This window comes from Paenibacillus sp. 1_12, from assembly GCF_900114475.1.
Taxonomy (GTDB): domain Bacteria; phylum Bacillota; class Bacilli; order Paenibacillales; family NBRC-103111; genus Paenibacillus_S.
On sequence record NZ_FOTE01000004.1, the window covers coordinates 3,580 to 118,922 of the forward strand.

Consider the following 115,343-nt stretch of genomic DNA (forward strand, 5'->3'; position numbering starts at 1 on the left):
CCAGCAATGGCGGCACGTTTGCGCAGCAGCCGGCAGTGACGCTTCGCGACGCTTACGGCAATACACGAACAGGGGATAACGCAACGGTAGTGACCGTCAGCAAGAAGGATGGCGGGTCATGGACGCTGACCGGTACGACTACAGTAACCGCAAGTGCAGGTGTAGCGACATTCAGTGATCTTGGCGCAACGAATGCGGCGCAGGTGACGGGGGCGCAGTTGGCTTTCCAGGCGGGCACATTGGCGGAAATTACGAACTCTACGGTTAAGTTGCCTGCTCCGGCTGGCGCACAAACAGCGACAGCGGCAGCAGCGCTGACACCCGTTGCTGGTGCGAACAATACCGTAACGCTGACGGTGAAGGATGCGCTTGGGAATACGGATATGAATTTCGACGGGGACTATGACGTAACGATCTCTGGCGTGAAGCAAACGCCGAACGGTTCATACGGCAGCTTTGCTGGAACGACGTTAACCAGCGGATCACAGACGATCAGCGTGAGCTTCACCGACGGAGTGGCTACGCCTATCTTGGTGCTGCACAAGGCTGACGAGCAGACGATTGGATTCAGCATCGCAGGCGTAGCGAATCCCGCGACGAACACGCAGGCGATTACGCCAAGTGCGGGCGACTTGTCGGCGATGGAATTAACGCAGGATATTACGGCGCCTGCAGCCAATGGCGGACAGTTCGCACAGCAACCGTTCGTGAAGCTTGTCGATGCTTACGGCAATATACGAACAGGGGATAACAGCACGATTACCGTGGCGAAGAAGGATGCCGGGAATTGGAATCTGACCGGCACGACTGTAGTAACAGCAAATGCAGGTGTAGCGACATTCAGTGGTCTTGGCGCAACGAATGCGGCGCAGGTGACGGGAGCGCAGCTCGCGTTCGATTCATCAGGACTGGCGCAGATTGCGAGCCAGTCTGTGATACTCCCCTGGCCTGGAGTAGCTGCGCCGAGTGTGGAGTCTGTTACAACGGGAGACAGCCATGTACTATTGTCTTGGAGTAAAGTGTATGGGTCAGTCAGCTACGCCGTGTACCAGGGGAGAGCTTCCGGCACCTATGGAGATGCGGTAGCTACAGTGACCGGATTCGTTTATGATGCCACCGGATTAACCAATGGGACAACGTATTATTTTGTTGTGAAAGCCGTGAATCCATCCGGAATCAGCGCAGCTTCTAATGAAGTGAGCGCAACGCCGCAGGTTACAGCGCCTGGAGTACCGGTACTGGGGCCTGCTACACCGGGAGATGCCCGAATAAGCCTAACGTGGGATCCGGTGATCGGTTCCACGGGGTACAAAATATTCAAAAGCACGACCTCTGGCGCTTATGGATCAGAGGAAGTTTCGGTAAGCGATTCGGTATACGGCTATGAGGTAACAGGATTAATGAATGGCACAACGTACTATTTTGTCATCCAAGCGACGAACCCGGGAGGAGACAGTACTGCATCCAATGAAGTGAGCGCAACGCCGCGAACGGTTCCAACAGCTCCAACGGGCGTAATCGCGGTAGCTGGTAATGGACAAGCAACGGTAAGCTTCACTGCTCCGGCGAATGGCGGAAGCGACATTACTTACTACGAGGTTACGGCTATTCCAGGAAATATTACCGTAACAGGGATGGGGAGCCCGATCACGGTAACAGGGCTATCCAACGGAGTTACGTATACGTTTACGGTGCAAGCTGTCAATAGAGCGGGCAGCAGCGCGGCTTCCGACGCCTCTAATTCCGTGACGCTGAGAAAACCGTCCGGCAGCAGTAATACATCGACGCCATCTTCAACGTCTGCGGCACCTACTACGATACCTGATCCGGTATCGACGCCTGGTTCTCCAGTGCCTACGGTTGATGTATTTAACAGTAGCATTGTTAATGAAACTAATTTAGTAAAGACGATTGAATCCAAAGTAGCGGAAGCGAAGGAAGCAAACGCTACAATTGATTTTGCTGACACACAAGGGCACTGGGCTGGAAAGACGATCGATGTTTTCATCAAATTGCAACTGATTAAAGGCTACGAAGATGGTACGTTTAGGCCGAATAGTCCTATCACACGCGCTGAGTTTGCAGCGATTCTGAATCGCGCGTTCAATATCCAAGGTAGCAGCAATACGAGTGTTGTATTGAAGGACATTGGTAATAGCTGGGCGAAAGAAGCGATTGAGAACTTTGTAGCGGCAGGGGTAATCAAAGGATACGATGACGGTACGTTCAAGTCGGATCAAACGATTACACGTGAAGAAATGGTTGTCATACTGTCCCGCATTGTAAACCTTAACGACCTGGTGAAGGACACAACAAAAGGCAATTTCAATGATCTGAATGGTTCTTATGCAGCTAGCGAGATCCAAGCAGAAGCGCAGGCAGGTATCGTTAGCGGTAAAGGGGATGGGAAATTCGAACCCAAGAGCAATGCCACACGTGCAGAAGCGTTACAGATCATCTTGAATGTGCTTGAGCTTAACCCACAGTTGAAGAAGTTGTTGGATTCACTTAGCTAGTATCTGTGAAGGACGCCCGATCGGGGCGTCCTTCATTTCGTTGTAAACGTTCAAATAGCTTGTAGCTATGAGTAGTCATCTCTTGACCTTCAATGATAATAGCCCAACCCAACCCAATGATTGTAATAGGCAGATCGAAGGCACCTATTCAGGTGCCTTCGATTTCGCCTTAGAGATGATACGCTGAACCTTATCATCGTTAGTGGTAAAGCAGAGAATAGAGCTAAATGTTGAAGCGGTAGCGATAAATATGCAGGACGGAGCTTAAATTGTCGAGGTACTCGACACACGTTGAGTGCTGTGTGTCGGTAGTGAGAAAGCATTGATTTAACGCCACATTTACCTAAATATATAACCTGCAGAGCCCAAGTGGTGATACCGCTTGGGCTTTATTTTCTTGCAATTGAGAGTAAAAGCCACAATGTTCTAAAGTACTGTTAATGTTTCAAAACATGTGAAGACTTTAATACAGTGGACTAAAGGGGATTAAAAACCCCTCGCATATTTAAGCCCGTTCAGTGAGCGTTTTTTTTACCCTTATAAGGGAGGGGAAATAGACATCTTTTAGACAGCGATATGAATTAGATAATCTTTTTTGGAAATCACGTAAGCATCTGGTCTATTAACAAGCGTATTTTTATGTGTAAATAACATGAAAATCTCTTATTCGCTTGACATTATGATATTAAAAGTAATATATTGAATGAGAATATATTACCTGTGACAAGGGCGGCGATGTATATGAAACTGGCGTCTTTCTATAAAAACAGTTTGGTACCTACTTATGAACGTGTCAATGTATTAAGCAAAGCAACCATTGCAGTTATCGAAACTTTACAAGATAATATTCCCGACCCTGAACTTGTCGATGACTCTAGACCGTTTGTTCGTCGACAGGACGTAATGAATGCAATCCTCAAAGCTGTAAATCATTTGCCAAAGGATTGGAGAATGTCTGCGAGAAAGAAAAGAGCTGGTGGGAATTTTAACTATGTTGTGGTTCACTTTGAGGATCTTAACCTTAATCTTATACCGATTCACCTCCTATCCTATTCCAAGCTCCCAAAACCAAGCAGATATCGTGGCGATATTTCGGCGTTCAATCTCGCTGTAATGAAGGATCGAGGTATGGTATCAGACTTGGAGTTTCAAACACATTTTAACTTTGATAACGAAACTTCGTTAGTTACTGAACCAGACATTCCGTCTAATATAAAAGACATTCCCTTTGGTTTGTTTCTAATTTATGATGGTACTAATGCAAAGGCGCCAATACGTCTCGCTGCCTTAACACCTGATCAAGAACGTTATATTTTCTGCGATAACATAGAGTTATTGAAAGAATACAGCCAATCGAATGAAATTGAAGTTGAGACTCCTATCGAAATGAAAAAACAGCGCAAGCTGAAGTTAGAAACGTCTCAAGTGAAGGAATATCAGGATGTTCCAAACGTAGTAATAAAAAAGGATAGAGTAAATAGAATGAGTGATGAAGATGCAAACACAATTTAATCCTAAAAAATTATCCTCAGCTAGAACTGCAAGAGGGTTTACCATTAAAGAATTAGCTGAGCGAATTGGGATCAGCAAACAGGCAATATCACAATTTGAGTTAGGTCAGGCAATTCCAAAGGCTGAAACGATGATGCTCATTGTAAATACACTTGATTTTCCCAAAGGCTATTTTTTTGAAACCGAAGAGGAACAGTACGTCGGTAATACATATTTCCGGGCTTCCGCTTCAATAACAAAACGAGTCAGAGAAATGCAGAAGGAACGAGCTGGGTGGGTTTCAAAGGTGTATAATATCTTGAATCAATATGTTGAATTTCCAATTCCTAACCTGCCCGACCTTTCGTATTTTACTGATGGAGAATGGGATACAGACCGAATAGAAGAATTGGCAATTACAACGAGGAACCACTGGAAACTTGGAGATAAGCCAATCAACAACTTAGTTAACGTTTTAGAAAGCAATGGAGTTATTGTTGCTTCAGTTGAACTGGGGAGTATAAAAGTGGATGCCTTCTGTCAGCCGAGATCTGGAAGATCATTTATTATTCTGGGAGAAGATAAGAAATCGGCCTCCAGACGACATTTTGATGCTGCTCATGAATTAGGCCACTTGTTAATGCATTTAGATGTTCACAATCAAGATAGCCTAACTAAAGAGGAATTCAAGCTAATGGAACAGCAGGCTAATCAATTTGCCTCTGCCTTTCTTTTGCCTGAAGATGCATTCTCTTCAATGGTCTCAAGTGAAACGACTTTGGATGGTTACACAGAGCTTAAGAAGTATTGGCGTGTATCCATTGGTGCGATGATTCACCGTGCTAAAGACCTAGGGATAATATCGCTGAGTCGATATACTTCATTGCAGAAGCAAATCTCAATGCGCAAAATGAGACATAAAGAGCCATTAGACGATGTACTGCCTGTTCCATATCCAACATTGTTTAAAAAAGCCTTTGAGGTTATTCTGCAATCAGGTATTGATGGGTTTGAATTGGTACAGAAACAGGTTCGTTTGAATCCCAAAGATGTAGAAACTCTTTGTGAGTTGAATCCAGGAACATTATCTCTTAGAAAAGAAGATTCTGTTATCAAGCTAAGGCACTTAGGACAACATCAGGCTAACTAACAAATAGTGGTAATTAATTGAAGAGAGGCTTTCAGCTTACTCTTCTTTTTTTTGTGAAACTAAACAATAATGCGTACGTAGCTGTCGTACGTATCTGTCAAATAAGAGGTGAAATGATGAGTTACACCATTGAATTTATAAAATCAATGTTTCCGGATTCACTAACTGCGGCTATTGCCATTAGTATTACAATCTTGGTTTTTTGGATGTATAAAGAGCTTAGGAGCACTTTCCTTGAAAGTAGTAAATCTAATCAACAGCGGATTGATAAAGCTCTTGATGTTTATTCAGACTTAGAATTTGAGATATTCAAATATTTTAATGGGAGGTCTGACTTTTTTACTGTTACCGAAAAAATATCAAAGACTGTTTCTTTATTACCCTATGACTTATTAAAAAAGTATATTAAATTCAAAGTAACAACTGATGAAGCCTTGAAGAATGACTTACTACTCGAGTTTCATAAAGAGATAGAGAGTGAGATATACAGGCTTAAATTAAAGCAAATTGATTCGGTGACCTTAAAAAACGATAAAGGCATATGGTCTAGTGTTGATCTCTATATAAGAACAAAGGTTGCTCCTTTTGGTATTCCCTTAATATACACGTATCTTAATTTAACGCTACTAATGCTGTTAGCACTACTCACTATCTCAATAGTAGGTGCCGCTTCAATAGAGCAACAGATAATGATCTTATCTTTATTTCTTTCTGGAATTTTTTATTTTGCGGTTTTATATCTTATTATTAATGAAGGATTTATTAAAAAGCGATTCAAACATTCTCTTACTAACTGGATTGTATTTCTTATTTTTGCGATTGGACTGCCTCTAGTGGTTTTTTTTACAGGGTTTTGGTTCAAGGGTATTATTGTTCTTATATTAGTATTTATTTTTGCTTATTATGCGGGAAGAAAGTCTATGAGAGAGCCAGTAGTGTAGCGCCTCCTTTAAACAGTATTCAACTTATAAAGTTGTTGATGTGAGAGGAGTCTGGCTCTATTTGTACATTAACTTGAATTATGAGAGGACGAAGTACTATGCGTACAGAACTTGATAAGCTTCTAATTGATTTTGGGGCAGCTCTCTCACCACATGAACATCATCAATATATCCCAAAACTTCGAGATTATTTAGTCCCCTACATACTTAATGAGAAAAGACATGTTAGTAGTCTTGAGTCTCTATTTAAAAATGAATTCACTAGGAATGATGTAATAAAAAGCACTGAATATTATGTTGTACAGAATAAAAATGTGAGAAGTAAAGGTTCAATCGATGATTTCTTAATTGCTTTAAATCAGTTATCTGTAGAATTATTAAATGAAAAATATCCTAATCCTAATCTAAGAAATATTCAGCCCTATACTAAATTGAATCAGGAAGTTGAAGCGAATCTTGAACGATATGGGCGCATTTTAAAGGATAGGGAAGCAAATCCAGCTATTGATGAAAACCAGTTTTTACATCTATGCAATATACTTAACTCTGACTTGACAGATTCTCATAAATCACTACAAGTAACGGTGATAATAAAGTTGATTTTACTTTATGGCTTTAAATTCAACAGAATAGCGGATTTTACATTAGAGGATTTTGATGTTGAACGGCGTTTACTTAAAGTTAAGCGTGAGCAGTTCAATAATGAAACAATTGATCTTGAATTACCTTATTCTTTATATCTTGATCTGAAGAAATATCATGAATTAAGAATTACTTTAAAAACAGACAACAATCTCCTATTCCTAACAAGTATATTTACTACTGTTAATCCCAGCTTCTTGAATGATATTTTAAATAAGGCGAGGGATACTTATTACGATAAGAAAATTATAGATAGTAGTTTGAAAAACCCCTTTACTACAACGGGATTGTCTAAATTTGCAATAATTAATATGATACTCGAAGGAATTAATCAATCTACAATAATCGATATTACAGGTGTTAATGAGATAATTTATCGTAACTGCCAAGAAACAGTGAATGGTGAGTTGAAGGGGAATTATAATAGGTACATCAATTATAAGTTACGAGCTATCCAAACATATGACATTCTATAAATGATTTTAGTGTTGAGAACAATTGAAATAACCTTTATGGCTTGAAAAGTTACTATTGAATGAATGCCTAATGCCTAAGGTTTTTGTTTTACTATAATTGAGATTTTATAGTATTGCTCAATTGTATTAATTGAGAAGAGGACTTAGCCAGAGGTACTGCAAGCTTTGTCATCGAGCATAAGAAAATAGCGAAGACACATGAACTGTGCAGAGAAGTTATCCAAAAAATTCAGAGTTTACGGTGGGCAAGGCATGTTCTTATTGGTCAATTAGAGTCATTGTAAAATATTGAGCATATTTCAAGAGCAGGCCGTTGGACTAAAACTAGCTATTGAATAAGTTCCTCTTCTACGGTAAGATCAATGAACTTTTACCTTGGGAGGGGATTTGATTGCGACAACAACAACTGCCTGAATGGGCTAAGCCATCGTTTGATGGACGCTTTAATATGTTAGCAACCCTCGCTGGGAAACAACAAGAAATTGAACCTTTGCGGCTGAAGCAGGTTGAACTAGAGGATCAGTTAAAGCAGGAAGTAACCCCACGACAATACCAGCTTTTACTCGAATGGGAGGAGACGTTGAATCATCGCAATGCCCTAGAAAAGGAATTTATGTTTCTGGCAGGGATCAAAGATGGGATGAAGTGTCTAAAAGAGCTCTATGAGTTTGCTTCAGATTAATTGAATGCCCTATCATTGATAAAGAGCGGAAGATAAGCCTAAGTGCTTACCTTCCGCTCTTTATTGTGCGCCGAGCATGGGCGTTATCTATAGGGTGAAAGTCCCGAGTGACGAAGGCAGTAGTAGTCATTAGCTTAAGACAAGGGTGTCCTCCGCGAGGTGGAATCTGAAGGAAGTCGGCGGCAAACCTCCGGTTCGAGGAACACGAATCTCATATAAGGCTAACGTTCGTTGGATGAGGCTGCAATACAAGTCAAAGTCCTTACTGCCGAAGGCGAGCGGGAGTAAATGAGGCGAATAGATGGAGGGAAAGATAGCGTTCTTACCTGGGGAGATCTGTACGGAACGCGGAGCAATCTCCGTAACCTTGCTTGTGAAAGTAGGCTGAACGTACAGAAGTCAGCAGAAGCCATAGTACGCATGGTGTTGCAACATCTGCGGAAGGGCTGAACATGAAATAGGCATTTGTACATCAAGGCGTTCAGGATGAGTGTTGAAAGCAGAAAATCCGAAAGGACCTGACTGGAGAAGGAAGCGGTGAATTCCGTTTGGGGCTTCGGCAGGGCAGAATTCATCTCTGGCACAAGAGGAAAGTACAAATCACGTAAGGAGTTGTAGAAATGTTGGAGCAGTTGCTGTCACGAGAAAATCTTCTAGCGGCACTAAAACGTGTGGAATCAAATAAAGGAAGCCACGGCGTAGATGGCATGTCCGTAAAAACCTTACGTGAACACATCAAACAAAACTGGCAGACCATACGACAAGCGATAGAAGAGGGAACCTACCAGCCTAGCTCCGTACGTCGGGTCGAAATCCCGAAACCGAATGGCGGAGGCGTAAGGAAGTTAGGTATACCTACCGTGATAGACCGAATGCTACAGCAAGCAATTGCCCAAGTGTTAACACCATTGTTTGACCCACAGTTCTCCGAACATAGTTATGGATTTCGCCCAAAAAGGCGAGGACATGATGCCGTGAGGAAAGCTGGAGGATTCATGAAAGAAGGCTATCGATTCGTAGTCGACTTGGACTTGGAGAAATTCTTTGACTGCGTCAACCATGACCGCCTAATGATGAAGATTTCGGAGAAAGTGAAGGAGAAGAAAGTCCTCTTGCTCATTCGGAAATATCTTCAAACGGGAGTAATGGAGAACGGGTTAGTTAAACCGACACCAGAAGGAGCACCGCAGGGTGGGCCACTGAGTCCGCTATTATCTAACATCGTACTAGATGAACTGGACAAAGAATTAGAGAAACGTGGACACCGATTCGTTCGCTATGCGGATGACTGTAATATTTATGTGAAAACGAAAAGAGCAGGCGAACGAGTCAAGGCATCGGTAACCCAATTCATCGAGAAAAGACTGAAATTAAAGGTAAACCAAGCCAAAAGTGCGGTAGACCGTCCATGGAAACGAAAGTTTCTCGGATTTAGTTTTAGTGTGAACAAAGATCCGAAGGTAAGAATTGCAAAACAATCCTTACAGAAAGCGGAGTCTAGGATTCGAGAGATTACTTCTCGAAGAAAATCGATGAAGATGGAAGAGCGAATTAAGGAACTGAACCAATACCTTATTGGATGGTGCGGATACTTCTCGCTTGCGGACACGCCAAGTGTCTTTCAGCATCTGGATTCGTGGATACGAAGAAGGTTACGAATGTGCCTTTGGAAACAATGGAAGAAACCGAAAACCAAAGTCAAAAGGCTTATATCCTTAGGCATGCCCAAGGATAAAGCCTTTGAATGGGGAAATACCCGAAAGGGGTATTGGCGAATTGCACGAAGCCCGATTCTGAGCCGAGCATTAAACAATCTCTACTGGGAATCCAATGGATTTAGATGCTTGATGGACAGATACAACAAATTACGGAGTATTTCATGAACCGCCGTATACCGAACGGTATGTACGGTGGTGTGAGAGGTCGGGGGCTAGTCGCCCCCTCCTACTCGATTTCAGGATCTAAGTTTATCATATTCGATTTCAATTAAATGAAAGAAAGAAGAAGGCTTAATATTCAGCCCATCACATAGTTCAAATATCTTGCTGACAGAGGGCTCGTTTCGACCTACCTCTATCATGGAGATGTAAGAGCGATCTACCTCACATTTTCCAGCTAAGTCCTCTTGACTTAAGCCCTGCTTTATTCGTATAGCTTTTAAGGTTTTACCGATAACTTGTTTGATAGTTTGCTCATTATGGTTCAAAGGAAAAGACTCCTTTTAAAACCATTATCAGTGAGCTATAATAGTAACAACCAGATAAGGTGTTCAACAAAATAGCAATAATATACATTTGTTGTTTCGTTTTTTTATAAACTCGATCTATTTTAGAGGTATTCAAACAGCTATTGAAAAAATAGCAGTTTGTTACAAAACTAATTGTCTACTGTTCAACGTAATGGTAAAGTTATACATAGTAATAAATGGAATATTAGAACATATGTTCCTATATGTGAGATTCTTATTTTGGGTATTGAGATTAGTCTTATATCTCGTCTACTAGATTTTATTTTTAAGACATTAGATCTCACCTTAAATCAGTAGTACAGGGAGAACTGAAAAGCTGTGAAGTAACAGAAATGAGAACCACGTTGAATAAAGAGCTCACTTCTGCCAGTGCAGTCACCTAGATAAATTCACCTCCAAGCAGAAGGAAGCTCAATTTAATCATACATATGGAGGTTTACGTTCATGAAGGCAATCAGAATGCGTGTATTAGCCCTAGCAGGCGCAGTAGTATTAAGCAGTTCATTATTATCGACTGGGGTAGTCGAGGCGAAGTCGGGCAATGTGGGTATTCTAGCAGCCACTTCATCTAGTAGTGAGTATACAACTGTCAAAGTCGAAATCGACGGCAAGCTCCAGACTTTCGAACAATCAGCTGTCCTGATTGGAGGAAGTACCATGATCCCGATGCGGAGCATCTTTGAGTCACTCGGGAGTACTATTACTTGGAGCCAACAAACACAAACAGTAACAGCCATCAAGGACAACACGAAGATCGTACTAACAATCGGCAAATCGACAGCAACAGTTAACGGTAAAACGGTTCAGCTTTCCAAAGAAGCTGTAATTCTCAATGGCAGTACACTCGTCCCCCTGAGATTCGTTTCGGAGGCTCTTGGAAGTACTGTGAGTTGGGATAACGTTACTAACACAGCTTCTATCACCAGTGTAGGCGGTACGGTAGTCACCCCACCTGCATCCAATGTCGTTAATGGTATCAAAGTACTCTACGGAAAGCATGATTATGCTTCCAAGAGCCAGAAAGAGTATGACAAGGTAATGGAAATCGTTAATAAAGCAATGGATGGCTACAAGAATAAGAAGTATTATGATAGCTACCCACAGAAACAAGCTTATGTTGATTTTTACTACAACGGGGTAAAATGGAATGGCACTGCAGACACGGATTACGACTCTGCAGTTTTTGATGCCGAACAGAACGTCAAGACAATGAAAGCCGCAGGTATAACTGACCTTAACGTAATGCTTGAGGTAATCCAATTACGTATCATCGCAATCAACCTAGCAGGAGGTTCAGCAGTCGTAGTACAAAAGCCTGGGATAGAGAGTGCGTACCAACTTTTAGTTGGCGGAGAAAAAGATTGCGATTCGTATTCGCAAGTGGTCGCGGCGATTTTCGATGCTGCAGGTTACAATACAGCTATTCAGGCAAGTGCAACACATGCTGATCCTTTAGTTGAAGTTTCAAAGGGTGTTTGGTTTAATGTCGCATCGGGATTTGACTGTGTAGCGAAACTACCAACTGCCACTTCCTTAGCTACTTCTAATGGTTCTTACTTGTTAGTAACTCCGACTTACTAAGAAACAGGGGAGATTACGAAATCTCCCTAATCTTTTGATCATTTCAGGACAGCTTTTTATAGATTAATGTACAGATAACATTGCAAAGTAGCAATAAGAGGAGGAAAAGAGAATGCGAAAGATAACCAGTACAGTATTGGCTTTGTTGTTGATGCTGACACTAATTGTACCTTCAGCATTTGCGGAATCAACGAAGGCATCTGCCTCCTATACGGAAGTCACCGTCACCATTGATGGTAAGCAGCAGGTCTTCGACCAACAATCAGCGATATTGATGGATGGATCAACTCTTGTCCCCATGCGCAGCATTTTTGAACGTCTGGGCGCAACCATAACTTGGAATCAGCAAACTCAAACCGTGACAGGTATCAAGGATACTACGAAGATCGTTCTGACAATCGGCAAGACGACAGCAACGGTCGACGGTAAAATAGTTCAGCTTGCTAAGGAAGCAGTAGTTCTCAATGGCTCGACTCTAGTACCTCTCCGTTTCGTATCCGAGGCACTTGGAGCAACGGTAGGTTGGGACAATGCTACTAACACAGCTACAATCAACAGTGTGGATGGTACAGTAGTAATCACTCCACCTGCATCTAATGTGGTGAATGGTATCAAGGTGCAGTTCGGGAAGCATGATTATGCTTCAAAGAGTCAGAAAGAGTATGGTAAGGTAATGGAAATCATCAACAAAGCAATGGATGGTTATAAGAATAAGAGCTACTATGACAGTTACCCTCAGAAACAAGCTTATGTTGATTACTACTTCAATGGGGTAAAATGGAATGGTACTTTTGACACTGATTACGACTCTGCAGTTTTTGATGCACAGCAAAATGTTAAGACGATGAAAGCAGCAGGTATAACTGACCTTAATGTTATGCTTGAGGTGATTCAACTTCGACACATTGCAATCAAATTAGCAGGAGGTTCAGCGGTTGTAGTGCAGAAGCCAGGAGTTGAGAGTGCATATCAACTTTTAGTTGGTGGGGAAAATGATTGCGACTCTTATGCTCAGACATTAATTGCAATTTTCGATTCAGCAGGATACAGCACAGCTATTCAGGCATCTGCTACACATGCAGATGCATTAGTTAAAATTCAGGGTAGTTGGTTTAATTTGTCAACGGGCGTGGATAAAGTAGCAAGTATCCCTACTGCCACTACTCTAGCAAGTTCAAATGGTTCTTACTTGTTAGTAACTCCGACTTATTAAAAGTAAGCTTTATAGTTATCTAGTAAGAGATGCTCTTTTAAATAGAGTATCTCTTATTTTGTTTATAATTAACTTGGCTTAATCCAACTTCCACTTCCTTATTTGATAACTATCACCCTGACAAGCACATAAATATAGTTCGGTATATCAAGAGTTTGGCACTAGATCTAGGTTGCAACGATATGAGACGTTTATCCAAAAACGGACAGACGTCTTTTTTCTGTCGTATATATTCTGGGGTATTCATGGGGTACTCCTGCCTATTGTTTTCACTGTAACGGAATGGTAGAGATCGGTAACATTCTTTGATACAATAATTATATTAAGAGTTTATTGCCGAGCTAGATTATTGAAAGTGAGGAGAATAGTGATGACATTACAGAGGAAGAAACAATTCGGGGTTATTGAGACACAGAAAACATTAACGGAAACTAGATCTACCGAAAAACATAAGGAGTTAGTAAATCCAGCTGAGCATTTCGATATAAAGTTGTTATATGGTCGTCATCCTGCGTACAGCAAATCTACATATGCCGTACAATTCACTAGTAGGCTAGAGGGCAGAGATTCTTCTTGCTACTTAGAGGTGGAGCTTCGCGAGAAGTTTGAGGAGCACTTGAAGGAGCTCTGCGTATTTGGTGAAATTTCTCGCACCGAGCTACTAAAGGTAGCCGACTATGTTAAACAGCTTAAGATACAAGGGGTATTTGAACGAGTTCCTGATCTACTTCAAGCAATAGAAGGACAGGCTGACATTTCCGAAAGTCAGGAGCTGTATGACCTTGCAGTCGAAAGCATAGTGGAAGATCTCGCAGCATACCCGACCGTTACTAGCGATCATTATCGTCATGGCGTGAGTTCGGGTGTAATCCTGGACAGCGATCCTCTTCGCAGGAGGTTTGGCTCTGAGGTTGTTGGGATAACTACTGAATCAGTGTATGAAATCATAGGCTTAGAGCCTAGTCCTCAAAATAAAGTACGACTACAAGAGGTAATTAAAGCTTGGTATAGCATGGGGTATATTATCAAAAGAAGTAAGGATCGCTGGCAGGAGGCGTTTCGTCCAAACGAGAGTATTAAGGACGCAAAGCGTTTCTATCTCCTAAAGGTTGAGGGTTTGAATGAGCATCTCAATGTGGAAGAATCCGTCCCTACCGAATGAGGTACAAGCATAAAGTTCACCCAAACAAGGGTCATGACGACAGCGTAATCTCTTATATTGGGGGTAAGGCTGCCCTTATCAACAATATCGTCCCTATTATTAATTATGCCTTAGAAGCATACTCGCTAACAGAATATATGGAGCTATGCGGCGGTGGAGCTAGAATGCTCCTTTCATTAGAACATAGCCGTTTAACAAGGCGTGTGTACAATGACATTGACGAGAGCTTGTATGCCCTCTTCTCCTGTCTCACTGAGCCCTCTCTAACGTATGAGCTTATGGCTCTGCTAGAAGAATGGGGTATCAGCGAGGAACGGTATTTATGGGCAAAGCAGGTTCGTTTAAGCAGTCGCTTGGGTGATGAGGGGTATGACATTGTTACCGCAGCAGCCTGTGCTTTTGTAGTTACGAGGCAATCACGAGCAGCCACTATGAATAGCTTCAACCGATCCATCTTGACAGCTGAAAGATCCCGTTCCTACATGCGAAGGGTGCATAATCTTTACAGCTTCTTACCGACCATGGAGGGTGTAGAAGTAACGAACAAGGACGTTCTTGAAGTCCTCCAAGAAAACCGTAATTGGGGTAGGACATTTATATATATCGATCCTCCATATACAAATCAGGAAATGATCGGGGACAAACACTATAGAGTTAACTGGTCGAACGAGGATCACGAAAAATTAGTTGATCTCCTTCTTACTCATCCTGCAGCCATAGCCCTCAGTTGTTACGATAATAGTCTATATAGTAGCAGGCTCGTTGGTTGGACGAAGGTATATTTGAAAAAACTTCACATATCCAGTTCTGGGGTGAGCGGTCGTTTCGCTGAAGAGTTCTTGTGGGTGAATTTTAAAGTTTCTGGCTCACTTCTTGAGCATATATCGGAGTTCGATTATAGTCAGGAGTAGAGGTTTTTTGATCTTTCGACACTGGATTTCACTGGTTTGATAATTAGGAAAATACCTAGACATAGGTAAAAATACCAACAGATACGCGAAGTTTCGGAGAATACCTGCTCTATTTCTAAGTGCTTGTTAATCATCGGTAATAACTTCGTGAAGTCCTTTATGTTGAAAAACGTAGAGGGCTTTTTGTTTGCGTTTATATTCTCTTGGGGTATTGCTCAGCCCTTCTGAGATGCTGTTGGCGTTCTCCGGTATTTTAAGGCTGGGTATATCCGACTACGCAATCTTATATGCCAGATGACCGCATGCGAACAGGTACATTCGGCTATGGCTATTAGAAATTCACTTGCCTAGACAGTACAATTTCTTGTACGAGGGGGTACTGCCCTATGCTCGAGAGAGTGAGGTCACTTATGCTCGATTATGGAGATATCTGTATCAGGTAAGCTTAGCTAGTGAGCATCATTCGTTGCAGTTCCAAGAACGGGCTCTGCTCCGTCCTGCTTTATAAAAGCTTTCAGTTATTTCTAAGGCTAAAACAGTATTTTATAAAAGCCTGCAATCTATTTTTAACGACCATGGATAGTTTTATAAAATTCGTTGAGTGTTTTATAAAAGTATCTCATTTTCAACTATAAGGCATGTGTAATCATTAATTCATAAGAGAAATTGCCTTCTCGAGCTAATATCGAATAATTTACTGAGCTGTTAGATGACCTTTATTTATGATTATGTATTTAATCTTTCTGTTGGGGGTGAGTACGGAATTGTAGCACTTTGCTAGCAGAAAGGGTTCTTCGACTTAAACCGATTCTGTATGGCTGGCGGTTCTTGAGATTGTACATTGAAGAATTCTGGTGATTTAAGAGTTATGGATTTTAGACTGACTGTCACTACGGCTGTATGTTAGTTTCTATGGTTTTTTAACTAAGGAGGCGAGAGCATGTTAGGTTACGCAAAAGATAAGGCTGTTCTAGCAAAACGCAAGGAAGATATTATTGCTTGTATCAGAGCGATAGTTGGAACTCCTAAGTTTCGTTATTCGATCCTGATGGAGCCCTTATATGATGTGGTCAGATTTAAGTGTAAGGTTACCGAAAACGTGTGTTTCACCTATATTGGTCAAAGCCTTGTTGTGGCTGATCTTTCTGGAGAGTCTAGCCTGTGGTTTGCTAATAAAAATCACATCGTATGCTTGGCAGAAGGTGATATTCTTTATGCTCAAAATGGCAGAGATACTAGTTCAAAGCGAGTGCTGTTTGATGGGGTATGGCATACGGATGTTTTGTTTAGATTCGGTTTTACTATGTCACCTTGGGTGTGTCCTGATCGTTACTTACGGAAAAGTATCACTACTTGTTATGATGAGGGCACCGTTGTAATGGATCATACATTGGTTGTAGCGTTAGCGATGGGTGATGTCGTATTGCTAACTTTAGGCACTGATGGCTTACTCGAGATCCATCATAAAGATGGGCATAAAACAAACAATTCTCCTGCCAATTTGGAGATAGTATGGAGATATATGCATAAATCTCTACATGGAGAAAATGCTTGGAAGTATCAGGACGAGCGTGACGAGTTGCAGCGTATATTAGCAGAAATTTAATTAAACAGCGTGAAAAGGATTCGCTCGAAAAGCGCATTAGACATTTAGCTCTAGTGCGCTTTTGTTTATAAATTTATATCTAAATCACAGAAACTTTAGAACATTCAAGGGGATTCACTGACCTCGAACTATGTTAATTACTCCGACAAGTTACTCCGACAGTTTCTTATTTTCATTTGTCGCTATATCTATTCAGTTCTTGATCCTCCGTAAATAATAGCCTTTTAGCGTTCTTTTCAAAAAAAGAAGATGGATCTAAAAATAATCGTATTCGTTTGTTGGGGTAGTTTCAAATCTTAGTTGGAGTAAATGGGGTTGTTCTTCTAGAGACCGAGGCGTTTGCGTAAAGGTCAGTTCTAATGGAGTACGATCAATTCAATTTGAGAAAGGGGGTGCGGATAGAACTTGTTAATCTTTCGTGAAGTAGAAGATTTCATTGCAGTCACTAGGGCTGGACTAACCTTATTATCGACATACCAAGCCGATTCTTCTGATGACCAACGTTTAGTGCAGCTGCAGAGATTGGCTAGCTACATCAAATCTATGGAGTGGCTGAAACACGAAGCTGCAAAAAAGCGAATTTCGGTATTTCTAGCATGTCAATACGATTACAGGTTGGCAGCTCAGAAGCTCGGTATCCAAATCGATCAGATGCATAAAAGTATCTCGTACGCTAACAAGAGGCTATCTGGACGCATAAGAGGTGTTCTCACTCTTATGAAGGAGGGGCGATGGGCTGATGCTGAATTAGAGTTTCAGCGTCTGATTGGCTCTCACCGTCCTTTTGAACCATTTATCTGTGGCACAGTGGATCGGTTTAAACCAAGAAAGAGCAGCACTGTGAATCTCATCGATTGTAGGCGTGAGATCGAGGTTATTGCTCACTTTACCAAGCGCAAGCTGGAGAATATCCTCTCGACGGTGGACGGGGTAGCAATGAGTCACGTCCTGCACATTTTGCTGTCGGCTGATCCTCGGTATATCGCTGAGCGTTTATTGCTCAGTCAATGTATTATTTCGGGTGAATTGAAGCCCGAGCAGGTAATCGGAGCTATTGAAACCAACCAGCACTACTCATTGTCTGGTACTAACATTGTCCATTTATAAGAGGGGGAATTACAGTGGTAGTAAACACTAATAATTATGTCGGTAGACCTGTTTTAGCATGTGGTTGTACAGCAACAGCCTTGCATCGGGATATACAAAGTCAGATGATAGCTTTGCCGTTACAGGGTGATATCAGGTTGCGTGATACGGTCGAGAAGGTTGATTGGCTAGGGGCTACAATAGTGCAGGCGGAGATCATGTGTAGGCATGGGATCGTGCTGTCTGATCACGTCGTTCGAACGAAAGCTTCAAATCTTCGTCAATTATATCTGCTTTCGTCCAGCATTTGTGTAGCTGAGGTAACTGGAAAAATATTTGTCCAAGTCACAAAGTCCAGAGAGGTACTGCTAGCTCTATTTAAGAATCTAGTTCCTCATCGGCGTTTGGGCGGTATCCATGCTTATTTGGACTATATACGTCCTAGTTACGAAGAGTTGGAGCATGGTAGCTATAGAGTGGTTGTCATCACGAAAACTGATCAGGGATATGATCTTGAGATGAAGCAACTGGGCAAGCGCAGTTCTGCTTCCTTAATACCGTACTATGTTCTGGATGCTTTTGCTTCAAGGCTTGTGAATCATCTTAAGAGTCGATATGTTACTCTATCCTATCAGCAAAATGGGATAGTGAAGCAGCTTCTAACAACCTTTGATCCGGTCAAGTATTGTCATTATTTGAATGTGTCTCTTGAAGAGGGTGAGCAGATCCTCGCAAGAGATTGGCACGATGCTGATACGTTAGGTTATCTGAGTTTTATTGATCATCTTCATCCTAATCGAATGGTATCAGTGCCTATTATTCATACGGTGAGCATAACGCACCCGTTCATCATTTCTTAATATCTAGGCTGTTTGTCCCCCCTTATTGTTCTTGCGATAAGGGGTTTTCTCTTAGGTTCTGGCTACCAAAAACTATTGATAAAGGAAAGGCCTGATATCTATCCGTTGACTGGCTTCTTAGGGGCTGATTGCTTCCCTCTACTATTCCCGATAATTCAGTCCCAGTATCACTACACCTTTGGGACTCAACTTTCCCTTTATTTCTCGATATTCACGTTTTAGGCTTGATATAATTTTACCTTCCTTATAACCGATAAGGAGGTAGATTTACGATGGAAAATAACAGTAAAGTGTTTGGCTACTGTAGAATTTCAAAGGCAATTGGACAAGTCGAGGATCGTCAAAAAGACCTTATGAGGCTGGAATATCATATTCCTGAGTCTGATATCTTCGTCGACAAGATCAGTGGAGTTAAGATGGAGCGCCCAGCTCTTGGCGAACTTCAGAAGGCGTTAAGAAGGGGCGACACTTTGGTGGTAGAATCACTTAGCCGAATTTCCAGATCATCGAGAAGCTTGCTTGCGCTCCTTGCCGATTTTGAATCTAAGGAGATCACGCTCATTTCCCATAAGGAGCGCCTAGATTTTTCGACGGTCACCGGCAAGCTCATGTTGGCTTTAATAGCCGCACTCAGCGAATTCGAACGTGACAATCTAAGAGAACGCGTGAGGGAGGGGCTTGCCAGTGCGAGGAGCCGTGGGAGAATTGGAGGTCGCCCAAAAACCGACAAGAAGGCTCTTGAAAAAGCGATAAAGCTTCACGCCGCTGATACGCATTCAATCTGTGAGATCGTGGCTGTAACTGGGGTATCTAAGTCTGTTTTGTATAGAGCCCTTCGTGATAAAAAAGAGGCTCAGCAGTCACAGGACGGCGTAGCAGTTGAAGCACCGAATTCAAGTAAATAGGAAGGTAAGAGGGATCTCCGCTAAAAATGGCTGAGATTCCTTTTTTATAGGAAGACATCCGATCCTGTTGGAAAATCTACTTTTCTCTGATGGGTCATTAAACGGGTTGATTTCGGTAGTTGCCACATAGAGTTGTGGAATCGTAGCTGGATTTAGATTCAAAAATGAAGACTTATGCTTCAGCCATATGACTTCCTTATCGCTTGAAAGTAGGTAGAACAGACTTTTTTCGGCTTAAACAGAGACATTCGTGTTATACCTTCCTGTTACGTCCCTCCGTTGGGGTATGAAATGCCTCTCGGCTTTACTACATCTCATCTACAGAGATGCATTGCTTCTCTTGTCAGGTAGCATTTCAACTGCGCAAAAGTGGCTCTATTGCTATGACATTAAAAAAATTTAGTGAGTTGCGGCAAGACCTGCTTTATATAAATAGCTTCTTAATTTAATTGATTGGTGGTGATACATATGTCGGTTGGTTGTAACTTTGCAGCGGTATACAAGCACGGTGATTTCAAGTTTGGTAACGAGGTGCTTTGTCATTTTGGAGGCAGATGTTAATTTGTTTCTATACCTGATTTTCTTGTGCGTTCATTGCAGTATTTCGTTTTCAACTAATATTTTGGAGGTATTAACATGACAACAACAAATAACTTTCAATTTCATAATGTAGCTTTATATGCTCGAGCTAATAGTGAGGGGGCTCTGTCCCGACAAGTGAGTCATTTAGAGGATCTTGCCGCTAGCTACGGCATGACAGTATCAGCTGTTTATACGGATGTTGCAAGTGGCAAGGTTCGTAATCGTCCTGGTCTGAAACGGTTGCTGGATGATGCTAAAAATGGGCACCTTGATGCGATTCTAACTTTGGATATCTCTCGTTTGTTCAGGGGTAAAGAGTTTTTGCCCGATATCCACCGTCAACTCATGTCTGGCGAGATTGGATTGGTTACAGCATCAGGCTACTTAAACCCGCCTAGAGACACCGCGCGTTTGAGCCTTTCGATCCTGTTTCACCAGTTTCACGTGGAGGATAGTGCTCGACGTATAGCTTTAGGCAAAGGCTATACGAAGGATTGGGATAAGTAAGGAGTTTTGATAGCGTCTCGGGGATTGTATTAGTTCCCCCTGACGCTATTTTCTTTATTAGCCTGACATTTTATTTAATTATCTTGACCTAATGCTCTTTTTAGGACTGTATCATCGTCCTTTTCCCATGTACTCAGGTGAGCGGTCAGCTCTCCAATACAATTTTGGAGTGAGTACAGATGAGTCGGAAAATATCAACTGAAGAAACGGGAACGTATGTTCCTAATATTGAAAGGTACTTTAATAACTCTAGTGGTACAGCGTTTGAAGAGATAATCACGAGTATAATTAAGGAAGAAGTTGATTTATATGTTAAAGGAAGTTATGATCACGAACAGGTAAATGTGGCTACTTCGAATGAGGGGGTAGCTTAACATGAGAGCAGCGATTACGATTCGTGTTTCTACTAAAAAAGAAGAGCAAGAAGCTTCTCTAGTGCATCAACGGCAGTTTTTTGAAAACTATGTAAAGGAAAAAGGATGGGATGTCTACGGCTTTTATGTTGAGATCGAGAGCGGCACGAAGAAAAACCGCAAAGAAATGAATCGCCTGATTGCAGATGCAAAAGAGCATAAATTCGATATCATTTTATCGAAGGAATTATCACGGCTTGCTCGAAATCAAGGTTTAGCATTCGAGATTAAAGAAGTAATCGAGAAGCACAAGATTCATCTCATAACAATGGATGGAGCAATCGACACTACTACGGGCAATACGAATAACTTTGGTTTGTTTGCTTGGTTGTATGAACAAGAATCGCAGCGCACCAGTGAAAGAATTAAAATGGCGCTGGCTACCAGAGCGGACAACGGTAAATTCAAAGGCTCTAATTCTCCATACGGATATAATGTACAGGATGGTAAGTTGTATATTAGTGATGACGGCTCTCCTCAAATTGTTCAGCGTATCTTCCAACGGTATCTGGACGGCAAAGGCTTTGATGCTATCGCTCGTGAACTATATGAGGATGATGTCAAAACGCCATCGAGCCAAGCAGGGAAAGTCACTCAGAGCATATTCTGGCATGGTTCATCAGTCCGAAAGATATTGGAAAACCCCCATTATTGCGGAGATCTCGTGCAGGGGCGTTCAAGCACTGTTAGCGTGACCAGTACACAACGACATAAAAATCCCAAAACAGAACACATTGTGAAGGAGAAAACTCATGAAGCGATCATCTCGAAGGATGTGTTTGATTCGGTTCAGCAAATGATCGCTTTCAACCGCAAAAAAAAGTCTCAAAGTAATCCGAATGTTAGCAGTCGACCACATGAGAATGTACACCTATTCACAGGGGTAATCTACTGCGCTGACTGCGGTAGCGGTTTTCACTATCAGCAGAATGGGCATGGTTATATATGTGGACGCAGCAACAAGCATGGCAATAAAGCTTGTTCGAAGCATCGGATCAAAGAAGCCACATTGAAGACGATCATCCAAGGCGATCTTCAAAAATTGGCTAACGCTATGAAGGATGATTCACACTTTAATCTAGTTAAAGATAGGCTGAATAAAGAACGAGTACGAATGGAAAAGGATTTAAAGGCTTGCGGGGCGAAACTCGAAGCGATCAATCAGTTGAAAAACAAGGCACTTACGAGGTTTTTGGAAGATATAATAACGAAAGTGGATTACGACAATTTCGTTACATCAAAAGATGCTGAAACAAAGGAGCTTATGCTCAATAGGGAAATAGCGGAAACCACACTCTCCACAACTATCGCTTCTGATGTACTGGCGAAAATTAAAGAAGTGATCGATAACGCTCTGAACTTTAATGATGTAAACCGCGAGGTTATCAGCCGCTTTATTGAAAAGATTGAAGTCAAAGAGGACGGAACGGTTAAATTGTATTATCGTTTCGCTGGCACGTCCAAGATCTTGAATGAACTAATTGGATAACGCAAATGCTTGTAATTATGCTGGCTGTTGGGCGCTTTTATTTTTTTAGAAAGTATCCGACACTCAGCACCCAACACATGTGGAGTGCATGAACATGGGTTCCAGCTCTACGACTTGCTTTGCTCCCTGCGATCTTTTTTATGATTTACAATTAGATCCGTATTTGCTATCATAATCGTAATATTCAAAAGCGATGAAGAGAAAAGTAAATAAATCGATTTTTTCACAGAGAGCTCCGGCAGCTGAAAAGGAGTAAAAAATAGTTTATTGAAGAAAGCCTCTGAGCTGCACATCGGAACCGGAATAAAGGGATGGTGTGACAGGAGCTCCTGTTATAGAGCTAGAGTATAAGCATTCTATTGAAATGCCGTACTTGAAGAGGCTGTTATGGCGACATATCAGCAAATCTGGGGTGGTACCACGAATATACAAATCTCGTCCCCAAGACTAGACGTCTTGGGGGTGGGATTTTTTTGTTTGCACGAAAATATCTGCAATTGAATTGTATGTACTATCAAATATGAATCAAACATGAAGGGATGCTGTTTATGAGTCGATTAAAAGCCGCAATTGTAGGGGCAACCGGAATGGCAGGGCAGCAATTTGTCCAAGCGCTTACAGAACATCCGAATTTTGAGGTAGTCCAAATGGTGACCTCGCGAAATGCTGTAAATTATGAAAAAGCCTTGCTTGAAGCTAATGGCAGTTCCAGATGGACGCAAAGCTCGCCTATACCAGAAGATATGAAAGGCATTCCTGTCGTTTCTTCAAAAGACTTTTCACCCGAAAAGCTGGATGTGATCTTTACAGCTGTAGAGTCAGATCTGGCGAAAGAGCTTGAACCATGGTTTGCTCAAACCACGCCTACGTTTTCAACTGCTTCTGCATTTCGTTATTTTGATGATACGCCGCTCATGATTACCGGAGTTAATGATGATCACGCACATTTAGTTCATACACAACGGTTGCAGCGAGGCTGGAAGGGCTTTGTTCTCCCCGTACCTAATTGTACCGTAACAGGACTTGCAATAACTCTTAAACCCCTGCAGCAGCATTTTGGCATTAATAATGTGCTTATGGTTTCGATGCAGGCAGTAAGCGGAGCGGGAAGAAGTCCCGGAGTAAGAACGCTTGATATTCTCGACAATATTATTCCTTATATTCCAAGTGAAGAAGGAAAAGTGAAAATTGAATTATTGAAAATATTAGGTGAGTTTAATGAAAATTCCATAGAACAAGCGAAAATCAATGTAAACTGTCTTTGTACAAGAGTAAATGTACTTGATGGGCACACGGAAGCCGTTTTTGTAGGATTGGACAAGAAAGCGGAAATCGAAGAAATCAGAGCAGTGATACAAAACTACGATCCATATAAAAACAGAAAATTGCATTCGGCTCCGAACCAAATGATTCAAGTTTATGAGGATCCTTACCGGCCACAACCAAGGCTGGACAGGGAAATCGGGGGCGGCATGACAACCAGTCTAGGGCGACTGGAGGCAGACCCTGTATTGGGCGGGGTTAAATATGTGCTAGTATCACATAATACCAAAATGGGTGCCGGCAAAGGCGCCGTACTGCTTGCTGAATCGATGCTTGAACAGGGGATTTTATAGTAGGAAAATATCAGAACCGTACGATTTGGAACACCAACTCAGGAAAGTGCCTCAGCCGAAACATGGTTGGGGTTTCTTCATTGCAAGCCTAATCGTGGTATGATGAGAAGGACGCTTGGGAGCTCGGCTTGGAGTTCATAGCATCTCGAGAGGCTCTATGTTATTGCCCATACATCCATTTCATGGAAACGAGGATTCATATAGTGACTTTACAACAACTAAAATACGTCATTGAGACCGCAAATCGGGGTTCCATCAACGAAGCGGCAAAGCGATTGTTTATCTCCCAGCCAAGCCTATCCAACGCGATCCGGGATTTGGAAGAAGAATTGCAGATTACGATTTTTGAACGAACCAACAAAGGAATTTCACTTTCCAAGGAGGGTGCTGAATTTTTAGGCTACGCAAGACAGGTCGTTGAGCAAGCAGAATTACTGGAGGGCCGTTACCTTAATGCCAAGCCATCCCCACAGCATTTCTCCGTATCCACTCAACATTATGCTTTTGCGGTTAACGCATTTGTAAGTTTGGTGAAAGAATATGGTCAGGATGAATATGAGCTGGCTTTGAGGGAGACCAAAACCTATGAAATTATCGAGGATGTCAAGACCTTGCGCAGCGAGATCGGAATTCTTTATTTGAATGAGTTCAATGGTAAAGTCATCAACAGCCTGCTAAAAGCCGCGAACCTGCAGTTTCAAAGCTTATTAACAGCGAAGCCGCACATTTTTATCAGCATTAACAACCCACTCGCCAAACAATCCATCGTGACGATTGACCAACTGCAGCATTTTCCGTACTTGTCCTTTGAACAAGGAGAGTATAATTCCTTTCATTTTTCAGAAGAGATTCTCAGTACGCTGTCTCATAAAAAGAGCATTCGTGTCAATGACCGGGCAACGCTTTTTAATTTATTGATCGGTTTGAACGGATATACCATATCGACCGGTGTACTAAGCGCGGATTTGAATGGCAATGAAATCATTCCCGTTCCATTGGATTGTGAGGAAACGATTCAGGTTGGTTGGATATCCCATAAAAACGCTTCGTTATCCAAGCTCGGTGCTGCTTATATAGAAGCGCTGAAGCAAGCTATTATTTAAATAAAACACTTAGCTATAGCTTTAATCTATATCTAGCTATAGGATTTTGAAGTTACGCTATATGTATCCTTTCGTGATATCTTTCTGTTATAAGTTCTAATACCTTCAACGATTTGGAAATCGCCGGGTAAGAATGACAATCAGAGGAGTGTTCAACGATGGTGAAAAGCAGTGTACTGGGATACCCGCGAATCGGAATAAACCGGGAATGGAAAAAAGTGCTCGAAGCGTTCTGGGCAGGCAAGATGGAAGAATCGGAATTTCATTCCCAGCTGCAGGAGATCCGGCTGCATCATTTGCGGAAACAGCAGGACCAAGGAATCGACTTCATTCCGGTCAATGATTTCAGCTATTACGATCAAATGCTGGATACAGCTGCGATGTTTGGTATCGTTCCGAAACGGTTCAATTACGAGGGCGGTAACGTTCCTATTCAGGTTTATTATGGTATCGCCCGCGGGACGAAAGAAGCCGCGGCCAGCGAGATGACCAAGTGGTTTAATACAAATTATCACTATATCGTTCCAGAGCTGAATGGGGCCGAGCCTGTACTTACAGATAATCGTCCACTGCTTGCTTATCGGGAAGCCAAGGAAAAGCTTGGTATTGAGGGTAAGCCAGTTATCATCGGACCGCTTACGTTCCTCAAGCTTTCCAAAGGTTACAAGGATACGGAAACCGACACCTGGCTGGATCGCCTGCTGCCGCTTTACGTTCAACTGCTGCAGGAGCTTGAGAAAGAAGGCGTTCAATGGGTACAGATAGACGAGCCCATTCTGGTGACCTCGTTGAACGCAGCTGATGTGCAGCGTCTGAAGAAAATCTATGAGACTTTTGCTGCAGCAGCGCCCACTCTGAAGATCATGCTTCAAACGTATTTTGAAGCTATTGATGTAGATAATTATAGTGATATCGTGGCGCTTCCTGTTGCAGGGATCGGGCTTGATTTGGTACACGGCCTCTCGGGCAACATATCCTCAATTAAAGCATACGGATTTCCAGCGGATAAGGTACTCGGAGCGGGCGTCATTGATGGACGGGGCATATGGAGAGCGTCTCTGGGCGATAAATTAGCTCTATTAAAGGAGCTGGCCGAGGTTGCATCAGAGGAGCGGCTGATTATACAGACGTCCTGCAGTTTACTCCACGTGCCTGTATCAACAGAACGGGAAACGAAACTTCCATCCGAATTGAAAGATGCGCTTGCATTCGCTGATGAAAAACTCGGAGAGCTTGTGCTCCTGACTAAAGCTTTCTCAGCAGGCGGTTCCGAAATTGACAACGACTTGGCAGAATGTGAACGCGCACTGGCAGCACTCAAGCATTCGAATGCACGTAACCGCAGAGATGTACAGGAAGCAGTTGCCATTATCAGCTCTCAAAAGCCTGAACGCAGCAATCCTTTCGCCACACGTCATATTGCCCAGCAGCAAAAGTGGAAGCTGCCGCTTTTCCCGACAACGACAATTGGCAGTTTCCCGCAATCCGCAGAGGTGCGCAAGGCTCGCCAGCTATGGAGAAAGGGAGAATGGAGCCAAGAGCAGTATGCTTCATTCATTCGTGAGCAGATTGATATCTGGATCAAGCTTCAAGAGGATATCGAATTGGATGTGCTTGTTCATGGCGAATTCGAGCGGACTGATATGGTTGAGTTTTTCGGGGAAAAGCTTGAGGGCTTTGCTTTCACACAAAACGGATGGGTACAGTCGTACGGTTCCCGCTGCGTGAAACCACCGGTTATTTTTGGAGATGTAGCCTTTAAAGGGCCGATGACTGTTGAAGAAACCGTATACGCCCAGTCGCAGACAGCACGCCCTGTTAAAGGGATGCTGACCGGACCGATTACGATTTTGAACTGGTCGTTCGTACGTGAGGACATCTCACGCGAACAGGTTGCTTACCAATTGGCCTATGGACTAAGACAAGAAGTCGAAGCGCTTGAGAACGCGGGCATCGGGATGATACAGGTCGATGAACCGGCGGTACGTGAAGGGCTGCCGCTTAAGGAAGCTGAGCATGCCCATTACTTGTCTTGGGCTGTCAAGGCATTCCGCATGACTACCTGCACCGTGCAGGACTCAACGCAAATTCACACGCATATGTGCTATTGCGAGTTCCATGACATGATTGATTCTATTGAAGCCATGGATGCGGATGTCATCTCGATCGAGACATCACGAAGTCATGGCGAGATGATTCATAGCTTTGAATTGAATACCTACAAGCTGGGAATCGGACTTGGTGTATACGATATCCATAGTCCGCGTGTACCGTCCGTGGAAGAGATGACCGATATGATTGATCGGGCCCTGCACGTACTGGATCCGAAGTTGTTTTGGATCAATCCGGATTGCGGACTCAAGACCCGCGGGTTCGAAGAGACTGCTGCTTCCTTACGCAACATGGTCGAGGCGACTAAGCTTGCCCGTGAGAAATACGCTTTATCCGTGTGATGACTCCTATAGATTAGAAGATGAGCATAATTGTGCTCATCTTTTTTTTGTCCTCTTTTACCATAAATAAGACATCATTATCGTAATTGAACTCCTTTTAATACTGGGTATAATGCAATAAAATGGTTTATAGTATGGGTATAAATGTAAAATAATTAAAGAAGCTTTCCTATAATCGAGAACATAGCAGGCATAGAGGTGAAAGTATGTATAATATTTTGATCGTGGATGATGAACCGATGATATGTAAGGGTATCGCGGCTATTCTTAGTCAATCGAAGCTGAATATTTCAGAGGTTTTTATTGCCTATCACGGGTTCGAAGCTCTGGATTTTATTCATTTAGAGAAAATCGATCTCGTGTTTACAGACATTCAGATGGAAAAAATGAACGGTATTGAGCTGATTGAAAACCTTTTTATGGAGGACCCATCGCTTCCAGTTGTCATCCTATCCGCTCATGGGGAATTCGAGTATGCCCAAAAGGCGATCCGTTTTGGAGCGAAGGAGTATTTGGTCAAACCGATTACACCGGATCATTTAATTTCGGTAGTCGGGACTTTGCTGAGTGAGAAAGAAGGTAAATCTCTCCATTTAGCAAACTGGGATGGGCAGCCGGCGTTGCCGAATTATTCCAATCTGGAACAAAACTATTACTTAAATGAACTTGTAACAGGTTCGATTCATGAATCCGATGTTGCATCCATTGTGGAGACCCTCGGGAATCGCGTAAACGGCAAGTATTTCAGCATGCTCATGATCAAGCTATCGTTGGATCGAGGTGGAATCCATGATGAGGAAATTATTGCAATGAAGGATAGGAGCCTGCTTAAATATGCTTCGCTGAACATTATTGATGAGACCGTGAATCCATGGACCCATTTTGTATTTAATAATCACAATTCAACGTTCTCACTGCTGTTGCAAGTCACGGAAGAAGAGAATCGCGATTTTCTGCGTATGAACCAACTGTTGATGATTGCCCAGATGATTCATAATAATTTACACAAGTACGTCAATGTGAAATGCCATATCGGAATCAGTCGTATCCGTGAAGGCGTGACACAATGGCCAGTCATTTATAAAGAAGCACTTGAAAGCCTGAATTGGAGTGATATCAACAAAGGGCATTATATGTCCTATATTGGAGATATCGATAGTGTAATGAAAGAACAATCTTTAACGTTTACACAAATTGACGAAGTGAATCATCGGGTCGTTCTTAAAACCAAGACCTACATTGAAAGTCACTTTTGCGATAAAGGTCTCAAGCTTCAGGTTATTGCCGATAGCGTGCATTTAAGTCCCAATTATTTGAGCTACTTGTTCAAGAAGGTAATGGGGGTCAACATCTGGGATTATGTTACGAAGCTGAGAATGGAAGAAGGCAGACGTCTGATTCTAACGACCGATATGCGCAGATATGAGATTTCCGAAGAGATTGGCTATGAGTCTCCCGAGCATTTTAGTAAAATTTTCAAAAAGCATTTTGGGATCAATATCTCAGAGTTAAAGAGCGCGAATCAGTAAAATGCGACATGATTAACGTAAGACTGCACATCGTAGTGAGAAAACGTTCCCTCTATAATCATAAGTGTAGACAACAAGCCTTAATGAAAAGATTGGAAAGGGGAACCTCACATGAAAGACAAAAAAGCTTATGCACTTGGTGCAGTTGCACTTACAGCCCTGCTTGCAGGTTGCAGCACGAACAATATGACAGCAGCTACGGGGCCTAAGGAAACAGCGGCAGGAAATAAAGTAACCATCACAGCGCAGGGCTTCAAGCCTGACCAAAAAGAAAAGAATGATCAGCTTGATCAACGTATTAATCGCTTTAAGGCGAAATTTCCGAATGTTGATTTCAAGAAAGATGATTGGCAATATAATCCGCTAGAAATCGGTGTTAAGATGGCATCGAACAGTGCGCCCACGGAATATACGACCTATGCTACAGAAGGCAAGGTGCTGGTCAACAAGAAATGGGTCGCGGACATGACAGATTCGATGAATGCTTGGGACCATGCCAAGGATATGAATGATTTGCTATCCAAACCCTTCGTTGTTAACGGTAAAACGTATGGCGTCCCGGTAGATGGATACGTCATGACGATAACTTTGAACAAAAAGCTGTTCAAGGAAAAGGGGATGGAGCTGCCTCCCATCGATTGGACATGGGACGATCTTCTTGATGCGGCACGTAAAATTAGTGATCCTGCCAAGGGCATCGCAGGTTTCATTCCTATGGGTAAAGGACCTGAAGCAGGCTGGAATTGGACGAATTTCCTATACGCAGCTGGTGGTGATGTGCAGAAGCTGGATAATGGCAAAGTGGTCAGCCAATTTAATTCCGAGGCTGGGGTGAAAGCACTTGAATTTTATAAAAAATTAAAGGACGAGAATCTGATTCCTCAGAACTGGGCACTCGGTTATGGCGACGCTTTAAATGCCTTTTCTCAAGGAAGAGGCGCGATGGTCATGTGTGGAAGCGGTAATGCTGCAGATACCGCGATTAATGAGGGCGGCATTAGTAAAGAGGATTTAGTTGTTTATCCTATTCCTTCTATGTCCAAGGGTGGGAAGCATACCGGTGTTCTGGGCGGCAACTATAGAGTGATTAATCCTAAGGCTGACAAGCAAACCCAACAAATCGCGTTCAAATGGATTACAGATGAATACTTCACAGATGAATTCCTGGGCTCCACTCAAAAAGAAATCGAGGATCGAAAGGGTAAAAACCGCGTTTATATTCCACAACCGATTAATTACTGGAATGATTCTTCTGATTTTGGTAAAAAGTATTCCAGCTTGCTCGCAAAATACGATAACGTATTCAAGTATGATCCGCAATTGCTCCGCTTATGGGATGGTAAACCGGAAGCTCAATACGAGGCTCAAAAATACTACACGGAAATGGCTAATGCCATTCAGAAAATCTTTACAACCAAAAACGTCGATTTGAAAAAAACGTTGGAAGAGACCTCTGACAAATTGCAGTCTGAAGTATTTGATAAAGTCAAAGTCGAATAAGATGCCTTACAATCGGACCTAAACCCATTATGGTTTAGGTCCGATTGTATGTGAATGCAAAATGAAATAAGATCGCACATCATTTCGAACCGATATAACCTCGAACTAAACCTGATGAGTGAGGAGTGTCTGAAATGGATACAGAGCTTTCCGCACGCCCAACCGTTGTGAACATGTATGCGAGGAAGAAAATAAACCGGTATTTGTGGGGTACCCTGTTTGTTCTTCCTGAGCTTATATTGTTTTTCATATTTTTGTGGGTGCCCATATTTAAAGGTATCCTATACAGCTTTTACAGTATCGATTTTGTGGATGGCAATCAATTTATTGGCTTGGTTAATTATTTGAACATCGCGCACGATGATTTACTGCTCACCTCAATCATAAACACACTTTACTATATGGCTCTCGGTGTCGTGCTCGGCTTCTGGATTCCGCCACTCGTCGCCATTGCAGTAACCGAATTAAAATGGTTCCAGGGAGCGGCTCGGATTATCGGGTATTTGCCAAGCGCCGTGCCAGCTATTGTGCTTTACGGGATGTGGCTCTGGTTTTTTGATGCGGTAGGGCCAATTAATAGTCTCTTGGATAGTTTGGGTATCACCAAAGTAGACTTTTTTAGTCCGCACATGTCGATGATCTCGATTGTGCTTTTGGAAACTTGGCAGAGCTTCGGTGCTGCGACATTGATCTATATTGCGGCCATAGTTAGCATTCCGAAGGATTTGTATGAAGCGGCTGAGATCGATGGCGCCAGCGTATGGCAGCGTATGAGGTACATCACATTGCCCAGTATTAGGACGCTGATGCTATTACTGCTGCTCTTACAGCTCATCACAACATCACAGGGCTTTCAGGCACAATTATCCATGACTGATGGCGGGCCGAACAATGCAACGCTGACTTACCTGCTATGGATCAATCATACCGCTTTCAGAGATCTTGATTTTGGTAAGGCGAGTGCGATGGGAAGTCTGATGTTCTTTGTACTCATCCTGCTGTCCGTTTTATATAATTTGCTGCAGCGCAGAGGTGAAAAAGCATGAAGCATGAAGATCGCGGTATTATCTCCAGGTTTGATTTTAAAAAGGTGTCTGTTAAGATCGGTTATTCATTGATGGTGCTGGTCATTGTCTGCATGGCGATTACGATGCTGTATCCGTTCTTTAATACCTTTTTCAGTTCACTCAAAACGCGCGAAGAATTTTTCAGCTTTCCACCAACATTTTTTCCGAAAACCTGGATCTGGAAAAATTACTATGATGCTTGGACACAATTCGATTTGCCTTTGCTGACTTTTCTAAAAAATACGATATTGATTTATATCGGTAATATGGTGTGCTCGTTGTTATGTATTGGGCTGGCGGCTTTTGCGTTATCCCATTTGAAAGTTCCTTTCAAGAAATGGGTGGCACTGTACTTTTTGGCGACACTCTTGATACCTCCTGCCACGTATATTGTGCCTAACTTTCTCAATCTGAAAAGTCTTGGGCTCATTAACTCCTATTGGGCATTTTGGCTGCCTGCGGCGGTAAATACGTATTTTATGCTGCTGTTAAAAAACTTCTTTGATGGCATTCATAAAGAGATTCTGGAAGCGGCAAGAATTGACGGTGCTAGTGAATTTAAATCATTCGTAAGCATTGCGGTTCCACTATCTACGCCGATCATCGGGACTCTGCTGCTGCTGGCTTTCTCTAATACCTGGAACGATTTCTACTGGCCAAATATCGTAATGACGGAAAAAAGTATGTATCCGCTGGCAACTGGCATCTATCGCTATGTCGTATATCCGACCTCAGTTATTCCGTGGAGCGTTCGATTTGCCATTCTTACTTTAGCGATGCTGCCGCCGATCCTGTTTTTCCTAGCATTCCAGAAATTGATTATACGCGGTTTAAGCGCATCAAGTGTAAAAGGTTAGCAAATACCTGAGTAAGAAATTGCGCCTTTCAGAGGACACCTTCTAAAGGCGTTCTTTATAATTTAAAGGAAAATACTGTCATTACCACGAATCTATTGATATATATTACACATAGGATAAGACGGTGAAGGGACGAATGAGGGAATGAGGGTATGATTAAAATGCTGCGGAATATGAAATTGATGAAGAAGCTCATCCTGCTGCTGATCGTATTTGTCGTCATTCCAATTCTGGTTATTGATTTTGTCGTAGCGAAAAAGCTCGAGTCCATTACGGAAGAACAGGTCGGCAACGCACTGCTGCAACTAGTGAGCGGGAGTCATTTGACCTTGGACCGCGAAAGCACGGATTTTGAGGAGAAGACCAAGAACATCATGATTTCCCAAGAAATTCAGCAGTTGGTTAGCTTACCCTCTTCTTCCGAATATGAAAGACTTGCTATTTTTAATGCTTTGGACAAATATCTCAATAATTATTCGACGAACGCGATAAGATACTCGCTGTTTATTTCAGATAAGGATAAATCGTATTCTTTTGTCCCTAATCCGGATTTATTAACGAATGGAATTTTCTACTCAACAGATTTTAATACGTTGTCCTGGTTTAAAGACGCTAGTGAAGCCAAAGGAAAAGGAATCATTCGGGTTATCGATAAATTTGGATATAATCCTAACCATATACAAACCGTTGCTTACCTGCGTCAGCTCAACAGCATATACAATGGAGAGATGGTAATCGGCTATCTGGCAGTATCCGGTATTGAAACGCAGCTGCAGATGGATTTTACACCGTTCGGAAAATATACCGACGCTGAAGTCGTACTGCTGGATCATACAGATGCGGTGCTTGCAAGCAATACGAGAAATTACAGCGTCGGAACACGCGTGAACGTGCCACCGGATAAGCTGGAAGGGGTCTACAAAGTAAAAGAAGTAGGCCAAGAACTGATGTGCATCCTGCACACAAGCGAATATACGAATACGAAGTTGTTGATGAGAGTTCCTGTGGAATCAATTATCATCGATCATATCAGTGTCCAGCATTTGGTCAATTGGATTATGATTTTTTATTTCTTGATTCTTATTTTGGCTAGTATGTATTTTATTCAATCGATATTGAAGCCGATCTCACGGCTTGCGCGCATTACGAATTCCTATCATCCCGGACAAACATTGTCTATCAAGATGCAGTCCGATAGTCAGAACGAAATCGTACTGTTGAACAATCTATTCATACGTATGACCAACCGGCTAAACCAAACGATATACGATAAGTATGAGCTGGAGCTGAAAAACAAAGAGGTTGAACTGTCCACCCTACATGCACAAATTAATCCGCATCTCCTGTATAACACCTTGGAGTCGGTGTATTGGCATACATTAATGGAGGGAGCTGCGGAGTCTGCCCAGATGATTAAAGATTTATCGTTGATTATGCGTATTGGCTTGAGTAAAGGGAAGCTATTAATTCCGATTATGGAGGAAATTCATCACGCGGAGGCTTATTTGCGATTGCTGCTTTTCCGTTATGAGTATTCGTTCCAGGTTTGCTGGGATGTTGAAGAGGAGACAAAACGATTCCTCATTCCCAAAGTCGTACTGCAGCCCATCATTGAAAATGCTATTTTACATGGGATCAAAAATATGAGTCAGGATGGCGAACTGAAGATATCAATTAAAATGTTGGATGAACGTATCATCATCAGCGTTGAGGATAATGGATATAAACCAGCAGATATTACGAAACTGAATGCCATTCTTCGAGGTGAAGAGAGTAACAAAGGATACGGCATAATTAATGTGCAGAAACGTATTCAGCTGCATTTTGGCACAAACTACGGCATCTATTATTCGCTTCGCGGAGAACAGGGCGTTCGAGCCCAAATCGAGATTCCGATGGTACTGGATGGGAACGGCTGAAAGGGTAATGATTAAACAAAAAAGATATATTTACTGGAATTTAATGTAAACAACTCTTGTTTTGTGAGAATTTTCAGAATATAATAGTCGATATGTATTTGGTATGTGCAACTGGCGTAAACGTGGAAAACCACGAGGGAGCACATATTCATAACGCCGTACGCCTGGGCAAAGTGTTTGGTCTATGACCAAATGCTTTTTATTTTTTATGGGAGGTGAGGGAAATATGACAATTCGGCTATTAGAAAGCAAGGACCAAACTGAAGTTATACAAATAATGATGGAACATCCACTGCAATTTCCAAAGTTCATCATAGATAAATATCCGGAGCGGTGGGGAGGCTTTTTGAATCCATCATCGGGCAGCTGCCAATATTATGTTGCGTATAACGAAGTTAATACCGTGATGGGTCATGCTGGGTACATATTTAATGATGAAGTAGGTCTATATGAAATCGTAGGTGTAGCAGTGAAAAAGGACGCTCAACGACAAGGCATTGGCAAGGCTTTAATCAACATGATTTGCAGTAGACTTAACGAGTTGAATGAAAAAAAAGTTATTCTGTATACTTTAGGTCATGTTGGTAATGAAGATACGATCACATTTTATCGTAATATCGGTTTTGAGCTGATCAACCAAGAATTAGACTTCTTTAGAAACGGCTATCATAGAGTCACATTGATTAAACACTTAGGTAATTAAAAAGGTGGATGGAATAATGGATGCCTAACCTGATAATCACCCATTTTTGTATCCGTCCAATCAGATAACGGCTGACTTTCATATCATACTGAAGGCAAGATGGAAGGAGGAGTTAACATGGGTTTAGAAGCTGGATTAGGTGGAAGTTGTGGTGGATTTGGTTTGGGAACTAGTACAGGTGCTATTCTCGTTCTGTTCATTTTATTGGTAATTATTAGCCGTGCTTTTATCTAAATGATGGATCACACCGCCTTCAGCTGAATCGAAGGCGGTTTTTTGTTGTTCATTAATTGTCCTAAAATGCGGCTCCACTGATCGCTACCAACGCTGATCTTGGTATGCTGTCGCCCAAACGGTGCGGCCATGTGCTGGTGAGTTTAACCCGATCTTGGGTCGTCTCTCCAGGATGCTTTACAGTCAAAAATAAGGTCCGTTCATCAGGAGTAAAACTTACCCCGTCAAACTCGGCGTCATACGGAGCTGATGCAAATTGTCGAGTTTCCTTGGTTTCGCCTGAAGCGGGTATCACGTACAAACCGTTATTTTTAAATTGAGCCCACGCGCCTTTGTTCAATTGATCCGCAGAAATATTCGACACCACCCACAGATTTCCTTTTGTATCAAACGCAAGACTGCCTGGCGAACTGAAACCACTTTGAGGCCCACCTACAGCAAAAATTTCGTAAGAAAATTCGGTAGCCCCAAGGTTGTTGTTCTTCTCAAGAAAACGAATGATTTGACCATGAAGGTTTCCGCGTTGGCCGTTATTCGTATATGCAATGTACAAAGTATGATCTGTCGGATTAATAGTTACCGTTGCAGGACGGTCAGATAGAGTGGCTCCTAGAATAATTGCGGCTTCTCGGGCATGTACATAGATGTCTGCCTGTTCTTTAAATATCTCAAGAAGGGATTCTCTGGAAAGGTTCAAAACACCAGGTATTTGGTAGCGGTAATCCTTAATCGATTGGGTAACCGCTTCTATCGTCAATTCCACCCAATGCCCGGTAGCTTTATTTGCAGCATACAGCTTGCCCTCGTGTAAAAGCTCGGAATTGGCCTTGCCACGCGATGGTTCATATTTGTTTGAGCTAATAAACTTATAGACACAAGCGTCTTCGGTATCTTCACCCATGTAGACGGTAACTTTTCCATCCAAACTTAATCCCATAGTCACATTACCGTGATTGAATCGTCCCAATGCTGTGTGTTTTTTGGGTTGTGCATGAGTATCAAACGGGTCCGCTTCTACCACCCATCCATAATGTGTCGGATCGAGTCCTGTGCTTCTGCATGTAGATTCGAATTGATTCTCACAGGAAAGTACGGTACCCCACAAAGTTGTTCCACCACCACGATTGGCAATCGTACCCTGGACTCGGGATGCATGGTGTACCGCCTTGGTTCCGCGGGCTGGCCCCGTCAGTTCTATGGCATCAAGTCCTGTGATACGCCGGGAATATTCGGATTGGGTATCCATTTTCCAATGGCCCTTATCATTACGGAATACCTTAATAATGGAAGCACCTTGATTATATAACAGTGATCGTTGTTGAGCCGGAGTCAAATGTTTCTGCTGATTGCCGTCCTCAAGCCACAATTCGTTCGTGGATTCGTGGCCAATCCAGAGTAGTCCTTCTGCACGGGAACCCTCCAAAGGAAAAAAATGGGTATAGCTGTTGTTATCCCCGAACGTGTCTCCTTTTATATTGATTGTGTCTCCATAAGCCGCGATGACCTCGTATTTAAATCCAGAGGGTAGCACTAAATCATCACTTGCCGTCGCTGTATCACGGGTAGGGTTAAAGGAGTCTGAAACCTTAATCGTTGGAAAATCGATCAGGGACTGATTCCCCTCCGCGGCACTCGCTTTTTTACTAAAGGATCCTAATCCAATGGAGGATGCGGCAAGATACGCAGTACCGGTTCCAAGATAACCAAGAAACTTACGGCGAGATAAATGTTTATTTTCGTCCATACCTAACCTCCAAAATTAAATGTATATGTAAGTTTAGCGACATTAAATGACAAAAAAACGACAAAAAACAAATAATTTTAGCTAAAAAAATAATCAATATGGGCTTGGGAAAAGGAATTTTTAAGTGGTTATAGAATAAGTAATTTAATGATGTTAACTATAATATCACGTTATCGAATAAAGAGGAATATCGAATTTTGCGACGATTTCTTACATAGAGAGGTACTTATGCTCCATACCATTCAGGCTGCTTCTAACGACGAATCCTTTTTATATCAGCTTTATGCAACCACTCGAGAGGCTGAAATGGCAGCATGGGGCTGGGATGCTTCAGCTGTGAATGTCTTTCTCCAAATGCAATGGAACGCTCAAAAGCGATCTTATGACCTTCAATACCCTGATGCGAGCCATAATATTATCCTATACAACGATCTTCGTGTGGGTCGTATGATGTACGCCAACACAACAGAAGAAACCATTCTTATCGATATCTCGTTATTACCGGAGTTTCGCAATCAAGGGATCGGTACAAGAATGATTCGCACCTTACAATTTGAACAAGGCTTGCAAACAACAAAACCGATCCGTCTTAGTGTCCTAAAGCACAACCCCGCTAAACGATTGTATGAACGTCTTGGCTTTACGATTAACGGAGGCAATGGATTATACGAAAATATGCTATGGTTCAACGAGTTGGTTGAGCCTGATCTGGCGTTTTTACAAAAATAACTAATGAGGTGACACAAACGATGGCTGATCCCTATGTAGGAGAAATTCGCATGTTTGCTGGAAACTTTGCTCCAGTGGGTTGGGCACTGTGTGACGGTCAAATGATGAGCATTTCACAGAACGAAGCCCTTTATACATTAATTGGAACTACATTTGGAGGGGATGGACAAACAACTTTTGCGCTGCCAGACATGCGAGGAAGAATCCCTATTCATCGCACTGAAGCCTATCCTTTGGGAGCTAAAGGTGGCGCCGAGACGATTTCTCTTATTACGAATGAGCTTCCCCTACATACCCATGTACCCCATGCTTCTACCCAAACGGGAACGCAGCCCTCACCCAACAATGCCATTTGGGCCACGAATGTAGCCAGCACGTATACAGAAGGGAATGGGAGTCCTGTGACGATGAATCAGCAAACGATCTCGTTAGAAGGTGGAAATCAGCAGCACACCAACATGATGCCCTCTCTGACCATTTCTTTTATTATCGCTTTGGAAGGAATCTTTCCATCTCTGGCATAATGGGTTGTTCTTACTAAATCTAAAGGGAGGTATTCAGATGTCTGATCAATTTTTAGCTGAAATTCGGTTGTTTTCCTATGATCGTGTCCCTAATGGCTGGGCGATTTGTGATGGTCAAATTTTATCGATTACTGCTAATCAAGCGCTTTTCTCGCTGCTTGGGACTACTTACGGGGGAAATGGTGTAACTACGTTTGCATTACCTGACTTAAGAGGTCGTGTTCCTGTTCACGTTAGTCAGAGCCTTCCACTTGGGACACACGGTGGAGAAGTGAACCATGCTTTAAATTCTAATGAAATGCCAACCCATTCTCACTTAGCCCAAGGCTCAACAAATCCTTCAACAAGCATTTCACCTCAAAATAATGTATGGGGTATGCAAAACAACCTATATGGACCAGCAGCTGCTTTAGCGCTTATGAATGGAACAGCACTTTCAAGTACCGGGGGTGGACAGCCCCATTCCAATATGCAGCCATACTTTGCGTTGAATTTTTGTATCGCAATTGTAGGGATTTATCCATCAAGAAGTTAAAGGGGAATTCATGATATGGCAGATGCTTTTATTGGAGAAATACGAATATTCTCAGGCAATTACGCGCCTTATGGCTGGGCTCTGTGCAATGGACAACTAATGCCCATCGCACAGAATGCGGCGCTCTTTTCCATTTTAGGCACCCAGTATGGTGGAAATGGCTCCAATGATTTTGCTTTACCCAATTTAAATGGCGCTGCGCCCATGCATGGAGGGAGTGGTGCTGGTTTAACAACGCGTCATATAGGTGAAAAAGTTGGAGCCGAGTCGGTAACACTTACTGCTGCTGAAATGCCATCACATACTCACGCGGCTCAAGCTTATGAGATACCCGGCACTTCAACCCATCCCTCTAATAACTATTGGGCAGAGGCTCCCGCACAGGGCAGGCCGCATCCGCAGCAAGCACCGATATATAGCACAAATGCAAATGTGACGATGCATCCAAGCTCCCTCTCTACAACTGGAGGCAATCAACCACACAATAACATGCAGCCCTTTATTGCATTGAACTTCATTATTTGTCTGAACGGGATTTATCCTGCTCGAGGATAATAGCGAAACCATGAAGTGTTCTCAACGAAAAAGGATGCAGTATCAGGCAGGCTATGATAGGGGGATTCAATGATGATTAGGATACGAATAGCTGAACGTTGTCGGCGATTATCCATATTGCAGTTAACGATTCTAGCGATTTTATTGCTTAGCGTATTCTATAGCTTTAATAATATCGCCATGGCATCAGGTGTTTGGACAAGCCAAACCTCGAATGCTACGAACACAGGGCAGCTTCAAAGTGTTGCTTATGGCGGTGGGAAATGGCTTGCTGTTGATCCTGTGAGCAGTGAGATGGTTTCATCTGCAGATGGGATTACATGGGTTAAACAGAGTGTTGCCTTTATACCCAATGATGCTGTATATACAGGAATTCAATGGGTTGTAGTGGGCTCAAACTCTACCAATATTATGACTTCCCCTACGGGTAATAGTGGTACGTGGACCCTTCAAACCTCGGGGGTCACTAGCGACCTCTACTCGGTCGCTTACGATGGAAGCCGTATTGTAGCCGTTGGGAAAGGTGGAGTAATCGCTACGTCAGCAGACGGAATTAATTGGACTTCACAGACCAAAGGATTACAAGACTTTAATAGAGTCCACTACGGCGGGGGGGAATTTATCGCTGTAGGATCGGCGGGCACAATTTATACATCACCTGACGGAAACACATGGACACAACAAACATCGGGAACAAGTAATGATCTGTTGGGGGTAACTTATGGCAGTGGTCTGTTTATTGCTGTTGGTTCATCGGGAACCCTACTAACCTCTCCGGATGGTACCACTTGGACATCTCGCTCCGTTCCGAACGGTTCAGCAGGAATAAATGGTATTACCTATGGGGGCTCTAAATTCGTTGCCGCAGGTGATAACGGGAAAATCATTTCCTCGTCTGACGGTATTACCTGGATGAATGAAGCATCGAATACAACCAAGTTTTTTAATGCGGTTACGTATGCACAAAGCAAGTATGTTGCTGTAGGGCAGGAGGGTTGGCTTGAAACCCAATTATTAAGTATGAATGCAGACTTGAGCAGCCTGTCGCTTGACCAAGGTTTACTTTCACCGCCTTTTGCGGCGGAATTAACAAACTATACAGCTGGTGTGGGAAATGCAGTAAACAGTATACAAGTGACCCCGACTTTGGCAGATAGTACAGCAACGGTTAAGGTCAATGGAAATCCGATTACGAATGGAAGCGAAGTAACCATACCGTTGGCGCTAGGAAATAATAACATTACGATAGTAGTTACAGCTCAAGACGGCGTAACACAAAAAAACTATACAGTAACGGTAAACCGTGCAAGCAGCAGCAACGCTTACTTAAGCAACCTAATTGTGGATCAAGGTATGCTGTCACCAGCTTTTGCCGCAGAAACAATGAATTACACCAATGATGTAGCTAACCCTGTAAGCAGCCTCAAATTGATCCCGACAATAGCGGATAATACGGCAACGCTCAAGGTGAACGGAAGTGTGGCAACGAGTGGAAGCCCATTAGCTTTCCCTTTAACCGTAGGACCCAATAGCATCACGGTAGTAGTTACAGCCCAAGACGGCGTAGCACAGAAGACTTATACAGTCACAGTAAATCGTGCTGCCAGCAGTAATGCCGACTTAAGCAATCTGATGATGGATCACGGCACGTTGTCACCAGCATTTGCTGCGGGAACCATCAGTTACACAAACAGCGTAGCTTACACGACAAGCAGCCTTAATGTGATTCCGACTATAGCGGATAACACGGCAGCGTTTAAGGTAAACGGAATCGCAGTAACAAGCGGCAGTCCGGTAACCCTACCATTGAATGTAGGAGACAATACCGTTACGGTAGTCGTTACAGCTCAAGACAACTCGACGAAAACATATACGGTAACGATCAACCGAGCGGCACCGAGCGCTAATGCCGAATTAAGCAATCTGCTGTTAGATCAAGGTACGCTGTCACCAGCATTTGCCGCAGAAACAATTAGTTATACGAATGATGTAGCTTATACCGTAAGCAATCTTAATGTGACTCCGACTATAGCGGATAACACGGCAACACTTAAGGTAAATGGGAGCACGATAACAAGCGGCAGTAAGGTAAACGTTCCATTGATTATAGGGGCTAACACGATCACAATCATGGTGACAGCTCAGGATAACTCGACAAAAACATATACGGTAACGATAAACCGACCAGCCAGCAGCAATGCAGATTTGAGTAGTTTATCACTGAGTGCGGGCACGCTGACTCCAGCTTTTTCAGCAGGGACGACGAGTTACACAACAAGTGTAGGTAATAGTGTTTACAGTATTTTTGTATCCGCTGTGCCTGTTGAGCCGCAAGCTAAACTTGAAATTGTTGCTAATGGAATATCGGTAACTGGTGCTGTCTACCTGAATAATATCGGGTCAAATCGAGTATCTGTTAAAGTAACAGCGCCTGATAACCTATCCAGTAAGACCTATACCATTGATGTGAATAGGCAAGGTTTGGGCACGGCTGACATTAGTTCAATCACCTTCATGAACAAGACATTATCGCGTACATCAAACAGTTACCATCTGGATGTGGGGTTTGAAAACAAGTCAGTAGCCCTCCAAATAGTTCTTTCTGATCCAAATGCTTCGTTAAGCGTCACTGGGGCTACGTATACGGCGAACTCTATCTTGGTATCGAATTTAGCTATTGGGACCCAATCATTAACCATGGTCGTGACTACCCATGATGGTCAGCAAAAGTCCTTTGAATTGGTGGTCCATCGATCGGCACAGCCAACTTTTAGTTATGTCGATTTGAATGGCGATGGTAAAATAACCATAGATGATGTGATACACTTTTCGACTCATATGTTCGACATCAATCTAGATGGAAAAATCGATAGTGATGATATGCGATTCATGCTGCTGCAGATCCAACCGATAATCATAAAATAAAGTAAACGAGAATCGACTAATCCTTTGGGATCAGTCGATTTTTTTGAGTAAAAGAGTTACATACACACTGAAGAAGTTATATAATATGGAGTTCCTTGTAGAAGCGATTAAACTCTTCAATATTGAGCTGCTGGGCTGCATCGGACAAGGCAGTTGCGGGATCGGGATGTACCTCTACCATGATACCATCTGCTCCCGCGGCTAATGCGGCTTTGGCGCAGGGAGCGAATATATCCTTGCGGCCTGTTGAATGAGTAACATCTACGAGAACTGGCAGATGGCTCTCCTGCTTCAATATCGGAACCGCGGAAATATCCAGCGTATTGCGTGTTGCCTTCTCATACGTCCGAATTCCACGTTCGATTAGCATCACTTGTCTATTGCCTCCGGCCAAAATGTATTCTGCCGCATGAAGAAATTCTTCAATTGTAGCGGCAATGCCCCGTTTCAATAGGATAGGTGTGCGTACACTGCCTGCTGCCTTCAGAAGCTCAAAGTTCTGCATGTTACGCGCACCGATTTGGATGACGTCAATGTATTCGCTTGCCATTTCGATGTGGGCAGGGTCGACGATTTCACTGATTGTCTTAAGACCGAATTCGGTTGCAACCTCCTTCAAAATTTTCAAACCTTCAATTCCTAAGCCTTGAAAATCATACGGGGATGTTCTTGGTTTGAATGCGCCGCCGCGCATAATGGTAACCCCTGCTTGTTTCAATGCGGCAGCTACTTGACGCACCTGTTCATAGCTTTCAACAGCACAAGGGCCAGCGATCAGGACTGGCTTTCCGGCTCCAACAGCAATATCTCCTATGGTCACGATAGTATCTTCCTTCTGCCTTTTTCGGCTGACCAACAGTTGTTTAGTGTGATCAGTTTGCTGGAGGTCTAATGAAGCTTGGAAAATTTGCTTGAACAGGTGGCGAATGGTCCCGTGATCAAAAGGCCCGGCGTTTCGAGCGACTAGCTCCTCCAACATTTGCTTCTCCCGTAAAGGATCGAACTTAGGTATGCCCTGCTTCTCTTTCACATGCCCGATCTCCTGAGCAATCCGTGCCCGTTCCGATAACAACTCAAGAAGCTGTTGATTAATTCCTGTTATTGTTTCCCTTAATTGCTCTACATTCATTGAATTCATCCTAGTTCTCTCCTTTTAAATATGATTTTTGGAAAACAAAAAGACTCCTCATCGCAAGGGACGAGAAGCCGTGGTACCACCCTAATTAGAACTGCAGTTCCTGTAAAAAAGGAATGCGGTTCTCACTTGTAGACCCTTAACGCAGGGAATTACGGGTATCCCTAAGAGATGCCCATAGGGGCAGCCGTTCAGGAACCAGCTCGGGAGTGAACTTCGGCGGGGCGTTCGATCGGGTGCTTTCAGTCTGTGGCACTCCGTCCCTGTAATGAATCGTTGACCGCGTACTCTTTCCGTCATCGCTTGTATCGAAATAAAGTTGTGCTTGATTACTATGCATTTTAAATCAATTTGGAAATATTGCAAGCATGTGGTTTAACGCTTATTCGCTTTATCGTTGTGAAGTCTGCAAGGGGTAATGTGAATTTATTGTTATAATAATATTATGTAAAATATGTAATTTTGTGAGTGGGAGATTTCATCAATATTATAATTAATCTTTCCCAAAATCATCATTTAGGTTGTGGTAAGCTTCAATTAAGAATGGATTTTAGAAATGAGGAGTTGTTACATGGAACCTATATTTGGATTAAACCATCTTAATGGGGAAGAAGCCACGATTTTAGAATTACAGGATGCAATGAATAAGGGGGAGCTTACCTCAAGAGAACTTGTTATGTATTACATGTATCGAATAGCAACTTATGATCAAAATGGACCTATGATAAACGCTATGATGGAAATGAATCCAGATGTCATTTTTATTGCAGAAGCATTAGACCAAGAAAGAAAAACAGCAGGTGCAAGGAGCCTTCTACACGGCATTCCGGTTGTATTGAAAGGGAATATCGAAACAAACGATAAGATGCGTACACATGCGGGAGCATTGGCTTTGGAAAACCATGTAAGCGCAAAGGATGCTTTCCTCGTCCAAAAGCTAAGACAAGCTGGTGCAGTCATTCTTGGAAAAACAAATTTGACAGAATGGGCAAACGGCATATCTTCTTCAATGTGGTCTGGATACAGCTCTATAGGCGGACAAACATTGAATCCGTATGGGGATCACTTTCCGGGTGGGTCCAGTACGGGCTCTGCGGCAGCTGTAGCGGCAAACTTTACATCCGTTGCGGTTGGCACGGAAACATCTGCCTCCATTTTAAGCCCGTCTGTGCAAAATTCCATAGTTGGAATAAAACCAACGGTTGGCTTAATAAGCCGTACAGGAGTCATACCATGGACGTATTCTCAAGATACTGCTGGACCTATGGCCAGGACTGTCACAGATGCAGCCATCTTATTAGATGCATTAACAGGAAAAGACGAAAGGGATCCGGCTACTTGGAGGAATAACGAATCCCCAAACTATACAGACTTTTTAGATAGCGACGGATTAAAAGCAGCAACCGTAGGCGTTTTTAGGAATGCTAAACCGAAACAATATCGCGACAGTGACGAGTATGATGAGGTCTTATTTAATGATGCGGTAACCAAGATAAAGGAATCTGGAGCTCATGTTGTTGAAGATATAGAAATCCCATCGTTTCATAGAAAATGGGAGTTTAATAAAATGAATATCGAATTTAAGCATGCTGTTGATAATTATCTGCAAGGTCTCCCATCCCATGTACCCGTCCACACTTTGAATGAACTGGTTGAATGGAACGAGCACAATGCTGAGAAAGCTTTAAAATACGGACAAAATTGTTTGGAAAATCGACTCCTATTTGAAAATCCATTAAAAGATCCCAAATATATTTTACAATCCATTACTGATTTATATTATTCGCAAACTATGGGTATCGATTACGCATTAAACAAGTATGGATTGGATGCAATCCTCTTTCCTTCCTATGTTGGGGCCGATATTTGTGCTAGAGCGGGATATCCGTCTATAGCTGTGCCTGCTGGATTTCAGGAAAATGGCAGAGCATTTGGCATTACCTTTGCGGGAGGGGCATTTAGCGAACCGACCTTGATTCGTATTGCTTTTGCATTCGAACAAAAAACAAAACATAGAAAAATTCCAAAATTTTAATTGTTTGTTGACAAAATAAGGATTGCGATGGTAAATTTATAACCGAGTATTCGCATATGAATTTAATAAATTATAAGGATTAACCGGACCACCGGAAACCAGCCTCGGCTTGTTTCTGGTTTTTTTGCATTTGTGGGTAAATTTTGCGGAGCGGAGTGTGAGAAGTATGAGTGAAAATAAGCGAAAGATACATCTTAATGTGTTTGTTCGCATTGCAGGCCACCATGCAGGGGGATGGAAGCATCCTGATGCGGAGCCTGAACGAGATCTGGATATTGAAAAATATATAGAGTTGGCTCAATTGGCTGAACGAGGGCTAATCGACTCTTTATTTACGGCAGACAATTATTCAGGTACAGGGAGAAGGCTGGAGCCATTCACATTGCTCTCTGCGCTGGCGGCAGTGACCACCCATATTGGATTGATCGGGACTGTAAGCACCACCTATAATGATCCTTTTCATGTAGCTAGGAAATTGGCATCATTAGATTACCTAAGTAATGGGCGAGCTGGCTGGAACATCGTGACGGGACATTCACCAGAGGATGGCAACAATATTACGAGGTGGGGCGGCTACCCTGAGCCAAGTAAACGATATGAAATCGGCGATGAGTTTGTTGAGGTTACCAAGCAGCTGTGGGACAGCTGGGATGAAGATGATGTATCGAGCAGCGGTGAACGGAGTTTACAGGTTAATCACACCAATGTTCATGAAATAGATTTTAAAGGCAATTATTTTAATGTAAAAGGTCCATTGAATATACCACGCCCTCCGCAAGGCTATCCCGTTCTTGTACAGGCAGGCTCTTCAGAAAATGGCAAGGAGCTGGCGGCTAAACATGCCGAGGTGATTTTTACAGCACAGCAGACGCTTGGGGCGGCGCAAGAGTTTTATACCGATGTCAAATCAAGATTGAAAAAATATGGAAGAAGTCCGGATCAATTGCTTATTATGCCTGGGCTGGGGTCGATTGTTGGCGAAACCGAAGCAGAGGCCAAGGATCTGGAGGATGATTTATTCTCTTTATTGAATCTTGAGAGCTCGTTAAAACAGGCTTCAAGGTTTTTCTCGGTCGATCTATCTGAGTATGCGTTAGATGATCGTGTACCGCTCGATAAGGTTAAACCTGAGGATGGCAGCAAAAACGGAGGCATTACAAGCCGTCGTGAGGTTGTACTCGACGCTGTGCGCAGAGATAATCTGACGATTCGACAATTTTTGAACCGCAGTGCTGGTGGTCATGGTCATGTAACTTATCGGGGTTCTTACATGCAAGTAGCCGATTTTATTGAAACCTGGCTGCGGGAGCGCGGAGCTGACGGATTCAATTTATTGCCGCAGGTAGTGCCACACAGCCTAGATACATTCATTAACAAGGTAATTCCCGAGCTGCAAAATCGCGGTATTTTTCGGACAGCTTATGAAGGTACTACTTTACGTGAAAACTTAGGGCTTACTCGACCCTTAAACAAGAATCGGGAAATATGGACAGCCAGGCATCAAGCTCAAGCGGCCAAGGATATTGCTTTCGAGCCTGCGCAGTAAGCTTCAGGGTATGAATTTTAGAGCTAATATGACGATATGAGGTGGATGATTTGACTAAAACGGATAGAAAGGCCCATTTTAACGTATTTATTCGAGGTACGGGGCATCATGCCGCATCCTCCAAGCACCCGTTAGTCAATCCAAACGGCGGACTGGATTTAGCGCATTTTGCTAATCAGGCGCGAACCGCTGAACGGGGACTGCTGGATTCCCTTTTTGTGGCGGACGGTTATGCCGGATTATCGCGTGGCTTCGAGCCATTCACGCTATTCTCAGCGCTTGCAACGCTAACGAAGCATATTGGCTTCATTGCTACCGTTGGTACGACCTATAACGATCCTTATCATGTTGCCCGTCAGTTTGCCTCATTGGATCACATCAGCAAAGGGCGAGCTGCCTGGAATATCGTAACGGGCGCACAATCTGCAGCTCACAATTTCGGTCGGGAAGAGCACCCGGATGTGGAACAGCGCTACAGGGTTGGAGAGGAATTCGTGGATGTTGTCAAGCAGCTGTGGGATAGCTGGGAAGAGGATGCGCTTGTTTATAATAAGGAAAAGGATATTCGTCTTGATTCAAGCAAGGTTTACAACATTAACTTTCAGGGCGAATATTACAAGGTCAAAGGACCGCTCAATATTCCGCGTCCGCCACAGGGGTATCCAGTGCTAGTCCAAGCTGGGTCCTCTGAAGGCGGCAAGGAGCTGGCGGCAAGGACGGCAGAAGCAATCTTCACCGCTCAGCAAACGCTTGGCGCAGCGCAGGATTTTTATAGCGATGTGAAGGGCAGGCTGGCCAAGTTCGGAAGAAAACCTGACCAATTGCTTATTCTGCCTGGGCTTTGCCCGATTATTGGCGATACGGAAGCAGAGGCCAGGGATCTCGAAGAGGAGCTGTTCACGCTGCTGAATACGGAGAACGCGCTGCGTAACCTTTCACGCTTCTTTACGGTAGATCTATCCGAATACCCCCTAGATGCACCCGTGCCGCTTGATAAGCTGAGGCCTGCCGAGGAGTTCAGGGTGGGGATCACTTCCCGGCGCGACGTGATTATTGATGCTGCGATCAGGGATAAGTTTACAATCAAACAGTTCATTAGCCGTAGTGCTGGAGGACATGGACATATTACCCATACTGGGTCTGTTCTTCAAATAGCTGACTTTATTGAGAAATGGTTCCGTGAAGGAGGAGCTGACGGCTTTAATATTTTGCCGCCGATTTTCCCGACAGGTCTGGACGCATTCGTAGACAAGGTAATCCCTGAGCTGCAAAATCGCGGGATTTTTCGCACAGCCTATGAAGGAAGAACGCTGCGCGAGAATCTGGGTTTGGCAAGGCCCGACAACCAGCATAAACAAATATGGGCAGCGAGCGGGCAAACTATTGAAGCGCAAGAGGCGGCAAGATAATCATTACGATTAGATGAATAAGATGCAGCATAGACCTCCAGACAACTGGCGACATGTTTATTTACATGTTTCCAGTTTTTTTATGTAATTATATAACCCACTATAAGAAAAGGAGCTTGTTGAAGATGAATAGAACCCAATCGGTTCTTGCTATTATCGTATCCTTATCTGTACTATTCACGGCTTGCTCCAAGGATGGGAAACGAACAGATGAGCAGAGTCAGCAACCATTATCAGACAAGCCTGTGGAAATTAACGAGCCGGTCAACCTGATCTTTTACGTGAGCGGGGCGACCTTTACGGCCACCGAGTTTAAAAACCAGATCAAGGACCCGGTTGAAAAGAAATTTAAACAGATTACGATTGACCGGCTGGAGCCGCCATCTACAGTGACGGTTCCGGAATTATTTTCTTCAGGTACCGTTCCAGACCTGGTGTTTGGGGACAATTATCATACGTTAAAAAAGCTCAAGGTCGTCGAGGATTTGCGTCCATGGTTCAAGAAATATAATTTTGACGAAAACCGGATTAAGCCGTATTTGTCAGGTTATATTCATTCGTTCGGAGACAACGGCGAGATCTATGGTGTTCCTTACAATTCCAATCAACACATTTTGTATTACAATAAGGACGTTTTTGATAAATTCGGTGTTCCATATCCGTCTGACGAGCAGATGACTTGGGAACAGGCTCTGGATTTGGCACGCCAGCTGACAAGAACGGAAAATGGAGTCCAGTACATCGGCTTGGATGCCGAAGGACTCACTTATTATTCAAGAAGCCTGGCACTGGCAACCATTGATCCGATCACGGGCAAATCACTTTTGGGCAGTCCGGAATGGCTGCGGGTATTTAATATAACGAAGGCCAACTTTGACATTCCCGGCTTCCTGCCCAAGGATAATACCAAGTATTTGTGGGGAAGAGATGTCTTTATGAAGGATCGGACGATGGCGATGCGGCCAGCCTGGCTAGCTAATATGGTCGGGCCTATGGAGGAGCTGCGCCAGCAGGGGATTGATGTGAACTGGGATATTGCGCCAATTCCTACCTTTGCCGATCAGCTTGGCAAAACACGTGAAACTCAGGTCCATTCTATCACCATGACCAGCCTTAGCAAGAAAAAAGATGCCGCCTTCCAGGTTATTCAATATCTGCTGTCCGATGAAGCACAGCGAATTATATCACGCAACGGCAGGGTGCCTGCGATTATTAATCCTGAGCTGGAAAAGGAATACGGTGCAGACGTAGGCACGTTGAAGGGGAAGAAGATCCAGAATATTTTTGTGGGCACCCCACTTCAAACGCATAAATCCAATCCATTTGAAACGGATATTGGTAAATATATGACCGAAGCCAATCTGGATTTGGCCCATGGTGTTGACGTGAATTCGGCGATCCGCAAAGCGTCGGAAAACATCGATAAAGAAATCGAAAGGCTGCAAAAAAATCAATAACAATGATATGCAAAGCAGACTTAGTCTATAGAAATTAAGCTCGTAGATGACGACTATCCAAAAGGGAGATGTGTATAAGATGAGTACATCAGAACGCAAGCTGCATTTGAACGCTTTTATTCGCGGGGCCGGGCATCATGAGGCGGCATGGAGACACCCGGACACTCATCCGGAGCTATCGCTTAATATTCAACATTTCATTCAGCTGGCACAGACCGCAGAGCGCGGCCTGCTCGATTCACTCTTTTTGGCTGATGGTTACGTGGGAAAGATGAGCAGGCTGGAGCCGTTCACCTTTCTATCTGCGTTAGCTGCCGTCACCCAACATATCGGACTGATTGCCACGGTGAATACGACGTATAATGAGCCCTTCCATATTGCGCGCAAATTTGCTTCCCTCGATCATATCAGCAACGGACGTGCTGGTTGGAACATCGTAACGGGATCAGGCTCAGCAGAGGCAAATTTCGGTAGAGAAGAACACCCAGAGCATTCACTACGCTATGAAACCGCCGAAGAGTTCGTTGAAGTGACAAAACAGCTGTGGGATAGCTGGGAGGACGATGCTGTTGTTTATAATAAACAGTCGGGCACACAGTTTGCTCATGATAAGGTCCATGAAATTAATTTTAAGGGAAAGCACTATTCCGTGAAGGGTCCACTGAACATTCCGCGACCGCCTCAGGGCTATCCGGTGCTTGTTCAGGCGGGTTCTTCCGAAAGCGGCAAGGAATTGGCCGCCAAGACAGCTGAGGTTATATTCACAGCGCAGCAGACGTTTGATGACGGCAAAGCCTTTTATAGCGATGTAAAATCAAGATTGGCCAAGTATGGAAGGAAACCGGAGCAGCTGCAAATATTACCGGGCATCAGTCCGATTCTGGCGGATACGGAAGCTGAAGCTAGAGAGATTGAGCGGGAGCTGGATAATCTGATTGATACAACAGATGCTGTCAAAAGGCTATCGTCTCGCTTTGGAGTTGATTTATCGGAATATCCGCTTGATGGCCCGGTTCCCCTGCATGAAGCAAAGGCACTTGAAGAGGTAAATGGTAATAAAAGTCGTCATCAGCTTGTTGTCGATTTGGTACGTAATGAAAATCTGACGATCCGCCAGCTTGTACAGCGTCTTGCAGGTGCAAGGGGACACCTTACCTTTACGGGGACTCCTCTGCAAATGGCGGATGTAATGGAGCATTGGTTTAAAAACGGTGCTGCTGATGGCTTTAACGTGATGCCGCAGCTATACCCGAGTGGATTGGATGTATTTGTTGATAAAGTTATCCCTGAGCTGCAAAACCGAGGTTTATTCCGCACCGCTTACGAGGGGATAACATTACGTGAGAATTTGGGTCTGGCTCGTCCGGCTAACTTGCGTCAAGTCCCGAATGCTGCTGTATATCAGAATTGAGGGAATAGCACAACGGAGAATATCTATAATTATCGTGACATTCTGGTAAAATGGACTTATCCGATGGGGTGTTCATAATTATAACATAGGAGACGGGAGGCGTTAGAGTGACTGCCTACAAAATTGGCGTATTGCGGGGAGACGGGATCGGTCCGGAAATCGTTCAGTCCGCTGTTGATGTGCTGACGGCTGCATCGAAAATTGTTCAAGGCGTTGAGCTGGATTGGCTGGAGCTTCCGATGGGCTGGCCTGCGATCAGAGAGTTCGGTGATGCGCTGCCTTTACTCACGAAGGAGGCGCTCGGCAGCTGCCACGGCTGGATCATGGGACCGCATGATTCCTCGTCTTATCCCTTGGAGCATCAGGAAAAGCGAAATCCAAGCGGAGAGCTGCGTCATCACTTTGATCTGTATGCCAATATTCGTCCGAACAAAACGATCCCCGGAATCAAGAGTGTTGTGGGTGAAGCGGACTTGGTCATTTATCGTGAAAATACGGAGGGCTTTTATCCGGATCGAAATATGTTTACTGGTATGGGGGAGTGGCTGGTTACGCCTGATGTCGCTGTTTCGGTCGGTGTATTTACGCGTAAAGCTGCTGAGCGTATTGCCCATGCCGCTTTTCAGTCAGCGATGAAGCGGAGCAAGCATGTTACTATTGTACACAAGGCTAATGTGATCAAGCTGGGTTACGGTCTGTTCTTAAGCACCTGCCGTGAAGTCGGGGCACAGTACCCGGAAGTAACGGTTGACGACTATCATATTGATGCGATGGCAGCACATCTCGTGCGCCGTGCCAAGGATTTTGATGTCATTGTGACAACGAATATGTTCGGCGATATTCTCTCTGACTTGGCGGGCGAGCTGGTGGGAAGTCTGGGACTGGCTCCTTCCATTAATGCGAGCGATGATAGAGCGATGGCACAGGCAGCCCACGGATCAGCACCGGACATTGCTGGAAGCAATACAGCCAATCCGGTTGGAGAGCTGCTCTCGTCTGTGATGCTGCTGGATTGGCTTGGCAATCGGCATAACGATTCTAGACTGCATCAAATCGGACGGCTTATAGAAAATGCAATACTGAGCACAATTGAGGGCGGAGTGAGCACGCGGGATCTCGGTGGATCAGCCTCAACGACTGCATTCACGCAAGCTGTTATCGCTAAGCTGATTTAGAGTTAACTGCGATTGGAGCGCATCAAAAATTTTGGGAAATAATACAAAACCTTATTGACATGGAAGATAAGGGGTGCTATATTTCAAACTACAGTAATAAGATAGGAATAATATACATTGTGTAATCAACTACCGGACAACCGGAGATCCAGCTTTACTAAGCTATATCTTCGGTTTTTTTTGCGTAATCGATCATCATGCAGGTGTGTGGCAGTGACAAAAGCTACCGGCCGTTCAAGCAGGATTTGATCCGCTACATTCGAAGGTACTAAATAGTTAATAATTGTATTAAATAGTAAAAATTTAAAAAATAGCATTGCCAGATTGGTAGTGCTATGGTAAAGTGAATAAATTCATACTAAAACTATAGGAATAGTAAGTAGCGATGACCAGTCCACTGGAAGAGCACAACATTTTGTTGTGCTTTTTTTGTGCAAAATCGCATTAGGGTATTCAAAGGAGTGAGGATATGATGGTTCAGCATAAAGCAATAGAACCTGAATTCGGTTGGTATATGCCAACAAGAGGAGATGGCCCTTTTATTGGCGTCAAGCCTGATCGTGTGGTAGACACTGCTTATATGATTCGTGTTGCACAGGCAGTGGAGGAGGCGGGTTATACTTTTGCGCTGATCCCGACAGGAGGACATTGTACGGATGCCTGGATCATGGGCGCGACATTAGCGGCTCATACGAAGGTGTTGAAGCCACTGGTAGCTATGCGCCCGGGCTTAATCGCTCCTGCGCTGGCTGCACGAATGGGGGCTACGCTGGATGAGGTGACAGGAGGCAGGGCTCTGATCAATATCGTAACGGGGAGTTCGCCCGAGGATATGAAAGCTATGGGCGACTCGCTGGCCTTTGACAAGGATGCCAGATATGCGCGTACGCTGGAATATATCCAGATTGTCCGCCAGCTGTGGATTAACTCCCAGGAGGTAGAAGGCAATACCCTATTGGCGTCACGCAGCAAGGGTAAGGAAGTAGAACCGTTTGATTTCAACGGACAGTACTTTCAGATTGAGGGTGGAGTTAGCTACCCATCACCAGTGCAGAAGCCGCATCCGCCGTTTTATTTTGGCGGCAGCTCGCCGGCAGCGAAACGAACTGCAGCTGAGATCGCCGATGTGTATCTGATGTGGGCGGAGCCGCTCGATTGGATCAAAGAGCAAATAGATGAAGTCGAGTATCACCGTGATGTGCTTTACAGGACGCAAGGCATTGACCGGGAAATTCGCTATGGCATCAGGGCACAGGTAGTTATTCGCGAGACGGAGGAAGAGGCGTGGGCAGCAGCCAGGCTTATTGTAAGCCAAGTCGCTCCTGCCACTCTGGAGGAAACGGAGGCAAGGTTCTCAAAGGCGGAGTCGGCTGGGCAACAAAGGCAAAATCAGGTGCGGCGGCAATCGGCCAGCAATGATTATGTCATTGCCCCGAACTTCTGGGCCGGGCTTTCGGTTGTGCGCGGAGGTGGTGCAATGGCGTTTGTGGGCACTCCGGATCAGGTAGCGGACCGGTTGATCGAATATATCGATATCGGCGTCACCTCCTTTATACTATCAGGCTATCCCAATCTTGAGGAAGCGTCGATCTCCGGTAAAGCACTAATTCCTGCAGTGAAAAAGAAGCTGTTGGAGCGGGCTGATGCCAGCCATAAAGACATTTTTGTATCTTAACGCAAAGCATCGTAAATCGTCGTACAGCATCATCAAGCATACATTGCTTAGCTGCTGCCAGAGCGCTGTAGTCGGACTGTGCAGCTTGTTCACTGGATTCATAAATTTTATCCCCAATATAAATATTAGGAGTGTTTAATCATGAGTATCAATCTTAGAAAATTTGGCAGAACCGGTTTAAAGGTATCCGAGGTTAGCTTGGGCACAATGGCATTTGGACGTTGGATCAGCGAGCAGCAATCGGCTGACGTATTGGATACGGCACTTGATGCCGGTATTAACCTGATAGATACCGCAGATGTGTACGGCACGGGATCGGACCGCAACAATCCGTTGGAGGGTGGACAATCGGAAACCATCCTCGGCAACCTGCTGGGAGAGCGCAGACATCGTATTATATTGGCAACGAAGGTTCACGGTCGAGTCGGACTTGAGCCCAATGATGCAGGTCAGAGCCGATATCACATTTTGCGTGCAGTCGAAAACAGTCTTAAGCGCTTGAAAACCGACTACATCGATTTATACCAGGTGCACCGTTTTGACGAAAATACACCGCTTGAGGAATCCTTGAGAGCTTTGGACGATCTGGTTCGCCAAGGTAAGGTCAGATACATCGGAGCTTCCAACTACGCTGCGTGGCAAATTGCCAAGGCTCATGGCATCTCAGCCCGATTAAATCTTCACCGGTACGAAAGCATTCAGCCGGAGTACAGCATTATTGCCCGCGACATTGAGAAGGAGCTGCTGCCTTTTGCCGCTTCCGAAGAAGTCGGCGTAATTGTGTACAGTCCGCTCGGACGTGGTTTGCTAACAGGCAAATACAACTTTGAGCAGGCGCCGCCCGAAGGAACTCGCGGAGCAGCCGGGGAGCAGCGTCTGCAGGTGCTGCTTGATGAGAAGCGCAACTTCCAGATTGTTGAGCAATTAAAAGGGATTGCCGAACGTAAAGGCTGGTCATTGGCTCAGCTGGCACTGACATGGGTTGTCAGCAGACCGCATATTACGTCCGCTATTCTGGGGGCTTCCAATGCCAAGCAAGTGACAGAATCTATACAGCATATAGGAGAGAAGTTATCGGCTGAAGAGCTTGCCGAAATCGATGTCATTACGAGCGAAGCGGCACGGTCTGGCCAAGGTTCATCGGCGCTTAAAGAACCCGCAGGTGCGGCAAGAAGCTAATCGAGCAGCAAGAGATGGATCAAGAAGTGCGGTGAATAATGAACGGAGTGGGAATTGTTCACTGACTTCGAGACCATCCCGATCAGAGACTGCAGAGTGACAGGTCCGACAAGAGGGAGTGTTCATGATGGCGGAAATTGTAATTAATCATTTATATAAGCGTTATGGCAAGGATAAGCATCCGGTCGTTCAAGATTTCCATCTGGATATCAAAGACAAGGAATTCCTTGTTTTTGTAGGTCCATCCGGCTGCGGCAAATCGACGACACTGCGAATGATCGCCGGGCTTGAGGACGTCACTGAAGGTGAGATTTATATCGGCGATACCCTGGTCAACGACCTGCCTCCCAAGGATCGGGATATCGCTATGGTTTTTCAGAACTATGCCTTATACCCGAATTTGAGTGTCTATGAGAATATCGCATTTGGTCTCAGGCTTCGTAAGCTACCCAAGCATGAAATCGATTTGGCGGTAAAAAAGGCGGCACGCGTGCTGGAAATTGAACAGTACTTGGATCGAAAACCTAAAAATTTATCAGGCGGTCAGCGGCAGCGGGTTGCGTTAGGTCGTGCAATTGTCCGCAACCCCAAAGTATTCCTCATGGATGAGCCCCTATCCAATCTGGACGCGAAGCTGCGGGTGCAGATGCGTACAGAAATTATCAAGCTTCACAAAACGCTGGGCGTTACCTTCATCTATGTAACTCACGATCAGATCGAAGCGATGACGATGGGGGATCGGATTGTGGTGATGAAGGACGGCGTCATTCAGCAGGTGGATACACCGGAAACCATCTACAGATTCCCGAGCAATACCTTCGTTGCGAGCTTCATCGGCTCACCGCAAATGAACTTTATCGACGGACGTATTGTGGAAAATGTTCCGGGCAAGCTTGAATTCTCGACATCTCGTTTTTCGTTGGAAATTCCTAATGATTTGGCACCGACCTTGGTTAAGCACAATCAGGTTAACCGGACGGTAACGCTTGGGATTCGACCGGAAAATATTAATCTGGAAGGTCTTTACTCGGATGCGATTCTGACAGGCGTATATAAGCTCAGCGAGTTGATGGGCGCAGACCGATTCCTTCATCTGGATATCGGTCAGGATAAGCTGCTGGTCGTTCGGGTCAATCCAGGCTTTCAGGCTAAGGATGATGAGTCGGTTCGACTTTCTCCGGATATGACGAAGGCTTTATTTTTCCACAGGGACACCGGAACCAGATTTGTTTAAATCACGTTTGTCATCGGGAAGGGAGTGTACGTATTGTTTTTCATTCATTTTACTAAACATTCTCGGAAGCGAATCCTACTCGTTGTGTTAGCTTACATCCTGGGAGCGGTTAGCCTCCTGCCAGCGGAAGGGACAGCTCCGGTGGCAAATGCAGCAGCTCTCAAGCAGGAGCAGCAGCCAGCTGCTGGTGTCACACCATCAGCTGTCAAAGCACAGGATGTGAAACCTAGCAGCGGCCCCGAGTCTGAACCTTATTATGCCGATGCCTTGCAAGTTTGGAAGCAGCAGGGGGCTCAGGATGCAGCAGCTTCTGTGATCATTAAAGCTTCGACACCTGCGGCACGTTCACAGGGCACAGCCTTTTCTACAGGCAGCTTTGAGGGGAAATCGGATGTTTTGCTATGGAAAGGAGCTTCTACAAGCTGGGTGGAATACCAGTTTAACGTGACTGCAAAGGGTTTATACGAATTTCAGGCCTCCTATCGACCGCTTCCGGGTAACGGGGTCGGCAATCCAATCGCATGGGACGTAACGCTTGACGGGAAGCACCCATTTCGGGAAGCCTCCTCCATTACATTTTATCGGGAATGGAAGGATTCGCGTCCTATTCTGAAAAATGATGATGGAGACGAAGTACGGCCCCGTTCGATTGAAGCTCCGGCTTGGCGAATTAAACCGTTTATTGATTCGGAAGGCGCTTATGCAAATCCGTTAAAGTGGTATCTTACCGAGGGCGTTCACACCCTTAGATTAAGCGGGATCGAACCGGTTGCTATTGATGAGCTGCGTATTGTGCCTCCAGAAAAGCCCAGGCCATACGCAGGAGTAGCAGCCAGTTATCCCCTGTCAAATCCTGTTCAAGCAACGGCTTTAACTCTGCAGGCCGAAGATATGGCTTTGAAAAATGATACGTCGATTAAGCTGTTCTCTGACACGGACCCGCGCACAGTTCCTGTCGCCAAGGGTAGAATCACCTACAACACGGTTGGAGGCAAACGATGGATGTATCAAAACCAGGAAATTATCTGGAATTTCGAGGTGCCTGAGACAGGCAAATATAAGCTGGCGCTGCGCTCTCTGCAAAACCAAATTTCGCAAAAATCCTCTTTTCGTAGAATCAAGATTGATGACAAGGTACCTTTTGAAGAGTTTCTTACGTATCGGTTTCCCTACAATTCAGGCTGGAAGGGAACTGTCATCGAACAGCCTGACGGCAAGCCCTACGAGCTGTATCTTGAAAAAGGAAAACATACACTATCGATAGCTGTTACTGGAGCTCCCGTCAAGCCTGTCCTGATCGGAATTGATGAATTATCGCAGAAGCTTCGCTCAATCGATCAGGATTTAAGAGCCCTTACGGGTGGCTTAATTGACAGAAATCGCACCTGGAAGGTGGATCAGGACCTGCCTGATCTGGCAGGTCGTTTGGATGAAACGGCAAAGCTGATGGACAGTCTGTCCGGGCAGCTGCTGCAGGTGAATGGCAGCAAAGACAGCATCATTCAGGGCTTCAGCACGTCTGCCCAGGATGTCCGCGAGCTGCTGAAGAAGCTTGATGATGTCCCTTATTATGCCGATCAAATTACAAGTATTAACGAAAAGATCAGTAATTTTATTGAGCAGCTGCTGCAGCAGCCGCTGCAGTTGGATGAAATCTACATTGCTCCGCTGGAAAAACCGTTTCCCGAGATGGAAGCCTCATGGATTTCACAAATAGTCGGTTCAGTAACGAACTTTTTCTACTCCTTCCAATCGAGGGACAGCCTGAGTGATTTGGATGAACGCGTATTGAACGTCTGGGTGCAGCGCGGTCGCGACTATGTGGATCAATTGCAGCAGCTGACGGATGAGGTATTCACAGCGGATACGGGTATCAAGGTCAAGGTTAACCTGCTGCCAACATCCCAGCTGCTCGTTATGTCCAATGCGGCAGGCATACAGCCCGATGTAGCGCTTGGATTGACACAAGATTTACCTGTGGATTATGCGATTCGCGGAAGTGTTACGGATTTATCGAAGCTCCCTGATTTTGGGAAGATTTATAATCAGTTCAGTCCAGGCTCCTGGCTGCCGCTTCACTATAATAAGGGATACTATGCGATCCCTGAAACGCAGTCGTTTCAGGTTCTCTATTATCGAAAGGATATATTGAAGCAGCTGAATCTGGACATACCGCAGACATGGGATGATGTATATGCGCTGCTGCCGGTTTTACAGCAAAATTCATTGAATTTCTATATGAATCCGAAGGACTATACGCCTTTCTTTTATCAAAATCATGCCGAGTTCTATGATCCGCAGGGCTTAAGAACGGCGCTGGATACTCCGCAGGGCTTTAAATCGTTTAAGCAATGGACTGATCTGTATAATACGTATGCGGTGGAGAAAGAGGTTCCAAGCTTTTACCAGCATTTCCGCAGAGGTACGATGCCAATTGGCGTTTCGGATTACAATATGTATGTACAGCTTACGGCTGCGGCTCCTGAGCTGAATAATCGCTGGGGGATTGCTGAAATTCCCGGTGTCAAGCAGTCGGATGGAACCATTGAACGATGGGCTGGAGGCGGGCAAAGAACCGGTGTTATTTTCGAAAAGTCCAAGAAAAAGGATCAAGCCTGGAAATTCATGCAATGGTGGATTTCTCCTGAGACCCAGGCACGTTATGGTAACGACATCGAAGCAGTGAATGGTGTAGCTTTCCGCTGGAATACTTCCAATGCGGAAGCGTTCGTCAAGCTGCCATGGAAGCAGGAGGATGCCAACATTATTCTCAAGCAGTGGAGCTGGTATAAGGATGTTCCCAATCTGCCTGGCGGCTACTTTTTGGAAAGAGAGATTACAAATGCATGGCTGCGGGCTGTTGTAGATGGGACGAATTACCGAAGCTCACTGGAAACCGCGGTCCTGGACATCGATAGGGAGCTCAGGCGCAAGCAGCAGGAATTCGGTTATGTCGATCAGGATGGCCGAACCATCAAAACTTTAGATTTACCGGTGATTCATAAGCCGTGGGAAGGGGTTAACGCCTATGTTAAATAAAATCTCGAATGTCGCGATTAGCACGCCTGTCAATGCGTCTGCTAAGCCACAGGTAGAGCCGCAAGTAGAGTTGCAAGTAGAGCCGCAAGCTAGCAGGCTTAGCAGCCTACTCTCGGAAATATGGGCGTATCGTCTATCCTATCTATTTATTGCGCCGTTTATGCTGTGCTTCATTGCCTTTATACTCATCCCTGTGTTGGCTGCCGTAGGATTAAGTTTTACTTATTTTAATGCCATAGAACAGCCGAGATTTATCGGATGGCAAAATTTTCAGTATCTGATCTCTCAGGATCTGTTGTTCTTAAAATATGCACTGCCCAACACGTTCAAGTTTGCGCTTATTGTCGGGCCGGGCGGCTATATAGCAGCCTTTACACTTGCCTGGCTGATTACCCAGCTGCCCGATTCACTGCGCAGATGGTTTGCGCTAGCGATGTATACGCCGTCCCTGACGATTGGAATTGCCATGTCGATCGTATGGCTGCCCATGCTGACCGGAGATCGAATCGGATATTTGAATAGTATTTTGCTGCAGCTTGGGTTCATTGATGTTCCTAAGCTGTGGGTAACTAGTAAAGATTATTTAATGAACTCGATGATTGTGGTTACGCTTTGGTCCAGTATGGGCGTCGGCTTTCTGGCTATGCTGGCCGGTATTCTCAATGTGAACAAGGAGCTGTATGAGGCGGGGCGTCTGGATGGCATCTCCAGCAGAATACAGGAAATCTGGTTCATTACGATCCCGTCGATGAAGCCGCAGATGCTGTTTGGGGCGGTGATGGCTATTGTTGCTACGTTTAAAGCAGGAGCGATTGGCGTCGAGTTGTCCGGTGTGAATCCGACCCCCGAATATGCAGGCCACTTGATCATTAATCATATCGATGATTATGGATTTATCCGTTTTGAAATGGGCTATGCAGCAGCGATTTCTGTATTTCTGCTGATTCTGATGTATGTGTCCAATAAATTGAGCTGGTCGCTGTTCGGTTCAGCCGACGATTAATCGGGCTTCGCTTCGGAAATGCTAGAATTTCGGTGAATAAGTCCCGCTGCGCTGCCAAATATCCTTCCGATCGCTGTTGTTTCCGTATTTTTAATTTTTTAAGAGATTTAGCGGTAAAAGTACGGAAACAAAGGCGAGCGCTAACGCTTCTCCAGGATCATTTGGCCGCTCCGCTCATTATTCACCGGACTTCTAGTAATGCTTACGAAGAAAGTTTTCTTAAAAGAAAACTCAAGTGAATGCTTTCGACGCAAGTTTTCCATACGGAAAACTCAAGTGATGCTTACGATGTAGGCTTTCCAAAGGAAAGCCTGAGGAGGTTCATAGATGACTACATTGCGCTTGCCCGGGAAGCTTTCTCATGCTTTCCGCAGAAGACCCCGGCTGTCAAGAATGGACACGTTTCAAAAAATATTGATCGTCCTGATGGTTGTATTATCCATCTTCATGCTGCTGCCTATCGTATATATTTTGAACCATGCTTTAAAGCCTTATCATGAGCTGTTTGTGTATCCGCCTAATATTTTTGTCAGGGAGCCTACCCTTCAGAACTTCACGGAGCTGTTTCTGGTAGCCGCCAACTCTACCGTGCCGATTACTCGCTACTTATTTAACAGCGTGGTCATATCGGTTGCAGCCGTAGTTGGCGTTACGCTAGTGAGTGCAATGTGCGCCTATCCGATCTCGAAGCATAAATTTCCGGGTCATAAATACGTATTCAGTCTTATTCTGCTGACATTGATGTTCGCTCCCGAGGTGATGCAAATTCCAAGATATTTGGTAGTCAGCCATCTAGGTATTATGAATACGTATTGGGGGCATATTTTACCACTGCTTGCGATGCCTGTAGGTGTATTTTTGCTTAAGCAGTTTATCGATCAGCTGCCGAACGAACTGCTGGAGGCGGCGAGAATAGACGGAGCAGGTGAAATTCGTGTGTTTTTGCGGATTGTCATTCCGGTGTGCATGCCGGCAGTAGCGACTGTAGCGATTTTGACGTTTCAAAACTCCTGGGGCAATGTGGAAACCTCTCAGCTGTTTATGCAAAATGATGAAATGAAAAATTTTCCGTTTTTTCTGAGTACATTAACGAATAATGCAGCCAATATTGTAGCCCGTCAAGGCGCAGCAGCAGCAGCAGCTTTAATTATGTTCGTGCCGAACCTGCTGATCTTCTTGTTCTTCCAGGGAAAAGTAATCTCGACGATGGCACATTCAGGTATTAAATAAAACCGAGAAGTCTGCCCAACGGATAGAGCTGGTTAACCCAATCGACTCCGTTGGATAGACTCCGAAGAAAGGAGGACGACTTCTTGCGCTCGTATCTTATGAAACAGCTTCTTCTGATCCTGCTTGCGGCTATCATCTCGACGGTGTTCATTCGACCGGGAGAAATCCTTGCTTATACGCCGTACAACACCAATTACAAGGATGGTTACGATCAATTGGTTTGGACACAGTCTGCCTACAATCCGGTTGCGGCTCTTGGGCGCGAGATTTATATTCCTGACCCCAAAAAGCCAGATCAGCTGATCTTTTCTCCACTTAAGCAAGCTCAGGATCTGTTTATTGATGATAAGGATCAGATCTATATCGCGGACACCGGGAACAATCGGATTGTTCATTTGGATGAAAAAGGAAATCTGGTCCGTATTTTGGAGGTCAAGGAAAGTCCTTTGAATAAGCCGCAAGGACTGTTTATCGACTCCAAGGGAACGATTTACGTTGCCGATACGGGGAACAAACGTGTGGTTAGCCTTGATAAGGATGGGAAATTAATTCGCGAGTTTCAGCGTCCCGAATCCAAGTTTCTTCCTGCATCATTCAAGTTTGATCCGGTGAAGCTGGTCGTGGACAAACGCGGGTTTCTATATATAGCAGCTTTGGGCGGCTATCAGGGGCTTGTACAGCTGGATCCAACAGGTAATTTTCAAGGCTTCTTTGGTGCTAATACGACAAGCTTTTCCTTGATCGATATGTTCAAAAGGCTGGTGTATACACGGGAAATGTACGTGCGGGAAATCAGCAAGCTGCCCGGCTCGATAGCGAGCGTGACGGCCGATCAGGATGGCATGATCTATACGGTTTCCAAGGATGTGGAATACGGACAAATCAAGAAACTGAATATCGCAGGGCTCGACCAGCTGGAAAGTAAAGGCGATTTCGCCAAGAGCGATAAGAAAACGTCTTATGGGGAAAGAGCCTTTTTTGATTATCAGAATCGTGTGCCCTTATTATCGGATTTAACCGTAGACCTGGATGGGAATATTACGGTGATTGATTCGAAGCTGAAGGTTGTGAATCAATACGACAGCTCCGGTAATTTGCTGTTTTTCTGGTGGGGCGACGACAACGCGGTCACGACCAAGCTGGGTTTGGTTAAGACGCCAACAGCCATTACGACCAACTCTAAAAATGAATTGTTTATTCTTGACGGCGAAAATAATTTTGTTCAATCGTTTCGGCTTTCTGAATTTGGCGCCTTGGTACACAAGGCGAACCATTTGACACAGGAGGGCAAATATGAGGAGAGCGAGGCGCTCTGGGCAGAGGTAAACCGGCTTAACGCCTACTATACACCGGCGATTTTGGGGCTGGCGAAGGCCGCTTATAAAAAAGGCGACTACACCCGGGCGCAGCAGCTGTTTTACGAGGCAGGTCAGGCTCAGGGCTACTCGGATGCTTTTTGGCAAAATCGCCTGGTTTGGTTTCAAAAGAATTTCGGCGTGTTGATGAATGTCCTCATAGCGGTATTCATCGTGCTGTTTATTTTGGAGAAATGGAGCAAGAAAAGTGATTGGCGGCAAAAGTGGCGTCAGCGCAAGCGGAGTGAGCGTATCCTTGTACAGCAGCTGGGGCAAGCCTTTTATATATTAAAGCATCCGATTGATGGATTTGGAGCGCTTCGTTACGAAAACAAAGCAGGCGCATGGAGCAGCCTGATTATATGGGTATTGGCTCTAACATCCTTTTGCATCATGCAGGCAGGTATCAGCTTTATTTTTAATCCAGCTGTTATTCTTGAAGTTAATTTGCTAACGGTAGCTGTCCAATTTCTGGCTATTTGGCTTGCATGGGTCATTTCCAACTATTTGATTTCCTCGATTTTACGAGGGGAAGGCCGATTCCGTGATGTGGTTTATGGAAGCACGTATGCCTTATTTCCACTGGTGCTGGTCGGACTCCCACTAACCATCATCTCCAATGTCATGACATTAAATGAAAGCTCGATTTATTACTTTTTCTATATTGGCTTGTTTGTATGGATTGGCCTGCTGCTGTTCTGGAAGGTGCAGAGCATGCAAAATTACAGTATAGGGGAAACGTCGGTGAGCGTCGTGCTGTCATTGATTACGATGACCGTGCTTGGCGTATTGATTTTTATTACGGTTGGATTAACGAAAGAATTGACGGACTTCGGCTATTCGGTCTTCCAGGAGGTAACGATTCGATGAGGCGTAAGCAGGTTTGGTATCGATCAGCAGCTGCGCTGATAGTAGCTTTGATAGTGGGAATCGCGTTCTTTCAGCAGCAGGGAGTGAACTGGCTGTATGCCGCCGATCAGAAGGAGAGCGGTACAGCGGTTTCAGCTGCAGCTGCGCCGCAGTCTCCAGCTTCGGGACAGAGCTCGACAGCAACCGCGTCTCCAGCATCGGGGCAAAGTTCGACAGTGAACGCACCCGCAGCTTCAGGGCAAAGTTCGACAGCACCCGCACCAGCAGCAACAGTGCAGAGTTCGACAGCAACTGCACCAGCACCCGCAGCTCAGCAGCCAGCTGGAGCGGCAAAGTCAGGCCTTCCAGATGAAGCGGGCTTTCGAGTTATTGCAGAATCGTCGGTGTTGAAGCTATGGGTCCATGACACGACGGCCCACTTTAAGGTGGAGCACAAACAAACCGGCCAGGTATGGCGTTCCTATCCGAATCCGGAGCAATGGCCCAAGGAAACGATAACAGGAACCTGGAGAAATAATTTATTATCGCCAATAATGCTTGAATACATTGATGCGTCCAATTCCAAGTCTCAGGCCAAAACAATCAGCTGGACGGAGGATAAGGGCGTTCTAGAAGGCTTCCAAACGACTCCAAACGGGTTCAAGGTAGTGTTCAATTTTACAGGTACGCAATTTAAAATTCCAATCGAGGTCAGATTGCAGGATGATTTCGTAGATACGGTTATTGTGGACCCGGATATTAAAGAAGGCAAGCTTAGCCTGCTGAATTTGAAGCTGTATCCGTTATTGGGAGCTGAGGCCTACAATGATAAGCAGGAGGGCTACCTGTTTGTACCGGACGGCTCAGGGGCTTTGATTCGCTTCAAGCCAAACCAGGCCAATGATAAATCGTTTTATCGTGCCAGTGTGTATGGGCCTGACAGTTCCTTCTTTAATGAAACGACAGCACGCAACCCGCTCAGAATCCCTGTATTCGGTTTAAAATCGGGAGCGCAGGGCCTGGTCGGCGTGATGGTTTCGGGTGAGGAATATGGCAAGGTATTCGCAGCTCCGAATGGTGCCTTCGGACAATATAACTGGGTAACGACAGAATGGCAGTACCGCACAAAATTTTTCCAAAATACGAGCAAAAAAGCACAAACCGGATTTTTTACTTACAGTAAGGATCGTTTTACAGTTCCTGAGCGTAAGACCCGCTTTTATTTCCTCGCACCGGACAAAAGCGGTTACGTAGGTATGGCGGAGAAATACAGGGCTTATTTGATTAAAGACAAAAGCTTGAAGCTTGTTCAGCCCAAAAGCGGCGAGGTCCCCGTATATATCGACATCATTGGCGCGGATATCAAAAAGGGATTGCTGTGGGACAAATATTTGAAGGGGACGTCGACGGCTGAGGCTATTGATATGATCAAGAGCCTGACCGCACGGGGGCTCAAAAATTTGACGGTTCAATATGCAGGATGGCAGCAGGATGGCTACAGTTCGCATGGAGGTCTGTTCCCCGTCGATTCACGAATAGGGGGTAATGATGGGATGCAGCAATTTATCCAATACGCTCATTCCCAGCAAATTCCGGTATACCTGACAGCCAACTATACATTGAATAATAATGGCAGAGACCGATTTTGGCCGATGTTTGACGGGCTTCGTGATTTGGCGGGCAAAGTAATCGAATTTGAAAATTATGCCAATCATGAAATGACAACGCTGGTGAGTCCGATCTTTACCACTAATGTGGCCCAAAAGGATTTGGGCAGCTACAAAGCGCTTGGTGCTGACGGTATTTATTTCAATGAGGGCATCGGACAATATTTGAACAGTGATTACAACAACAGCTATCGGGCAAGCCGCAGTGATGTGTTAAAGAGTCAGCAGGCTATTCTCAAGCAGACGAAGGACACGCTTGGCAGCGTCCATGCAGAAAACGCCAATTTTTATGCTTTGAACGAGATTAATCATATACATCGGTTAGCTGACACTTATTCGTATGATATTTTTGTAGATGAATCGGTACCTTTTACACAAATTGTGCTGCATGGTTTGATCACGTACACATCGGAATGGTCGAATCTACGTGAACAGTATCGTACGGATTTCCTGCGCAGTATCGAATTGGGCGCTTATCCTGCCTATGTATTTACGAGTGCTCCCTCCGGTACGATGAAAGGCGCCTATTCCGTTTGGTATTACAGTATGAATTATCGGGATTGGGAGGCGTCAGCGGCAGAGGAGTATAAACGGTTTAATGAAGCACTTGGTGATGTTCAGGATAAGCTGATCATCGGACACAGAACGTTGGCTCCCAATGTCAAGGAAACCACTTATGAAGGTGGCAAAACCATCATCGTGAACTACAACGAGCAGGAATTCACGAATGGCGGTATTCGCGTTCCGGCCCAGGATTTTATTGTCGGGAAGAGGGGGACGCAGCAATGAGCAAAATGAGATTTCAAGGAGCCACCCTCCGTAAATTGGAGGGTACGCTTTTCATTACACCGTGGGTCGTTGGTTTTTTGGCTTTTGTGGCTTTTCCTTTGGTTTTCTCTTTATACATGAGCTTTCATCGTGTAAAGGTGACGGTCAATGGGATTGAAACAATCCCGAATGGTGTGGAATATTATCGTGAAATTTTATTTGCTGATGGCGGACTGCTGTATGACGACTTGATTCCCTTTCTGCGTGAAGCAGCGGTCATGATCCCGATTATTCTCATATTTTCGCTGCTGATTGCGATTTTATTGAATCAGCAGTTTTGGGGAAGAACCTTTTTTCGAATCGTTTTTTTCCTGCCGGTTATTTTTTCATCGGGTCAAATTATATTGGAATTTATTAAACAGGGTGAAGGTACGTTATCCTTTGTGGAATCTTTACGAATCGATTCGTATATTATTGAATATGTGCCCAAAACCTGGGTCGAACCGATTAACCATGTGATCAGCTCGTTTGTGCTTGTGCTTTGGTACTCAGGGGTGCAAATTCTGATCTTCCTGGCCGGGAGACAGACGATTTCGTCCTCGGTTTACGAGGCTGCTCGTATTGACGGTGCGGACCCATGGAATACATTTTGGAAAATCACGCTGCCGGGACTTATACCGTTTATTTTTTTAAACTTGATCTTTACGGTCGTCGATTTGTTTACATTTCCGACCAATCCGATTATTAGCAAAGTGACGACAGCGAATTATGGACTGTCCAGTGCTCTTGCCTGGATTTATTTTATGATCGTGCTCGTTTTCATCGGTATAGTCATGCTGCTGTACAGCCGGGTCGACAAGGCATTCAGCGGCAAGCGCAGCTAGGAAATGCTTACGAAGAAAGCTTCCAAAGGAAGCTGAGCATAAGCTTACGAAGTTAGTTTTTGCATACGCAAAAACACAGCATAAGCTTACGAAGCCAGTTTTGCATACGCAAAACTCTTAGGAGGGACCACCATGGAACGCGTGCTCCAATTATTCAAAAAACGTCAATTGGCCGATGTATCCATCAGGGACCGATTGATCTCCACGAAATATTTTTTGATCGGCAAAGAAGCGGATAAAGGGTTTCTGTTCCGCTTGTTTTTGTACCTGATATTGATCGATACCGCATTTATTTATTTAAAGCCTATTTTGTACATGGTGATCACGATGCTGAAGGATGCCAACAATATGCTGGATTCGTCCGTGATCTGGGTGCCCCGGTCGCTGTATACCGGACATCTTCAGGCAGCATTCGAGATGCTCAAATTCAAGTCGGCCTTTTTCTACAGTTTGACAATTTCATTGTCCGTCTCCATTCTGCAGATTATTTCCTGCTCGATCGCGGGCTACGCATTTGCCAGACTGGAATTTCCATTGAAAAAGCTGTTGTTTGCCGCCTTGGTATTTACGTTTATTATGCCTCCGCAGCTGACGATATTGCCTTCCATTCTAATGTTCAAAGAAATAGGCTGGGCAAATACGTATTTGCCGATGATTGTGCCAGCGGTATTCGGTCATGGATTGAAGGGGGCGCTGTTCGTTATTATTTTTCGTCAGTTTTTCTCAACGCTGCCTAAGGAGCTTGAAGAGGCGGCAAGAATCGACGGAGCCAATGCTTTCCGATTTTTCTTTAAGGTCATGCTGCCGATTTCCAAATCTGCGATCATTGTCGTTTTTTTATTCTCGTTTGTGTGGAATTGGAACGATTTTTACCTGCCCTCGATGTATATGTCCGGCTCCAAGGAAGTCCCTCTGTCCATCAGCTTGGCTAAGCTGGCTGCATCCTTGACAGCGGATGAAGCGCAAGGAGGGACCAGTATTTTCTCGGAGCCCATCAAAATGGCCGCATCCTTTCTCATCATTGTTCCGGTACTGATTGTATACGGAATTGCACAGCGATGGTTTGTCGAAGGTATTGAGCGCACGGGGTTGGTCGAGTGAAGGCTACACGTTTGCTGACAGAGTATGTGCTGTCCAAATGGCCGATATATATCGTAGCTGCCTTGTCCATATCATGTGGAAATATTATACAGTCGTACTATCCGAAGCTGCTCGGCCTGTTTACCGATCAGCTGCAGCAGGGGGAACTGACCAAAGCGTTAATTATCCATTACAGCCTGGAACTGCTCGGTATTGGCGTTTCCTTCGGGCTGTTGACGGCTGTCGGGCAGTATTTGATCATGAGAATGGGCAGACGGTTTGAATATGTTGTCAGAAAACGGCTGTTCGACCATTTTACGACGCTTAGTGCTGAATTTTATTCGAAGCATGGGGTAGGCAAGCTGCTCAGCTATGTGATGAATGATGTGACGGCGATCCGGGAATCGATTTCCATGGGATTCAACCACATTATTAACTCGACGATCCTGATCATATCGGTCGTGGTTACGATGCTCTTTAGCTCTATTCCGTTTTATTTGATTGTCTGCTGTGTGTTCCCGCTGCTGTTCATACCTTATCTGGTTGTCCGTTTTCGTCCGGTAATTAAGAAACGATCTCTGCTGGTTCAGGAGGCTCTGGGCAAAATGACGGAGTCTGCTGAGGAGCAATTCGGCGGCATTCGTGTAGCGAAGACATTTGCCGTAGAGCCGATCATGAATTCCCGCTTCGGTGAGGCTGTAGACCGTATTCGTGATCATCAGCTGCGTCTGGTTCGTTTATCTTCGCTATTTGAAGCGATGATTCCGTTTCTGGGCGCCTTTTCGCTGATTGTAACGATTGCCTTTGGCGGTTATTTAACGATTCATCAGCAAATTTCGCTTGGGAATTTTGTAGCATTGACCCTATATATTCGCATGATGGTGAATCCGCTTCAGCAAATTGGTCGTGTGATTAACACGATGCAGCGCTCAAGAGCATCGCTTGATCGCATCAACCAATTATTGGATAATAAATCGGAAATCGTTGAAATCGAGCAAGCCAAATCGTCCAGCTTCGCTGACTCTGGAATCCAGGTAAAGGGATTATCCTTCGCTTACCCAGGGGAAGAGGATGAGGTGCTTCACAATATTAGCTTCAGTTTGCAGGCAGGAAAATCGTTGGGGATTGTCGGCAAAACAGGCAGCGGCAAGTCAACATTGGTAAAGCTATTGCTCCGTATTTATGATCCGCCGGCAGGAACCGTGTGGATTGGCGATACGGATATTCGTGAGCTTACACTGGAAAGTCTTCGAACCCAAATTGCCTACGTACCCCAGGAGGGTTTTCTGTTCAGTACGACGATTCGCGACAATATCGCCTTTTTCCGAAGAAGCTCGTCGCTTGATCTGGTTGAGAAAGCGGCGGGTCAAGCGCAAATATCGTCGAGTATTGCTTTATTTCCCGATAAGTTCGAGACCAAGCTGGGAGAGAGAGGGGTCACGCTGTCGGGCGGACAACGGCAGCGCACAAGTCTGGCCCGCGGCCTGATCAAAGAATCGCCAATTATGATTCTGGACGACAGTGTCAGCGCCGTGGACTCTGTTACTGAAAAGAGCATCATTGATACGGTGCGCAAGGTACGGGCCCGGAAGACGACGATTTGGATCGCGCATCGCATCAGTGCGCTTAAGCACGCGGATGAAATTATCGTGCTGGATAAAGGCTGCATCGTGGAGCGAGGCTCCCATAAGGAGCTGATCGCCCAAGAAGGCTTATATGCGAAGCTGCTTGCTATACAAGAGGAGGGAAGCAGCATTGCCGAATCTAAGTAAGGAAAAACAGAACAACAAGCAGGAGAGCACGCCGCCAAAAGCGAGTAAAGCCTACAAGTCGGCATTTCGCGAGCTGTCGGTTTATGCAAAGCCGCACAGGCTTACTTTTATCATCGTATTTTTCTGTACGGTGCTGTCAATTGCTGCAGACCTTCTTCAACCCTATCTGGTAAAAATTGCCATTGATGAACATTTAATGATTGGCAAAAATGATTACCGCACACTCCTGATCATATGCGCAGTTTACTTGGGATTATCGATCAGCAGTCTGCTGTTTACCTATCTGCAGAACAACCTGCTGCAGCTGGCGGGTCAGAGTATCGTTGCTCGAATCCGCAAGGATTTGTTCCGGCATATTTTCAAATTGTCGATGTCCTACTATGATCGTACGTCCAGCGGCAGCTTAATTACACATGTGTCGAGTGATACGGAAACGCTCAATCAGTTTTTTACGCAGGTGCTGTTAAGTCTGGTACGTGATGGGATGACGCTGATTTTTATTATTGTCATTATGTTTCAATTGGACGTTCAATTAACGTGGTACTGCATGGTGATTATGCCGATTATTGTGCTTATCGCATCAGGGTTTCGTTCCTATATGCGGAAAACCTACCAAATATCCAGAGCGCAGCTGTCCCAGCTCGTTTCGTATGTGGCAGAAAACTTGTCCGGTATGCATCTGATTCAAGCCTTCCATCAGGAGAAGGAGCAGCAATCGCGGTTTTTGGATCACAATGTCAGTTATTACAAGGCCAATCTGCGCGAGATCAGAACGAATGTGATGTTTAATCGATCCTTTGATATTTTGGGTAATTTGTCGGTTGCTTTTGTGACATGGCTAGGGGGTATTGCTGTTTTTGATAAGACCATTGAATTTGGTGTCTTGTATGCTTTTATCACGTACATCCGGCAATTTTTTCAGCCGATCAATACGATTACGCAGCAGTGGAATACGCTCCAATCGACCACGGTTTCCTTGAACCGGATCTGGAATGTGTTCTCAATTAAGCCGGAGATTACGGATGCAGTCGACGCGAAACCTCTAGACTTGGCTTGCATTAGCGGAAAAATCGATTTTGATAACGTTAGCTTTGCTTATCATGAGGGGACGAGGGTCATTAAGGAGCTCGATCTGCATATTGTACCGGGAGAATTGATCGGGATTGTTGGCTCCACGGGAGCAGGGAAAAGCTCGCTGATCAGTCTGCTCTGCAGGTTTTACGATGTGCAGCAAGGCAGTATTCGGATTGATGATGTGGATATTCGTGATATGGCACAATCTCAGCTGCACCGTCTGGTCGGACTTGTACAGCAGGAGCCGTATTTATACTCGGGCAGCATTATGGATAATGTCCGATTGTTTGACGAGACGATATCACGTGAACAGGTCATTCAGGCGTGCAGGCTGGTCGGGGCTGATGTGCTTATTACCCGTTTGAAGGAGGGCTATGATACGCACGTATCGGAGCGGGGAAGCGGATTGTCTGCTGGTGAGCGGCAGTTGATCTCCTTTGCACGAATTATTGTATTTCAGCCAAAAGTATTGATTTTGGACGAGGCTACCGCGAATCTGGACTCCTACACGGAGCAAATGATACAAGGTGCGCTGAACATTGTTGCCAAGGGAAGAACGTCGATTGTGATCGCCCATCGGCTATCAACGGTTATGCAGGCGGATCGCATTATGGTGATGAGCCAAGGACGTATTGTAGAAGAGGGGACCCATAGCGAGCTGCTTGCGCTGCATGGTTACTATGAACAGCTCTACCTGCATTCGCAAGGGACTATTACGCAAGATACGGGGTAAGGCTGTTGTACTGCTGCGTATGATCTTATGAAATACATTCCATTTCTGTTTAAAAATAGGATTGACACCGTACTTATTTGATGATATATTTCATTTCATAGTAATTCTATAGGAATAATAAAAATATTCTACCGGAAAACCGGAGACAATCAACATTTGTTGAGGGGTCTCCGGTTTTTTCTATAAAGAGTGGAATATCCAGAGAGGAGCGGGAATTTCGGAGAGAGGCAAGCAGTTGATCACACAGAAATAACTAAACATAATCGAGGGGTGCAGACAAAATGAAGTTGAAACATTCAGTGACCGTAGCTCTTATTTTTATTCTTATTATACTTTCAGCTTGCTCGAAAGAGGCTCCTACAGCAGCAGCGACGGACCCGGCCAAACCGACCTCAACATCTGCGCCGAAGGAAGCAACTAGCACCGAACCCATCACCTTGAAATTTTACAACAGCAGTGGGACGTTTACGAATACGGAATTTAAAACGTTTATTGCCGATCCGGTTAATAAAAAGTTTCCAAATATTAAGGTAGAGCGGATCGAGCCACCAACTGGAACAACACCGGAAGATTTCTTTTCCTCCGGACAAATACCCGATATTATTTATTCCAGCTCCAGCTCACACCGGAAAGTCATTAGCCTGGGCGTTTTGCTGGATTTAAACGAGTATGTGAAAAAGTATAATTTTGATCTCAAACGGATTAAACCGGAAATGTTGAGCTATGCCAAGGAATTGTCGAATAAAGGCGAGCTGCTGGAGCTGCCGTTCAATTCCAATCAACATATTCTTTACTACAATAAAGATATTTTTGATAAGTTCGGCGTTCCTTACCCGTCCGATACGCAGATGACCTGGGAGCAGGCATTAGAGCTGGGACGTCAGCTAACCCGAACAGAGAACGGCGTGAACTATATCGGTATTGATGCGGAAGGTCCTATCGGGATTGCCAAAAATCTGGCGCTGCCGGTTATCGATCCAAAAACGGGTAAATCGTTGTTAAGCACACCGGACTGGGTTCGCGTATTTAACGTAGCCAAGCAAAATTATGAAATTCCCGGTTATATCGGAAAAGCTGATAAGTATGTGTACGGACGCGATGAGTTTATGAAGGACCGCAACCTGGCGATGAGGCCTACGTGGCTGGCCAATATGGTTGGACCACTTGAGGAGCTTCGTCAGCAGGGACTTGAAGTGAACTGGGATATTGCACCTGTGCCTACGTTCAGTGATCAGCTAGGAAAGTCGCGTGAGGCACAAAACCATACGCTGTCCGTGTTTACCAAAAGCACACATAAAGACGAAGCGTTCCAAGCAATAGCTCATATTTTATCCGATGATACGCAAAGGATTCTTTCCCGTAACGGCAGGGTGCCTTCGATTATTAATCCGGAATTGGAAAAAGAATATGGTGCCGATCTTCCAGTGCTAAAGGGCAAAAAAGTACAAAATGTATTTGCCGTCAAGCCGATTCAGGAGCATACCTCTCACCAGTTTGAGCTTGATATTAATAAATTTGTGACGGATGCGGCGGCAAGTATTGCTAAGGGTACAGACGTAAATACAGCCATTCGCAAAGCATCAGAGAGCATAGATAAAGAAGTCGAGCGACTGCAGAAAAATCAATAATCCAGCTGCAGGGGAGCAAAGCGCCATGAAAGCTTGCGCTGTGCTCCCCCGAATATATTGAAAAGCGAGGTGCTTATTCATGAGTGAGACGAATCGCAAGCTGCATATAAACTTATTTCTTTTTATGGCCGGGCATCACGAGGCAGGCTGGAGACATCCGCTTGCTCAGCCGGAGCGTACGTTGGATGTAAACTTTTACAAGCATTTGGCCCAAACGGCTGAACGCGGCCTGCTGGATTCTCTGTTTATTTCCGATAATTATTCGGGAACCTGGAGACGGTTTGAGCCCTTTACTCTCCTATCAGGCTTGGCTACAGTAACCGAGCATATCGGCTTGATCGCGACGGTCAATACGACCTATAATGAGCCTTTCCATGTAGCACGTAAATTCGTATCCCTGGATCACCTGAGCGGTGGCAGGGCTGCCTGGAATATTGTAACTGGCGGTGGCTCGGACGCGCATAACTTCGGATTAGACGAACACCCGGAGCATGCCAAGCGATATGAAAACGCCGAGGAGTTCGTCGAGGTTGTTAAGCAGCTGTGGGACAGCTGGGAGGACGATGCCCTCATTTATGACAAGCAGGCGGGTGTCCAAATCGATAGCAATAAAGTACACGAAATCAATTTTAAAGGCAGCAGCTATTCGGTGAAGGGTCCTCTCAATATTCCGCGAGGTCCACAGGGTCATCCTGTGCTGGTGCAGGCGGGTTCCTCAGAAAGCGGCAAAGAGCTGGCTGCCAAAACGGCGGAAGTGATCTTCACGGCACAGCAATCGTTAACGGGTGCACAGGATTTTTACCGTGATGTTAAATCAAGGTTGGCCAAATACGGACGCACCCCGGAGCAGCTGCAAATTTTGCCGGGACTTAGCCCGATTCTTGCCGATACGGTGGCAGAAGCGAAGGATATCGAGAATGAGCTGTTTGAGCTGACGGATTGGCAGGGCGCGATCAACCGGCTTTCCGAGCGGCTTGGCCTCGATTTTAGCGGATATTCACCTGACAGCCGTATTCCCTCCATAGAAGGTGCACGTGGAACCGAAACGATTCAGGGGATGAAGAGCAGGCATCAGCTGCTGATCGATCAAATCAATACGGAAAAACCAACATTTCGTGAGCTTATCACACATCTGGCGGGTGCTAGGGGACATCTTACCTTTACAGGCACACCTCTTCAATTAGCCGATGTGATAGAGCATTGGTTTAAAGAGCGGGGCGCAGATGGTTTTAATCTAATGCCGCCGATATTCCCGAGTGGACTTGAGATATTCGTCGATAAGGTGATTCCTGAGCTGCAAAATCGCGGATTGTTCCGAACCGCTTATGAAGGTAAGACTCTTCGTGAGAATCTGGGTCTGGCTCGTCCTGCTAATATTCGTCATGCTGTGACGCAATAGGCGTATGACTTCAAATCGAATGAACCTATGACAAATACCCCACCTAAACCACTCGATAAGTGGAATGGGTGGGGTATTTGTTTAAACTACGGATTTTAATCGACTCATCTCAGGAATAATCGAATTGCAGGCTTTGTTTAATCCGGCGATAAATCGGAATGCAGGGCCATGCGTATGTGAGGAGAGCGGACCGGCAAAATAAAGACCTTGCAGACTGCTTTGAAAATGAGCATCTAATAGGGGAAATTGAGCGAAACCATCGTCTTCACGCTGAATTCGCTGCAGCAGCTGCTGATCAAGGAAAGGAACACGGTCCAAATCAATTCGGAAGCCGGTAGCCGTTAGCACATGGTCGACAATCCGATGCTCACCATTGGTTAGCTTAAGATAGAGCTTTCCGTTAGCGGTCGTTGTTGCAAGCTCAACCGATACATGAGCAGTTTCACGTATTTTTCCATCGACATAAGGACGCAGGAAGCTGGCAATGCTGCCGGCTGGCTGTACCCAACGCTCTTGCTTTTTCTCCAAAGGCAAATCGTAAAAGGTGCTTGCCAGCTCAATCAATTCGATGCCTGTGGCAGCTTTGACGCTGTAATTTGGAGCTTCACGCCGATAAAGAAGTTCACATTCGCTGTCCGCCAGATGCAGCAAGGCTGCGGCTTCCCAGGCACTTTGTCCGCTTCCGATCACAGCAACCTTTTTCCCGGAAAACGAGCTGAAGCTGCTGTAGCCAAACGTATGGGAGACGAGCTCAGAGGAAATTCCCTTGAAAACCTCCGGGATATAGGCGTAGTGCTGCAGACCCGTTGCAACGATCACGTTATGGGCTGAATAAACCTGACCGTTTTCAGTTATGACTGAATACCCGTCTTGATTGGAATTTAAAGGCTGCAGTTGAGTCACATACTCCTGGGTAAATACGACATTCGTTTTGGCAGCAAACCAAAAGGCATATTCAACGAAAACAGGGCGAGGTAGAGGAGTCGTTATTTCAACCCCTGTTTCTTCCGAAAAACGTTCCAACGTATACATCGTCTGTGGGTCGGATAGTCCTATGGATATTGGATTGGTTCGGATAAACATCTCCTGCGGCATTTGGTTTTTCCAGAAATGCATGGGATAACCCAGTAATTTGTAGGTCAAACCATGAGCGGAAGCATGAGCCGCCAATGAAATTCCATAAGGACCTACGCCTATAATAATCAAATCCAGCATAGTGGTCCTCCTAAAAGTTTTGCGAATGCAAAACTAACTTCGTAAGCGTCAACTGAGTTTTGCGAATGCAAAACTAACTTCGTTACTTCAATTCAAAGCCTTGATCGTGCAGGAATTGTGTGACATCATCCCGTTTTTTGGATTTCAAACGCTTAGCCACTTCCTTGGACCAGTTGGTGTCTCGATTACCGCCTACTCGGGTTGCCATAAAAGCCTGCAAGGACCAGTTATACTGCTCTATGCCTTCGTCGTAGCTGTCGGTGGAATAATGTTCACGGTGCAGAATCGTTTCTAAAGGTAAACGGGGGCGATAGCTCGGCTCTTGATCCGGGTACCCGACACACATGCCGAATACAGGATAAACCAGCTTAGGCAATCGAAGAAGGTCGGACACTTTACGGATATTATCGCGGATACCTCCGATATATACGGCGCCCAAACCAAGCGATTCAGCTGCAAGTGTAGCGTTTTGGGCTGCCAGAGCGGCATCAACTGTAGCAATGATGAAAATTTCAGTGGTATTAGGTATTTGAACATCGTCTACTGCAGAGGCGGCATGCTGAAGGCGGTGCAGATCGGCGCACCAGACCAGGAATACAGGACATTCCTCAATATACGATTGATTCGCGGCCAGTTTGGCAAGCTCGCTCTTGGTCCCAGGATTAGTTACAGCAATCACACTGTAAGCCTGCATATTACTGGAGGTTGGAGCGCTTTGTGCGGATTGGATAATCGTCTTGAGCTGCTCATCGGTCAATGGGTCCGACTTATACTTGCGGATGGAACGGTGTTGCTGCAATTGGCTTATTGTGGAATTCATGGCGTGTTCCCCTTTTCAAATAGTAAAAGCATGATTGCTGGATAACAAAAAAACCGAAGACTTGGGCACAAGGCCAGTCTCCGGTCATCCGGTAGCTAGTAAATATACACACTATTCGCAGTGTAATACTATGTTTAAATATAACATCGTTTAGTGCTACTGTCAACGTTCATCTCTACGGATAGCTTATGCGAATTTCCGCTGATGCATACCGTTTGGTGCTTATAGCCTATGCTTCAAATATGGTTTGCTGGGTGTATCATACGTATCTTCGGCTGCATATCAGGGATTTACAAGATGCATGTACCGCATGTATAATATGAATTAACTAAATGATTAAGAAAATTAAAGGAATGAGCGAGCATATCTAATAAAATGATTTATTTACAGCAGGTTAAACAAAAAAATATGTCAGAGATTCTGGAACGAATATGGGAATACCGTCAAGTATCGCGTGTGGAATTGGTTGAGCTTACGGGTCTGACTTCGGGTACGATCACCAATCTTACACATGATCTGATTCAATTGGGGATTTTACGGGAAAATGAAGCGATTTCGGGAAATGTGGGGCGCAGACGCGTTATGTTAGGATTTGACCCGCGTTTTTATCGCATTATCGGGTTGGATATCGGACGTACCAGCTTTGAAATTATCGTGATGGATTTGAATGGAACCATTATAGAATCCATTGAACGAGAAATGGACGGCGTTCAAGGACCGGAAGCTTATTTTCAGGTAATCACACCGCTTCTATCGGCAGTTAAACAGGAAATCGAAGCTGCAGGTGGACAAATCTTAGGATTGGGAGCAGGTATTCCGGGCCCCATCCATTATGAGAGTGGAACTTTACTTGCACCTCCCAACTTTCCCGGCTGGAGTGACTATCCGCTGAAGCAGGTGCTGGAGCAGAAATTTGGATTTGTTACGCTTATTGAGGATGATGCGAGAACTTCCGCAATGGCCGAACGCTGGTATGGACTTGGAAAAAATGTACAGAATCTCGTTTTAATTACGATGGGGATCGGGATCGGCGGCGGGGTCGTCACCAATGGTAAAATCGTTCGCGGAACGAATGGACTATGTGGTCAGGTAGGCCATATGACGATTGTGTTGGACGGTAAAATGTGCGATTGCGGCAACCGTGGCTGTTGGGAAACGGTCGGGTCCATTCCGGGCATTCTTAACCGTTGGTCACAGGGCAGCACGCTAGAGGAGCTGCAGGCAGCTATTCGACAAGGAGAGCCCGATGCCATTAGGTGTATCGAAGAGACGCTTGCTTATTTAGAGGCAGCATTAGTTAATGTTCAGAATTTGTACGATCCCGAGCTCATTTTGCTTGGAGGCAGATTGTTTCCATTGCTGACAGACCATTTGGATCAATTGAAGCCGCGTTTGCAGTCAAGATTGTATGCTTTTGCCAAAGATCGCTTGAGAATCGAGCCAGCAACCTTCGGTACGTCTCAAAGCGCGGTTGGCGCTGCTGCTTTGCTGTTTGGCTTTCTGTTATCTGAGCCTGTTCGATTGTTGTCGCTTCACGATAGCTAGTCCCTGTCCGTTCCGGGCAGGGGACGGATTCATTTTTTTTGAATAATTAACTTAATAATTAAGTAAATATAAAATGGGGTGTACAATGACAGATCTGTTGTATCGATCGCTTCGTAATCAAGGCTGTCGAATTGTTGACGACATCGATTATAAAGGCTATCGCTCCTTGCTGCTGGAAAATGAAAAGCTGCTGATTCATTTGCTTTTGGATAAAGGGGCTGAGCCTATTCGTTGGCTGCATAAACCTACAGATACCGATTTCATTTGGATATCGGGACAGGGCTTGATTCGTGCCAACGCCTTATACTCAGACTACCAAAGCAGCTATTTGGGCGGTTGGCAGGAGATGCTGCCGGAGGTGAGCTGTACTTCACAATATCGGGGAGCGACCGTTCATCGCGGAGAATCAGCAGTGACGCCTTGGGACTACCGCATTATTAAGGATGATCCGAATGAAATTCAAGTTGTACTGATCAACTGTATTCGTTCTTTGCCTTTTCGTCTTGAAAAGCGGATTACGCTGACTTCGGGAAGCGGAACGGTGAGAATCGAGGAGACGCTGTACAACTTGTCGCCGACAACTTCGTTAGAAGCGAACTGGGGACATCATTTGGCATTCGGCGCTCCATTTATAGGCCGGGAAACGGTTATTTCACTGGGAGAAGGCGCACAAATATATGATCCCGTCAGCGGTGAAAGCTGGGAATGGCCTTTTATGATAAAAGATGAGGTTGCTGTGGATTTATCGATAATGCCTGCTCCCGGTACCGAAAGAGATCTGCTGTTCATTAAAATGGCAGCCTATCAATATCGCTTGACCAATCCGCTTAAAGAAGTAGCGCTCGAGGTTCGATGGGATGGGAAAGTATGGCCTTATTTGTGGTATTGGCAAAATTTTATGGCAGACCGCGATGCCCCGTTTTTTGGGCGTGATTACAACATAGGGCTGGAGATGTTCAATGTGCCGCCGAAATTGACATTGAGTGAAGCGGCTGAACAGGGATACGCGTTGGAGGTTCCTGCCGAAGGGAGCATTACTTCTTGGCTGGAGATTGAGGCAATTCCTGTTGCGAACTCATTTTTGCATAAGTGAAAGTGTCATGTTATCAGTGTGATGGATAAACCGCAAAGCGACCGTGGTGTTCTGGACACTTATGGAGTTGGTTTTTGTATACGAAAAGCTTTAAGGAGGAACCAAGTGACACACACAAAACGATTATCTTTTGATGGTATTCAAACCAATTCTGTGTATTCACGGACGAATCTGGTCACGATCGCCAACATGGCACGTCCCTACGAAGAGCAAGCGGTTGCTTTTGCGGCTGCGGAAGCACCTCAGTTTCAGGAGCTGATAGAGCATATACTTGCAATACGACAGGCTGGCAAGCCTGTAATCTGGTCGATGGGTGCACACGTTATCAAAAATGGTTTATCCCGATACATCATTGAGCTGGTCAGGCATGGATTCGTGACGCATGTATCCGGCAATGGAGCGACCAGCATTCATGATTTCGAGCTGGCCTTTCTCGGCGAAACCTCCGAGGATGTAGCCCGTTCCATCGAAGATGGATCTTTTGGGATGTGGGAGGAAACAGGACGCTATATGAACGAAGCGATCCAACAGGGAGCAGAACAGGGCTTGGGCTATGGTTCCAGCCTTTACCAATATGTATCGACGAATCCTGAAAAGTTCCCATATTACGAGGACTGCGTGTTTGTTCAGTGCCAGAAATACGGCGTCCCTTATACGTGCCACATTTCCATTGGAACGGATATTATTCACCAACATCCCATCGTCGATTTTGCGGCTTTGGGAAAAGCTTCCGGTGAGGATTTTGACCGTATGTGCGAGTCCATTGCGGAAATGAGCGACGGGGGTGTATGTCTAAATTTCGGCTCGGCTATCTCAGGACCGGAAATTTTTCTTAAGGGGTTATCGCTTGCCCGCAACCATGGGCTGCCTATGCGCGACATTATCGCTGCCAACTTCGATATTGTGCCGGTGGTGGCAGATGGAATGCCGAAATCAACAGATCCGGAATACCATTATCGTCCACGGCGTGTATTTGTCGATAGGCTGAACGAGCTTGGGGGCACCGGTTATTTATTTCACGGGCTGCACCAGCAGACGATTCCGACGTTGTTCCACAGTCTTTTGAGGAGAAAGCAGGAGCTCGGAATCGAATTTCCGCCAGCCGATCCCGCAATCAGCGTCAGGCAAGGATCAACCAAGGGAAATGAAACCGTTCTATATCCGATTCATACAAGAATTAGCAGACTGCATGTGAAGGATCTGTCCGATCCGTTAGTGAGCTTGGCTAGCGAATCCTTCTCGAATCAATCGGATACGCAGCAAGCTTGGCAGCCTCCGCATTTTGACGAATTCATGCAGCGGCTGCTGTTAGCCAGAAAGCATAACTGCCACATTCTCGTCTCCATTGGAGGTAATATGATAGGCAGCGGCGTCAACCGTTATCTGATCGATCTGATCCGACGAGGCTTCATTACTCATATCGCTGTGAATGGAGCCGCCTGCTTCCAAGATGTAGAACTTGCGCTATGCGGTCAGGCAGAAGAGCGAGAGGATGGCTATTTGCACGAAGGAAAGCTCGGAATGTGGCAGGAGGCCGGTGACCTGATCCATCAGGCGCTTGAAGAAGGTCATGCTGCAAAACGTGGATACGGTGAAAGCTTGATGGATTACACCCATAAGCATCTGCACAGGCTGCCTTACCTTGAGGAAAGTTTACTGGGAGCGTGTGCTAAATACGATATTCCTTATACATGTCATATTACGATAGGTACCGATGATATCCAGCTGCATCCCAAATCGGATTTAAGTATTCAAGCCGGAGCCAGCGGCTATGATTTTCAATCGTATTGTCATACGGTAGCGCATCTGGAGGGCGGAGTGTTTATGAACTTTGGCTCGTCAGTTACCGGGCCTGAAGTATTTCTTAAGGCACTGTCGATCGCCAGAAATTTGCAGTATCCTGTAAATCAGATTACGACCGCCAATTTTGATATCATCCGGCTCGGTGATTATTCAACTAAAGTCGGCTATGCCGATTGGGAGTATTACTACCGTCCGCGCAAAAATATTGTACACCGTCCCACCAGTCTTGGGGGGAAAGGATTTCATTTTGAAGGCTTGCATCAGGAGACCGTGCCGGCAATATGGAAAGCAGTAGAAGCAGCCCGGAACAAGTAGTTTAAGGAAACAAATAGTTAAAAGTAGTGAGAAAGTCCAATTCGGATCACGATAAAAGGAGACAGACTGGAATGACAAATGAAAAACAGAGAGGGCCGATTAAAGCGGTGCTGTTCGATTTTGACGGTACGCTATCTACACTCAGGGCAGGATGGGAGGAAGTGATGGTTCCTCTGTTCAAAGAAATGATTACCGGCAGCCAGCAGCTGACAACTGAGGAAGCAGAGAAGCTGAATGAGGAAATTATCGATTATATTGATCAATCAACCGGTATTCAAACCATTTTCCAGATGCGCTGGTTAGCTGAAAAGGTGATAGAAAAAGGCTGGAATCCGAATGTACTCGGAGAGTGGGAGTATAAAGCGGAATACAACAGGCGTCTGCTGCTTCAGGTGAATGATCGGATCAGAGGTTTACAGACGGGGGTGTATCGACCAGCGGATTTTTTGATAAAGGGCTCGGAACAATTGCTTGAACTGCTTCAGCAGCATGAAATACCGATGTACATCGCAAGCGGAACCGATCATCCGGATGTGGTTAATGAGGCAGAGGTTCTAGGGGTTCGGACTTTTTTTAAAGAAATTGCTGGTGCTCCGGTTGGGCGTGCGGACTGCTCCAAGGAGAAGGTCATCAGGGAATTACTCGGTCATGAGGAGTTCCAGGGTAAAGGCCTTGCTGTTATTGGAGATGGTAAAGTGGAGATCAGGTTGGCTAAGGAAAATGGTGCATTAGCGCTGGGGCTGGCAAGTGACGAGGACAAACGTGAGGGAATGAATCCCATCAAGCAGGAAAGACTGCAGGCAGCAGGAGCTGACTGGATAGCGGGAGATTTCACGGATACGTCAAAATGGATGCGATGGTTGGGATTAGATAGCTTAGATAGCTAGAAGGCTATATAGGTTCCGCTTACGAAGCAAGTATTGTTAACGTCTGCATTGGCAGTGACTGTTTGCCGTCATGCTGTCTACTTCATCCTATATAAAACTTTAAGGAGGATTATGTATGTTTTTAACATTGGATAAATTATGGAAGCGGATTGAGGAGATTAAGGAGCACCGTTATGTCGATCACCGCGAGCTGCCATCTTACTCGTTCTGGATCGATAAAGAGGCGGAAATTGCCGCAAAACCGCCAGAGGATACAGCTTGGGACCACATTGCTATTGGCGACAGATGGAATGGCTGGGATTTGACCGCTTGGCTGAAAACCGAAGCAACTATTCCTGCGGACTGGTCAGGTAGACAGATCGTCGGCCTGTTCGATTTTGGCAAAACCGGATCTGGTCATAACTGGGGGTTCGAATCTCTGCTCTATGTGAACGGAGAGCCTTATCAGGGCGTGGGCAGCAATCATACGGAGGTGTGGTTTCCAGAATCGTATTGTGGGCAAAAGGTAGAGCTGCTGTTTAAAGTATGGAGCGGACTAAGCGGAGCCGATGGTACAAAAACCGAGCAGGAGCATCAGCTCCGAATGTCTGCATTTGCCGTGCTTGAAACGGAAACAGATGATTTGTATCATACTGCGTTCGCAGTGTATCATACGATTCAGGTATTGGAGGAGAACCGATGGGAACGACAGGCGTTAGTGAAAGCGCTTGATCGTGCATTGCTGCTGCTGAATTGGAGGGTACCTGGCGATGAAGCATTTTACTCAAGCGTGAGGGAGGCCAATCAGAAGCTGAAGGATGAGTTGGCGAATCTGCCCAGCTACCAGCCTTTAACTGTTCGCTGTATCGGCCATACGCATATCGATGTGGCATGGCTATGGCGATTGAAGCATACAAGGGAGAAAGCGGTCCGTTCTTTCTCGACGGTACTGCGCTTGATGGAGCAGTTCCCGGAATATATTTTTTTACAAACGCAGCCGCAGCTTTATGAATATATCCAACAGGATTATCCTGAGGTATTTGCCAAAATTAAAGAAAGTGTTCAAGAAGGCCGCTGGGAGGCCGGAGGCGCAATGTGGCTCGAATCGGACTGCAATATCCCATCCGGAGAATCGCTCGTCCGTCAGCTTTTGTACGGCACCCGTTATTTTGAACATACCTTTGGTGTGAAGTGTGAATATTTATGGCTGCCTGATGTGTTTGGGTACAGCTGGGCGCTACCGCAAATTTTGCAAAAAAGTGGATTGCGCCATTTTATGACGTCTAAAATTAGCTGGAATGTGTATAACCGCTTTCCGCACGACACCTTTTATTGGAGGGGGATTGATGGGACCGAGGTGCTCACGCATTATATTACGACACCGGACCCTGATATCCCGGAGAGCACATTCACCCGCTTCTATACGTATAACGGACAGGTGCTGCCGGCTACATTAAGCGGGATCTGGAACAATTATCGTGATAAGGAGATCAACGATTCCGAGCTGCTGCTGTCCTACGGCTGGGGAGATGGTGGCGGGGGACCTACCCGAACGATGCTGGAAATGCGTAGAAGGCTGGAAAATATGCCGGGGCTGCCGAGGGCGACAACGGGACGCGCGGATGAATTTTTCAATAAGCTGGAGCAAACGGTAGAGCAAACGGACCGCTACGTCCATCATTGGGACGGAGAGCTTTATTTAGAGCTGCATCGGGGCACCTACACCTCACAGGGCTATGTGAAAAAGATGAACCGCCACATGGAGTTTTTACTGCGTGATGCCGAAATCGTATCGATTTGTAGCAGTCCGCTCACCAGTTATGCTGCTTATCCGCAAAAGCAGCTGTACGACAGCTGGAAGATTGTGCTGCGCAATCAGTTTCATGATATTTTGCCGGGCTCCTCCATTACGGAGGTATATGAGGATTGCCGCATAGAGTATGCCGAGTCGGAACAACTGGCTCAAGGAGCACTGCAGGATGGGTTAAGTCAGCTAACCTCCTGCGTCGCTGTGGAAGGTGGCGGTTGGTTAGTGTTCAACTCTCTGCCATGGACGCGCAGCGAGCTCGTGGACTTATCCTGGAAAGAGGAATATGCTGGGCAGCAGTGGGTAGATGCTATCGGACGTGTGCTTGCCACAGAGCGGATTAGCGTGCATGCTGATGGAATGGAAGATAAGCTGCTGCTGCTGATCCATGACATTCCGGCGATGGGATATATGACGATTCGTATGGAGCCAATAGAAGCAGGAGTTGCAGTAGAAGTAGTAGATGTAATAGAAGCAGGGGATGCCATTGAAGCAGTTGCATCGACAGATAAGGCTGGAACAGCAAATTCGACTGCATCGAAGCTGCCGGGAACACCAGCTTCGTCGACATCACCAGCATCATACGTATCAGAAGTATTAACAGCATCGCAAGCATCACACGTATCAGAAGTAACGCCAGCTTCGCCGCAGAATTCCGTATTCTCCATAACGGAGAATGGAGTGTCCACGCCGTTTTATGAAATCGAATGGAACGCAGCCGGTCAGATTAACCGCTTATTCGATAAGCGCTCTAATCGTGAGGTCATTGCCGCAGGCGAGACAGGTAACCGCTTTGATGTACATGAGGATAAGCCAGCTTATCATGATAATTGGGAAATCGATATTTTTTATGTGGAAAAAGTTCGTCATGTTACGGATCTGCGTTCTGTAACTTGGCTGGAGAAAGGCCCGCTGCGTGCTGTCGTTCAATTCGAGTGGGCATATGGGAAGACGGTCATACGTCAGGAACTGATGGTGTATGCGCATCACCCTCGGATTGATTTCTCCACTTGGGTGGATTGGCACGAGCGGGAGACTCTACTCAAGGTTGCGTTCCCGGTATGCGTTCGTGCAGCGGCGGCGACTTATGAAATTCAGTTCGGACACGTACAGCGTCCAACCCACTGGAATACTAGCTGGGATTACGCTCGTTTTGAGACATGTGCTCATAAATGGGTCGATCTGTCCGAACGAGGTTTCGGCGTCAGTCTATTAAACGATTGCAAGTACGGTCACGACATCAAGGACCATGTGATGCGGCTCACATTGATTAAATCGTCCAACAAGCCTGACCCCGAATGTGATAAGGGTGAGCATACCTTCACCTATTCCTTGCTGCCTCATGATGGCGACTGGTTCACAGCCGGCACCGTAGAGCAGGCTTATCGCTTAAATGTTCCGGTCGTTGTTACCGAAATACAGGCTCAAGACAGCCCTCCAGCTGTGCATTCACTCCCAGCACAGCTAAGCTTCATCGGTGTGAGCGGTGATCATGTCATGATCGATACCGTCAAGAAAGCCGAGGATTCCGACAGCTGGATCGTCCGCTGCTATGAATATGCGGGTAAACGGGGAGATGTAACCTTTACCACGCATTTCAATATCGTCGAGGTCGAGGAGGTCAATCTGGTTGAACGTGAAGGTGTTCCTTTCCACCATGGCACGCATGGCTTCGAAGCTTTCTTCAAGCCATTTGAATTGAAAACGTTTCGGATCGTATTGGCAGCACCGCAGGGGAATAAGGAAGGGAGACTGCCGTATGTGGAGCGATGAATCATTGGGGCTATCTTCAATTAAGAAATTTAGCGGTTTAGCTAGGGAGCACGTCACTGATATTTTGCAGCGTATTGCCCGTTTAAAGGTGGGGGTGATCGGTGATGGCTGTCTGGATATGTACTGGCATGCGGACATGACGGTTAGTGAATTGTCCAGAGAGACACCACACTATAATGTACCGGTAATTGGGGAGCGCTTCGCTCCCGGTGCCGCCGGTAATGCAGCGGTTAATTTCAAAGCACTTGGCTGTGAAGAGGTTAGCTTCTGTTCAATTGCTGGCGACGACTGGCGCGGACATCTGCTGAAGGAGGCTTTACGTTCACGCGGCATCAATGATGCATTCGTGCACTTGGAGGCGGGGCGAGCGACTCCAGCCTACTGCAAGGTTATGCTGCATGGACTTCAGGAGGTGCGACAGGAAGCACCACGGATAGATTTTATCAATACAGAAGGTTTGACCGATGCTGCTGGGCACAGGGTCGTTCAACAGCTGGACCGGATGGCGGAAAGAGTCGATGTCATTAGCGTAACCGACCAGCTGCAGCATGGTGTGGTTGGTGCTGCCGTTCGCGAGCGGTTGAGCTACTGGGCAGGACAGGGGAAACAAATCGTTGTAGACAGCAGGGATCGGATCGGTAAATTCAAGAGTGTCGTGCTCAAGCCGAATGAGTTGGAGGCACTGCGCTGGTATAACGGAAGCTCCAAGCATCAACAAGCTACGGAAGGTGATATATTAAAAGCAGGATTGCAATTGAGTAAAAGCGCTGGTGCTGCCTGCTGCATTACTTTGGGGGAAAAGGGAGCGGTGTGGTTCGAGAATGAAGAGATGACGCTGGTGCCGACGCAGGCGGTGCCGCCTCCGATTGATATTGTAGGTGCAGGCGATTCCTTCACAGCCGCGTTTTTATCCGCTTGGGGAACCGGATGCTCAGGGCCTGAAGCAGCAGCATTCGCACATCTGGCCGCAGCGGTAACAGTGAGTAAATGTGGGGAGACAGGAACAGCCTCTCCAGAAGAGATAATGGAACGCTGTGATCACAGCGAAGTCTAGCAGTCCGGTGAAGAACGAGTGCAGCTGCCGAATGAATCTGGAGAAACGTAAGCGTTCGCCTTTGAAATCGTGAATAAACCCCTTAGCATCCATTTTCACGATTGCAACAGCGTTTGATGGATAATTGGCCGCGCAGTAAGACTTATTCACCGGATTTCTAAAAGGGTAACACGTTGGATTCGGGCTTTGAAGCACGATGCTCTTGCCCGGTCCGTGTATTTGATAGGGGGGAATATAGATGAAGAGTTATCCATTAAAGCAGCTATTCCCGGCGAACAAATTATTCGCCAAAATTTTGATGTACTTTCTTTCCTTATTGATTCCGATCTTGATCATAGGTTTGATCGTTTATTTCAATGTCGATCAAGTTGTGAAAAAGGACGTTTCACAGAAACTGACCGATAATTTGAAGTTTTCTTCACAGACGGTTGATATTTATTTGCGTAGTGCTCAATTGACCAATAACAATTTATTTTCAAACTCAATTATTGAACAAAATGTAAAGCCTTATGTACAAATGACCAACGAAGAAAAATTGAATTTGCAATTAATTGTGAGAGCGATTGCAGGAAACCGAAATACGATCAGCTCTTTCATTGATCATATTTTTATGTATACGGACACAGTGAAGATTTATACGAGCCAGGAGATGGCCGACTTTGATATGTTCTTCGACAAGTTTTACCGGATGGATGGCTACGATAAAGAGTATTGGAAACAAAAGCTGCAGGAGAGTCATTTATTTGAGCTGCTGCCGCCAACGAAGGTACATAGCTACATCGATAACGATATGACTCGGGATGTAATTCCGAGCATCTCAACCCAATATGTTAACGGCAGACTGGTCACGATGGTGACAAGTCTTTCTCTTCCCGCCATTGCAGCTACTCTCAAAAATAATGCCATATTTCCATCGACAAATTACCTAATTTTGGATAAAAAGCGACAGATGATTTTGAACGAGCGCGGCTACAGTGCTGAAATGATTGAGCAAATCAGGAAACAATTGGACATTAAGGAATCCACGGTATTCATGGAAGTTGATGATGAGCAAGCCTTGGTTGTTCATATCCCTTCTGATGCCTTTGGCTGGGACTTTTATTCGATCACGCCGATTCATGCATTTGGCAAGGAGCCAGCGAGCATCCTGAGCCTCGTATTTTGGATATGCATTACGTTAATGATTATTGGCGTTTGTTTTTCATTTATTTTCAGTATGAATCTGTACAATCCAATCAAAAACATCCGGAATATCCTCGTTCAAAGTGAAAAGGAAATCAATTTTACGAATGAGCTGAGAAGCAGTGATGAACTAAGTGTCATTGGCAGCCGGATTGATCAGTTGATCCAGCAAAATCGGGATGCGGTGCAAAAAGCAAGCCAGTATTCCAATGGGCTGTTAGATCATTTTTTTGCAAGCTTATTTCGCGGTCAGCCTTGGACGCAGCAGGAGACGCTGGATCAAGTTCTGGACGATATTGGCTTTCAAGGCGACAGCTACTTGTGCTGCTGCTTTATGTTTCATTATAAGGAACGATTTTACCGGGATATTGAGGAAGCAGATCGTCTGTTGATTCAAGAAAAAATGAAAAAGGTATTATGGGGAATCATGCAGCAGCAGGTCAATTGTTACTTGATGGAGTACGAGCACAACTTTTATGTATGCATGGTTAATCTGAAGCAGGAAGCGGACAGTGAACGGTTGGTGTTGGCGCTGGATCAAATCAAGAAGACCTTTGAGTACGATATGATTTACTGCGAGCTGGTTATCGGACTGGGCAAAACGTATGCCAAGGTTAGTGATATTGCGAAATCCTACAGTGATGCGATTACAGCTATGGATCAGAGAAAGGATCAATCCGTTATGACCATAGCCGATGCCGTTGGATTAACTATTGAGCAAAATTATTACTATTCCTTCCTGGATGAGAAGAAAATTGTCAATGGCTTGAAAGCGGGCAATTTGGAGGTGCTGAAAGCCGAAGTGGATCATCTGATCCAAGCGAACAAGAGTCGCGGCGTTTCGTATTCTTATCTTGGAGCTTTGCTCGTTGAATTATGGAATACGGGTATCCGCTACACGAATGAGCGGCAGCTGGATATGCACATTTTGCTTACAGAAGAGGAATATGCAGTGCTTGCCAATAAAAATATAACACCCAATGAGTTTACGGATCGAGTCCAGCGGCTGATTGACTTCTACGAGCGGATCGTTGCCGAAACGATGACCAAGGGCGAGCGTCGAACGGGGACGGTGATTTCGTTCATTACTGCTTATATTGAAAGCAACTATGCCAAGGATATTTATTTGGAAAATATCGCGGGTGAGATCGGCCTGTCGGCCAAGTATGTCTCCCGGATGTTTAAGGAAACGACAGGGACGAGTATTACTGATTATATCAGCATGATTCGGATGGCCAAGGCCAAGGAGCTGTTGACTGAGACGGATATGAAAGTCAATGAAATCGCAGATCAGATCGGGATGAACAGCAGGACTACCTTCCTGAGAATGTTCAAGAAGCATGAAGGGATTTCACCGATCGATTACCGCCATATTAATACCAGAAAAGAGTGAAATTCGACCTTTTGTAACGGAGTAGAATAACGCATCATCGCTGCCCGAAGTGGAATAACGCATCGTTTTGCGTTGTATCGGTTGTATTCAGAATTACAGGATAACGCTTACACTAAGGGTGTGAAAGCCACATAACATTTTTCAAGGAGGAGAACGACGAATGAACACAAAGGGGTATCTGGCCGCAGGCTGCTCGGTCGCTTTATTAGGCGGACTGCTTGCAGGCTGCACAGGGGGAACACCAACCAAAACCGCGGACACTGGAACCAAGGCGGCAGACACAGGAACTAAGGCAGCAGATGATGCCAAAAACGCTAAGCCTGTGACTGTAACCTGGATGAGATACGAGCATCCAAGCCAACCACTGCTTGCCAACTCGATGATCGTGCAGGAAAGTCTGAAGAGAAAGAACATCAAGCTCGAAATTCAAAGCACGCCACAAAGCAATTACGATGATAAAAAGAAAACGTTGATTGCTACAAATACACTCCCAGACGTGCTGCTTGTCAAACAGGATGATATTTCCAACTTTGCAGATACAGGCGTATTTCTGAATCTGACCCCTTATCTGGATAAGATGCCTAACTTTAAAAAAGTGATCGCAGATAATCCGGAAATCAACAAAAATAAAATAGATGGCAAGCTGTACGGCTTTCCGCTAGCGCAAAAGGTCGGAGCTTCACAATCAGGTCAAGTTCCTGTGATTCGGGTTGATCTTCTAAAAAAGTTGAATATTCAGTCCCCTACTACTTATGAAGAGTTGTATCAAGCCTTTAAAAAGCTAAAGGAAGCTTATCCGGATACCTTCCCGTTCACTAGCCGTGCGGCAAATGGTTTAACGGGTACAGAAAACCTGATCAATCCGATCGCTTTTGGAATGGGCAGCGGTTATACGAACGTAAGCGGAGCCAAGATTTATTACGATCCGGCTCTTAAGCAATATAAATTTGGACCTTCGATGCCACAATTTAAAGATGCCATCACGTATCTGAATAAGCTGTACAAGGAAAAATTGCTAGATCCCGATTACACGACCGCAACCTCGCAAATATGGCAGGAGAAGCTGAGCTCGGGTAAATCGTTGTACTACATGGATAATACCGGATTCGGCGTTAATTTCAATACTGCCTTGCAGAAGAAAGATCCAGAAGCCCAATTTGATATGCTCCCGATTCTTGCAAGCGACAAGGGAGTTAAGCGTGGACTGCTGTATCAGCTTGATCATTTATCCGAATCGTATGTAATTAATGCAAATGTGAAAAACCCTGATAAAATCATCGAATATATCGATTGGATTTACTCTGAAGAGGGTACGAAATTGTTCTCATGGGGTATCGAAAACGAGCATTATACCATGGTTGACGGAAAACCGGTTAGAAAAGAAGAGTTTGCTAACAAGTATAAGGACAAAACCGATCCGGGAGCAGCTATCAAATCAGAGCTTGGAACCAGCTATTTAGGTTTTGCTTTATATGCGGATGACACTGTTGATATTCCGGGGCAAGCCAAGCTCATGACAGAATGGACCAATAAAAACCTTGCTTTTATCAAGGATGGTTCCGCTTTTAGAATGGCATATGATCCTGCATTTACCAAAGATGAGCGTGAGAAATTGAAGCAATTGCGGACGCAGTTGGATGCTTACCTGGCACAGACGATGGATAAATTCATTATGACGGACGGTGCTCTGGACAAAGACTGGGCCGCTTTTATTCAGCAATGTAAGGATAAAGGCTCAGAAGAAATCGAAAAAATCTACAATACAGCATTAGCCAGAGCTAAATAAAGGATGAAAGATCAGAGGGACCAGATCCGGGTCAATGAGCAGGGACAGTCCCTCTATTTCTTCCAAAGGAGCGGATTAATATTTCGACCATCATCGGCAATACATCCTTGTCGTCCAACCCTCCGGTTAACAAGAAAACAAAATGGCATCAAGTAAGAAGAAAACTGCGAAGAAGCCAATATTTGTACGCCATGTTCGTGCTACCGTTTATTTATTTTCTGGTTTTCCACTATGCCCCGATGATCGGCAATATGATGGCATTTCAAGATTATTCGATCATAAAAGGCGTTTTTCACAGTCCGTGGGCGGGATTCAAATATTTCAAGCAATTTTTGTATGAGCCTTACTTCTGGAAAGTATTGCGCAATACTTTAACACTTAATTTGTATGCACTGATTTTTTATTTTCCGGCCCCAATTGTATTTGCGATCCTGTTGAATGAACTTAGAAGCAGCCTGTTTAAGCGGATGATACAAACAATAACGTATGTCCCTCATTTCTTGTCTACTGTCGTTGTTGCCGGGATGATTGTCAATTTCGTCTCGATTTCAGGTCTGTTTAATCAGCTGATCGTCCACCTTGGTGGTGAAGCTCAAACGTTTCTAGCCTTGCCGGAATGGTTCCGAACCATCTATATCAGCTCTGAAATTTGGCAGGGAATGGGTTGGAACTCGATTATTTATTTGGCCGCCTTGGCTTCGATTGACCCTGGATTGTATGAAGCGGCAACTATTGACGGTGCCAACAGATGGCATAAAATCCGCCATATCACGCTGCCCGGACTGGCTACGGTGACAACCATTTTATTGCTGTTAACGATTGGACATATGCTGTCCGTAGGCTTCGAGAAAATTATTTTGCTGTACAGCGGTCCTACTTACGAGACTGCGGATGTTTTGCAAACCTATGTGTATCGCCGTGGACTGATTGACGCCGATTTCAGCTTTGCTGCAGCTGTAGGTATTTTTCAATCCGTCATTTCGCTTGTATTGATTGTTGCAGCGAATCAGGCTGCCAAAAAGATACAGGGGGCCAGTTTATTTTAAATATAACAATTTATATGTTTCACTCCAATTGCATATATTTTTGGGTAAACGCACTCGTCCATGTAGGACGGCGCAGCCGTTTATCCTCGAGGAGGACAAATATGGGATGAGACTTCAGAAACTAAGTCCCTTTGACATTGTGAATGTGCTGCTCATGCTGACTTTAATCATCGTTACGGTCTATCCCTTGTATTATATGGCTATTGTTTCTGTAAGCTCTGGTATTTCTGTGCAGAGAGGCGATGTCTTTCTATACCCGATTGAGTTTTCGATGAAAGCTTACGGGATTGTGATGGATGATCCTGCCATTCTACGCTCTTATATGAATACGCTGCTGTACACCTCGCTTGGTGTCGTTGTCAATTTGTTGATGACCACGCTGTGCGCCTATCCGCTCTCGAAAAGGTATTTGTACGGGAGGCCCTTATTTGCCTTTTTCGTTGTGTTTACGATGTTTTTTGACGGCGGATTAATTCCGAGGTATACCGTTGTCCATTCACTCGGTATGGTGAACACGATTTGGGCGCTGCTGATTCCGACGGCGATCAATGTGTTCAACATGATTCTCATGCGAACCTTTTTTGAGGAGATACCGGAAGCGCTCTACGAGTCTGCGACTGTGGACGGTGCGGGAGAAATCAAAACTTTATGGAAGATTGTACTCCCGTTATCGCTGCCAGTGATGGCGACGATGTTCATTTTTTATGCAGTGGCTCACTGGAACAGCTTCTTCCCGGCGTTGATTTATTTGAACGATAAAAGCTTGTTCCCGCTTCAAATTCTTGTGCGCAACATCGTGATTCAGGGAGAGCTTACATCGCAGGCTGCGGAAACAGGTTCCAGCGAAGGGATTACGATGATGGCTCAAAACATTAAATACGCCGTCGTATTCGTCGTTATTTTACCGATTCTACTGATTTATCCGTTTGTTCAAAAATATTTTATACAGGGCGCTATGCTGGGTGCAGTTAAAGGATAGTGACTCATTTAAAAGGAGTAGTGGATATGTCTGGAAATGCTAAGGTTCATCTTATTGGTAATGCGCATCTAGATCCGGTTTGGTTATGGCAGTGGCAGGAGGGCTATGCAGAAATTAAGGCAACATTCAGGTCCGCTCTTGATCGGTTGAACGAATTTCCCGAGTTTGTGTTTACCTGCGCCTGCGCCGCCTATTATCAATGGGTGGAGGAAAATGCTCCCGAGATGTTTGCGGAAATCCGTGAGCGGGTTGCCGAAGGACGTTGGGTCGTGACCGGGGGTTGGTGGATCCAGCCGGATTGCAATTTGCCGTCAGGAGAATCATTTGCCCGTCACAGCTTATATGGACAGCGTTATTTTTTAGAGAAATTCGGTATTATGGCCACAGTTGGCTATAATGTGGATTCATTTGGCCATCATGGGATGATGCCGCAAATTTTGAAGCAGAGTGGTATGGACTATTACTTATTTATGCGCCCTGAAGAGCACGAGAAGCATTTGGAAAACGATTTATTTTGGTGGGAGTCAGAGGATGGCAGCCGTGTCATGACATTTCGTTTGTCAGACAGCTACGCCAATTTCACCCGACATGGCAAGGACGCCAAAATCCTGAAGCATCAGCGGCTTGCCAAAGAAAAAGGTCACGACTATATGTCATTTTATGGAGTCGGCAATCATGGTGGAGGACCGACGGTAGCTAACTTGGAGCTGATAGATGAAATTCGTGAGGAGCATGGCCGGGAAGACATTATTTTAAGCTCACCGAATCAGTATTTTGCTGATATGGTCAGGGAAAATCCGGCGATTCCTGTTGTAAAGGATGAAATGCAGCGGCATGCTATCGGCTGCTATTCCGCTCATTCCGAGTCCAAAGCGAACAATCGTCGCGCTGAGCATCGGCTGTTGAGTGCGGAAAAATTCTCTTCCTTCGCCAATGTATTATTGGGACTTCCGTATCCCAAGGCACCGCTTAATCTGGCATGGGAGAATGTTATGTTCAATCAGTTCCATGATATTATGGGCGGCTGCAGCATCAAGGAAGCTTTTGACGATGTGAGAGAGTTTCACGGTGAAGCGTTGGCGATTGGCGCGAGAACACTGAACGCGGCGTTGCAAAAAATATCGTGGGCGATCGATACTATGAAGCCTGAGGTCAAGTCGCTCAGCAAGGATAAGGATTGGCAAACCTGGGAGCAGGACGATTTGGGAGCACCCATCGTTGTGTTTAATCCCTTATCCTGGGAAGTCGAGACGCTCGTTAAAGTGAACAAGAAGCTGAAAAGTGTAACAGACGAAGCGGGCACACCAATAGCGATCCAGATCGTACGTGCGTCACGTACAAACGCCAAGAACGACAAGTGGGATACGTTAATTACGGCTCGTGTTCCAGCGTTCGGCTATCGTGTGTACTGGACATACCGGGATAAGGAAATCCCAGCTGAACCCTTGGCGGGAATGGTTCATGTGGAAGCGAATGTTCTGGAAAATGCCAAAATCCGGGTGCAGCTGGATGCTCACACCGGTTATATCAGCAGTATTCTCGATAAATCTACGAATTCAGAGCTGTTGAGCGGCAAAGGCGCTGTGCCGATTGTAATCGACGAGTATCACAGTGATACATGGGGCCATCATCTGGTGCAATATCGGGATGAAATCGGCCGCTTTGGCGATGCGCAAATCAAGGTGCTGGAGCAAGGCCCGCTTCGCGTCACACTTCGCGTAACGAGCTATTATAACAGCTCCATCCTGCGTCAGGACATCAGCCTGGGTCATCATTCTTCAGATATACAGGTACGTGTACAGCTGGATTGGAGAGAAAAGCACAAGATGTTGAAGCTGTCTTTTCCTATTCATGTCGAGCAGCCGCAGTCCGTCTCGGAAATTCCTTATGGCTTTATGGAACGGCCAACAAATGGCAACGAAGTACCGGGTCAGCAATGGGTGGATGTATATGGTCTCGTTCCGAATATTGCGGATGGTGAAGAGCAGCAGGTCAGAGGAATGGCGCTGCTGAATGATTCCAAATATGCCTATGACGTACAGGAAAGCGAGATCAGAATGACGGTTGTCCGCAGCCCGATTTATGCGGATCATTTCAGTGAGCGTGACGATGATCAGGTTGAGTATATGGATCAAGGTGTGCAGGAATTCGCCTACACCCTCTCACCTCACACCGGCAGCTGGAAGGATGGTCAATTGGTCCAGAAGGCAAATGAGCTTAACGTTCCGCCGCTGCTGATGTGGGAGACGTATCATGAAGGATCGCTTCCGCAAGTTGCAGAAGGTATTGTGATTTCTGCCGCTGCTATTGTGGCAACGACGTTCAAACGGGCGGAGGACGGCAACGGATGGATCGTTCGCTGCTATGAAACATTAGGGCAGGAAACTGAATCCGCGTTCAAGCTGCCTGCGCTGCAGCGTGAATGGAGCGCAGCATTCCGACAATGTGAAATTAAGACATTCTTTATTCCCGACGATTCCGGTTTGGAAGTGACCGAGGTCAATTTCGTTGAATTCACTGAATGAATTGACTTTATCTATGTAAAGGAGCATAACGATGAATGCAGTACTTGATGTTATGTGTGACAAATATCCGGAATTAGTCGTGTGCCTGCCTGATGTGGAGAAAGCCGCTGCGCTGCTGAAGCAAACGTTCCGTGAAGGTGGCAAGCTGCTGTTGTGCGGCAATGGAGGGAGCGCATCCGACAGCGAGCATATTGTAGGCGAATTAATGAAAGGCTTTCGATCCAAGCGATTGCTTTCCGACGAAGCACGCAGCTCATTTCTCAGACAATTTCCAGACGGAGGCGATTTCCTTGCTGATCATTTGCAGGGAGCGCTGCCCGCAATTTCTTTAGTCAGTCATTCGGCATTGATTACCGCATACGCCAACGATGTTTCGGCGGAGATGATTTTCGCCCAGCAGGTTTATGGGTACGGCAAGCCGGGTGATACGCTGCTGGGTCTCAGTACTTCAGGCAATGCGGCGAACGTTGCCCGTGCGATCCAGGTAGCTAAGGTGCAAGGTCTCCACACCATAGGGCTTACAGGTCATCTTGGAGGTCAAATGGCAGAGCTCTGTGATGTAACTATTCGGGTGCCGTGGGAGCTGACGCCGGATATTCAAGAACGGCATTTACCCATTTACCATGCGTTGTGCATCATGCTGGAGGAGGAATTTTTCCCTTCATGAGTATTCTGGCCGGTATCGATATTGGAGGCACCAAATGTGCGGTTAGTCTTGGAGTCATGAGGGATACAACTGGTCAGCAGATAGAAATTATTGCCAAACGCCGCTTTGCGACTTTGTCAGGATCGATGGCTAATATCGAGCGATTGTTAAACGAGCTGGAAGAGCTGCTGGCAGAAGCTGAGCAAGCAGACGCAGGACACGGCCAGCTCTCAGCTATAGGGATCAGCTGCGGCGGCCCGCTGGACAGCAAGGCGGGACTGATTCTTTCACCGCCGAATTTGCCCGATTGGTCCCGTGTCGATATCGTTACACCATTTCGCGAGCGCTTCGCCGTTCCTGTCGGCTTACAGAATGATGCCAATGCGTGTGCATTGGCAGAATGGAAATGGGGCGCGGGTCAAGGCAGCCGCAATATGATTTTTCTGACCTTTGGCACAGGGATGGGAGCCGGTTTGATTTTGGATGGCAGGCTGTATTCAGGAACCTCAGATATGGCTGGAGAAGTAGGACATATACGTCTTGCGCCCACAGGTCCTGTCGGTTACGGAAAAGCGGGTTCCTTTGAGGGCTTCTGCAGCGGCGGCGGTATTGCAGAGCTTGGGCGTATGGAGGCTGAGCGTATATTTAAGGATGGAAAGGTTCCTTCCTTTTGTGCTGAACCTAACGCTGTGCCTACGATTACAGCAGAAGCTATCGGTGAGGCTGCGCGGCGGGGGGAAGCGGATGCGATAGGCATTTTTCAGACAGTAGCCTGTAAATTAGGTAGTGCGCTGGCGATTCTGGTGGATATGCTGAACCCTGAATGCATCGTGATCGGCAGCATTTATGGCAGACAGCTTCCTTTACTGGAACAGATGATGCAGGAGGAACTGCAGCGAGAAGCGCTCCCCCATTCCTTGTCCGTATGCCGGATCATTCCCGCAGGACTGAAAGAGCAGGTCGGTGACTATGCCGGCCTATCCGTAGCGCTGAATCAATTGATCACAGTTAATGACCAAACCGCCAATTTATGATGAAACCGAAGATAATGAGGTACGACATGTATCTACATCGAGAGGGTGGGAATTTGAGATGAGTAAAACAATATCGAGTGGTGTATGGCCAACCATGCTCACACCATTTACGGAAAATCATCAATTGGATGAACCTAATTTGGAGCGGCTGGTCGATTGGTATATCGGGCAAGGTGTTCACGGTTTATTTGCCGTATGTCAATCCAGTGAGATGTTCAAGCTGAGTCTAGAGGAACGAGTGCTGGCAACCCGAATTGTCGTTAGGCAGGCCGCAGGCCGTGTGCCGGTTATCGCTTCTGGACATACCTCCGATTCTATTGAGGACCAGATTGAGGAAATAAAGCAGATATGGGCTGAAGGGATCGAGGCTTTCGTTATGCTGAGCAATCGTTTGGCAGCGGAGCACGAATCGGATGAGGTGTGGAAAGCTAATGCAGAACGTATTTTACAGGCGGTCCCAGACGTCAAATTTGGGATTTATGAATGTCCTTATCCTTACAAAAGATTGATGAATCCGGCTCTGCTGCAGTGGTGCGTATCAACCGGACGTTTCTTATTCCTCAAGGATACTTGCTGCGATATCCAGGAAATCAAGGATAGGCTTGAGGTACTGAATGGAACCGGGCTGCAGCTTTTTAATGCGAATTCTGCAACATTGCTGGAGTCCCTCAAGCTCGGAGCCGCGGGCTTTAGCGGTATTATGGCCAATCACCATCCGGCTTTATATGTATGGTTAACTGAGAATTGGAACACGCAGCCAGAGAAGGCCGAGCAGGTTCAGGACTTTCTGGGATTGGCTTCGGCTATCGAAGGACAGTATTATCCGGTTGATGCCAAATACAACATCCAGCTGTCAGGCATTCCGCTTACATTGACTACCCGTGTCAAGGATGCTGCCGGGCTCCAGACGCATCAGCGTACGCTGGTGGAGCAGCTGAAGCGTTATTCGGATCGATTACTAGCTGAATTGACGTAAAGGAAACTATAAAAGAAACACACAACCCGTACGGAGAAAGAAGACCGCTCTAGGAAACGAAGTGAGAGTTGGAGTTACTCCCGGAGCAATACTATGGTAATTTGAATGGAAGGGGGCGCCAGTATGGTCGCTCCTTTTCTATGTATATCGTTCTCTATGGATTTACGGATCATAAGTTATCAGAATGAACTCTTGCACACAAAAGGTTAATGTTTTATCATTTGCTTAATACAGCTGCATTTCATGACTGGAGTATAGCGAAATAATGAGCACAACAGGATTACTTTTATAAAGGAGTGATGTGAAATGAGTACAGCAAACCGCGGAGTGAACATTGGGCCTCCTCGTTTTAAAATAGCCGTTCATTCAATCGTCTGGTTAGCTAAAAGCGGGTGTATATTATCCAGTGCCATGATTGCCAATCAGGTGAAATCGCACGCGACCTTTATGCGTAGAGTGATGCAAGCATTGGCAATCGCAGGCATCGTTGAATCCAAGGGGGGGCGTGAAGGAGGGTATATCCTGCGGAAATCTGCGGAAGATATTACACTGGGAGAAATATACAAGGCAGTCAATGGGTGCACCGAACAGGAGTTGGACGTTCATTGTGGGGAAGCAGCCGAGCAGCTGGACGTAGAATTAGAGAAAATTCTCCATGAAGCCGAACAGCAAACGATTGATTATTTGCGGCAATTTACGATTGCAGATGTCATGAGTCGAGTCGATTTTTTTATGGTTTAATATGATTTTTAGGATAGCTTGGGTTAAATGATGAAAAACAATCTATAATGTGCTTAGATCGATTGCAATTTATGGTTTGCTGAATGAATCAATTATGCTGGTATGATGCAAAAAATAAGCAGCGGAAGCCCGTCCATTGGGTCTCCGTTGCTTAAAGAGGTTTTATCTTATAATATACGTACTCTACGTTCAAATACTATAACATTGCGTCTGGATGATATAATACGGAACCTATTATTCAAGAGACAACGTTCAGCATTAACTACACGATTTCCCACAAATAAAAAACCTCTGCATGGAAATGCACTGCCAATAACACGCACCCTTCTAATTACTCGAATACCTGCTATTCTACGGAATTCAATAGTTACGACATCTACTCTAAAACGAGCCATTACCTTTCACCTCTCTTTCAATGGAAGACTACTCATAGTAAATGCAAGTTGACATTCAACTGGAACTGCTAGTACCCTTTTGGCTTCACAAATCCGCTGGATGGTATTACTTGGGACGCACCAGCAGCTACTTTTTATCACGGTTGTATCTTATAATTTGACATGCTACAATGTATACCGAACGTTCAGTATGTAAGAATGCCGTTCGGATAGGAGCTTGGACATGAGAGAACAACATACGACACACATCCTGGATACACAATCCGTTGGTCAAGCATTCCTTCGATACTTGATCCCTTCCATGCTTGGAATGCTGTTGGTCGCTGTTAATATTGTCGTTGATGGTGTAATGGTGGGGAACAAGCTGGGCTCCACGGCGCTAGCTGGATTAGGTATTGCAAGTCCTGTTTATACGATTTTTGTCGCGATTTCTCTTTGGATTGGTATCGGGAGTGCAACCCTATATTCGCAGGCAATGGGAGCCCAAGAGCCGCATAAGGCACAAACGGTCTTTTCATATTCGGTGACGATTATTTTTGCTGCAACGCTCGTAATTGGAATTACTGCATTTATGTTCCGGGAGCCGCTTATTTATGCGCTTGGTGCCAATGCAGATACGTACCCGTATGCTTCCGCTTATATGAACGTGATGCTGCTGTTTGGTTTCGTATTTACATTAGAAAATGCCTTGAGTATTTTTGTCCGCAATGACGGTAATCCCAACCTTTCGATGATTGCGCAGATTACCTTTGCATTGTCTAACATCGTTATCAATTACGTCATCTTGTATGTTCTAAAACTAGGGGTTGCTGGCGTTGCCTTTGGGACGATCATGGCTGCGTTTCTTGGTTTAATGGTGTTATTAACGCACTTTTTTAAAAAAACCAATCATTTAAAGCTGCGGCGGTTCAAATGGGACAAAGCACTTCTACTGACGATTATCATCGTTGGCTTTCCAAGCTTTTTGGCGGAGGTCGGCATCTCAGTTTTTACAATTTCTCATAATGTTTCGTTAGAAAAATTCGCAGGAACAGACGGCGTAGCTGCATTTTCCATTATGAACTATATTCACAGCATCATTTTGTTAACCTTTTTGGGCATGGGCTCGGCCATACAGCCACTGATCAGTTATTATCATGGAGCACAACAGGACGAACGAAAGCGGCAAACGATTCGAATTGCTGTTCGGACCGCACTTGGAGCGGGGGTTGCCTTACTGCTTATTGTACAACTGGCCACATTACCGATAGTAGGCATTTTCGGAGATTTTAGTAACCAAATGACAGCTCATGCTGTAAATGGCCTCAGAATTTTTGTGATCGCATACCTCTTTATGGGAATTAATTTCGTCATGATGACTTATTATCAATCGATTGGCAGCATGAAAATGGCAATCTGGATCACCTCTGCAAGGGAAATGGTTCTTATGCTGGCTTTCATTATGGTGCTTCCACGGATCATGGGAATTACAGGGATTTGGCTGGCTGTTCCCTTGTCAGAATGTATTGTACTGATCACGATTGTTATTTATTATAGGAAGCAAGGGTCTTCAAAAAAACATCGATCTCGTAAGGCCGTTACCTAAAAAGGAGCTGGGTCCGATGAATAAAAAGCAGCTGCAAAGCGAACAAACTAAAAAAAGGGTAGCTGAAGCCGCACGAACGTTATTTGCCCAAAAGGGATATACAGCCACTTCCATAGAGGATATTGTCGCCGCTACCGGAAGCAGTAAAGGAAATATTTACTATCATTATCAAAATAAAGAGGGATTATTTCTGTATTTGCTGGACGAATGGGATCGGGAGTGGAAGGAACAGTGGGCCGAGAAGGAGCAGTTGTATTCGACTATAGAGGAAAAATTAGTTGGATTTGCAGAACATCTGGTTGTCAATGATCTGAACCACCCGCTAACCAAAGCAACGGATGAATTCATTTATAGTGAATGGAAAAGAAGCGATGTTCAGGAAGAAGTAGCTAATTATCTTTCTAATCATGTTCAAATGAACCAACGGATGCTGCAGCAGGCCATGGATGCGGGTGAACTGAAAACGACTGATGCCTGGACACTCGGTTTTATTCTGGAGGGTCTATTAATGGGACTTGGTGAAATGTCCAAACGTTCCCCGAACTACGATACGACATTAAACATTTACCGTCAGGCGATTCATGTATTTCTCCATGGCACTGTCCTTCACAAGCCAAGTGATCAGGCTTTAGCTCAAGGAATCGGTTCACAATAGCCTTGAGTTTTCCAGCCTAATTGTGAGCAGTGGCACAACTGAATTGATTGCTAACACATGGAAGAAATTGGCTTGGCTTCATATTTGTTTTTTATAAGGAAGCTTGGATATTCTAATGAAAAACGATGAGGGGCCACAGGCCATTGGACACTTCCAAATACGATTGTATAATTATTGGCGGAGGGATCGCAGGTCTACAGGGAGCGATACAGCTAGGTAGATATAAACACCGAATATTGGTGATTGATAAAGGTGAAGGCAGATCCAGCTTATGTAGAAACTATCACAATATCCTCGGTTGGCCGGAAGGAGTTTCAGGCAAAGAGCTTCGAAGACTTGGCAGATTGCAGGCCGAAAGGCTTAGTGTGAAGTTTATACAAGACGAGGTGACCGGCCTCACACGATTAGAAAATCGATTTATGATAGAAACATCAAATGGAAATCAAAGCCTCGAGGCTTTGACGGTTCTGCTGGCAATGGGTTTATCAGACAGATTTCCGAGTCTTCCCGGACTTGAGTCTTGTCTGGGAGAAACCGTTTACGTATGTCCAGATTGTGATGGATATGAAGTGAATGGACGAAAAACCATTGTTATGGGATCAGGAAATGTAGGAGCCTCTATGGCGCTGATGCTTACCTATTGGACTAAGGATATCACGTATATTAATCATGAGTGGCAGAGCAGAACGGTAGACGATGAGTACCTTCAAAAACTGGTTTCACAAGAAATCGTCCACATGGATGGAACCTTGACCGAGGTTGTGCGAAGTGATATGGACGGTCATTTTCTGGGAGTTCGTCTTGCTGACGGACGTATGATTGCAGGTGAACGAGGTTTTATCGCTTTTGGCGGAAATCATGTACATTCGGAGCTAGCTCGCCAAGTCGGGATACAGTGTTTGGACAACAAACATATCATTACGGATTCACGGACCAAAATGACCAATATACAAGGCATATGGGCAGCAGGTGATATCGGTGTGCACGCTGAGCAATTAACCATTGCTATGGGAGAAGGCTCGCAGGCTGCTATATGGATTCACAAGGAGCTAGTAGGAGCACGTGGAGTCGCGCAAAGTTACAGACGAGATCATCAGATTGATCATCATTGAATAAATAAATTGCCTTATATGGATAGAGTAAGCAGAATTCATTCTGCCCGCTCTATTCATTTTTATTTTCACTACCTGCAGCTTTGCATGTTAAAATACTACTTGAAATCCCCTACAAAAAATGGATATTAAAGGAGTGATCATCTTTGAAAGCGGTAACACCCTTGTTGAAAGGCCTGTCATCCCTACTCCCGTCTTCTTTTAAAGGCAGGCTGTACATTATGCTGTTTGTTTGTTCCTTTTTACCGTTACTGTTAATCGGAGGTTTGTCGGTGTATTCGATTTCTTCCATTCTCAATAACAAAATTGATAAAGGACTGTTAAATCACTTGAATCAGGTTATGATCAATCTGCAAAAAACTTTAGATTATTTAGATTACAGCTCCCAGCAGTTCACGACCAACGGATTAATCGGAAAAGATTTGAACCAAATCCTGCTAACCGATGATCTGACCGAAACGATGCCGCTGCAAAATGAGATGAAGAAAAATATTAATTTACTAAATTTTACCAATCCTACAATAGGCTTAACGATGTTCTATGATAAAAAAAGCAAGCAGGTTTTATTTTCAAATTTGTTAACCTCTGATCTCGACCTGGAACGACTGCCCACCTTAACAAGAACAAACGGTGCTGTGTATTATGGTCCGCATAAAACTCATTATAAATACAACGATGAAAATATGGTTTTTTCGATTAGCAGAAAATTCGATATATCCGGGGGAAACCCGCTCACCTCCGAGGTTATTATTTATACGGAGACGAATTTTAAAATATTTCAACAAATTCTCAATACAACCCAATATGGGATGAGCGCCTTCCATTTGCTGCTAGACGAGGAGGGCAAGATTTTGTACTCCGATAACAATGATTTGTTTCTTACAGGAAGTATGTACAAGGAAAAAGAACAGGATCGGTTTCGGGTTTTCAGCGACACGAACAGCCACGGCTGGACACTTGTACTTTATATAGACCGGCAAGCTTATAATATGGAGCTGGTCAGATGGCTGGTAGCCTTTTTCGTAGTCATTATGATTTCCGTATCCATCAGTATTTTTATGGCGGTTAAAATTTTAAATTATGTATACAATCCACTGTTAAATATAAAAAAAGGTATGGTTCTGGTAGCTTCCAACAAGATGGATTCGGAGCTTAGCCGTAGCGGATTGGATGAATTTGATTATATCATTGAACAATTTAATGGCATGAATTACAAAATCAAGGAATTAATCCTACGTGTTGAGCAGCAGGAAATACGAAAGCGTGAAACTGAAGTAGCGAAGCTTATGGCACAAATCAATCCGCATTTTTTGTATAACACCTTGAATACCGTACAGTGGTTGGCGAGGATGAAGGGTGAAACCGAGATCGATCGTTTCGTTGCCTTATTTACGAATGTATTAAATTATAACTTGACTAAAGAAGGGCTGATCGTAAGCATTCGTGAAGAAGTGGAAGTCTTAAAAAATTACATAGAGCTGCAAAAAATTCGTTACGATTATTTATTCGATGTTCGATTAACAGTCGATGAGCAGACTTGGGGGGATCGTGTTCCCCGATTTTTACTACAGCCTATCGTTGAAAATTCCCTTTATCATGGGCTTAGGGACGAAGGCGGCATCATCGAGGTCACGGTACGTAGAACTCAGGATCATCAGTTATTGATTCTTGTTCGTGATAACGGCTATGGAATGTCTGAAGACAAAATAAAGCAACTGCTGTCTGGGGAAAACCGCAGTCAAACCGGAATGGGTATCGGCCTCAGCTATGTGGACATGACCATTCAAAGTAATTATGGTTCAAAGGGCAGGATGGAGATTGAGAGCGTACAGGGATCTGGAACGACTGTGCAAATTATTATTCCACTAACCGGAGAGGGGATTCATCATGATTAAAGCTATGATAGCCGATGATGAGACATTGGTCAGGAAAGGGCTCATTACCGTCATGCCATGGGAGAAATTCGATATCCGTATTGTCGGAGAAGCTTCGAATGGCCTTCGTGCCTTAGAGCTTATTCAAAGCCAGGAGGTCGATTTGTTATTTACAGATTTGATGATGCCCGAATTGAACGGTTTGGAGTTAATGAGAAAGCTTAATATAACACATCCGCATATTCAGGTGGTCGTGCTGACATGCTATCCGGAATTTGAATATGTGCAAGAATCGCTTCGGCTTGGAGCCATTGACTATATTCTGAAAACCCAACTGGAGCATGAAAAGATGGATGCCGTGCTGCAGCAAATTGTTCAGCGATACCATGCAAGACAAGCTTCCTCGCAAAGTGTCGTACAGCGTTATGGAGATAGCGGTTGGCTATTCATGAACGACCAGCCGAATGTGGATTATTCCGCGCTTGAGCGCAAGTATGAGGCTGATCGATTAATTTCTATCGGAGAAGGCCTATGGTTTATGATTGAGCGGCTGTCCGATTCAGAGCAGTTGATCCGGGAGTGGCTAGACAACGCTGCTACGCGAGGTTGGATTGCAGGAAGAGTGCTGCTGCACAAATGGGAGACACTGCAGGAGCTTCAGTCACAGGTGCGCTGTTATTATGAACGGGAATTGTTTTACCTTTATGAGCCAGGCATTCGATATTACGATGTGTTAGCCCCCTTGAACGATTCGGATGTTCTGCAGGATTGGAAGGAAAGTGACCTGACTGCATTATCGAATCAATGGGTTTCGAGAGACTGGATTACAGATGATGTGCTGTTTCAGTCGATGCTCGGACAGTTAACGACGGCAAGGCTGCCTGTGAAGCAGCTGCGTCGCTTGTTTTATGATGCGATAGTGAGATGGAATTTTGCTGAGAAATGTCAAATTGCGGAGTGGCTGTACAGCATCGACCAACTGACCTTTATGGAGGATTGGAAAGCGTTGTTGATGAGTACGAGAGATACCGTTAGAAGCATGTATAAGAGGGAGCAATATCCGAATGAGATCGTGTCGGGAATCTGGAAAGCTATTGAACATATGCAGCAGCAGGATCATTTGAATTTCACGCAAGAGCAGATCGCCAAAGTCGCGAATATGAGCAGAGGATATTTCAGTCAATGCTTTAAGGAGATTACCGGCCAGGGCTTCCAGGAGTATGTCAGTGATATGCGCTTGGACAGGGCCAAAGAACTGTTAACGACAACGACGATCCCGATTTATATCATAGCAGAGCAGTCCGGGTTTAAAGATGAAAAGTATTTTAGTCGGTTGTTTCTGGCCAAAGTCGGCAAGCTTCCTTCGGACTATCGGAGTTAAGGCCGTCTGTATGCTTCTGAACTTCCTATGAAAAATGTTGCATGAGGTAAGAAAATTGTTGACGTTTACACATTCCCTCCCGTGCAATTTCCAAACAATAACATAACATTTTATTGACAGCTTTCTAAGCCGAGTTATTCAGGAATCGGTCTATAATGATAATGTTCACAAAATAAAAAAGGAGGTCTTGGCTCATGTTTAGAAAAAGAAAAGGGTTGAATGCACTCATCACGATTTTGTTATCTGTCAGCTTGACAGCCTGTTCGACTGGCAAGGATCTAGCAGAGCAGGGGAAGAGCAGTGATGGAAAAACAGAGAAGGATGTCCCGGCAGGTCCATTCGGTAAATTTCCGGAAACGATTACAATCAAATACGGAAAACCATCATCGGTCGACGTCAAGCTGCCGCCGGGGGACAGTCAGGAAAACAATGAGTTTGTAAGATTTATTTCGGATAAATTAAACGTTAAATATGAGCATACTTGGCAAACACCGGATGGCGACCCTTATAAACAAAAGATTGATTTGGTAATTGCAAGCGGCGACGTCCCTGATGTGATGTTTGTAAACGAAACCCAATTAAAACTATTGGTGAATTCCGATTTAGTAGCTGATTTAACTAGCGTGTACGATAAGAATATTTCTCCGGAATTACGAAAAGTGTTTGATTCGACAAAGGAGCTTAGCTTATCCCAGGCAACCTTTAACGGCAAATTAATGGCTATTCCGAACTCTCAACCCGGCGCTGATGCGATGAATGTGCTCTATATCCGTAAAGACTGGCTGGATAAGCTGGGTTTGCCGGAGCCTAAGACATTGAGCGATATTGAGAACGTAGCAAAAGCGTTTATAGAACGCGATCCGGGAGGAAACGGAAAAAATAATACCCTCGGTCTTACCGGAACACAGGATATTGTTAATATCGGAAGCAGTATATTCGGATTTGATACGATATTCAGTTATTACGATGCTTATCCCGAGCTTTGGATCAAAGCCAAATCAGGTAATGTTGAATACGGTTCCATACAGCCCGAAAATAAGGCAGCGCTGGCCAAATTAAGAGAGATGTATGCGTCCGGTATCATTCATAAGGAATTTGTAGCAGAAACAACAAGTACAGGCAGAGAAAAGGTGATAAGCGGGAAGGTAGGAATGTTTTTCGGACCTTTCTGGATGGGAAGCTTTATGCTGATGGATAGCGTAAAACAAAATCCTCAAGCCGAATGGATACCACTGGCCGTTCCGTTAGATGGTAAAGGCAATTTTAAAACACATACGATGTCACCGACTTCCAGTTTCCTTGTCATTAGCAAAAAGTTTAAACATCCTGAGGCTGTTATTCGTACGTTGAATCATGAATATATTATCGATCAGAGCTTAGGAGTGGATTTCTATAAAGGTCAAAATGTCCCGTACAAAAGGGTGAACCTGCCGTTCGGACATATGATGGCTCCGTTTGATGAAAAGGAAATTCGAGTGAGTGCCGTGGATAAAGTTATTGCCGGAAAAACCGATTACAATTCTCTTCCATCGCCGGAAAAATTGCAGTACGACAGAATTAAGTTTGAAAAGGAAAATCCGAAGAAGGACTTGACCGCTTGGTCGACCACGCTTAGCTCTGCCACAACGAGAGCCATGCTGCAGGACAATGTTATAAAGACATCAGGTGTTTTTTATGGAAAAACTCCAACGATGGGACGCAAATGGGTCAATTTAAAGAAAATGGAGGATGAAATATTCATCAAAATCATCATGGGCAGTAAACCGCTCGAAGCCTTCGACGAATTTGTGACGGAGTGGAAAAAGCTCGGAGGTGATGAAATCACTAACGAAGTGAGAGGCATGCTCAAGCAATAGGTTGTAGGGTTGAGATGAACAGATTGGAGCTACGCTATGAGATCGAAACACCATGTTTGGAGTTACTATGCGATGATTGCACCTGCAGCCATTCTTGTGATCATCTATGAAGTTCTTCCTTTATTCGGACTTGTTATGGCATTCCAGGATTTTATTCCTGCCAAGGGTATATTCAATTCGCCCTTTGTCGGGCTGGAAAATTTCAAGTATATGTTCGAGCTGCCCGAAAGCTCCAGGATATTTTTCAATACCATTTTTATCGCTGTCTCCAAAATCATCATGAATTTGGCTGTTCCCCTCGTATTTGCGCTCATGCTGAATGAAGTTGTTCAAAATACGCTCAAACGTTGGATTCAAACGATCGTATATTTACCACACTTTATGTCATGGGTCATATTGGCAGGGGTGCTGACCAATATGCTGTCAACTAGCGGAATCCTCAATTCCATGCTGAAAGGAATGGGGATTGAACCGATATTTTTCCTGGGAAGTAATACCTGGTTCCCTATCGTTATCGTTGGCAGCGATGTATGGAAGGAATTTGGTTTCAATGCCGTCATATTCATGGCTGCATTGACAGCGATTAATCCAAGCCTGTATGAGGCAGCCAAAATAGACGGAGCCAACAAATTACAGCAAATGCGTTACATCACACTAACGGGCATTGCGCCCACGATTGTTCTGTTAGGTTGTCTTGGGATTGGTAAGGTAATGAATGCTGGCTTCGAGCAAATTTTCAACCTGTACAATCCATCTGTCTACGAATCAGGAGATATTATTGATACTTACGTATATCGCATTGGCATGATTCAACATCAGTATGGCTTGGCTACGGCTGTAGGTGTATTAAAATCGGTCGTTGGATTTTTGCTGGTGGTCATTTCCTGGAAGCTGGCAGATAAGTGGGCCAATTACCGCATTTTTTGAAATCAGGGGGAGACACGATGTTCACAAAGCAGCAGAGCGTTGGCGGGAAGCTGGCATACCTGGGATTGCTACTTGTATTAATACTCATCACGGTCATATGCTTGGCACCGATTTGGCATATGGTTGTACTGTCCTTCAGCGATAAATCTGCGGCTGCGGGCGGGCTAGTTACCTTTTATCCTATAGGCTTTACGCTCACCCCCTACGAGTATATTTTACAGGATCAACGGTTTTTCAATTCTTTTCTGATTTCGATTCAACGTGTGCTGCTGGGAGGTGCTCTCAATTTTATACTGACGGTATTGGCGGCATACCCCTTATCCAAGGAACGGTCAGAATTTCCAGCGAGAAATAAGCTAATGTGGATATTTGTATTTACCATGATGTTTAACGGAGGCTTGATTCCGTGGTACATGACCGTAAAAATGACTGGGATTATGGACACGGTTTGGGCGCTAGTACTGCCTACAGCTGTGCCGGTGTTCAATGTTATTCTGCTGATGAATTTTTTTCGCGGCATTGGTAAAGAAGTGGGGGAAGCTGCCACGATGGATGGTGCGGGTCCCTTTGCTACACTTTTCCGAATTTATATTCCGATGTCGACTGCAGCTATCGCTACGGTTACGTTATTCAGTATTGTGCATCATTGGAATTCATTTTTTGATGGCATGGTGCTTATCAATGATCAGAACCGGCAACCGCTTCAGACGTATATCCGTTCACTAGTAATATCACCCTTGCTAAGCAACATGAGCAGCATTGACATGGAAGAGTTGATGAAGCTGTCAGAGAAGACGTTCAGTGCGGCCAAAATAGTAGTTACGATGGTACCCGTGCTGATGGTGTATCCGTTTCTTCAGAAATATTTTGTAACTGGCATTTCACTTGGCTCCGTCAAGGAGTAAACCATAGAACCAATAATAAGGAGTGTAGAGCATATGGGAAAAGTGGCTTTTGTAACAGGTGCGGATAGAGGTTTGGGGTTTCACATTACTCAATGGCTGCTGGAGAACAAATACAAGGTGTTTGCCGGGCAATACTTGGAGGAATGGAACTTTCTTGCGGAGTTGAAACTCAGCTATCCAGATCAATTGGAGCTGGTGCCACTGGATATCGGTAGCAGCGATAGTGTGAAACGGGCAGCACGTATGGTATCAGCCAAGACCGGGCATGTAGACCTAATAGTGAACAACGCGGGAATAGGCAATCGTGCCGATCATGCTCATGTTCTGGTTGAGCTCGATTTTGATGTCATGATGCAAATCTATAACGTAAATACACTGGGAGCTTTAAGAGTCAATAACGCCCTTATGGGATTGCTGCTCCAAAGTGAAGACAAACTCATTGTGAATATTTCCTCTGAAGCCGGAAGTATCAGTGAGAACAAAAGAAAAGCATCGTACGGCTACTGCATGTCAAAAGCAGCAATGAATATGCACACTTCCATCCTGCATAATCATCTACGGGATATGGGAGGACAGGTTATGGTGTTTCATCCTGGGTGGATGCAAACCTATATGAGCGGTAAGCTGAATCCGGACGCTCCCATTTCTCCAGAAGATTCTGCAGGAAAAATTATGTCTCTAGTTCAGGATCATAAAATGTATTTGGCTGACGAACCGGCCTATCTGGATCTAAATGGAAAAAAATGGACATGGTAATTCAAAAACGAGAGGAAGTTGACCTTATGCAAACCAATCAAGCTTTGGCTTTAGGTGATTATAAAAATGCTAAATATCATCCGTTTACAGACGTAGATCGGGAGATCGAAAAGATTTTTGAAGGCGAATTTGCGGTTACAAGTACAGAGGACTACGAGCAGTTGGACCCCACTATCCTGGAATCCTATTCATTAGTGATCTCCTACACGGAATTTGCCAAGGAGCCGCTGCCATCCGCTCAAACCGCAGCATTGCTGTCTTATGTGGCTAACGGTGGTGGACTGTTGGCGATTCATAACGGGATTTCGCTTCAAAGAAGTCAGGAATTAGGGACGATGCTGGGTGCTAAATTCACAGGCCACCCGCCCTTCACAGCCTTGCCGATCAAGACTTCTGGGCACAAGCATCCGATCACTGAAGGCATTGACGATTTTGTTATGGATGAGGAACCGTACCGTTTTGAGATGTACCCACATTATCAGACTACAATTCTCGCCGAGTATGAGCATGACGGACAGATGTGGCCAGCCGCATGGACGCATGAATACGGATTAGGCAGAGTCGTCTATCTCATGCCTGGACACCAGCTGGCTTCCTTTAGTGTAGAGCCTTTTCGGGAGCTTATTCGCAGAGGCGGGTTATGGGCAGCTGAATTATTGTAATGGAGTCCGTGTATACAAAGGAGATCATGGAGAGAAATGCTTGAGGCTACAAATAAAAAAGCAAATTATACCGTGCTGCTTGCCATTAGCTTGGCTCATTTCATTAACGATGCACTTCAAGCTGTCATTCCAGCTTCCTATCCGATCCTGCGTGATTCCTTACACTTATCGTATACTCAAATCGGTATCATCACCTTTATTTTGTATTTTTCTTCCTCGGTCATGCAGCCTTTTGTGGGGATGTTCGCGGATAAACGGCCAACGCCTTATTTATTGCCAATCGGAATGATCATTGCTCTAATCGGAATGCTGGGTTTAGCCTTTGCACCTGCCTATGCGGTCCTGCTTGCTGCCGTTGGATTAGTTGGTGTGGCATCTGCCGTGTTCCATCCTGAGGGTGCACGTATCGCCTATTTAGCCGGTGGGGAGAGTAGAGGCTTGGCTCAGTCCATATTTCAGGTCGGAGGAAACTCCGGCGGAGCGATGGCACCCTTAATGACGGCGCTCATCTTCTTCCCATTCGGCCAGTTCGGAGCTGTATGGTTTACCATGATCGCAGCCATAGGCATGATGATTCAGCTATGGGTTGCCCAGTGGTATCGGCAGCACCTGCTGGTAGGTCAACGTAAAGGCCAGTCCAAAGCTCCGGCATCACGATTTGGCCAACATGAAAAGAAGATCAAATATGCGATTATCATTATTTTGCTGATTGCTTTTGCACGTTCATGGTTCGGAGCCAGTATTTCAACTTATTTTTCGTTTTATTTACTTGAGCGATTTCAGATGACGGTTCCCGAAGCTCAAATATTTCTGTTCATTTATATGGGGGCGGGAATTATTGGGACATTTTTTGGGGGGCCATTATCTGATCGGATCGGGAGGAAAAATGTCATCCTGCTATCCGTGTTAGGCTCAGCACCATTCGCGATGCTTCTTCCCCACGTGGGTGAAATCTGGGTATATCCCTTGTTATTTTTACTTGGTATCATTAATCACAGCAGTTTTTCTGTAACCGTTGTGTATGTACAAGAATTAGTGCCCGGTAAAGTAGGCACGGTCTCAGGTCTCATAACAGGTCTCTCATTCGGCTTAGGTGCAGTGGGCGCAGTGGCATTAGGTGGTCTGATTGATTTGACAAGTCTTACCATCGTGATTACGGCTTGCTCATTCATGCCTTTAATCGGTGCTCTCGGTCTACTGCTTCCTTCCGACAAAGCAATTCGTGAATGGTCCAAATCGGGTACGTAAGCACACTATCAGCTTCATGATTCGAAGAGAAACTGAGCACCTGCTAGCAGGAGAGCCAGTTTCTCTTTTTTCATTATAACAGTCCATGATCGCTACATTGGCATTCGGCAGATTGAAACGGGAGAACAGGTTCTAACAAGTTCCCTTCGTGAAGGAAACAGAAAGAACGATCGAACCGATGGGACTATTTCTTAAAGGATTTGTTGTTATTTGTATGGCTACTGTCTCATTCGAGCTGCCATACGTGTATTCAGGCTTTCCCGTATGGTTCGGCTGCGGAGTTTGCACGTACGATGTCTGTAACCACTCATTATTCCTCCACGGAAAAAGCAATTCAGAACATTCTTAGCAACAGCAGCCATGTAAAAATTATAGAACCTCCCGATTTAATTGCTGAGCTGCAAGGACACATTATGAATATGGCCCAAATCTACAAGATCGATTGATTGTAAAGATGTCATTTTGAGATAGCTAATATATGTAAGAAATACCGCCGCGAGGCGGCATTTTGCTATTTTAACGACAGTTCAGCTTCATCCACACGAATCCACTCGGTCACATTTTTTTTTCCACTTACAAAAATGTAACGAAACAAATGAATTGGATAATCGTCTAATATTTGTAATTAAACGAGAGAGGTGATTTCTGTGAAAAAGCTGATAGGGATAACGGTCGTTTTGTCTGCGTTGTGTTTGAGTTTGATGCTGCCTTCTGTGGACAGCTTTGCTGCGGAGCAAAGTGCAGCAGTGACGATACCCAAATTTGTGGTGAAGCTAAATGGAAATAAGGTTGACAATGCATACCGGGAATATCCGCTATTCGTTTATAAGGATATTACCTATTTTCCAATGACTTGGTACGATTCCAGACTGTTGGGATTAGAAGCTGAATGGACCCCCAAAGGCGGACTAAACATTGTTAAAGGGAAAGTTACCTCATCCTACGCACCTTACATAACCAATCATAAAAATTCAACCAGCTACAAGGCAACAATACCTTCCTTTGAGATAACCGTAAATGGCGCGAAAGTAGATAATTCTAAACAAGAATATCCGTTGTTAAGCTTGAATGAGATTATTTATTTCCCTCTGACATGGAAATTTGCACATGATGCTTTTGGATGGGAATATGTGTGGGATGATGCGGAGGGGTTTGCTATAAATTCAAATAACCCACATATGCAAACCGTGAACCTTCCAGCAGCAGCAGGTGACAATGGTGTCGCTTTGTTTAATGGGTATTATTACTTTACAGAACCCGATGGGGGCATGAACCAAATTTACAGAGTACCTGAAAATAACACATCAAGCAAAGAGCAAGTATTTGCTTATGTAATGGATTCCTCACGTGGCTACCATACAAATTTGAAATTTTCTATCAGAGATCACGAGCTTTGGTTTTCATATCATGAGGGTGGAGGAATAATGGGCTCTGACAAGTATGGCAAAGTTAACGACAAAGGAAAAGCTGAATTAGAGCATCAGGGTTATCTCGATTTCAAAAATACGCCTAATGGAGCCTTGCTTATTAATCAATCTGTACCTCCGAGAGGGAACAACCTGAAATCCGTGCCAACGGGACAAGAGGTTCAAAATGGGAAAAACGTCGGAAATCCGGATCTCATATATGGATGGCATATAACAAATAATGGAAGCAGTACTGGTTATGGAACGGATCGTTCGACTACAATAGTTGGAGACGATATATATGTGCTGGCATCCTCTTTCCCTGATACGACTGGAGATATAAACAAGATTTACAAAATAAATCTAAAAACAAATAAAACTGAAAAAATATTAAATGCTGAAGTTAGCCATTTTAAAATGGTTAATAACAAGCTGTATTATGTAAAAGATGAAGATCATTTACTATACTCATCCAACATGGACGGTACGAATGAGCAGCAACGTTCGGTTAACCCAGCTGCAAATTGGTATGACGAAGTAGCAGGTAATGTATATTACACCGTTGCAAATACAAATGGACAATTCAATCTTTACAAGGCAGAATCATCTACAGAAGATAAGCTTGTATTGCAAGAGCCTGTAGAAAGCGTCCAATTGATGAATGACCAAATCATTTGCAAGCTCGCTGCGGGTGAAGATTATGGCATTAAAATATTCGATAAATCAGGGAATATTCAACTATCTATTACAGACCAGGCAGCAGACATTTTTGTTAATGATGATGTACTTCT

Annotated in this window: 86 protein-coding genes, 1 riboswitch and 1 other annotated feature (1 of these 88 running past the window's edge); of the genes, 81 read left to right on the forward strand and 5 right to left on the reverse strand. The window is 44.9% G+C overall.

Going from position 1 to position 115,343, the window contains the following annotated elements; genetic code table 11:
* From BM210_RS10495 to ltrA, 7 genes are all read left to right on the forward strand, one after another.
* The coding region (locus BM210_RS10495) for an S-layer homology domain-containing protein (RefSeq protein WP_371263455.1) at positions 1-2,516 on the forward strand (2,516 nt) is incomplete at its 5' end.
* Between the two features lie 741 nt (positions 2,517-3,257).
* The gene (locus BM210_RS10500) at positions 3,258-4,028 is read left to right on the forward strand and encodes a hypothetical protein (protein ID WP_091167724.1); all 771 of its coding nucleotides are present in this window, start codon (positions 3,258-3,260) and stop codon (positions 4,026-4,028) included.
* The gene (locus BM210_RS10505; protein WP_256223481.1) at positions 4,012-5,157 is read left to right on the forward strand and encodes a helix-turn-helix domain-containing protein; all 1,146 of its coding nucleotides are present in this window, start codon (positions 4,012-4,014) and stop codon (positions 5,155-5,157) included. Before BM210_RS10500 ends, BM210_RS10505 begins: the two co-directional genes overlap by 17 nt.
* Before the next feature lie 113 nt (positions 5,158-5,270).
* A complete protein-coding gene (locus BM210_RS10510) occupies positions 5,271-6,098 on the forward strand; it encodes a hypothetical protein (RefSeq protein ID WP_143101034.1) in 828 nt (275 codons plus the stop codon).
* A gap of 98 nt (positions 6,099-6,196) precedes the next feature.
* Positions 6,197-7,216 (forward strand): hypothetical protein, encoded by a 1,020-nt coding sequence (locus BM210_RS10515; RefSeq protein ID WP_091167729.1) that lies wholly within the window; start codon positions 6,197-6,199, stop codon positions 7,214-7,216.
* A 391-nt stretch (positions 7,217-7,607) separates the two neighbouring features.
* Entirely contained in the window at positions 7,608-7,898 is a 291-nt protein-coding gene (locus BM210_RS10520; RefSeq protein ID WP_256223482.1) for a hypothetical protein, read from the forward strand.
* 620 nt (positions 7,899-8,518) lie between these two features.
* Positions 8,519-9,781 carry a group II intron reverse transcriptase/maturase gene (gene ltrA, locus BM210_RS10530; RefSeq protein ID WP_091167732.1) on the forward strand — a complete coding sequence of 421 codons (1,263 nt, stop codon included), beginning with the start codon at positions 8,519-8,521 and terminating at the stop codon, positions 9,779-9,781.
* Between the two features lie 71 nt (positions 9,782-9,852).
* Here ltrA and BM210_RS10535 read toward each other — a convergent pair whose 3' ends face one another.
* On the reverse strand, positions 9,853-10,104 hold the full coding sequence (locus BM210_RS10535) for a helix-turn-helix domain-containing protein (protein WP_256223483.1): 252 nt from the start codon (positions 10,102-10,104) through the stop codon (positions 9,853-9,855).
* Positions 10,105-10,590: 486 nt separating this feature from the next.
* Here BM210_RS10535 and BM210_RS10540 point away from each other — a divergent pair, with 486 nt between their 5' ends.
* From BM210_RS10540 to BM210_RS35335, 21 genes are all read left to right on the forward strand, one after another.
* A complete protein-coding gene (locus BM210_RS10540; protein WP_091167734.1) occupies positions 10,591-11,727 on the forward strand; it encodes a stalk domain-containing protein in 1,137 nt (378 codons plus the stop codon).
* 112 nt (positions 11,728-11,839) lie between these two features.
* Positions 11,840-12,940, forward strand: a complete 1,101-nt coding sequence (locus BM210_RS10545; RefSeq protein ID WP_091167735.1) for a copper amine oxidase N-terminal domain-containing protein — start codon at positions 11,840-11,842, stop codon at positions 12,938-12,940.
* Positions 12,941-13,310: 370 nt separating this feature from the next.
* Complete coding sequence (locus BM210_RS10550) at positions 13,311-14,102, forward strand: hypothetical protein (protein WP_091167737.1); 792 nt, start codon at positions 13,311-13,313, stop codon at positions 14,100-14,102.
* A complete protein-coding gene (locus tag BM210_RS10555; RefSeq protein ID WP_091167738.1) occupies positions 14,099-15,013 on the forward strand; it encodes a DNA adenine methylase in 915 nt (304 codons plus the stop codon). The genes BM210_RS10550 and BM210_RS10555 overlap by 4 nt, the downstream gene beginning before the upstream one ends.
* A 940-nt stretch (positions 15,014-15,953) precedes the next feature.
* On the forward strand, positions 15,954-16,619 hold the full coding sequence (locus tag BM210_RS10560; protein ID WP_091167739.1) for an HNH endonuclease: 666 nt from the start codon (positions 15,954-15,956) through the stop codon (positions 16,617-16,619).
* A gap of 405 nt (positions 16,620-17,024) precedes the next feature.
* Positions 17,025-17,726 carry a hypothetical protein gene (locus BM210_RS10565; RefSeq protein WP_091167741.1) on the forward strand — a complete coding sequence of 234 codons (702 nt, stop codon included), beginning with the start codon at positions 17,025-17,027 and terminating at the stop codon, positions 17,724-17,726.
* A gap of 14 nt (positions 17,727-17,740) precedes the next feature.
* Positions 17,741-18,565 (forward strand): hypothetical protein, encoded by an 825-nt coding sequence (locus BM210_RS10570; RefSeq protein ID WP_091167742.1) that lies wholly within the window; start codon positions 17,741-17,743, stop codon positions 18,563-18,565.
* Between the two features lie 272 nt (positions 18,566-18,837).
* A complete protein-coding gene (locus BM210_RS10575) occupies positions 18,838-19,470 on the forward strand; it encodes a recombinase family protein (RefSeq protein WP_091167744.1) in 633 nt (210 codons plus the stop codon).
* A 636-nt stretch (positions 19,471-20,106) separates the two neighbouring features.
* Positions 20,107-20,559 carry a recombinase family protein gene (locus tag BM210_RS10580; RefSeq protein ID WP_091167746.1) on the forward strand — a complete coding sequence of 151 codons (453 nt, stop codon included), beginning with the start codon at positions 20,107-20,109 and terminating at the stop codon, positions 20,557-20,559.
* 179 nt (positions 20,560-20,738) lie between these two features.
* A complete protein-coding gene (locus BM210_RS10585) occupies positions 20,739-20,933 on the forward strand; it encodes a hypothetical protein (protein ID WP_091167747.1) in 195 nt (64 codons plus the stop codon).
* A 1-nt stretch (position 20,934) separates the two neighbouring features.
* Positions 20,935-22,461, forward strand: coding sequence for a recombinase family protein (locus tag BM210_RS10590; RefSeq protein ID WP_091167749.1), 1,527 nt, complete (start codon positions 20,935-20,937; stop codon positions 22,459-22,461).
* A 184-nt stretch (positions 22,462-22,645) separates the two neighbouring features.
* Positions 22,646-22,907 (forward strand) — a binding site (T-box leader).
* Between the two features lie 102 nt (positions 22,908-23,009).
* Positions 23,010-24,077: an aspartate-semialdehyde dehydrogenase gene (gene asd / locus BM210_RS10600; protein WP_091167752.1), complete on the forward strand. Its 1,068-nt coding sequence runs from the start codon at positions 23,010-23,012 to the stop codon at positions 24,075-24,077.
* A 203-nt stretch (positions 24,078-24,280) separates the two neighbouring features.
* The gene (locus BM210_RS10605; protein ID WP_091168423.1) at positions 24,281-25,180 is read left to right on the forward strand and encodes a LysR family transcriptional regulator; all 900 of its coding nucleotides are present in this window, start codon (positions 24,281-24,283) and stop codon (positions 25,178-25,180) included.
* 158 nt (positions 25,181-25,338) lie between these two features.
* Positions 25,339-27,633, forward strand: a complete 2,295-nt coding sequence (gene metE / locus BM210_RS10610) for a 5-methyltetrahydropteroyltriglutamate--homocysteine S-methyltransferase (RefSeq protein WP_091167754.1) — start codon at positions 25,339-25,341, stop codon at positions 27,631-27,633.
* Between the two features lie 206 nt (positions 27,634-27,839).
* The gene (locus BM210_RS10615) at positions 27,840-29,162 is read left to right on the forward strand and encodes a response regulator (RefSeq protein ID WP_091167755.1); all 1,323 of its coding nucleotides are present in this window, start codon (positions 27,840-27,842) and stop codon (positions 29,160-29,162) included.
* Positions 29,163-29,273: 111 nt separating this feature from the next.
* Positions 29,274-30,662, forward strand: a complete 1,389-nt coding sequence (locus BM210_RS10620; protein WP_091167757.1) for an ABC transporter substrate-binding protein — start codon at positions 29,274-29,276, stop codon at positions 30,660-30,662.
* Between the two features lie 134 nt (positions 30,663-30,796).
* Complete coding sequence (locus tag BM210_RS10625; protein ID WP_256223487.1) at positions 30,797-31,708, forward strand: carbohydrate ABC transporter permease; 912 nt, start codon at positions 30,797-30,799, stop codon at positions 31,706-31,708.
* A complete protein-coding gene (locus tag BM210_RS10630) occupies positions 31,705-32,586 on the forward strand; it encodes a carbohydrate ABC transporter permease (RefSeq protein ID WP_091167758.1) in 882 nt (293 codons plus the stop codon). The genes BM210_RS10625 and BM210_RS10630 overlap by 4 nt, the downstream gene beginning before the upstream one ends.
* Positions 32,587-32,738: 152 nt before the next feature.
* Positions 32,739-34,505: a sensor histidine kinase gene (locus BM210_RS10635; protein ID WP_091167760.1), complete on the forward strand. Its 1,767-nt coding sequence runs from the start codon at positions 32,739-32,741 to the stop codon at positions 34,503-34,505.
* 97 nt (positions 34,506-34,602) lie between these two features.
* A riboswitch (ZMP/ZTP riboswitch) is annotated at positions 34,603-34,682 on the forward strand.
* A 49-nt stretch (positions 34,683-34,731) separates the two neighbouring features.
* A complete protein-coding gene (locus tag BM210_RS10640) occupies positions 34,732-35,208 on the forward strand; it encodes a GNAT family N-acetyltransferase (protein ID WP_091167761.1) in 477 nt (158 codons plus the stop codon).
* A 117-nt stretch (positions 35,209-35,325) separates the two neighbouring features.
* Positions 35,326-35,442, forward strand: a complete 117-nt coding sequence (locus BM210_RS35335) for a sporulation protein YjcZ (protein WP_218184915.1) — start codon at positions 35,326-35,328, stop codon at positions 35,440-35,442.
* Between the two features lie 61 nt (positions 35,443-35,503).
* On the opposite strand, the gene BM210_RS10645 is transcribed toward BM210_RS35335, so the two are convergent.
* The gene (locus tag BM210_RS10645; RefSeq protein ID WP_091167763.1) at positions 35,504-37,186 is read right to left on the reverse strand and encodes a PhoX family protein; all 1,683 of its coding nucleotides are present in this window, start codon (positions 37,184-37,186) and stop codon (positions 35,504-35,506) included.
* Between the two features lie 228 nt (positions 37,187-37,414).
* Here BM210_RS10645 and BM210_RS10650 point away from each other — a divergent pair, with 228 nt between their 5' ends.
* From BM210_RS10650 to BM210_RS10670, 5 genes are all read left to right on the forward strand, one after another.
* Positions 37,415-37,915 carry a GNAT family N-acetyltransferase gene (locus BM210_RS10650; protein WP_177237748.1) on the forward strand — a complete coding sequence of 167 codons (501 nt, stop codon included), beginning with the start codon at positions 37,415-37,417 and terminating at the stop codon, positions 37,913-37,915.
* A gap of 20 nt (positions 37,916-37,935) precedes the next feature.
* Entirely contained in the window at positions 37,936-38,439 is a 504-nt protein-coding gene (locus tag BM210_RS10655) for a phage tail protein (RefSeq protein WP_091167766.1), read from the forward strand.
* Positions 38,440-38,476: 37 nt separating this feature from the next.
* Positions 38,477-38,974, forward strand: coding sequence for a phage tail protein (locus tag BM210_RS10660; protein ID WP_091167767.1), 498 nt, complete (start codon positions 38,477-38,479; stop codon positions 38,972-38,974).
* Between the two features lie 15 nt (positions 38,975-38,989).
* Positions 38,990-39,529, forward strand: coding sequence for a phage tail protein (locus tag BM210_RS10665; protein WP_091167770.1), 540 nt, complete (start codon positions 38,990-38,992; stop codon positions 39,527-39,529).
* Positions 39,530-39,598: 69 nt separating this feature from the next.
* Positions 39,599-42,454, forward strand: coding sequence for a cadherin-like beta sandwich domain-containing protein (locus BM210_RS10670; protein WP_091167772.1), 2,856 nt, complete (start codon positions 39,599-39,601; stop codon positions 42,452-42,454).
* Between the two features lie 76 nt (positions 42,455-42,530).
* Here BM210_RS10670 and BM210_RS10675 read toward each other — a convergent pair whose 3' ends face one another.
* Positions 42,531-43,592 (reverse strand): bifunctional 3-deoxy-7-phosphoheptulonate synthase/chorismate mutase, encoded by a 1,062-nt coding sequence (locus BM210_RS10675; protein ID WP_091167773.1) that lies wholly within the window; start codon positions 43,590-43,592, stop codon positions 42,531-42,533.
* A gap of 568 nt (positions 43,593-44,160) precedes the next feature.
* Between BM210_RS10675 and BM210_RS10680 the strand changes: the two genes are divergently transcribed.
* From BM210_RS10680 to BM210_RS10775, 20 genes are all read left to right on the forward strand, one after another.
* Positions 44,161-45,624 carry an amidase family protein gene (locus BM210_RS10680; RefSeq protein WP_091167775.1) on the forward strand — a complete coding sequence of 488 codons (1,464 nt, stop codon included), beginning with the start codon at positions 44,161-44,163 and terminating at the stop codon, positions 45,622-45,624.
* A gap of 166 nt (positions 45,625-45,790) precedes the next feature.
* On the forward strand, positions 45,791-47,170 hold the full coding sequence (locus BM210_RS10685) for an LLM class flavin-dependent oxidoreductase (RefSeq protein ID WP_091167776.1): 1,380 nt from the start codon (positions 45,791-45,793) through the stop codon (positions 47,168-47,170).
* A 50-nt stretch (positions 47,171-47,220) separates the two neighbouring features.
* On the forward strand, positions 47,221-48,579 hold the full coding sequence (locus BM210_RS10690; RefSeq protein ID WP_091167778.1) for an LLM class flavin-dependent oxidoreductase: 1,359 nt from the start codon (positions 47,221-47,223) through the stop codon (positions 48,577-48,579).
* A gap of 125 nt (positions 48,580-48,704) precedes the next feature.
* Complete coding sequence (locus tag BM210_RS10695) at positions 48,705-50,036, forward strand: ABC transporter substrate-binding protein (protein ID WP_091167779.1); 1,332 nt, start codon at positions 48,705-48,707, stop codon at positions 50,034-50,036.
* Between the two features lie 79 nt (positions 50,037-50,115).
* Positions 50,116-51,447 (forward strand): LLM class flavin-dependent oxidoreductase, encoded by a 1,332-nt coding sequence (locus BM210_RS10700; protein WP_091167781.1) that lies wholly within the window; start codon positions 50,116-50,118, stop codon positions 51,445-51,447.
* Positions 51,448-51,554: 107 nt separating this feature from the next.
* Positions 51,555-52,622, forward strand: a complete 1,068-nt coding sequence (locus tag BM210_RS10705) for an isocitrate/isopropylmalate dehydrogenase family protein (RefSeq protein ID WP_091167782.1) — start codon at positions 51,555-51,557, stop codon at positions 52,620-52,622.
* Positions 52,623-53,091: 469 nt separating this feature from the next.
* Positions 53,092-54,297: an LLM class flavin-dependent oxidoreductase gene (locus tag BM210_RS10710; protein ID WP_371263456.1), complete on the forward strand. Its 1,206-nt coding sequence runs from the start codon at positions 53,092-53,094 to the stop codon at positions 54,295-54,297.
* Positions 54,298-54,438: 141 nt separating this feature from the next.
* Positions 54,439-55,476, forward strand: a complete 1,038-nt coding sequence (locus tag BM210_RS10715; RefSeq protein WP_091167786.1) for an aldo/keto reductase — start codon at positions 54,439-54,441, stop codon at positions 55,474-55,476.
* A gap of 127 nt (positions 55,477-55,603) precedes the next feature.
* Positions 55,604-56,710, forward strand: a complete 1,107-nt coding sequence (locus BM210_RS10720) for an ABC transporter ATP-binding protein (protein WP_091168428.1) — start codon at positions 55,604-55,606, stop codon at positions 56,708-56,710.
* A 33-nt stretch (positions 56,711-56,743) separates the two neighbouring features.
* Positions 56,744-59,749, forward strand: a complete 3,006-nt coding sequence (locus BM210_RS10725) for an extracellular solute-binding protein (RefSeq protein ID WP_256223491.1) — start codon at positions 56,744-56,746, stop codon at positions 59,747-59,749.
* A complete protein-coding gene (locus BM210_RS10730; protein ID WP_091167788.1) occupies positions 59,739-60,752 on the forward strand; it encodes a carbohydrate ABC transporter permease in 1,014 nt (337 codons plus the stop codon). The genes BM210_RS10725 and BM210_RS10730 overlap by 11 nt, the downstream gene beginning before the upstream one ends.
* 327 nt (positions 60,753-61,079) lie before the next feature.
* Positions 61,080-61,982 carry a carbohydrate ABC transporter permease gene (locus tag BM210_RS10735; protein WP_091167789.1) on the forward strand — a complete coding sequence of 301 codons (903 nt, stop codon included), beginning with the start codon at positions 61,080-61,082 and terminating at the stop codon, positions 61,980-61,982.
* A gap of 98 nt (positions 61,983-62,080) precedes the next feature.
* Positions 62,081-64,207 (forward strand): SMP-30/gluconolactonase/LRE family protein, encoded by a 2,127-nt coding sequence (locus tag BM210_RS10740; RefSeq protein ID WP_371263463.1) that lies wholly within the window; start codon positions 62,081-62,083, stop codon positions 64,205-64,207.
* Positions 64,204-66,642, forward strand: a complete 2,439-nt coding sequence (locus tag BM210_RS35340) for a DUF5696 domain-containing protein (protein WP_091167792.1) — start codon at positions 64,204-64,206, stop codon at positions 66,640-66,642. Before BM210_RS10740 ends, BM210_RS35340 begins: the two co-directional genes overlap by 4 nt.
* Complete coding sequence (locus BM210_RS10750; RefSeq protein WP_091167793.1) at positions 66,639-67,505, forward strand: carbohydrate ABC transporter permease; 867 nt, start codon at positions 66,639-66,641, stop codon at positions 67,503-67,505. The genes BM210_RS35340 and BM210_RS10750 overlap by 4 nt, the downstream gene beginning before the upstream one ends.
* A gap of 132 nt (positions 67,506-67,637) precedes the next feature.
* Entirely contained in the window at positions 67,638-68,606 is a 969-nt protein-coding gene (locus tag BM210_RS10755; RefSeq protein ID WP_091167794.1) for a carbohydrate ABC transporter permease, read from the forward strand.
* Positions 68,603-70,357, forward strand: a complete 1,755-nt coding sequence (locus BM210_RS10760; protein ID WP_091167795.1) for an ABC transporter ATP-binding protein — start codon at positions 68,603-68,605, stop codon at positions 70,355-70,357. The genes BM210_RS10755 and BM210_RS10760 overlap by 4 nt, the downstream gene beginning before the upstream one ends.
* Positions 70,341-72,164 (forward strand): ABC transporter ATP-binding protein, encoded by a 1,824-nt coding sequence (locus BM210_RS10765; RefSeq protein ID WP_256223492.1) that lies wholly within the window; start codon positions 70,341-70,343, stop codon positions 72,162-72,164. The genes BM210_RS10760 and BM210_RS10765 overlap by 17 nt, the downstream gene beginning before the upstream one ends.
* A 281-nt stretch (positions 72,165-72,445) precedes the next feature.
* Entirely contained in the window at positions 72,446-73,792 is a 1,347-nt protein-coding gene (locus BM210_RS10770; RefSeq protein WP_091167799.1) for an ABC transporter substrate-binding protein, read from the forward strand.
* A gap of 79 nt (positions 73,793-73,871) precedes the next feature.
* Positions 73,872-75,191, forward strand: coding sequence for an LLM class flavin-dependent oxidoreductase (locus tag BM210_RS10775; protein WP_091167800.1), 1,320 nt, complete (start codon positions 73,872-73,874; stop codon positions 75,189-75,191).
* Positions 75,192-75,272: 81 nt separating this feature from the next.
* On the opposite strand, the gene BM210_RS10780 is transcribed toward BM210_RS10775, so the two are convergent.
* Positions 75,273-76,406, reverse strand: coding sequence for an NAD(P)-binding domain-containing protein (locus tag BM210_RS10780; protein ID WP_091167801.1), 1,134 nt, complete (start codon positions 76,404-76,406; stop codon positions 75,273-75,275).
* Positions 76,407-76,488: 82 nt separating this feature from the next.
* A complete protein-coding gene (nfsA, locus tag BM210_RS10785; RefSeq protein WP_091167803.1) occupies positions 76,489-77,226 on the reverse strand; it encodes an oxygen-insensitive NADPH nitroreductase in 738 nt (245 codons plus the stop codon).
* Positions 77,227-77,634: 408 nt separating this feature from the next.
* On the opposite strand from nfsA, the gene BM210_RS10790 reads away from it, so the two are divergent.
* From BM210_RS10790 to BM210_RS10920, 28 genes are all read left to right on the forward strand, one after another.
* Positions 77,635-78,771 carry an ROK family protein gene (locus BM210_RS10790; protein ID WP_218184916.1) on the forward strand — a complete coding sequence of 379 codons (1,137 nt, stop codon included), beginning with the start codon at positions 77,635-77,637 and terminating at the stop codon, positions 78,769-78,771.
* An 85-nt stretch (positions 78,772-78,856) separates the two neighbouring features.
* On the forward strand, positions 78,857-79,864 hold the full coding sequence (locus BM210_RS10795) for a DUF4432 family protein (protein ID WP_091167806.1): 1,008 nt from the start codon (positions 78,857-78,859) through the stop codon (positions 79,862-79,864).
* 105 nt (positions 79,865-79,969) lie between these two features.
* Positions 79,970-81,982 (forward strand): GSU2086 family protein, encoded by a 2,013-nt coding sequence (locus tag BM210_RS34290; protein ID WP_143101035.1) that lies wholly within the window; start codon positions 79,970-79,972, stop codon positions 81,980-81,982.
* A gap of 71 nt (positions 81,983-82,053) precedes the next feature.
* On the forward strand, positions 82,054-82,869 hold the full coding sequence (locus BM210_RS10805) for an HAD family hydrolase (protein WP_091167808.1): 816 nt from the start codon (positions 82,054-82,056) through the stop codon (positions 82,867-82,869).
* A gap of 115 nt (positions 82,870-82,984) precedes the next feature.
* Positions 82,985-86,428: an alpha-mannosidase gene (locus tag BM210_RS34750; RefSeq protein WP_177237750.1), complete on the forward strand. Its 3,444-nt coding sequence runs from the start codon at positions 82,985-82,987 to the stop codon at positions 86,426-86,428.
* Positions 86,415-87,482: a bifunctional heptose 7-phosphate kinase/heptose 1-phosphate adenyltransferase gene (locus tag BM210_RS10815; RefSeq protein WP_091167809.1), complete on the forward strand. Its 1,068-nt coding sequence runs from the start codon at positions 86,415-86,417 to the stop codon at positions 87,480-87,482. The genes BM210_RS34750 and BM210_RS10815 overlap by 14 nt, the downstream gene beginning before the upstream one ends.
* Positions 87,483-87,720: 238 nt before the next feature.
* A complete protein-coding gene (locus BM210_RS10820) occupies positions 87,721-90,057 on the forward strand; it encodes a helix-turn-helix domain-containing protein (RefSeq protein WP_091167811.1) in 2,337 nt (778 codons plus the stop codon).
* A 160-nt stretch (positions 90,058-90,217) separates the two neighbouring features.
* On the forward strand, positions 90,218-91,843 hold the full coding sequence (locus BM210_RS10825; RefSeq protein WP_091167813.1) for an extracellular solute-binding protein: 1,626 nt from the start codon (positions 90,218-90,220) through the stop codon (positions 91,841-91,843).
* Positions 91,844-91,950: 107 nt separating this feature from the next.
* Positions 91,951-92,889 carry an ABC transporter permease gene (locus BM210_RS10830; RefSeq protein ID WP_256223493.1) on the forward strand — a complete coding sequence of 313 codons (939 nt, stop codon included), beginning with the start codon at positions 91,951-91,953 and terminating at the stop codon, positions 92,887-92,889.
* Positions 92,890-92,995: 106 nt separating this feature from the next.
* Positions 92,996-93,868, forward strand: coding sequence for a carbohydrate ABC transporter permease (locus tag BM210_RS10835; protein ID WP_091167814.1), 873 nt, complete (start codon positions 92,996-92,998; stop codon positions 93,866-93,868).
* Positions 93,869-93,894: 26 nt separating this feature from the next.
* Positions 93,895-96,393, forward strand: a complete 2,499-nt coding sequence (locus BM210_RS10840) for an alpha-mannosidase (RefSeq protein WP_091167816.1) — start codon at positions 93,895-93,897, stop codon at positions 96,391-96,393.
* Between the two features lie 31 nt (positions 96,394-96,424).
* Positions 96,425-97,060 carry a D-sedoheptulose-7-phosphate isomerase gene (locus BM210_RS10845; RefSeq protein WP_091167817.1) on the forward strand — a complete coding sequence of 212 codons (636 nt, stop codon included), beginning with the start codon at positions 96,425-96,427 and terminating at the stop codon, positions 97,058-97,060.
* Positions 97,057-98,073: an ROK family protein gene (locus tag BM210_RS10850; RefSeq protein WP_091167819.1), complete on the forward strand. Its 1,017-nt coding sequence runs from the start codon at positions 97,057-97,059 to the stop codon at positions 98,071-98,073. Before BM210_RS10845 ends, BM210_RS10850 begins: the two co-directional genes overlap by 4 nt.
* A gap of 58 nt (positions 98,074-98,131) precedes the next feature.
* Entirely contained in the window at positions 98,132-99,049 is a 918-nt protein-coding gene (locus BM210_RS10855; protein ID WP_091167820.1) for a dihydrodipicolinate synthase family protein, read from the forward strand.
* Between the two features lie 306 nt (positions 99,050-99,355).
* Entirely contained in the window at positions 99,356-99,790 is a 435-nt protein-coding gene (locus BM210_RS10860) for an RrF2 family transcriptional regulator (RefSeq protein WP_091167822.1), read from the forward strand.
* 618 nt (positions 99,791-100,408) lie between these two features.
* On the forward strand, positions 100,409-101,770 hold the full coding sequence (locus tag BM210_RS10865; protein ID WP_091167824.1) for an MATE family efflux transporter: 1,362 nt from the start codon (positions 100,409-100,411) through the stop codon (positions 101,768-101,770).
* 16 nt (positions 101,771-101,786) lie between these two features.
* Positions 101,787-102,425 carry a TetR/AcrR family transcriptional regulator gene (locus tag BM210_RS10870; protein WP_091167826.1) on the forward strand — a complete coding sequence of 213 codons (639 nt, stop codon included), beginning with the start codon at positions 101,787-101,789 and terminating at the stop codon, positions 102,423-102,425.
* Positions 102,426-102,568: 143 nt separating this feature from the next.
* Entirely contained in the window at positions 102,569-103,537 is a 969-nt protein-coding gene (locus tag BM210_RS10875; protein WP_256223494.1) for an NAD(P)/FAD-dependent oxidoreductase, read from the forward strand.
* Positions 103,538-103,683: 146 nt separating this feature from the next.
* The gene (locus tag BM210_RS10880) at positions 103,684-105,432 is read left to right on the forward strand and encodes a sensor histidine kinase (protein ID WP_091167830.1); all 1,749 of its coding nucleotides are present in this window, start codon (positions 103,684-103,686) and stop codon (positions 105,430-105,432) included.
* The gene (locus tag BM210_RS10885) at positions 105,425-106,792 is read left to right on the forward strand and encodes a response regulator transcription factor (RefSeq protein ID WP_091167832.1); all 1,368 of its coding nucleotides are present in this window, start codon (positions 105,425-105,427) and stop codon (positions 106,790-106,792) included. Before BM210_RS10880 ends, BM210_RS10885 begins: the two co-directional genes overlap by 8 nt.
* A gap of 194 nt (positions 106,793-106,986) precedes the next feature.
* On the forward strand, positions 106,987-108,648 hold the full coding sequence (locus tag BM210_RS10890) for an extracellular solute-binding protein (protein ID WP_091167833.1): 1,662 nt from the start codon (positions 106,987-106,989) through the stop codon (positions 108,646-108,648).
* Between the two features lie 36 nt (positions 108,649-108,684).
* On the forward strand, positions 108,685-109,575 hold the full coding sequence (locus BM210_RS10895) for an ABC transporter permease (protein WP_091167835.1): 891 nt from the start codon (positions 108,685-108,687) through the stop codon (positions 109,573-109,575).
* 17 nt (positions 109,576-109,592) lie between these two features.
* Complete coding sequence (locus tag BM210_RS10900; protein ID WP_091167837.1) at positions 109,593-110,480, forward strand: carbohydrate ABC transporter permease; 888 nt, start codon at positions 109,593-109,595, stop codon at positions 110,478-110,480.
* A 33-nt stretch (positions 110,481-110,513) separates the two neighbouring features.
* Entirely contained in the window at positions 110,514-111,236 is a 723-nt protein-coding gene (locus BM210_RS10905; protein ID WP_091167839.1) for an SDR family NAD(P)-dependent oxidoreductase, read from the forward strand.
* 26 nt (positions 111,237-111,262) lie between these two features.
* On the forward strand, positions 111,263-111,898 hold the full coding sequence (locus BM210_RS10910; RefSeq protein WP_091168436.1) for a ThuA domain-containing protein: 636 nt from the start codon (positions 111,263-111,265) through the stop codon (positions 111,896-111,898).
* Positions 111,899-111,934: 36 nt separating this feature from the next.
* Positions 111,935-113,146, forward strand: coding sequence for an MFS transporter (locus BM210_RS10915; protein ID WP_091167841.1), 1,212 nt, complete (start codon positions 111,935-111,937; stop codon positions 113,144-113,146).
* 293 nt (positions 113,147-113,439) lie between these two features.
* Positions 113,440-113,592: a WYL domain-containing protein gene (locus BM210_RS34295; RefSeq protein ID WP_143101036.1), complete on the forward strand. Its 153-nt coding sequence runs from the start codon at positions 113,440-113,442 to the stop codon at positions 113,590-113,592.
* A gap of 318 nt (positions 113,593-113,910) precedes the next feature.
* Positions 113,911-115,343 carry the 5' portion of a DUF5050 domain-containing protein gene (locus tag BM210_RS10920; protein ID WP_256223497.1) on the forward strand. 43 nt of this gene lie beyond the right edge of the window, so 1,433 of the gene's 1,476 nt are visible here — the first part of the coding sequence; the start codon lies at positions 113,911-113,913; the stop codon falls past the right edge of the window.

Excerpts from the sequence above, each read along its gene's own strand:
- BM210_RS10500 (WP_091167724.1), top strand. The coding sequence starts at position 3,258 with ATGAAACTGGCGTCTTTCTATAAAAACAGTTTGGTACCTACTTATGAA.
- BM210_RS10505 (WP_256223481.1), top strand. The coding sequence starts at position 4,012 with ATGCAAACACAATTTAATCCTAAAAAATTATCCTCAGCTAGAACTGCA.
- BM210_RS10510 (WP_143101034.1), top strand. The coding sequence starts at position 5,271 with ATGATGAGTTACACCATTGAATTTATAAAATCAATGTTTCCGGATTCA.
- BM210_RS10515 (WP_091167729.1), top strand. The coding sequence starts at position 6,197 with ATGCGTACAGAACTTGATAAGCTTCTAATTGATTTTGGGGCAGCTCTC.
- ltrA (WP_091167732.1), top strand. The coding sequence starts at position 8,519 with ATGTTGGAGCAGTTGCTGTCACGAGAAAATCTTCTAGCGGCACTAAAA.
- BM210_RS10540 (WP_091167734.1), top strand. The coding sequence starts at position 10,591 with ATGAAGGCAATCAGAATGCGTGTATTAGCCCTAGCAGGCGCAGTAGTA.
- BM210_RS10545 (WP_091167735.1), top strand. The coding sequence starts at position 11,840 with ATGCGAAAGATAACCAGTACAGTATTGGCTTTGTTGTTGATGCTGACA.
- BM210_RS10550 (WP_091167737.1), top strand. The coding sequence starts at position 13,311 with ATGACATTACAGAGGAAGAAACAATTCGGGGTTATTGAGACACAGAAA.
- BM210_RS10555 (WP_091167738.1), top strand. The coding sequence starts at position 14,099 with ATGAGGTACAAGCATAAAGTTCACCCAAACAAGGGTCATGACGACAGC.
- BM210_RS10560 (WP_091167739.1), top strand. The coding sequence starts at position 15,954 with ATGTTAGGTTACGCAAAAGATAAGGCTGTTCTAGCAAAACGCAAGGAA.
- BM210_RS10575 (WP_091167744.1), top strand. The coding sequence starts at position 18,838 with ATGGAAAATAACAGTAAAGTGTTTGGCTACTGTAGAATTTCAAAGGCA.
- BM210_RS10580 (WP_091167746.1), top strand. The coding sequence starts at position 20,107 with ATGACAACAACAAATAACTTTCAATTTCATAATGTAGCTTTATATGCT.
- BM210_RS10585 (WP_091167747.1), top strand. The coding sequence starts at position 20,739 with ATGAGTCGGAAAATATCAACTGAAGAAACGGGAACGTATGTTCCTAAT.
- BM210_RS10590 (WP_091167749.1), top strand. The coding sequence starts at position 20,935 with ATGAGAGCAGCGATTACGATTCGTGTTTCTACTAAAAAAGAAGAGCAA.
- asd (WP_091167752.1), top strand. The coding sequence starts at position 23,010 with ATGAGTCGATTAAAAGCCGCAATTGTAGGGGCAACCGGAATGGCAGGG.
- metE (WP_091167754.1), top strand. The coding sequence starts at position 25,339 with ATGGTGAAAAGCAGTGTACTGGGATACCCGCGAATCGGAATAAACCGG.
- BM210_RS10615 (WP_091167755.1), top strand. The coding sequence starts at position 27,840 with ATGTATAATATTTTGATCGTGGATGATGAACCGATGATATGTAAGGGT.
- BM210_RS10620 (WP_091167757.1), top strand. The coding sequence starts at position 29,274 with ATGAAAGACAAAAAAGCTTATGCACTTGGTGCAGTTGCACTTACAGCC.
- BM210_RS10625 (WP_256223487.1), top strand. The coding sequence starts at position 30,797 with ATGGATACAGAGCTTTCCGCACGCCCAACCGTTGTGAACATGTATGCG.
- BM210_RS10630 (WP_091167758.1), top strand. The coding sequence starts at position 31,705 with ATGAAGCATGAAGATCGCGGTATTATCTCCAGGTTTGATTTTAAAAAG.
- BM210_RS10635 (WP_091167760.1), top strand. The coding sequence starts at position 32,739 with ATGATTAAAATGCTGCGGAATATGAAATTGATGAAGAAGCTCATCCTG.
- BM210_RS10640 (WP_091167761.1), top strand. The coding sequence starts at position 34,732 with ATGACAATTCGGCTATTAGAAAGCAAGGACCAAACTGAAGTTATACAA.
- BM210_RS35335 (WP_218184915.1), top strand. The coding sequence starts at position 35,326 with ATGGGTTTAGAAGCTGGATTAGGTGGAAGTTGTGGTGGATTTGGTTTG.
- BM210_RS10645 (WP_091167763.1), bottom strand. The coding sequence starts at position 37,186 with ATGGACGAAAATAAACATTTATCTCGCCGTAAGTTTCTTGGTTATCTT.
- BM210_RS10650 (WP_177237748.1), top strand. The coding sequence starts at position 37,415 with ATGCTCCATACCATTCAGGCTGCTTCTAACGACGAATCCTTTTTATAT.
- BM210_RS10655 (WP_091167766.1), top strand. The coding sequence starts at position 37,936 with ATGGCTGATCCCTATGTAGGAGAAATTCGCATGTTTGCTGGAAACTTT.
- BM210_RS10660 (WP_091167767.1), top strand. The coding sequence starts at position 38,477 with ATGTCTGATCAATTTTTAGCTGAAATTCGGTTGTTTTCCTATGATCGT.
- BM210_RS10665 (WP_091167770.1), top strand. The coding sequence starts at position 38,990 with ATGGCAGATGCTTTTATTGGAGAAATACGAATATTCTCAGGCAATTAC.
- BM210_RS10670 (WP_091167772.1), top strand. The coding sequence starts at position 39,599 with ATGATGATTAGGATACGAATAGCTGAACGTTGTCGGCGATTATCCATA.
- BM210_RS10675 (WP_091167773.1), bottom strand. The coding sequence starts at position 43,592 with ATGAATTCAATGAATGTAGAGCAATTAAGGGAAACAATAACAGGAATT.
- BM210_RS10680 (WP_091167775.1), top strand. The coding sequence starts at position 44,161 with ATGGAACCTATATTTGGATTAAACCATCTTAATGGGGAAGAAGCCACG.
- BM210_RS10685 (WP_091167776.1), top strand. The coding sequence starts at position 45,791 with ATGAGTGAAAATAAGCGAAAGATACATCTTAATGTGTTTGTTCGCATT.
- BM210_RS10695 (WP_091167779.1), top strand. The coding sequence starts at position 48,705 with ATGAATAGAACCCAATCGGTTCTTGCTATTATCGTATCCTTATCTGTA.
- BM210_RS10700 (WP_091167781.1), top strand. The coding sequence starts at position 50,116 with ATGAGTACATCAGAACGCAAGCTGCATTTGAACGCTTTTATTCGCGGG.
- BM210_RS10710 (WP_371263456.1), top strand. The coding sequence starts at position 53,092 with ATGATGGTTCAGCATAAAGCAATAGAACCTGAATTCGGTTGGTATATG.
- BM210_RS10715 (WP_091167786.1), top strand. The coding sequence starts at position 54,439 with ATGAGTATCAATCTTAGAAAATTTGGCAGAACCGGTTTAAAGGTATCC.
- BM210_RS10720 (WP_091168428.1), top strand. The coding sequence starts at position 55,604 with ATGGCGGAAATTGTAATTAATCATTTATATAAGCGTTATGGCAAGGAT.
- BM210_RS10730 (WP_091167788.1), top strand. The coding sequence starts at position 59,739 with ATGTTAAATAAAATCTCGAATGTCGCGATTAGCACGCCTGTCAATGCG.
- BM210_RS10735 (WP_091167789.1), top strand. The coding sequence starts at position 61,080 with ATGACTACATTGCGCTTGCCCGGGAAGCTTTCTCATGCTTTCCGCAGA.
- BM210_RS10740 (WP_371263463.1), top strand. The coding sequence starts at position 62,081 with ATGAAACAGCTTCTTCTGATCCTGCTTGCGGCTATCATCTCGACGGTG.
- BM210_RS35340 (WP_091167792.1), top strand. The coding sequence starts at position 64,204 with ATGAGGCGTAAGCAGGTTTGGTATCGATCAGCAGCTGCGCTGATAGTA.
- BM210_RS10750 (WP_091167793.1), top strand. The coding sequence starts at position 66,639 with ATGAGCAAAATGAGATTTCAAGGAGCCACCCTCCGTAAATTGGAGGGT.
- BM210_RS10755 (WP_091167794.1), top strand. The coding sequence starts at position 67,638 with ATGGAACGCGTGCTCCAATTATTCAAAAAACGTCAATTGGCCGATGTA.
- BM210_RS10770 (WP_091167799.1), top strand. The coding sequence starts at position 72,446 with ATGAAGTTGAAACATTCAGTGACCGTAGCTCTTATTTTTATTCTTATT.
- BM210_RS10775 (WP_091167800.1), top strand. The coding sequence starts at position 73,872 with ATGAGTGAGACGAATCGCAAGCTGCATATAAACTTATTTCTTTTTATG.
- BM210_RS10780 (WP_091167801.1), bottom strand. The coding sequence starts at position 76,406 with ATGCTGGATTTGATTATTATAGGCGTAGGTCCTTATGGAATTTCATTG.
- nfsA (WP_091167803.1), bottom strand. The coding sequence starts at position 77,226 with ATGAATTCCACAATAAGCCAATTGCAGCAACACCGTTCCATCCGCAAG.
- BM210_RS10790 (WP_218184916.1), top strand. The coding sequence starts at position 77,635 with ATGTCAGAGATTCTGGAACGAATATGGGAATACCGTCAAGTATCGCGT.
- BM210_RS10795 (WP_091167806.1), top strand. The coding sequence starts at position 78,857 with ATGACAGATCTGTTGTATCGATCGCTTCGTAATCAAGGCTGTCGAATT.
- BM210_RS10805 (WP_091167808.1), top strand. The coding sequence starts at position 82,054 with ATGACAAATGAAAAACAGAGAGGGCCGATTAAAGCGGTGCTGTTCGAT.
- BM210_RS34750 (WP_177237750.1), top strand. The coding sequence starts at position 82,985 with ATGTTTTTAACATTGGATAAATTATGGAAGCGGATTGAGGAGATTAAG.
- BM210_RS10815 (WP_091167809.1), top strand. The coding sequence starts at position 86,415 with ATGTGGAGCGATGAATCATTGGGGCTATCTTCAATTAAGAAATTTAGC.
- BM210_RS10820 (WP_091167811.1), top strand. The coding sequence starts at position 87,721 with ATGAAGAGTTATCCATTAAAGCAGCTATTCCCGGCGAACAAATTATTC.
- BM210_RS10825 (WP_091167813.1), top strand. The coding sequence starts at position 90,218 with ATGAACACAAAGGGGTATCTGGCCGCAGGCTGCTCGGTCGCTTTATTA.
- BM210_RS10835 (WP_091167814.1), top strand. The coding sequence starts at position 92,996 with ATGAGACTTCAGAAACTAAGTCCCTTTGACATTGTGAATGTGCTGCTC.
- BM210_RS10840 (WP_091167816.1), top strand. The coding sequence starts at position 93,895 with ATGTCTGGAAATGCTAAGGTTCATCTTATTGGTAATGCGCATCTAGAT.
- BM210_RS10845 (WP_091167817.1), top strand. The coding sequence starts at position 96,425 with ATGAATGCAGTACTTGATGTTATGTGTGACAAATATCCGGAATTAGTC.
- BM210_RS10850 (WP_091167819.1), top strand. The coding sequence starts at position 97,057 with ATGAGTATTCTGGCCGGTATCGATATTGGAGGCACCAAATGTGCGGTT.
- BM210_RS10855 (WP_091167820.1), top strand. The coding sequence starts at position 98,132 with ATGAGTAAAACAATATCGAGTGGTGTATGGCCAACCATGCTCACACCA.
- BM210_RS10860 (WP_091167822.1), top strand. The coding sequence starts at position 99,356 with ATGAGTACAGCAAACCGCGGAGTGAACATTGGGCCTCCTCGTTTTAAA.
- BM210_RS10865 (WP_091167824.1), top strand. The coding sequence starts at position 100,409 with ATGAGAGAACAACATACGACACACATCCTGGATACACAATCCGTTGGT.
- BM210_RS10870 (WP_091167826.1), top strand. The coding sequence starts at position 101,787 with ATGAATAAAAAGCAGCTGCAAAGCGAACAAACTAAAAAAAGGGTAGCT.
- BM210_RS10885 (WP_091167832.1), top strand. The coding sequence starts at position 105,425 with ATGATTAAAGCTATGATAGCCGATGATGAGACATTGGTCAGGAAAGGG.
- BM210_RS10890 (WP_091167833.1), top strand. The coding sequence starts at position 106,987 with ATGTTTAGAAAAAGAAAAGGGTTGAATGCACTCATCACGATTTTGTTA.
- BM210_RS10895 (WP_091167835.1), top strand. The coding sequence starts at position 108,685 with ATGAGATCGAAACACCATGTTTGGAGTTACTATGCGATGATTGCACCT.
- BM210_RS10900 (WP_091167837.1), top strand. The coding sequence starts at position 109,593 with ATGTTCACAAAGCAGCAGAGCGTTGGCGGGAAGCTGGCATACCTGGGA.
- BM210_RS10905 (WP_091167839.1), top strand. The coding sequence starts at position 110,514 with ATGGGAAAAGTGGCTTTTGTAACAGGTGCGGATAGAGGTTTGGGGTTT.
- BM210_RS10910 (WP_091168436.1), top strand. The coding sequence starts at position 111,263 with ATGCAAACCAATCAAGCTTTGGCTTTAGGTGATTATAAAAATGCTAAA.
- BM210_RS10915 (WP_091167841.1), top strand. The coding sequence starts at position 111,935 with ATGCTTGAGGCTACAAATAAAAAAGCAAATTATACCGTGCTGCTTGCC.
- BM210_RS34295 (WP_143101036.1), top strand. The coding sequence starts at position 113,440 with ATGTCTGTAACCACTCATTATTCCTCCACGGAAAAAGCAATTCAGAAC.